Source organism: Burkholderia sp. Ac-20365, from assembly GCF_017104715.1.
Taxonomy (GTDB): Bacteria; Pseudomonadota; Gammaproteobacteria; order Burkholderiales; family Burkholderiaceae; genus Paraburkholderia.
Genome location: NZ_JAAGPI010000013.1, coordinates 56559 through 171901, shown reverse-complemented (window position 1 = coordinate 171901; position 115343 = coordinate 56559). Strand labels below are relative to the sequence as shown.

Below are 115343 nucleotides of genomic sequence, written 5' to 3'. Positions count from 1 at the left end.
CGTCGAACTGCCGCTCGACAACGACTGGTCGCCCGCTGCGCAACGTGACCACGGACACGCGCCGCGTCGTCCCGGCGTCCCCGACATGAGCCGTCACGCAGAACTTGCGCGGCTCGTCGACACACTGGGTTTCCGTGCGCTATGGGTACGCGACGTGCCGCTCTACGATCCCGCATTCGGCGATGCCGCGCAGGTCTTCGAAGCGTTCTCGTACCTTGGCTATCTCGCGGGCATCACGCGCGACGTATTGCTCGGCACCGCAGCCGTCGTGTTGCCGTTGCGCGAGCCGCTGCTCACGTTGAAATCGGCGGCAACGATCCAGCAGTTGAGCGGCGATCGTCTGCTGCTAGGTGTCGCAAGCGGTGACCGCCCGGTTGAATATCCGCTCTTTGGCCGCGACTTCGCAACGCGCGGCGCGCAGTTCCGCGAGCAGATCGCGATGCTGCGCACGGGCGCACGCGAGCACTTGCCGCCCGGCATCGAAGTGCTGCCGCATATGCAACGCCGCTTGCCGCTGCTGGTAGCGGGTCTCGCGCAGCAGCAGCCCGAATGGCTTGGCGCGCAGATGGACGGCTGTCTCGCCTATCCCGGCACGCCCGGTGACCATCTGCGCCGCTCCGCCGCCTGGCGCGCGGTGGCGGGCAACAAGCCGTACATCAGCTTTATCCATCTCGATCTCGCCGACGATCCTCACGAGCCGCTCACGCGCCATCGCTTTGGCGTGCGTACGGGACGTCTCGCACTGATCGACGAACTTGCCGCGATGCACGCAGCGGGCGTGCATCACATCGCGCTGCATTTCAGGCGCAACCGTCGGCCGCTCGACGAAACGTTGCATGAGATTGCGCAAGACGTGCTGCCGCGTTTCCATGCAGCCGAACAGAACGTGCCGTCTTCATTCGCTTTGGAAGCGGTAAGCAATATTTGATTAAAAATCAAGATTCTTTCCTGTTTCTAACGGTTTTTCGATCGAATCGGGCGGAGCAGAATAAGCCTTGTTCATCGCTATACGAATTCATCCATTCTGGGGAGCATCATCATGAGTCACATTCCAGCATTCGGTCTTGGCACGTTTCGCCTGCAAGGTCAGGTCGTAATCGATTCGGTACGTAATGGTCTCGAACTTGGTTATCGCACCATCGACACCGCGCAGATTTACGGCAATGAAGCCGAAGTCGGCGCAGCGATCGCCGCATCGGGCGTCGCGCGCGACGAGCTGTTCCTGACGACAAAAATCTGGGTCGACAACTATTCGCGCAGCAAGCTCGTTGCGAGCCTGAAAGACAGCCTGACGAAGCTGCGCACCGACCGCGTCGACCTGACGCTGATCCACTGGCCCGCACCCAACAATGGCGTGCCGCTCGAAGAATTCATGAGCGCGCTTGCCGATGCAAAAGCGCAAGGCCTCACGCGCCAGATCGGCGTTTCGAACTTCAACATCGAACTGACGAAGCAGGCGATTGCTGCGGTCGGCAAGGACAACATCGCGACCAATCAGATCGAACTGAGCCCGTATCTGCAGAACCGCAAGCTGGTCGAGTTCCTCGCAGAACAAGGCATTCATGTCACGTCGTACATGACGCTCGCTTACGGCAAGGTGTTGAACGATCCCGTTATCGGCGAGATCGCCAGACGCCACGACGCGACGCCGGCGCAAGTCGCGCTCGCATGGGCACTGCAACTCGGTTATTCGGTGATTCCGTCGTCGACGAAACGCGAAAACCTCGCGAGCAACCTGCTCGCGCAACAGCTCAAGCTGACCGCCGACGACATGGCGCAGATCGCCACGCTCGAACGCAACGGCCGCGAAGTCAGTCCCGAAGGCCTTGCACCCGTCTGGGACTAAGCACACACCACGCTCTTACGCTTGATGCGCGCGGCCTGATTGCCGCGCACATCGCAAGGAATCGCAAGGAATCGCATCATGAAGAACGACCCGCTTTTCGAATCACTCACGCTTGGCTCGCTCACGCTGCCCAACCGCATCGTGATGCCGCCGATGACGCGCTCGCGCGCGAGCCAGCCCGGCGATGAAGCCAACGATCTGATGGCCGCCTATTACGCGCAGCGCGCGAGTGCCGGTCTGATCGTCAGCGAAGGCACGTATATTTCGCCCCTCGCGAAGGGCTACGCATGGACGCCTGGCATTCACACGCAGGCGCAGATCGACGGCTGGCGCAAGGTCACGACGGCTGTCCACCAGGCAGGCGGCCGCATCTTCGCGCAGCTCTGGCATGTCGGCAGATTGAGTCACACGAGCCTGCTTGGCGGCGAACAGCCGGTGTCGTCATCGGCGATTCAGGCGCAAGGCGTCAATGTGTTTATCGCCGGTGCTGACGGCAGCAATGTGCCGGGTTTCGTGGAGGCCTCGGCGCCCCGCGCGCTGAGCAAGGCGGAGATCGCCGAGGTCGTTGCACAGTATCGCGATGCGGCACGCAATGCGATGCTCGCGGGCTTCGATGGTGTCGAACTGCACGCGGCCAATGGTTATCTCGTCAATCAGTTCATCGACTCCGGAGCGAACAACCGCACCGACGAATACGGCGGCTCGCTGGAAAATCGTCTGCGCTTTCTGAACGAGGTCACGCATGCGCTGATCGAAGGCACGGGCGACGCGCAACGCGTCGGTATCCGGCTCGCGCCGCTGACGACGCTGAACGGCTGCGTCGATGCCGACCCCGAAACGACCTATATCGGCGCCGCGACGATGCTAGGCGAGATCGGCGTCGCGTACATCCATATCGCGGAAGCCGATTGGGACGACGCGCCGCATATGCCCGTCGAATTCAAGCAACGCATCCGGCAAGCGTTTCCGGGCGTGCTGATTTACGCGGGCAAATACACGGCGGAGCGCGCGCGCGAGGCAATCGCGGCAGGCTGGGCCGATCTCGTCGCGTTCGGCCGACCATTCGTGGCGAACCCCGACCTTCCGCAACGCCTGCGCTCCAATGTTGAACTCGCGACGCATCATCGCGAGACGCTATTTGGCGGCGGTGCTCAAGGGCTGACCGATTACCCGGCCCTCACAGGCACGAACGGCTGACGGGAAACCGTCGTGCGAATCGACAACGAGCACGCGCGGACGCCGCGCGTTTAATGCTTAAGGGAAAGGACATGGCGAGCGTTAGCGTATCCATCGACATTGCAGCATCTGCGGAAGAAGTGTGGTCGCTGGTCGGCGACTTCGACGGGTTGCCGGTGTGGCTCGAACTCATCCGCTCGTCGCGGCTGTCGGACGACGGCCGGGTTCGCCATCTGGCGGCGGCCAACGGCTCGATCATCGTCGAAAGGCTGCTCGATCATAGCGATAGCAACCTGCAGTACCTTTATACGATCATCGAAGGACCGGACGCGGTGACGGACTACACCGCATCGATGTCGGTGCGCGGCATCGACGCGCGCAGCACGACGGTGACGTGGGCGAGCCGGTTCGAGCCGAACGATCCGCACGAAGCGGAATCGCTTGTCGCGAACTACAGGAGTCTGTACCTCGCTGGTCTCACTCGGCTCAAGGTGATTCTGGAAGGGCGCGGCCGACAAGATGCTTAAGGATGGCGGCCACCGAAGTTCGGCATCGTTCCATTCGCGCGTGCACGCTTGAGTTCAGCAACAACTTCAGCACGCGTCTTCGGACGTCCGTTCGAAACAGTGACCGGGTGGTTACGCTGTGCGATGTTTCCAGGCTCACGCGAGTCGACGTGATGCCTTCCTGTCGATGTGAGTGGCCTGTGTGCGACCGTTCGTTCGTGGTTGTGCGATCCGCTTGCATTGGAAATTCTTGCGCTGCCGGTCGTCTCGACGGTTGCCGTTGCCATCGCGCGGTCTGCTCGGTCTGCTTTCAGTTCGCGTGCGCGTAGTTCCTGCTGCAGCGCCAATGCCTGCGGCAGATCTTTATGCACGGCGAGTACTTCGTCGAGCAGCACTTTCGCGGCGGTCAGATCGTTGCGTTGCAAGTTGTCGCTGATTGCCTGCAGGACGTAGGCGATATCCGCATCGGAGGTATCGTCGAGCGCTGCAACTGGCGGCACATCGCTAGCGGGTGGCGCATTTTGCGTGTAGTCCGTCATCGACATGTCGTCGTGATGGAACGGCCAGATGTCGATCGACTCGATGTGCAGCACGACGGCCGCAAGCGCCAGCCCGACCATGACAATGCAGCCCGCAAGCGCTCTTTTGTCGAAACGACCGTTCACCGTTCCCTCCTTTACACGACTAAAAGGCGCACAACGGAGATGCCGATTGAGAGAAGTACTTTCAGGAAAGGCGATGCGACTCGGTGGTGAATCGCTAGAAGCGAATGGGGAGCAAGAGAGATGCCCGGTTCAATGCTACGCTACGAACCCGATCCAGACGTTCCCACATGATGAACCGCCACCTGAACATAAGACTCGCTGTCGACTCCGACGCTGGACAGTTGGCTGCTGTGGATCAACTTGCGGCGTGCGAGCCGCGGAGAAAAGAGTTAATCGAACAATCGATCGCGGACGGACAGTGCTGGGTGGCCACACGTGCCGACGACCCAATGACCGTGCTTGGCTTTGGGATACTAAACCGCTCGTTCTTTCATCAGCACTTTGTTCAGTTACTTATTGTCCACGAAAATCAGCGACGACTTGGCATTGCAACGACTATTCTTCTCGCGCTTGAAACTCAATGTCGCGGAAGCAAGCTCTTTACATCTACCAACGCGTCGAACGCACCGATGCGCGCTCTTCTGGCGCGCGCAGGCTACAAACCCAGCGGATGGATCGATAATCTTGACGCGGACGATCCAGAACTTATATTCCTGAAGTTCATTCCTGGTTGAAATGTTCAACCTCGAATCGTCGCCAGGAAGCGCGACGCACGCTGCGTCTGTCGTTTTCCACCGGTTTCTGGACGCATGAGCGACGGCCCATCCGGGTGCATGTCAGCACACTCTACCTGATCGATTTTGCTTCGCGTGTTCGACGCGAAGGCATTCCACAGTCCTCTGGCGCCCATTACGCGATCGGCATTGCTTTGATCGGACGCTGCATCTGACGGGTTGGCCATGCAATCAGGAGTGAGTCAATTGAGCCATTCGCAAGCGCGCATTGCACGCCGCCGTTCTTCGAGCCCGACACTCACGCTCGATGACATCACGATCGTCGATCAAAGCCTTCTCAAACGTGCGGTCGGCGCCATGGCGCTCGGCAACGCAATGGAATGGTTCGACTTCGGCGTGTACAGCTATATCGCTGTGACGCTCGGCAAAGTCTTCTTCCCGTCGAGCAGCCCGTCCGCGCAGCTGATCGCGACGTTCGGCACGTTCGCAGCAGCCTTCCTCGTGCGCCCGATCGGCGGCATGGTGTTCGGCCCGCTCGGCGACCGCATCGGCCGACAACGCGTACTCGCCATGACGATGATCATGATGGCCATCGGCACGTTCGCTATCGGCCTGATTCCGAGCTATGGCTCGATCGGCATTCTCGCTCCGGCGTTGCTGCTGGTTGCGCGTCTGGTGCAAGGTTTCTCGACGGGTGGCGAATACGGTGGCGCAGCGACTTTCATCGCCGAGTTTGCCACCGACCGTCGACGCGGTTTCGCGGGCAGTTTCCTCGAATTCGGCACGCTGGTGGGTTATATCCTCGGTGCCGGAACGGTGGCGGTGCTGACGGCATCGCTGTCGCAGGAAGCGCTGCTGTCGTGGGGCTGGCGCGTGCCGTTCTTCATCGCGGGTCCGTTGGGTCTGGTGGGTCTTTACATCCGGATGAAGCTCGAAGAAACGCCCGCGTTCAAGAAGGAAGCGGAAGCACGTGAAGCCGACGAGAAGTCGCGTCCGAAGCAGAGCTTCATGGAACTGCTCGCGCAGCAGTGGAAACCGCTGCTGCAGTGTGTCGGCCTCGTGCTGATCTTCAACGTGACCGACTATATGGCGCTGTCGTATCTGCCGAGCTATCTGTCGGCGACGCTGCACTTCAACGAATCGCACGGTCTGTTCCTCGTGCTGGCCGTGATGGTGCTGATGATGCCGATGACGATCTATGCGGGTCACCTGTCGGACAAGATCGGCCGCAAGCCTGTGATGCTGTTGGGCTGCGTGGGTCTGTTCGTGCTGTCGATTCCTGCGCTGCTGCTGATCCGTACGGGCGCCGTGCTGCCCGTATTCGGTGGGCTGCTGATTCTCGGTGCGCTGCTGTCGACGTTCACGGGTGTGATGCCCTCGTCGCTGCCTGCTCTCTTCCCGACGAAGATCCGTTATGGCGCGCTGGCGATTGGCTTCAATGTGTCGGTATCGCTGTTTGGTGGGACGACGCCGCTCGTTGCCGCATGGCTGGTAGAAACCACCGGCGACGCGATGATGCCCGCGTATTACCTGATGGGTGCATCGATCATCGGCATCGTGTCGGTGCTCGCACTGCGCGAGACATCATGCAAGCCGCTGCCCGGCTCGGGTCCGTGCGTGGCGACGCATGCGGAAGCGATGAGCCTGATTCGCGCAACGCAGCGGGGACGCCGCGAGAAGCAACACATGGCGATCGTTCGGGAACGCGTGTAGCGTCTGACGGCAGCGCGGTCAGCGCCCCGCAAGCATCCGACCGCCGAGCCCAACCAGAAGCACGCCCGCCGTGGTGTCGATCACGGCTGTGCGCCGGAGCTTCCGCCTGACGAACCATGCTCCATCCCGTCAATAGTTGTTTGAAAGTCCGGCGTTCATCATAACCGGCATCGATCGAACACCGCCGCGAGATGTCACGCTGTCAAGACTGCATCGTGAACACCGTCCGCGCGCGTCCCGCATCGTTCAGCCAATGCAAGGCCAGTTCTTCCAAAGGCACCGCGAGCGTCGCGATCTCGAGGCCTGCGGGCACAGCCGCGTGCAGCACCTCGCTGACCGCATGCATCAGCCGCTCTAACGGCACACTGCCGATCCCACTACCCATCAAGCTGATCGCCGATGCACGCAGCACCGCGCCAGGCAGTTCAAGCGTCGCGCCGCCAATCGAGCCGATCTGCACGAAGCGCATCGGGTATCCATCAGGCAGTGAGCGCGCTGCACACGTCAGCAATGTTTGCGCGCCCGGTCCCCACAGATAGTCGAGCACGACATCGACGCCTGCGCGGAAATACGGCTCGAACGCGCGCTGCAGCGCCGCTTCGTCCTGAGCGAGCGAAACGACATGATCGGCGCCAAGCACCTTCAACGCGTCGAGCGTCTGTTGATGACGCCCCGTCGCGATCACGCACGCCGCGCCGAGATGCTTCGCGATCTGCACCGCGAGCCGCCCTGATGCGCCCGTCGCGCCGTTGATCAAAACCGTTTCGCCCGAGACGAACTTCGCGCGCTCGGTGAGCGCGGCCCATGACGACATGCCCGGAATCGCCATCGCTGCAGCCTTGACAGGATCGAGCGTTTCGGGAATGGCGAGGCATCGCGCCTGCGGCACGAGCGCTCGCTGCGCGAGACCGCCCGACGGCTCCTTAGGCCCGAAAAAGTACACGCGCGTGCCGTCTTCGCGGCGTCCCACGCCATCGACGCCCGCGACAAACGGAAACCGTCCCGTCGATGAATAATGCGAGCCCGACGCCTTCGCACGTGTGACGTGGCTCAATGCGGAAGCTTCGACGTCGATGAGTACATGGCCCGCTTCAGCCACGGGCGCGTCGAACTCGGCATACACAGGCACCTGGCCCGCTTGCGTAACAACGGCCGCTTTCATGACTGCTCCTCGATCCACACACGCAATTCGCGATTGCGAATTTCCAGCACGTCGAACAAGCCGGTCGCGCGCAGCGCGGGCAACGCATCGACGATATCCGCGGCGGCCTGCGCGCGGGCTGTCTCGCTCGCTTGCGCATCGCTCCATGTCAGCGCGTTGGCAAGAAACGCCGCAACGGTGCCTTTACGGACCGTCGTGCCCTGTATGTCGACCTGATCGACGTGGTCGGGAAGAAACTGTTCGGCTCGCATCGACTGAACTCCTCGAAGTGGTGATGAAGCCAGTCTATGTGTGCAGGATCGGCGCGACTCAGGTATAAAAGCCATTCGATACGGTTTTCCGGCCATGACGATTCCGCTCACTCCGCTGATCCGCCCCGATCTCGTCCTGTCGTCCGATGGGCCTTTTCTGGCTGCCGCCGAACTCACGCAGCGCGAGTCCCGCGCGACGTCCTCGCACAGCCACGCGCGCGGGCAACTAATGGGCGCGCTGAGCGGGCTTGTGTCTGTTGGCGTGAACCGGCAGCAGTGGGTCGTGCCCGCGATTCATGCGATCTGGATTCCCCCGCATTGCGAGCATTCTGTGCGCTCGCACGGTCCGTTCGCCGGGTGGAGCGTGTTTATCGCGGAGCCGCGTTGCGCGGCGCTGCCGTCCGAGCCCCGCGCGATCCGCACGACGCCGCTGCTGCGCGCCGCCGTCAGCCGCGCAGCAAGCTGGGATGGCACGCAACTGGATGCGCAGCAGACACGCATCGCCGACGTGATACTCGATGAACTGGCGGCGTCGAAAGCCGAATCGCTCGGTCTGCCCGCGCCCGAGGATGCGCGGTTGGCCCGCATCACGGATGCGCTGGCCCGCGATCTCTCCGACTCCCGGCGTCTCGAAGAATGGGCGGAATGGGCCGGGCTTTCGCCGCGCACGCTGAGCCGGCGCTTCGTCGCTGAAACGGGGATGAGCTTCGCGCAATGGCGTGCGCAGGCGCGGCTGTTGCGCGCGCTGGAACTGGTCGCGGAAGGCGTCAGCGTGACGACGATCGCGCTCGAACTCGGCTACGACAACGTGAGCGCCTTCATCGACATGTTCAGGCGCGCGACGGGTACCACGCCGGGACGCTACACGGCAGCGAAAGCGTCCCGGCCCGATCGCGATGATGAACGCACGTAACTAGAACGGATAGACGATCGGCTTGTCCACCGCGCTGACCCACTGCGTCTGCGTGAACTCGTGGAGATTCGCCGGTCCGCCAAACCTTCCGCCATTGCCCGACGCGCCCATGCCGCCGAACGGCACCTGGAACTCGTTGTTCACGGTCTGATCGTTGATATGCACCATGCCCGCGCGAACCCGCGACGACATCGCTAGACCGCGCGACAGCGACCGCGTGTGCACGGCCGCCGCGAGTCCATATTCCGATGCATTGACGAGCGCGACGGCTTCATCGTCGATATCGAAGACGGTGATGGGCGCGACGGGTCCGAAGATCTCTTCGGTGAACGCGGGCATGGCGGGTGTGACGCCAGCCAGCACGGTCGGCTGGTAAAACAGGCGCTCATATTGCCCGCCCGCCAGCAGCGTCGCGCCCAACGCGATGCTCTGCTTCACGATCCCGTCGATACGATCCCGCTGCTTCTGATTGATCAGCGGTCCGAGATGCACCTGCTCGCGGTACGGATTGCCGACGTGCAGATTCTTCGCGCGGGCGGCCAGCTTCGTCGCGTATTCCTCTGCAATCGAACGATGCACGAGATGCCGCCCCGTCTGCATGCAGATCTGGCCTTGATGAAGGAACGAACCCCACGCGCCATTCGATGCAGCCGCATCGACATCGGCATCGTCGAGCACGACGATCGCATTGTTGCCGCCCAGTTCCAGCGCGACCTTTTTCAGCATCTGACCGCATACCGCGCCGATCGACCGCCCCACGGCCGTCGATCCCGTGAACGAAATCATCCCGACTTTCTGATGACGCACCAGCGCATCGCCGGTTGCCGGTCCGCCTGGAATCACATGGAACACGCCAGCGGGCAGGCCGGCATCCTCGAATACTTCCGCGAGCAGCAGACCGCCTGCCACCGCGCTTTGCGGATCGGGCTTCAGAATGACGGCGTTGCCGACAGCGAGCGCGGGCGCGACCGAGCGCATCGCGAGAAGAATCGGGAAATTCCATGGCGCGATCACGCCGACGACGCCAATCGGCACGTGCCGGCAGAAGTTCAAACGGCCGGGCATCGAAGACGGATAAAGCTCGCCGTCGGGCTGCATCGTCATCGCGGCGGCCATCAGCAGTTGTTCGCAGGTCGCGTGCAATTCCCACTCTGCTTTGGCGCGCGTGGAGCCGCACTCGCGCACGTTCCAGTCGTTGATCTGCGGCGCGCGCTCTTTCAGCAGACGCGCGGCTTCGCGCAGAATTGCGGCGCGCTGGTCGAATGGTGTCGATGCCCACGCGTGCTGCGCCACATGGGCCGCATTCGCCGCGCGGTCGATATCCTCGGGAAGCCCCATGCCGATGCGCGCGAGTGTTTCGCCCGTCGACGGTTCGATCACATCGGCCGCGCCACCCGCGCTGTTCGTCCATCCGTTAGAAAAAATGCGCCCTTCCCACTTGCGCGTCTGATTGACGTTGGTCATATATCGTCTCCAAAGACAGTTGAATCGCGTTATTCAGCGCGTGCGGCCAGGGTTTGCGCATCGCTTGCAAGCGCCTTGCCGCGCCGTGAGATAAGCAGCACCGCAATGGCCGCCACCACGCCAGGGATTGCGAAAACCATGAAATTGAAACTGATCGGATAACGCTGGTTCAGAAGATAGCCGCCCATCGCCGGCCCGGCAACCGCGCCCAGGCGCCCGGCCGCAGCGGCCCAGCCGACGCCTGTCGATCGAATCGATGCAGGATAGTGCTGCGCGGCGAACGCGTGCACGATGGCGAGCGTGCCAATTGTCGTCGCGCCTGCGCACATCAGCAGCACGTTGAGCACCAGCGGGCTTTGCCGGTATCCGAGCAGATCGATCGACAACGCAGCGACCACGAAAAACAGAAACAGCGTCGGCTTGCCGCCATAGCGATCCGCGAGCCAGCCGCTGAACAAACCGCCGAGCATCGCGCCAACGTTGAGCGTGATCAGGAACGTCAGACTCGAACCGATCGAATAGCCGTTCGCGGACATCAGCTTGGGCAGCCAGGTATTGAGGCCATAGACCATCAGCATGCACATGCCAAATGCGAGCCATAGCAGCAAGGTGTCGACGGCCCGGCCGTTCGTGAACAGTTCGACTGTACGAGAGCGGCCAGACCGATGGCCGTGTTCGTCCGCAAACGCGGCGAGCGCTGCTGCCGTGCCGCGATATTCCGGTGCATAGCGTTTCAGGATCGGCTCGGCCTGCGCATAGCGTCCGTTAGCCAGAAGATAGCTGATCGACTCGGGCAACCAGCGGTAAAGCAAAGGAAAAGTAAGCAACGGCAGGCCTGCAATCAGAAAGTTTGCCCGCCACCCGAACGACGGCGTCACGACCATGCCAGTCAGCGCCGCGATCACACCACCCACCGAAAAGAAACTCAGCATCAACGTGACCATGATGTTGCGCTTGCTGCGCGGCGACATCTCCGTCATCAACGCAACGATGTTCGGCACCATGCCGCCCAGTCCGACACCCGTCAGGAAGCGGCAGACCGTGAACTGGCTTGCGTTGTCGCAGAAGCCGTTGCCGAGCGCAGCAATACCGAACACGATCAGACAGGTGAGAATGACGCGCCGTCGTCCGAAGCGGTCGGACGAACTGCCGAGCGTCAATGCGCCGATCATCATGCCGAACAACGCGCTGCTGCCGATGATCCCCGCCGTGACGGGCGAAAGATGCCATTCGCTCATCAACTGGGACAGCACCGAACCGTAGATCACGAGATCATAGCCGTCGAACAGCATCAGCATCGAACACCAGAACAGGATCATCAGATGAAACCTGTTCACGCGTAGATCCCCCAGCGCATCGTCGAAGATGTTCCGGCTCATGTTTTGTCTCCAAGTTTTTGATGATTGAAATGGCGCTCTTGATGGCGCATTGATTCGGATACCGAATTACATAATTGTCATTCGCACCATTCGATGCGAAAGCGTGTCACTCAAACGAGAAAGCGTTTCACTGCCTCTTCATTCCAGATAATTCCCGCGCCTGGCATATCGTCGATATGCGCCATGCCGTCCTTGAACTGCAGAACAGGTTCGATAACGGGCGCCGCCACGTCCATGCATTCTAGCCAGTGGCATCTTGGACTGACGGCCAGCAGATGCGCGCTGAACTCCTGAAAGATGTGGCTCGACATCGGCAGGCCATGCTGCTCTGCAAGCGCGCTGGCTCGCAGCCACCCCGTCACGCCGCCGATCTTCATGACGTCCGGCATGCACAGATCGCATGCGCCTGCTGCGATCGCCTTCGTCATTTCTTCAGGGCCGAACCAGTTCTCGCCCATTTGTACGGGCGCGTGCAGTGCCTCGCGTATCAATGCGTGACCGACGTAGTCGTGCTGTACGGTCGGTTCCTCTATCCACGCCACGCCTTCCTGTTCGATCACCCGGCCACGGCGCATCGCTTCCGGCACGCTTAGCCCCTGGTTGTAATCGACCATGATCTGCACGGCGTCGCCGACGACTTCACGAATCGCGCGCACCACCTTCACGTCATGCGCGAGCGTCGGATAACCGATCTTCGTCTTGATCGCCTTGAAGCCTGCATTGGCGGCATCGTGTGCGCGCCTTTGCGCGAGATCGACGTCGTCCATGCCGTGGCTGTCGTAGGCGGCAATCGGGCGCGGCACGCCACCGAGCAGCGTCACGAGCGGCACGCCGTGCAGCTTCGCCTTTGCGTCCCACACGGCCATATCGATGCCCGCCGTCGCCATCCGCAGAATGCCCGTATGCCCGATGAGCCTGAACTTCGATTGCATCAGCCTGTCGATTTCGTACGGCGCGACAAGCATGCCCTTTACGAGCACTGCCAGCTCTTCGACCATGCGCTGCACAGGTTTCAATGCCAGCGGCGTATACGTGAACAGATACGCGCTACCGGTTACATTCGCGTCCGTCATCAGGTCGATCAGTACCAGCGGCGCGGTATCGACCGTGCCGACTGCTGTTCTGATCGGATATTGCAGCGGCACGTTGACAGCCCGTGCGCGCAGGTCGGTGATCTGAATATCGTTCATGATTCGAGATAATCCTGAATGGCCGCGACGCGGGAGTCGCGCGGCTCGTGTGTCCAGAGATAATCGCGCGAAAGCCGGTTGATGTCAGCGCAGCCAATCTGCGCGAGCGTCGTATCGATCTCGCTCTTCATGATCGACAGCACGGATTCGACGCCTGGCTCGCCGCGCGCCGCGAGACCGTACAGCGTCGCCCTGCCGAGCAGCACTGCCTTCGCGCCCATCGCAACCGCTTTGACGACATCCGATCCGCGACGGATACCGCTATCGATCAACACAGGCGCATCGACCCGCGATACCGTTTCGCGCAACGCTTCGAACGGCGCAATCGCGCTGTCCAGTTGACGGCCGCCGTGATTCGACAGGATCACGCCGTCTGCGCCGAGCGCAATGCAGCGCTGTGCATCGTCGGCACGGCTGATGCCTTTGATCAGCAGCGTGTGCGGCCACCGATCGCGCAACCACTTCAGGTCGTCCCACGCGAAACTCGCGTCCATCTGACGGCTCATCAATGCGGCCTGCAATTCCGTGTCCTTGACATCGGCGCTGGCAAAGTTCGCCAGTTGCGGCATGCCGTGCCGCAGCAAATCCAGCGACCAGCGCGGATGCAGCGCGCCATCTGCGATCGTGCGCAGGCTGTAGTGCATCGGCATGCCGAAGCCGTTGCGCATGTCGCGCTCGCGCTTGCCGTTGACGCCGACATCCGTGGTCAGGATCAGCGTCGTGTAGCCCGCGGCCAATGCACGCTTGACCAGCAGTTCCGCCAGCTTGCGATGCACGACGTAAAGCTGGAACCACAATTCGCCCGTCGCCGCCTTCGCGACCTGCTCGATCGAAGCCGTCGATGCCGTCGACAGCGCGAACGGAATGCCAAACTTGCCCGCCGCGCGCGCGAGCGCGATATCGCCGTCGGGCCAGAAGATGCCGTTCAGTCCCGTCGGCGCGATTACAAGCGGTGCAGTCAGCGGCTTGCCGAACAGCGACGTCTGCACATCACGCCTGCTCACATCGACGAGACGCTTCGGCTGAAACTTCGTCGCTTGATAGACGTCGCGATTGTGTTGCAATCCCGTTTCGTCTTCCGCGCCGCCTTCCAGATAATCGAAAACGATCTTGGGAAGCCGCTTCTTCGCGAGTGCACGAAAGTCCGCGACGTTGACTGGCTTGCTCATAGCTCGGTCCTTTGCATTCTCAGGCGCGCGTCTCGACCTCGATGAGCATCGGCTTGTTGCTCGCGAGTGCCTGTCGCAATGCGCGCGTGAGCGTTTCGCCAGAGTCCGCATGCAACGCCTCCACGCCATAGCCGCGCGCCAGTGCGCAAAAGTCGAGACCCGGCACATCGAGCCCCGGCACGTTTTCAGCGTGCAACACGCCCGCGAACCAGCGCAGCGCGCCATACGTGCCGTTCTTCATGATGATGAAGATCGCTGGAATGTTGTATTGCGCGGCGGTCCACAGCGCCTGAATGCCGTAATTCGCTGAGCCGTCACCGATCACGCCGATTACGCGGCGCTCCGGCTTCGCAAGCTGAATGCCGACTGCTGCAGGCAATGCAAAGCCGAGCCCGCCCGCTGCGGCGAAGTAGTAGCTGCCCTGCTCCGTCACGCGAAGGCGCTGCCACAACGTGTTCGTCGTGGACGTCGATTCGTTCACGTAGATTGCATCGCGCGGCGCCATGTCGTCGAGTATGTCGAATACGCGTTCCGGCGCGAGCGGGCCCGCCTGCTCCTCGGCTGGCTCCGGACGACGCATCGCAGCAGGCATCGGCCGCGTGCTCTGCGTGACTCGTCCAGCCAGCGCACGCAACGTAGGCGCGATATCGGCGATGATCGCGTCGCCCATCGGCGCGCGCGTCGCTTCGTTGATGTCGCAGGTGATCGCGATCAGGCGCGTGCCTTTCGGCAGGTACTCGCCCGGCTCGTACTGGTGATAGCGGAACACCGGCGCGCCGACGACCAGCACGACGTCGTGCCCTTCCAGCAACCGGCTGATGCTCGCGATACCGGCCGGCAGCAAGCCTCGGAAGCACGCGTGCGTAGTCGGGAACGAACAGCGCGGGGCGGAAGGCGCCATCCAGACGGGCATCGACAGTTTTTCGGCCAGTGTCACAGCGAAGCCGTTCGCGGCCGCAGCATCGACGTCCGGCCCGACGACCAGCACCGGGTTCCTCGCCTGCTCCAGCGTGCTAGCGAGCCGCGCGAGCGTCTCGTCCGACGGCACGCCCGCGAGTTCGACACGCCGCCCCGCGAGATGCTCGACGCCCGGCGCCGCTTCCTGCTTCCAGTCGTCATACGGCACGGACAGATAAACCGGACCCTTGGCAGGCGTAGCCGCCGTATGAATCGCGCGGCTCAGCGCGAGCGGTACTTCCTGCGCACAGGCAGGCTCGCAGCTCCATTTGACGAGCGGACGCGGCAGATTCGGCGCATCTACATTGGCGAGCAGCGCTTCGACGCCGACCATCGCACGCACCTGCTGGCCCGCAGTCACGACGAGCGGCGTGTGCGAATTCCACGCGTTGGCGAGCGCGCCCATCGCGTTGCCCGTCCCCGCGGCGGAGTGCAGATTGACGAGCGCGGGCTGCCCGGTCGCTTGCGCGTAGCCATCGGCCATGCCGACCACGGCGCCCTCGTGCAGCCCGAGGATGTAGCGGAAATCGGTGGGAAAGTCCTGCAGAAACGGCAGCTCGTTCGAGCCGGGATTTCCAAAGAACGTCGTCAATCCTTGCTCGCGAAGGATTTCATAGCATGCCTGGTGGACTGTTTTCATAGCGGTCTTCCTGATCAACAGGTTCATGCTAGGCAGCGACACCCGATAAATCCAATCATCGTTTTTTTGTTCTTATAATAGAACGTGTCTATATTCCTCTCGCCGACGTGACCACAGACCTCAACCTGATCCGCACCTTCGTCGCGATCTACGAGACCCGGAGCGTCAGCGCCGCAGCGCGCCGGCTGAGCATCACGCAGCCGTCCGTCAGCTATTCGCTGAATCGTCTGCGCGACCTGCTGCAAGATCCGCTCTTCACGCGCACGCGCGACGGCATGGTGCCGACTTTCAACGCGACACAACTGTTCAACGCATTCAAGAGCGCGCTAGACAGCATCGAAACGGCGATATCGGCGACCCGGCAGTTCGATCCAACCGATTCGAACCGCTGCTTCCGGCTCGCGCTTTCCGATCTCGGTGAACTGCATTTCCTGCCGTTTCTGGTGCGCGAACTTCAGGCCATCGCGCCTTCGGTGGAACTGGAGATCGTGCAGATCGATAGCGAGCGGATCACGGAATGGCTGCAAACGGGCAGCGTGGATGCAGTGGTGGGCAATCTGCAATTCGTCGGCGGGCAGGTGCGCAAGAAGGCGCTGTTCACCGAGAGTTATTCGTGTCTGCTCAGCGCGTCGCATCCTTCAATCCGCGACACGATGACGCTCGCGGATTATGTGTCGGCCAATCACGTCGTGGTCGCGCCGTTCACGGGTCATCATCTTGTCGAAGATGTCACGGCAAGCATGGGACTGACCCGCAAGATTTCGCTGCGCGTGCCGCATTTCACGAGTCTCGTCGCGGTGATCGCGTCGAGCGATCTCGTGCTGACGCTGCCGACGCGCATCGCGTCGTCATTTGCGAGCGACGGCAGAATGCGCGTGTTGCCGCTGCCGCTGGAGATACCGCCGTTCGAGGTGAATCTGTACTGGTATCCGCATGCGGAAGATTCAGCCGCGCAGCAGTGGTTCTGCGACACGATCGCGCAGAGTCTGAGCGACGTGTAACGCTTCAACTGCTTCAATACGCGTAGTTGCCTATCACCTGTCTGACCTTTTCCAGCGATTCACGCAGCACATCGAGTTCGACGGAACCCAATGCAAGCCGCACCGCGTGCGGCACATGCTGCGAAGTCGCATAAGGTTCGGCCGTCGATACAGAAATCTGCTCGCGCATCAGCGCCGCTGCAACCCGATCGGCGCGCACTTCTTCCGGAAACGGCAGCCACACAAAATACGACGAAGGGTGACGAATGCAATCGAGCCCTTTGAGAATGTCGGCGGCCATCGATTGCCGGATCTTCGCGTCGCGACGCTTCTCTGCTTCGAGCCGCTTGACGGTGCCGTCCTCGAGCCACGCGCACGCAATCGCCGTCATCACGCCGGGCGTATTCCAGGTTGTCGCGCGGATGATCCGTTCTATCGCCTTCATCGATTCAGCAGACGCGACCACATAGCCCACGCGCAACCCCGTAGCGATGTTCTTCGAAAAGCCCGACACGTACACGGTCGTCTCGGGCGCAAGCGCAAAGAGCGGTGCGGGCGGTTTGTCGGCGAGAAACGCGTAGGCGGCGTCTTCGATAATCAATAACCCATGACGCCGCGCTATCGATACGAGTTGCTTGCGCCAGCGCGCGCTCGTCACCCAGCCAAGCGGATTGTGCAGCGTCGGCATCACGTAGACGACACGCACGCGGCGTGTCTTGCACAAGTGCTCGAGCGCGTCGAGATCGAACCCTTGTCCTGCCGCAGGAATCGGCGCCAGTTCCAGACGACACGCTTCGGCCAGCACCTTGAAACCCGGATACGTCAACGTGTCGACGGCGACTACATCGCCCGGTTGCAGCAACGCCATTACAGTCGCCGCCAGCCCGAACTGCGCGCCGTTCACGAGCGACACCTGCTCCCAGCCGACTTCGACTCCGCGCGACGCCAGATGCCGCGCCACGGCCGCGCGTTCATGCTGCCGCCCGCCGTGCGGCTGATAGCGCAACAGGCTTTCCAGATCACCGGATGCAGCAAGCTGACGCAACGCGCTGCGCAACAGTTCAGTCTGGCCTGGCAGCGCCGGATAGTTGAAGTTCAGGTCGACCATACCCGCCGCAAGCGCAAACTGGTCGATGCCCTGCCGCGACGGCAGCGAAATCTCGCGCACGAACGTGCCGCGCCCTGTTTCTCCGCTTACAAGCCCCATCGCCGCGAGTTCGGCGTAGACGCGCGTTGCCGTAACGAGCGCGAGCCCGTGCCTCGATGCAAGCTGACGATGCGTCGGCAGCCGCGTGCCTGCCTGTAGACGTCCCGCGCGGATATCCGCGGCGAGCGCATCGACCAGCGCCTTGTAACGGGGTTGAGCCATATGCAGATGTATCCATGACAATTATTTGATTGTAATGGTATCGGCGCATAGCATGTCTTTACCTCATTCATCGACACGCGCGACATCATGCACATCGCCATTCTCACGTTCGAAGGCTTCAACGAACTCGATTCGATCATCGCGCTCGGCATTCTCAATCGCATCAGGAAGCCGGGCTGGCGCGTGTCGCTCGCGACGCCGCATGCGCGCGTCAAATCGATGAATGGCGTGACAGTCGAAGGGCAAATTGCGTTGCGTGAAGCAAATACTGCGGATGCAGTGATCGTCGGCAGCGGTGCACTGACACGTAACGTCGTCGCCGATCAGACGCTGATGGAGCAGATGCAATTCGATCCGACTCGCCAGCTGCTCGCCGCGCAGTGCTCCGGCACGCTCGTGCTGGCGAAGCTCGGGCTACTTGATGGCGTGCCCGCCTGCACGGATCTCACTACGAAGCCGTGGGTCGAGGAAGCGGGCGTGGCAGTACTCAACCAGCCGTTCGTCGCGCGAGGCAATGTAGCGACGGCGGGCGGCTGTCTCGCGTCGCAGTATCTTGCCGCGTGGGTGATTGCGCGCCTTGAAGGTGTCGATGCAGCCGCGAGCGCGATGCACTACGTTGCGCCTGTCGGTGAAAAGGAAGAGTACGTTGCGCGGGCGATGCGCAATATCACGCCATTCCTGCAGCAGACAAACGCGCACGCGTGAAGTACGAAATGCGGCATCGATAACCTGTTTGCCGCGTTATCGTCATAACAATCGCGACACTTTTTCGCACTAAAACGACATCGAAAAACAGTGCAAAAAAAGCAACATAAAAATTAATCGAATCTTCATCTGATCTGCTCAAGCCGACCCGATATCGGCCGACAACCAACGTAATCGACGATGCGCATCGCTTCATTTTCTGCGCACCGTCAGACGGTATCGGGTAGTCGTTCGTCATGGGGCATGAGGTCATTTTGAAGCTTACTGATTCGATCGCATTCAAGTTCAGCGCGGCATCGGGTGCCGCGCTCGCAGTCATCGTCATTCTTCTCACGACAGTTGGTGCATTGAACGTGCGTCATCAGGCTGTCGACGAGTTCGAGCAGTCCAGTCACGCGCGTATCGTCCAGGCCGACGAATCGCTCGACGTGAGCTTCAGGGAAGTCGAACAGAACCTCAACTATCTGACGCAAACAGCGCAACTCAAATCCGCCGACCAGAGCATTACCGACTATCTGAATCACGGCGGCCAGATGACGCCGGACAAGAACGGCGAAATCGAAAAGACGATCTTCGCGCTGCTCAAGCAATTCGGCGACACGCATCCCAACATGCGCTATCTCGACATCGGGACGCGCTGGGGCGGTTATGTGCAATGGCCGATCGAAAGCCTGAATGGCGAGCACTACGATCCGCGTGTGCGGCCGTGGTATCAACTGGGGATGACGGCGCCCGATCGCGTCGTGCGTCCTGCGCCGTATCTGAGCGCGGCCGGCTCGGGCGGCGCGATCATTCCGTTCGCGCGCGTCGTCAAAGACAGCAAGGACGAGATTCTCGGCGTGCTCGAAGGCGACATCTCACTTGACGATTTCGCGAGGCTCACGAGCGGCATCCAGTTCGGCAAAACGGGCTATCTGCTCGTCACCGACAGCAGCGGAAAAATCCTGATCGATCCGCGCGACAAGAAACACGAATTCAAGGAACTCAAAGGCCTTGGCGGCGGATACGAACAACTGTCCAATGCAGGCGACGGACTTGCCGGCGTTCAGATGGACGGCGTCGACTACCGGTCGTTCGTCTACACGTCGCCGAAAAATGGCTGGAAGTACTACGCGCTCGTGCCCGAAGCGGAAATGATGTCGGCCGCGAACCGGCTCACGTGGACGCTGATCGGCATGGGCCTGCTGGTGCTCGTCGTTGCCGTGCTGATCATGGTTGCACTGGGACGCCGGATGACCGATCCCATCCGCAACCTCGCCAACTCGATGCACGAAATCGCATCCGGCGATGGCGACATGACGCGCCGTCTGCCTCAACTCAGCCACGACGAAGTCGGTCATCTCGCGAAACAGTTCAACGCCTTCGTCGAAAAGCTGCATGGCGTGCTGCTGAAAGTGATGACGAATAGCCGGCATCTCGAACTTGCCGCAAGTGAAGTGTCCGCGGGCAATCTCGACCTGTCGTCGAGAACGGAACAACAGGCCGCGTCGATCCAGCAAACGGCCGCGAGCATGGAAGAACTGGCGGGCACCGTGCGCGGCACCGCCGATCAGGCGAAGAGCGCCAACGCCGTCGCTGAGAATGCCGTCGAAGTCGCGCGTCGCGGCAACGAAGCCGTGGCGGGCGCGGCGAAGACGATGAATACGGCCGTCGAACAATCGGGGCGCATCGTCGGCATTGTCGGGATGATCGAAGGCATTGCGTTTCAGACCAACATCCTCGCGCTAAATGCCGCCGTCGAATCCGCGCGGGCGGGCGAGAGCGGGCGCGGCTTTGCCGTCGTCGCCGCGGAAGTGCGCAACCTCGCGCAACGTTCGACCAGCGCGGCGAAAGAGATCAAGGCGCTGCTGGAAGCTTCCGTCGGCAATGTCGAAGCGGGCGCCGAGCAGGTCAATCTGGCGGGCAAGACGATCGCGGAACTGACGGACGCTGTTTCCAATCTCGCGACCATCACCAGTGAGATCGCCGATTCCGCTCGCGAGCAAAGCCGGGCGATCGGCGAGGTCAATCAGGCTGTCTCGCTGATGGATCAGTCGACGCAGCAGAACGCGGCGCTCGTCGAAGAGATGGCTGCCGCATCCGAATCGCTCAGCACACAGGGCAAGGATCTGAACGCGACGGTGGGATTCTTCAAGCTCGGCGCCTGACGACCGCGACAGTCGCCGTTTTGTGGCGTCATCCGGACAGGGTTCCTGCGCCGCGAGGACCTTCAGCCAGCCGCCTGACGCGGCCCGCGCCACTGTTCTCGCGGGCCGCAGCACCGTTCTCGTTTCGAGAAGTATGAATTGACCTGGCGACGGATTCTGTTGAGGGCCTGGCGTCCCTAGACTTCGGTCTCAAGTGATCTGGATATCCCAGTCACCTCTGACCCAAGGAAACTCGCCATGAAGCTCTACTACCATCCGCTGTCCGGCCACTCGCACCGCGCCCGCCTGTTCCTGTCGCTGCTCGGCATCGGGCACGAGCTGATCCAGGTCGATCTCGCCGCCGCCGAGCACAAATCCGCCGAATTCCTGAAGCTCAACCGTTTCGGCCAGGTGCCCGTTCTCGTCGACGGCGACACCACGATCGCCGATTCCAACGCGATTCTCGTCTACCTCGCCCGCAAATCGGGCAAGACCGACTGGCTGCCGCAAACGCCCGCGCTCGAAGCCGCCGTGCAGCGCTGGCTGTCCGTCGCCGCCGGCGAGATCGCCTTCGGCCCGGCCGCCGCGCGACTCATTACCGTGTTCGGCGCAAAATACAACGCCGAAGAGCTGATCGCCCGCGCCCACCGCATCCTCACGCTGATCGACGAAGAACTGGCCGGTCGCGAATTCATCGCCCAGCCGCATCCGACGATCGCCGACGTCGCGCTGTACAGCTACATTGCGCGCGCGCCGGAAGGCAACGTCGACCTGTCGTTCTACCCGAACGTGCAGGGATGGTTGCGCCGCATCGAGGCGCTGCCCGGCTTCGTCGAGTTCCAGAAGACGCCCGTTGGCCTCACTGCCAATAGCTGAGCACACGCCCTCGGGAAGCCCAACGCGCGGCTTCCCCACTGCTACTCCCGGAGGCAATCATGAGCACGGCATCGACGGACAAGGGATCGCCCTGGCACGCAGGCGAAATCGCGCTGCAGGAGAAAGTCGGCGTGGTGGCGAAGATGAACGAGCTCGGCCGCCGCGTGGTGCGCGACTACTTGCCGGACCAGCATCGCACGTTCTACCGGCAACTGCCGTTCATCGCGGTCGGCACGGTTGCCGACGACGGCGACGTGTGGGCAACCTTTGTCACCGGTCAGCCGGGTTTCATGCAGTCGCCGACCGAAAAAATCCTGCACATGCAACTCGCCGCCGATCCGCAGGACCCCGCATCCCCGGGACTCTATGACGGCGCGGCCATCGGCCTGCTCGGGATCGAGCTGCATACGCGCCGCCGCAATCGCATGAACGGCAAGGTGCACGGCAAGACGGCGCAAGGCTTCGATATCGAAGTGGTGCAGAGCTTCGGCAATTGCCCGCAGTACATTCAGGCGCGCGATTTCGAGTTCATCCGCGAACCGGGCGTCTTCTCCGACGTCGCACCCGCCGAATCCGCCACTCTGACCGGGCGTGCCCGCAAGATGATCGAAGCGGCGGACACGTTTTTCGTGGCGTCGTATGTGGGTGACGGCGAGCAACGCCAGGTCGACGTGTCGCATCGCGGCGGCAAGGCGGGCTTCGTGCGGATCGGCGATGACGGCCGGCTGACCATTCCCGATTTCGCCGGGAATCTGTTCTTTGCGACGCTCGGCAATTTCCTCATCAACCCGCGCGCGGGACTGATGTTCGCCGACTTCGAAACGGGCGACGTGCTGCAACTGGCGGGCGAAGCCACCGTCGATCTCGATTCGCCTGAAATCGCCGCGTTTCAGGGCGCCGAACGGCTGTGGCATTTCACGCCGCGACGCGTGATCTATCGCGAAGGCGCGTTGCCGCTGCGGTGGAAGTTCCAGGCCAACGGCTGGTCGCCGAATTCGCTGATGACAGGCAGCTGGGACGAAGTGACAAGCCGCCTGAAGGCCGCCGAACTGGCGAATGCATGGCGCCCGTTCAAGGTGACGAATGTCGTCGATGAAAGCTCGACGATCCGCTCCTTCCACCTCGAACCGACCGACGGCGCGGGCCTCATTCCGCATGTCGCCGGTCAGCATCTGCCGATTCGCGTCGCGCTGCCCGGTCACGAGAAGCCGGTGATCAGAACCTACACGCTGTCGACGGCGCCCGCCGATGCTCTGTACCGCATCAGCGTGAAGCGCGATGGGCTCGTATCGTCATATCTTCACCACACGCTGCATATCGGCAGTGTCATCGAAGCGCGCGCACCCGCCGGCCAGTTCACGATCGATGCCGCCGAGCGCCGCCCCGCCGTGCTGCTCGCGGCAGGCGTCGGCGTGACGCCGATGCTCGCGATGCTGCGGCATGTCGTCTACGAAGGGCTGCGCAAGCGGCGCGTACGCCCGACATGGTTCTTCCATTCGGCGCGCTCGCTGAAGGAACGCGCGTTCAGCCGCGAAATCGAACGGCTCGCGATGTCTGCGAACGGCGCGGTGAACGTGATTCGCGCCCTGAGCGATACCGACGGCGCGCGCGAAGGCAAAGACTTCGACGTGGAAGGCCGTATCGACGTCGCGCTGCTGTGCGACACGCTACCCTTCAACGACTACGACTTCTACCTGTGCGGTCCCGGCGCATTCATGCAGTCGATGTACGACGGTTTGCGCGATCTCAACGTCGCCGACAATCGCATCCATGCCGAGGCATTCGGTCCATCCGGGCTGCAACGCAGAAAGGACAGCGCGGCCGCCTCGGGCCCGGTGCGCGTCGCAGCCGATCAACCCGTGCCCGTCGCGTTCGTGAAGTCGGGCAAGGAAGCGCGCTGGAATCCGGACAGCGGCTCGCTGCTGGAACTCGCGGAAGCGCGCGGGCTGAATCCTGAATTCGGTTGTCGTGGCGGCAGTTGCGGCACGTGTCGCACGCGTATCGTGCAGGGCGCCGTGGCCTACACCGTCACACCGGAATTCACGGTGCCCGACGACGAAGCACTGATCTGTTGCGCCGTGCCCGCAAACGCGGAAACGGGCGGCGGCGACCGTCTTCTGCTCGATCTTTGAAGGCGTATGGCAAGCGGCGCATTTCGAAACGCTGATATCCTTGGCGCTACCTTGCCTGCCGACGCACAGCGTATAGCCCGTCGACAGGCGCTTCTATCACCTTCCTGCTCGTCTCCTCAGACATGGACCGGCTCCAGGCAATGAACACCTTCGTGACGGTTGTCGAGACGGAGGGCTTCGCGTCGGCGGCGCGCAAGCTCAACGTCTCGCCGTCCGTCATCAGCCGGGTGATGAACGAACTCGAAGAGCATCTCGGCGTGCGGCTGTTGACCCGCACGACGCGCGTCGTGCGAATGACCGATGCGGGTGCGACGTTCTTCGAGGATTGCCGCCGCATTCTCGCCGAGGTCGAAACGGCCGAGCTTTCTGCGGCGGGCGCCAACACCACGCCGCGCGGCCAGTTGACTGTCACGGCACCTGTGATGTTCGGCAAGATGTATGTGACGCCGATCGCTCACGATTACCTGACGTGCTATCCCGCCGTCACGCTCAATTGCTGGTTTCTGGACCGTGTCGTGAATCTCGTCGATGAAGGCGCGGATGTCGCGATCCGTATCGGCGAGTTGCCGAGTTCTTCGTTGCAGGCCATCGCTGTCGGCAAAGTACGGCGCGTGTTGTGCGCGTCGCCCGCGTATCTGGACAGGCATGGCGTGCCGCAACATCCCGACGATCTCGCGTCTCACGTCACCATTCAGGCAACGGGCCTCACGTCCGCGCCCGAATGGCGCTTTCGCGTCGACGAAAAGCCGCTGACCATACCGATCCAGCCGCGCCTTGTGACGACCACGAACGACTCGGCAATTACGGCTGCACTGGCGGGACTGGGCATCGTGCGTCTGTTGTCGTATCAGGTCGCGCGCGAAATAGCGGACGATACGTTACGAGTCGTGCTGGCCGATTACGAGCTTCCGACCTTGCCCGTGCATGTCGTGCATCGGGAAGGCAAGCATGCGAACCAGAAAGTGCGCGCATTTCTCGATCTCGCGATCGAAACGCTCAGGGCGAAAGCGTGCCAGTGGCATGCGTAGCGCCAGTACACATTCAATTCCGAAGCCTCCTTGAAACACGACACGCACTCCGGAACGCACGACCACGCGCAGTATGGCTATGTCGACGGCACGGGCATCGAAGTGCTGCATGCACGCTTCGAGCGCCATCGGTTTGCTGCGCACGCGCACGATACGTGGGCGATCGGCGCGGTGATACGCGGTGCAAAAAATTCGATGACGAGTGCGCGGCAACCCAACATCGTCAGTGCCGGCGAGGTGTACGCAATCCCGCCGCACGTCGCGCATGCGGGCATGTCGATCGGCGAGCGCGGTTGCGAATACGTGATGCTGTATGTGCCCGATGACGAATGGCGCTTGCAGTGCGATATCCATCGCGTTTCGCCGCACGCGTTTTCGCGGCCTGTGCCGATGCATGACGCGATTGCTCCATTCGTGCAATTCGCCGCGCTGTCGATGCAAGCATCACCGGCGTTGCCGGATGCATGGTCCCAACTGTGTGAAGCGTTGTTGGGCGCGATGAGCGGGCACAATGCGTCTGCACCGTCTTCCAATGCGCTCGCTGATAAACGTCTGCACGACGCGCGTGCGTATTTGCAAGCTTTTTCCAGCCGCAATGTATCGCTCGATGAACTGGCGCGCGAGGCGTCGCTCTCAACGTCAGAGTTGTGTCGCCGCTTTACTGCCGCGTTCGGGCTGAGTCCGCATCGCTATCAGTTGGTGGTGCGTCTGAAGACCGCCAAGCATCTGTTGCTGGACGGCCTGACGCTGTCCGATGTCGCCGCAGCAACCGGTTTCGCTGATCAGAGCCATCTGGGGCGGCATTTCAAGGCCATGTTCGGCATAACGCCGGGCGCAGTAGCGCGGCGCAGCAGCGCAAAAACGTTCTAGATCGCTTCTTGCGCCACGCTTAAGGTAATGCCTCGCACATTGCCCGAGAGCGCATCTGTATGAACACCGGCACGACCTTTCCCCGCATCACCCTCTTTCAGAATTCGCACACCGACGAAGCGGTCGGCCTGATCCTGCATATCCAGAATGTCGAAAGCCAAGTCGGTATATCGATTGAAGATCAGCCCGAGCTTCTCGACATCCACGGGAAGTTCATCGCGAACGGCGGCGGATTCTGGGTCGCGCTCGATTCCGACGAGCATGTGGTCGGCACGATTGCATTGCAGATCGTGACGGCAAAAGTTGCCGTGCTGAAGAAGTTCTTTGTATCCGCCGCGTGGCGAGGCGCGGGAAAAGGATGCGCGTCGCGGCTTTACGACGCGCTCATCGCGCATGCAAGACTCAAGGGCATCGAGACGATCCTGCTCGATACGCCGTCGGTGTCGACGCGCTCACATGAGTTCTATCGACGCCAGGGATTCCGGCAGATCGCGGCAAGCGAACTGCCCGTCACGTACGCTTATCCGGATCGGGATTCGCTGCTGTTCAGGTTCGACATCGGGTCGGGTCAGAAGCGGTAGTTCACGGACGCAAGCGTATTGAGTTCGCTTCGACGCTCGGTAATCGGACTTCCCGCTGCATAGTGCTGTAAACGCCCCAGCGTCACCGCAACCGATGCCGCCCAGTGCTTCGAAATATCGTAGCTGACATAGCCGTTCAGATGCACATCGCGAATGCCCGAACCGGTGTTATACGCGGGCAATCCGGAAGCAGCGCTCTGCTTCGTCGATACGCCGAAGAATGTGCGCGTATAAAGTGCATCGGCCCAGGTAAAGCCTGGGCCAACTGAGAACAGCCATCCGCCCGCAGGAAGCGACGCGTACAGGTCAGTCGTAATGTACTTGCCCTGTCCATGCCCGGCGAGATCCTGATACAGCGCGACCGATCCCGTGAATGCCCACAGCGTGTAATCGGCAAATACCTTGAGCTTCGGGCTGCCGTCGACATTGCCGAGCCCATGCAGATGCGGATCGTCTTTCTCGTCTCGCGACTGGAAGTCGAAGCTGAGCGCCGCGCCGACGTGGTAGTTCTCGCTGCGTATCACGTTCAGGCCCAGCACGTCGGGGCCTTGCGAGAACACGCGGTCGTCATAAGAGACGTCGAGCGCGGGGTACGGGATGTAGCGCAGTTCGTGCGAACCCGGATACTGCGGCGTGATGATGAGGCCCGGTCCGACGCCGATCTTCCATTTGCTCGCCGGCTGCGCTGTCGCGGTGCTGTCCTGCGCGGCGGGCGCGTCTTCGGCCATGGCGCCGGCCGCGTGAATCATCAGTGAAAACGCCGCGGCAACCGTAGCGGCCTGCTTTGCCCCGGCGAACGAAACAGCTTTGGTCATTACGCGCGTCCTTTACCCATCGCAGCCAGTTGCCGCAGCCGGCGTGCGAGCGCCTTCGACACCACAGGCTTACCGCCCGCATCGCCCGTGCGGCTGGTGATTTCGCTTTCGCGCAGAAACAGCGCCGTTTCGCGCGCGACGATTTCGCGCTCGTTATCGGATGTGATCATGTGATACGAATCGTCGAGCCAGATCGTACGCAAGAACGTCGACCCAATCGACGAAGCCACGAAACGCGGATTGCGTGGGCTCGACGTTTCGTCGTCGATTGCGTGGATGATCAGGCAGTCGTTGCGGATCGCGCGCACCTGCGAGCGCACGTTCGCAGCAAGCCGGCTGGCTTCGTGCAAGGCGGGCAGCGAGATGGTCGACGGCCCGACTTCGCTGAAGTCGTCGCGTTCCATCGCGCGTGCAATCTTGGCCCGCAGCGCGTCGTTGCGCAGTCCGTATGGCTCCGATTCACGATAGCGATAGCGCGAGCGCAGCGGCGAGTAATACGCCCAGTTCAGCAGAAAGCGGTACCACGGAATGGCCCAGCCATCGTAGGCGAGCGTCAGCGACAACAGCGCGACGGCCTGCGCCTGCGGCCGGCGATGCACGAGTGCCAGCGCGAGCGCTGCGCCGATCGACAGCCCGCAGATCGACACGCGCTCGTAGCGCGCGGCAAGCGCATCGTATTCGCGCGTCGCCGCGTCGAGCCAATGCTCCATCGCCTGTTCCTGCGAGCCGGCTGTGTAACCGTTCAGCACGGGCACGCATGTCGTGAATCCCTCGTCGCTCAGGAAGCGCGCGAGATAGCGCAATTCGAGCGGCGAACTGGACAGGCCGTGCAGCATCAGGACCGCATGGCTGTCGCCTTCGTTGAAGATCGTCTGGACTGACGCTTTCATGGGTGTGGCTCGCCAATGCGCAACACGAGGAAATCGCCCGCGTGCGTCGTGAACCGTTCGCAGACGCAGTCGACGAGTTGCGCTGCGCTGTCGGACGTTGCCGCTTGAGTGCCCGGGGACGTGTGCCCGGCCGCCGCGTCGCGTGTGCGCAGCCGCAGGCGGTGCGAGCCCGGCCACAGCGCCTTCGAAAGGCGACGCACATCTTCCGGCTCGACGTCATCGAAACGGGAGCCGGGTGCGATCTCGGCAGGCGGAAGCGCGACGGCAGGTGCGCTCGCAGCGGCCTCGCGCGCGCTGCCAGCGTCAGCGCCGTCGCTCCATGCGGGCGAGCGCTCGAGCGCCTGGATCAGCACGAGGGATTTGCTGTGTTGGGACAGATGATGCAGCAGCCGATGCGTTTCATCGACGGCACGACGCGCGAGCATGCGGTCGTTATCGTGGCGCAACAGCATTTCGTAACGCGACTGCGCAACCGACGTAATCAGCTCGGCGCGAAACTGCGCGCGCCGCAAGCGTTCGACCAGCGTAATGACCACGAGCGCAACGAGCGGATACGAGATCACGAACAAAACGTCTGAACGATTGATGACGCCAAGCGCCGCATAAGGCGGGACGAACAGGTAGTCGGCGATGCCAAGACCGGCCAGCATCACGGTCAACGCCGGTGCAAGCCCAAAGTAATATTCGACCAGCACCGCGGCAATGGCGAACGCCGTGCCCGGCATCACAGGACCGAGCAGCGGGTGCAACATCAGGCGCACGCCTGCCGCGATACAGAGCGCGGCAACCGCTGCAAACCATCGCCGCGCCCCCCGAGGCGCCCAGCGACGGGCATTTTGAACTTGCATGAATATCGTTTGCCGGACTACCGGACGTACTTTCGACGATGGCCGATACGGCCAGGTTGAGCGGCCAATCTAAGAAACTATAAGAAAAGCCGCAAACGGTCCGAACGATATCACACGTAATCCGCCGTAATACTTGAAGCCGTCCAAATTTCAGCATTTATGCGACGTTAGCGCCCCCTTTTATGCGCGCTAACGTTTGCAGGTGTTTAGGGGATCGAAGGCGAGGCGGGAAGCGCGAGAGGTCTTTTTTACCGGCTCATGGTGGCTCGATCTGCATGGTCCGCGCCTCGCGCGGACTCGACATCACATGCGAATCACATCCATCACGGTCTTCTTCCTGTCCTTGAACTGATAGATCGTGATCGCGGCATCCTTCAGATCGCCGTGCGGATCGAAGGCGATTTTACCGATCACACCGTCATACTGCGTGACAGGCATCGCGGCAAGAATCTTCGCGCGCTCCGTCGAATTCGCGCGCTTCATCGCGTCGTAGATCACGTAGACAGCATCGTAGGCAAACGGCGCGTAGGCATCGATGGGCACCTTGTAGCGCGCCGTATAGCGACGATCGAACTCCTGTCCCTTCGGCATCTTCGAAAGCGCGAGCCCTGCTTCGGAACACACCACGTTGCCGATCGCGTCGCCTGCAAGGCTCACCATCTTCTCCGTGCACGCGCCGTCGCCGCCCAGCACACTCGCCGTCATGCCGAGATTCGCCGCCTGCTTCGCAAGCGGCCCGGCCGTTGCATCGGAGCCGCCGTACATGATCACATCGGGCCGCAAGCCCTTGATCTTCGTGAGAATCGCACGGAAGTCGGTTGCCTTGTCGTTGGTCGCTTCGCGCGCGATGATCGTGCCGCCATTGGCCTTCGCCGCTTTCATGAATTCTTCGGCGAGGCCTTGACCATATGCCGTCGAATCGTCGATCACGGCAATTCGTTTCGCGTGCAACGAATTGATCGCATAGCGCGCGAGCGCCGGTCCCTGCAATGCATCCGTCGCCACCACACGGAACGTCGTCTTGTAGCCCTGCTGCGTGTAGGCCGGATTCGTCGAGCCTTGCGAAATCTGCACGACTTGCGCTTCGCTATAAATGCGCGACGCGGGAATCGATACGCCCGAGTTGATATCGCCGACCACGGCCACGACGCCTTCATCGACGAGCTTCTGCGCGACCTGCGTACCCGTGCGCGGGTCGGCGGCATCGTCCTGCGAATCAAGCTGCAGACGCACCGGTTTGCCGCCGATCACAGGGTGCTGGCTATTGATCTCGTCGATAGCGAGGCGCGCAGCATTCTCGCTGTCCTTACCCATGTTCGCGAGTTGCCCCGTGAGCGGCGCCGCGTGACCGATCAGCACGACAGCGGGAGTGGCATCGGCGGCATAGGCCGATGCCTGCATGGCGGTCAGCGCAACGACACCGGCCAGAGAGCGAAAGTTTTGATTCACGGGCTGCCTCACATCGGTTATGAAGTTAAATGAGCGCTATGGTTTGAATCGCGCCTGAAATCCAGTATTCGTTCGCCGTAATTGCGCGTCCAACGAGAAATTCTTTTTGCCGCCGATAAACAAACGTTATGCGGCAGCGACATCCATGCTTTGACGCAGCAGCACTTCGACGCTGCGGCCGATTGCGAGAATCGATGCATCGGCAAGCGCCGGTCCGCAGATCGATAGTCCGACTGGCAGTTCGCCTTCGCGATGGCAAGGCAACGTCAGCGCGCAACCGTCCATGAAGTTCACGACACTGGGATTGCGCAGCACTTTTGCGTTCGTTGCGAAGAACGCTTCGTCGTCGTGTTCGACCTGCGCGATGGCAGGCGGTACGACCGCGACGGTCGGCATCAGCCAGGCGTCGAAGCGCGCGAGCCGCGAGCGCGCGTCGCGCACGAAGCGTTCGCGTGCGGCCAGCAGATCGATATAGTCAGCGGCGCTGCGCCCTTCTCCCGCGCGCAAACGCTTCAGCACGCGCGGGTCATACGCGTCGGCGTCGCCCGCAACGTGCTCACGATGCCACGCCCACGCCTGCGCAGCCGTAATGCCCGCGAGCGGATAGCGTCCCGCTACTTCATGCAGTTCCGGAAACGCAAAGCGTTCGACCGATGCACCCGCGCGCCGCAACCTCCCGATTGCACGGTTGAATGCAGTGCTGACGGTTTCGTCGAGATCATCGGCTACATAGTCGGACGTGACGCCCAGACGGAGTCCCGCGAGCGGGCGCGGCGCCGTGTCCAGCGCTTGCCCGGAGACGATGCTGTCGATCAGCGCACAACAGTCGACGCTGCGCGCAATCGGCCCAACCGAATCGAACGATGACGACAGCGGCACGATGCCTTCGAGCGGCACACGCCGCGCCGTCGGTTTGAATCCGACCAGTCCGCAGAACGCCGCCGGAATGCGGACCGAGCCGCCCGTGTCCGTGCCGAGCGCCGCAGCCACATGCCCGAGCGCGACAGACACCGCCGCGCCCGAACTCGAACCGCCTGCGAGCCGCCCAGCGTGAGCGGGATTGAGCGGCGTTCCGTAGTGCGGATTCACGCCAAGCCCGGAGAACGCAAACTCGCTCATATTGGTGCGACCGACAAACACCGCGCCCGCTTCGCGCAACCGCGCCACGGCGGCCGCATCGCGCACGGCGGGCGCGGTATCGCGCAGTATTCGCGAGCCGGCCGTCGTCACCTGCCCTTTGATGTCGAACAGATCCTTCACCGAAACCGGCACGCCCGCCAGCGCAGAAGGCACATAGCCGCGCTCGCGAAATGCGTCGCTGGCGTCGGCCGCTTCGCGCGCCGCCAGCCGGTCGATGTGCGTGTAGGTCGCGCCGCCGCGCGCAAGATCGGCATCGATGGCCGCGAGACTCGCATCGAGCAATTCGCCCGCCGACAGGCTTTTCGTCGCGAGCGCCTTGCCGGATTCACGGATAGTGCGCATCGCCATCACTCCGCATGCGCAAGCGCATCGACGCTATAGCGATGCCGCAAGCTGCGTCCGAGCACTGGATCATGCAACTCCAGTTCATACGCGCTCGCGGGCGTCAGCGCGCCAAGCACGGGCTGTGTGCCGCAGAACAGCACCGTCTCCGGAATCATCGACGTCGAACCGAACGCACGCCAGATCAGCGGCTCGGGATGCATCAGCCGCGCGAGCGTGCCTTCCTGATAGCGGATGCGCTCGCCATTCGCATCGAGGCGCCAGCTGCGCGCGATCAGCGCGTCCCAATGCGCGGCCACTTCCGCGTACCGCCACAGCGTCTTGCCGAGCGGTTTCGCGCACATCTGCTTCGACACGGCAACGTCGTAGCCTTCGACCTTGCGGTCCGTATGATCGGAACCGATACCGACCAGCAAGCCGTCCGCTTCCGTCTGCAACAGCACGACTTCCACTTCACCCGACGAATGCTCGCCGATCACTTCGATGCCGTCCGACGTCGTCAGCAACGCAGGTGCGACTTCATAGAAACACGGCACGCTCGACGGCCGGCGCACGCCGATCGCTTCCAGTTCGCGGATATGATGCTCGACCTCGGCCGCATCGCGTCCCGCCCAGCCCGCAATCACGAGACGGCTCGCGCTGATTTCAACTGGCAACCCGCCTTCGATTTCACACGACACTTTCTTCATTGCAACGTCCTCTGTTTTGACAATCTGTTTGCCCCTTCACAAGCGGGTATTCGCTGCAAAGTTTTGGCGCGTACCGAAGGCGTGTCCAACAAATTAAAGTTGTCGCGCGGCTGAAAATTTTCTTGTCACATGCGGCGGGACGCGGCGCTACACTGAGCCATTCGTGCTTGCCTCGTCAGGGTTGTGAATGAATCTGCGATTTCTGGAAACCTTTGTCTGGCTTGCGCGGCTGCGCAGCTTCCGGCTGACAGCCGAACGTCTGCACGCAACCCAGGCGGCCATTTCGAGCCGCATTTCCGCGCTCGAACAGGAACTCGGCGTGCGGCTGTTCGAGCGCGGCTCGAAGGAAGCGACGCTCACGCAGGACGGCACCAAGGCGCTGCCTTTCGCCGAACAGATGCTGAAGCTGAATCAGGCGATGCTCGCAAGCGTCGGCGATCGCTCGAAGGTGTCGGGCCTGCTGCGGCTTGGCGCGATCGAATCGATAGTGCATACATGGTTGCCCGATCTGCTCAAGCGTATCCGCGACGAGTATCCGAACCTCGTGATCGAACTGACCAGCGATACGTCCGCGAATCTCTCGGCTCAACTTGCGAATGGACACATCGACGTGTCATTCCAGACGACGACTGTCGCGGGCGCCGATATGACCAACGTGCCGCTCGGCAGCCTGCCGATGCGCTGGATGGCGAGCCCCGCGCTCAATCTGTCCGCGCAGGCGCTGACTGAAACTGAACTGGCCGCGTATCCCGTCATCAGCTTCGCGCGCCATTCGCCGCCGCATGAGTTTCTCGCTGGCCTGTTCGCGGCGAGTGGCGACGTGCAGGTGCAGATCAACTGTCTTTCGTCGGTGGCGGCGATCATCCGGCTCGTTATCGACGGGTTCGGCATCGCCGTGCTGCCACCCGCATTCGTGATGCGCGAACTCGAAGCGGGCCAGTTGCAACTGCTGCAAGTCACGCATCGTGTGCCGGCCTTGCCGCTCGTCGCCGCCTATCGACGCACGCCTGACAGCCTGCTCGCCGAGTCGATCACGCGGCTCGCGCTAAACGTCGTGCTCGATTTCAGCCTGAAACATGGGCCCGAATTCGCGTTGTTCCCGCCATCGGACGACGCCATCACACACGCCTGACCGATCCATTTATCGATACAAGTACGCCGACATGCTGACCGCTCTCTCCATTCCAGTCGAACCACTCGAAGCGCATCGCTGCGAACCGTATGGCTGGCTGCTCGGAAAGCCTGTGCGCACGGACGGCGACGCGCCCGCGTTCGTCAGTCCAGCATCGGATTTCTGGCGTGAGCATCTGTTCGACACCGGCACGGATGGAGAAACGGAAATACTGTGGGTGGTGTATCGCAATCGCAAACCGGAGATTGCGTCGCTCGAATTGCATCGTCTGACGCAGCAGGCGATCGTGCCGTTGACCGCGCCCGTCGTGCATATCGTCGCAACCTCGCTCGAAGACGGTGAGCCCGATCTCGCTTCGTTGCGTGCATTCGAGATTCCCGTTGGCAAGGGTCTTTGCATGCGTCCGAATATCTGGCATGCAACGCGTGTCGCAAATAGCGAGTCGACCTGTCTCATGCTCACGCGTCCTTCAACGACTTACGATCTCGTCGTCCATCTGAAGACAGGTGCGCCTGCTTGCGAAAGTGTGATCAAGCCCATCGAAACGCGCACGCTCGAATCCGGCACGCCCTGAACATCTGCACGCCAGTATTCACGCACGCGTACCACGCCTTCAGATAGTTTCGTTTCCTGACTTCTCACTTGCGATGCATCCAGACACGGTGCACGATGAGGCGGTGTCTGCAGGACCCATGCGCGATAGTCACGCACATCGTCCTCTGCACCGATCCACTTCGCATAGTGAGCAGGTCCGCATGTTGCTAAGCGATAGCGTTGAACATCGCACGCGTAGCACGTGAACGCACGGAACAGGAGGCTTACAGCATGAACGAAGCGCGCAAAGCGGATACGTCGGGCATCGCACGCTGGCTCAGCGTTATCTTCGCCCTGCTTGCCGGACTGTATCTGCTGGCAGGCGGCATCTGGCTGGTGACGATAGGCGGCTCGCCTTACTACATCGTCGCCGGGATCGTTCTGCTTGCGGTTGCGTGGCTGACCCATCGCGGCAACGGGCTTGCGCTTTCGCTATACGCGCTGCTGCTGATCGGCACGCTGATATGGGCCGTCTTCGAAGCAGGCTTCGATTTCTGGGCACTCGCGCCGCGCACCGATATTCTCGTGCTGTTCGGCATCTGGCTGCTGTTGCCGTTCGTCTACCGTCTATTCGATTCATCCGCGCGGCGCGGCGGCGCCATTGCGCTCGTGGTGTGCCTCGTTCTGACGGGCGTTGCGCTCGCGTATGCCGCATTCAACGATCCGCAGGAGATCAACGGCAAGGTTGCGGAGAACGCTGCGGCATCGCTTGCACAATCCGATACGCCCGCCGGCGACTGGACAGCATACGGCCGCACGCAAGCGGGAACGCGCTATTCGCCGCTCACGCAGATCAACCAGGACAACGCAAAAGACCTGCAGGTTGCGTGGACCTTTCAGACAGGCGACAAGAAAGGCCCGAACGATCCCGTTGAAATCACCGACGAAGTCACGCCGCTAAAAGCAGGCGACATGCTTTATCTGTGCTCGCCGCATCAGATCCTGTTCGCGCTCGATGCTGCAACGGGCAAGGAAAAATGGCGCTTCGATCCCGGCCTGAAGACCGACCCGAGCTTCCAGCACGTGACCTGTCGCGGCGTGTCGTATCACGAGACGGCCGCTGCCGCCGCCGCAAAAGATGCTGCAGCACAAAGCGCATTGCCGGCCTGCGCGCGACGCGTGATCCTTCCCGTCAACGATGGCCATCTGTACGAACTCGATGCCGCCACGGGGCAGCGCTGCGCCGGCTTCGCCAACAACGGCGACCTCGATCTGCAACATCTGCAACCGGTGAAGACGGCCGGCCAATACGAGCCAACGTCGCCGCCCATCGTCACCGACAAGATCATCGTCATGGCCGGCGCGGTGACGGACAACTATTCGACGCGCGAGCCATCAGGCGTGATACGCGGCTTCGACGTCGATACAGGCAAACTCGTGTGGGCGTTCGATCCGGGCTCGGACACGCCGAATGCCATTCCCGACGACCAGCACGCGTTCACACTCAATTCGCCGAACTCGTGGGCGCCCGCTGCCTACGATGCGAAGCTCGACCTCGTCTATCTGCCGATGGGCGTGAAGACGCCCGACATCTGGGGCGGCGATCGCACGCCACAGTACGAGCGCTATGCGAGCGGCTTGCTTGCGCTGCATGCATCGACAGGCAAGCTCGCGTGGTTCTACCAGACCGTGCATCACGATCTGTGGGACATGGACCTGCCCGCGCAGCCGACCATCGCCGATATCACCGACCGAAGCGGCAACGTCGTGCCTGCGATCTACGCGCCCGCGAAGACAGGCAACATCTTCGTGCTCGATCGCCGCACGGGTACGCCGATCGTGCCCGCGCCCGAGCAACCGGTGCCGCAGGGCGCGGCGCAAGGCGATCGGCTTTCGCCGACACAGCCGTACTCGCAACTCACTTTCCGCCCCGCGAAGAACCTGACGGGCGCGGATATGTGGGGTGCAACGATGTTCGACCAGCTCGCGTGCCGCGTGATCTTTCACCGGCTACGCTACGAAGGTCCGTTCACGCCGCCGTCGGAACAGGGCACGCTGGTCTTTCCGGGCAATCTCGGCATGTTCGAATGGGGCGGGCTCGCCGTCGATACCGACCGGCAACTCGCAATCGCAAACCCTATCGCGCTGCCGTTCGTGTCGAAGCTGGTCGCGCGTGGGCCGAACAACCCCATCCAGCCGCCTGAAAACAGCCAGGGCGGCCCCGGCACGGAATCCGGTATCCAGCCTCAATACGGCGTGCCGTTCGGCGTAGAGCTCAATCCTTTTTTGTCGCCGATTGGTTTGCCATGCAAGGAACCCGCATGGGGCTACGTTGCGGCGCTCGATCTGAAGACGAACCAGGTGGTGTGGAAAAAGCGCATCGGCACGGTTCGCGATAGTGCGCCGGTGCCCTTGCCGTTCAAGATGGGCATGCCGATGCTCGGCGGGCCGATGACGACGGCAGGCCATGTGTTCTTCATCGGTGCGACGGCCGATAATTATCTGCGGGCTTTCAGCACCGATACGGGCGAAGAGCTGTGGCGCGCGCGGTTGCCTGCGGGTGGGCAGGCTACGCCGATGACCTATGAGGCGAATGGCAAGCAGTTTGTGGTGATTGCCGCAGGCGGGCATGGGTCGTTTGGGACGAAGCTCGGGGATTATGTGATTGCGTATGCGTTGCCCGGGAAATGATTTTGGGTTTTGGTTTTTGGTTTTGCTTCGGCGCTGGCATCCGCGTTTTGTCTTGCCTGCTTCAAGCGTCGCCCCTGTGCGGGGCGGCACTTACTTTCTTTGCCGCCGCAAAGAAAGTAAGCAAAGAAAGCGGGCTAACACCGCCCGTTCTTGACCTCCGCCTGAGGGCCCCCAACAGTTCCTCCGCTTCACACGGCGTCCTGTGACTCAATGCCCATTGCCAGCGCTCCGAACGGGCGCCTCACCCACTTCAATCACCCGTAGCGCATCCAGCGGCAGCGAAAGGCCACGGCCGCCCAGGTGGCAAACTGTGTGTAGGTCGTAATACTCCACACCTCAGCGCTCTTACGACACCGATCCCGCTTTCCTGCCGCGACCTTGCTTTTCGGTCCAGAGTGGTGCGCATGCGCCGCGACAGCCTACACACAGTTTGCCGCTATAGAACGTGGGGGATGCGATCGCGTATGGGGCGACGCGGGAGCGTGAAGCGGGTGATGAGCCAATTCGAAGCGTGGGCAGCGGGCATCGAGAAGAGAGATGTCGCAGACAGGATGGGGCTGTTGGGGGCCCGTGGGCGGAAACAAGAACTGGCGGTGTTCAGCGGCTTTCTTTTGCCTACTTTTCTTTGCCGCGGCAAAGAAAAGTAGGTGCCGCCCCGCACAGGGGCGACGCTTGAAGCAGGCAAGACAAATCGCGGATGCCAGCGAAAACAAAAACCACACCACCCAGCGCCGCGACCCAAACCACCCAAAACCCGACAACACATCGCGGATACCAGCGAAAAAAACCACATCTACTGTAACCGCCGGAGGCACCACACCGAACTACCCTTAAAGGAGGCGGACGACACCGATGACCGACGACCGCGTTATAGTGCCGCATCACAATTTCGGCTACGCTGAAACAATCGACCTGAAGCTCGCGGCAGCGGCATCAGGCCACGCACACGCGTCATCATCGCCCCGTCCCGCCAATCGAGGAGGCATATTGCAAGAAGCGGAAAGCCGCCTGAAAGCATTGTTCGTGCGCGGACTCGACGGCGATGCCGACGCCTATCGCAGCTTTCTGCAAGCACTGACGCGGCACCTGCGCGGCTTTTTGCGCAAGCGCATCCCGCACTATCGCGATGACGTCGAAGACCTCGTCCAGGAGATCCTGCTCGCAGTGCATAATGCGCGTCACACCTATCGTCCGGACGAACCGCTGACCGCGTGGCTCCACGCGATCGCCCGCTACAAGCTGATGGACTTCTTCCGCTCGCGCGCCCGCCGCGAATCCCTGAACGACCCGCTCGACGACTACGCCGAACTGCTCGCCGATACCGACGACGAACCCGCCCAGGCGCGTCAGGACATCGGCAAGCTGCTCGAACATCTGCCCGACAAGCAGCGGCTGCCCATCGTGCATATGAAGCTCGAAGGGCTGTCGGTGACGGAAACGGCCCGGCTCACGGGACTGTCGGAATCGGCCGTCAAGGTTGGCGTGCATCGCGGACTCAAGGCGCTGTCCGCACTCATCAGGGGGCAGCGATGAAGACCGACGATCTCATTGGCCTCCTGTCCAACCAGGTGACGCGCGTCGACCGCGGCGCCATCGCGCGCCGTTTCATCAAGGCGCTGCTGCTCGGCGCGCTGGGCTCGCTGGTCCTCATGACCTTCGTGTTCGGCATTCGGCACGATCTCGGCGACGTCATGCGCACGACGATTTTCTGGGCGAAGCTCGCGTATCCGCTCGCCATCGCGGTGGGCGCAATGCTGGCGGTGATGCGGCTTGGCCGGCCCGGTGCGCGGGCGGGCTATTCATGGGCGATCATCGCGTTGCCGTTCGTTGCCGTGTGGATCGCGAGCATGATGGTGCTCGACAGCGCGGCGCCCGGCACGCGCTTGCCTATCGTGCTCGGCCACACGTGGCGCACCTGCCCGTTCAACATCATGCTGCTATCGGTGCCGACGTTTCCCGCCGTATTCTGGGCCGTCAAGGCGCTCGCGCCAACGCAACTGAGGCTGGCGGGCGCCGTCGCCGGTCTGCTCGCGAGTTCGACGGCAACGGTCGTGTACTGCCTGCATTGTCCCGAGATGAGCCCGGCGTTCTGGAGCGTGTGGTACGCAATCGGGATGTTGCTGCCCGCGGGCATCGGCGCGTGGCTCGGGCCGAAGCTGTTGCGCTGGTAACGAAGGCGCGGAGACGATCGTCACGCTTCGGGCTCGCCTCCATCTGCGACGGCGGGCCCGATGTAATGCGCGCGAGGACGCAACAGGCTTCCGCTCGTCATCTGTTCGATCGAATGTGCGGCCCAGCCCACGCTTCTTGCGATACCGAACAAGGCAAAGGCCGCGTCCCGCTGCAATCCGCAATGCTCGACGAGGGCCGCAAGCGCTACGTCGATAGTGGGCGGCCTGCCCGTCAATCTGTCGACGCAAACAATCAGTTCGCGCGTCGTCTGCGACGCCTTCAAGGTCGACAGCAGACACGCCGCGCGTGGATCGCCTTGCGGATAAAGCTCATGCCCGAAACCGGCCAGCGACTTGCTGTCGGCCAGGCGGCGTCGAACGGTTTCCTCCACGCCTGAACGACCCGCTTCGTCGATCAGCGCATACACGCGCGCGATCGCATCGCCATGCAGCGGCCCCGAAAACGAAGCGAGCCCCGCCAGCATGCATGCGCCCAGCGACGCGCCCGTCGATGCCGCGACGCGTGCAGCAAAGGACGAGCTGGTCAGTTCCTGATCGGCGAGCAGTGCGAGCGTCAGGCGGATCAGACCGGCGTGCCGCTCGGCTTGCCATGCGCGCGCGATACGCAGATGCAGCGGCGCCTCCTCATCGCGATCGAGTGCGACGAACGCACTTGCCAGACGGCCGACCAGCGCGGCTGATTCTTCATGCATACGCTCGACGTCTAACGCGTCATTCGAACTGCCATCGGCCGCGGCAACGCTCATCGCGGCATAAACGCGCGCCCTCGCAGAACCATCGATCTCCATCGGCGCGAATGAGGGAAAACGCGGCAACGAAGCCGAATCCCATAGCAACTGGGCAACTTCTTCCAGCGTCGCGCTCGCGGCGAGTTGGATCGCGTCCTGGCCACGGTAGTAGAGCCGCCCGCGAACGATCGTCGAGATATGCGTGTTGATGATCGGCTCGCCCCACGCCATCGTGCTCGCCGCAATGTTCTTGCGCGCCCGGCCGAGGTCGCGCTTTTTCATCAGCGCCGAGATATCCGACGCGCGATAGAGCTTGCGGCTGGTGTGCTCCGGATCCCAGCGCACCTCGATCTGGCCGCGGCTGACATAGGCGTAGAGCGTCTGCTTGCGCACGCCGAGCGACGCGCATGCCTCCTCCTGTGTCATCCAGTTCTTCACGTTGATTGACTCAATCAAGGTTGACGGTCATTAGTGCCGCCGGTTTAATGCAAAACATAAACACACCAGAAGGAACCGCACGGCATGCATCGGCACGCGTTTGCGTACGCTGTAAGCAGTTAGCGTTTCCCCATTCCTGTGATCCGTTCAGCGGCACCAAGGAGGAGATATCGATGGCATCAAACCGAACGACCCAGTATATATCGACCGCGTCGGAACGCATGACGCGCACGCGCTACTCGATCCTTGCGACAATCCTGCTGCTCGCGACAGTCGCGTATGCGGACCGCGCGATCCTGTCGATTGCCGGGCCGGGCATTTCGAAGGAATTCGGCCTGAATCACGTGCAGCTGGGTTACGTGCTCTCGGCGTTCAGCTGGGCCTATGTGGTCGGCCAGATTCCAGGCGGCCTGTTGCTCGACCGCTTCGGCACCAAGAAGATGTACGGCGCGACGCTTGTCTTATGGTCGATTGCAACCATGGCGGTCGGCTTTATCGGCAATATCACGTCGGATCTTTCCGTTGCGCTTTCGCTGCTGTTCGCGCTGCGCTTTGCGCTCGGACTGATTGAAGCGCCAAGCTTTCCCGCGAACGGCCGCGTCGCGGTGATGTGGTTCCCGAAAGAAGAGCGTGGGCTCGCGACATCGCTGTTCGCATCGGCGTCCTATTTCGCGGTCGCAATCTTCTCGCCTCTTGCGGGATGGCTCACCGTGAAATTCGGCTGGCCCGCGCCGTTCTTCGCGCTCGGATTGATCGGCATCGCTGCGGCATTCCTGTGGGCCGCCGTGATGCACGAGCCGCGCAAGCATCCGCGTGTCTCGTCGGGTGAACTCGATCATATCGTTGCGGGTGGCGCGATGATCGACATCGACTCGAAGCACGAATTGCAGACGCGCCCGGCTGCATCGTGGGCGCTGGCGCGCACGCTGCTCGGCAACCGGATGCTGTGGTGCTCGTATATCGGCCAGTATTGCACCATCGCGCTGAGCTACTTCTTCATCACGTGGTTCCCGATCTACCTTGTTCAGGCGCGTGGCATGAACGTGATGGAAGCCGGCTTCGCGACGATGATTCCTGCCATCTCCGGCTTTCTCGGCGGCATTGCGGGCGGCGCTATTTCCGACATGCTGATCCGTCACGGCTGGAGTGTGTCGTGGGCGCGCAAGACGCCGTATATCGTCGGCATGCTGGTGGGTTGCTGCCTCGTGCTGTCGGCCTTCACGGAGAACAACCTCTTCATCGTGCTGCTGATGACGCTCGCCTTCTTCGGCAAAGGCGCAGCGGCGGGCGCGGGCACCTGGGCTATCGTCAGCGATACGGCGCCGCGCGAAGCAGTCGGACTGGCAGGCGCGATCTTCAATTGCGTGGGCAATATCGGCGGTATCGTTACGCCGATCGTGTTCGGCTATATCGTGCAGGCCACGGGTGGCTATACGGTGGGACTCTACTTCGTCGCGGCACACTGCCTTGTCGCCGCTGTCGTGTATCTGCTGTTCATGGGTAACATCAAGCGCGTGCAGATGAGCACGTCTGGGACATAACGGAAAACAAGCTATGCAACAACCGGATACGGCGAAACCGACCATACTCAACGCGGCTGAATTGCCCGAGTGGACCAACGCGGAATTGAAGGCACTTTTCAACGTGCTCGATCTGCCGAAAGATCCTGAAGCCGCTTCCGCGTTTCTCGCGAAGCATGGTCACGAGGTGCGCGGCATCGCGTTGCGCAAGACGAAGATCGACGCCGCGTTTCTCGATGCCGTGCCTGCGCTCGAAATCATTTCGAGCTACAGCGCGGGCCTCGACAATCTCGACGTGCACGCAGCCAAAGCGCGCGGCATCGCGATCGAAAACACGTCGCACATCCTCGCCGAAGATGTCGCGAACGCGGCTGTCGGCCTCGCGCTTGCCGTGACACGCGACTTCATCAACGCGGATGCATTCGTGCGCGCCGGTGCCTGGCCCGAGCATGGGCAATATCCGCTCGGACGTTCGATCTCGCGCATGAAGGTCGGCATCGTCGGACTCGGTACGATCGGGGCGGCCATCGCCCAGCGTCTGCAGGCGTTCGGCTCGGATCTCGCGTATTTCGGCCCGAACCGGAAGCCCGTCGATATGCCGTACTACGACGACATCGTCCGCCTCGCGCGCGATTGCGACATGCTGATTCTGACCTGCCCGCTTTCTCCGTCGACATATCATCTCGTCAATGCGGCCGTGCTCGATGCGCTTGGACGGGATGGGTACCTGGTGAATATTTCGCGCGGTCCGGTAGTGGATGAAGCGGCGCTGATTGCCACGCTCGCTCAAGCCGGAATTGCAGGCGCGGCACTCGATGTGTTCGAGCGCGAACCAGTTGTTCCCGATGCGCTGATCCGCGATCGCCGCGTCGTGCTGACGCCGCATATCGGCTCAGCGACGAGCGAGACGCGGCGCAGCATGGCGGAAAACGTCGTCGATACGCTGGCGCGGCATTTCGGCATTCCCGGTCCGCGCGACAACACGGCGCGTGCTGAACATGCGGACGCACCAGTCGAGAGCATCGGATGAAGTAGCGTGTGAGTCTCCGGGATCAGGCATCGCGAATGCTCAATGCGAATGCGCTACTGATCCAAGGAGAACGACATGGCTGAACTGGGCGGTGAAAGCAATACCGACGAACGGATTCGCGAACGCGCGTACCAACTTTGGGAGCGTGACCCGGATCCGAAGAAGCATGCCGACGAGTATTGGGAAATAGCACGCCGGCAAGTCGAAGCCGAGGGCACGGACGACATATCCGTCGAGCCGACCATCGAGCAATCCGACAAGCGGCAGATGGAAAGCGAAGACCCGCAGGACGACGGCGACGTGCAAGGCGATGCGGCGGGAAAACCTCGCGCGAAGCGGGCGAGATAACGCACGCAGAGGGAAATTGCCCTATCGCGACGCAGGTTCAACGAATGGTTCTCCGTTCGTTGAACCTGCCAGACAAAACTTCTGTTGCTCGCCACTTCAAAAACGAAGAATTAGTCGCTACAATTGCGTCCCCTTGCCCAGGTGGCGGAATTGGTAGACGCACTATCTTGAGGGGGTAGCGCTGAAAGGCGTGCGGGTTCGAGTCCCGCCCTGGGCACCAGAACATATTCAAGCAACAGCACATACCTGCTCGCCAGAGACCCAGACGAAGTTCTAACCTTCGTCCCAGCGGCTGAAATCGCAATGAGCATTCCCTCAATCGCCGCTCTTCATCGAACTGCGAACACATCCGGGCATAGTCCCGGCGCGGCTGCCCCCAGGCTTCGAATCTCTGTCCCCAGTAACGGTCCAATTCACGACACCCGGCAGGCGATCGCATAAAATGAACGGGCCCGTTGCAGTGTGCGCACACGCAACCCCGTAGCATGCAACTCCAGATGGCCAGGGCGCCTGCAATCCTGAATGCCATCTGATTTCATCCGCCATCGTTTCTCTCCAGACGTGACACCACGTCCTTAGGCCGAGAATGACCGCAAATGCGATGAGCCGCCGTCACCTGTTGACGCTGATCGGCAAGAACCTCGGCGCGGCCGCCATGATGCAAGGCATGGGCACGCTTGGATTCGCCGCTCCCTCGACCTACGCCGGACCGGTCCGGCTCGAAGGCGCGCCGAAAGGAACGCGGATTCTCGTGCTCGGCGCGGGCATGGCCGGCCTTGTGGCCGCTTTTGAGTTGAAAAGCGCGGGCTACCAGGTGCAGGTGCTGGAGTACAACAATCGCGCAGGCGGGCGGTCCTGGACTGTCAGAGGCGGTGATCGATATACAGAACTCGGCGGCGCCACACAGTATTGCGATTTCGCTAACGGGCTTTATCTGAATCCAGGGCCGTGGCGCATTCCGTATCACCATCAGGGCGTACTCGACTATGCAAAGCGTCTGAAGGTGCCGCTCGAGCCGTTCATCCAGGTCAATTACAACGCGTACCTGCATTCGACAGAAGCTTTTGGTGGCAAGCCGCAGCGATTCCGCGCGGTGCAGACCGACTATCAAGGCTATATCGCCGAGCTACTTTCCAAGGCAATCCGCAAGGACGCACTCGATGATGCGCTGTCAGTCGAAGATGCGCATCGGCTACTCGAATCCCTGCGCCGATGGGGCGCGCTCGACCGGGATGGAGCCTATCAGGCAGGGCGGCGAAGCAGTGACAGGCGCGGCTACGCGATCGCACATGGCGGCGGTCTGATGCCGGCAGCCGTGCCGTCGGATCTGATCCCGCGCGACCCGCTGCTTGCATCGAGTCTATGGCAATGGCTTTCGACTGGAAACCAGCAGGACTATCAGAGCAGCATTTTCCAGCCCGTCGGCGGCATGGACAGGATTGCCCATGCGCTTCATGCGCAGGTCGCTAGCGCCGTCGTGTTCAACGCCAGAGTCACGGCAATCATGCAGGACGCGCGCGGCGTCACAGTGCGTTATACCGATACGACTACCCGGACCGAACGGAGCGCACACGCGGATTGGCTGGTGTGCACCATTCCACTTTCGATTCTGAGTCAGATCGACATTGCGGTCGGCCCGTCCATGCGCGCCGCAATCGATGCGGTGCCTTACGAGACATCGGTGAAAATCGGGCTGCAATTCGGCCGGCGGTTCTGGGAAGAAGACGAGCAGATTTACGGCGGGATCACGCATACCGACCTGCCGATTTCGACGATCGGCTATCCGGCAACAGGTTACGGATCGACCGGGCCTGCGGTGCTGCTCGGCGCCTACATGTGGGGACCCGCCAGCTATGAGATCGGTGCGTTGTCCCCTCGCGAACGTATCGCGGTGGCGTTGAGTCAGGGTAGCCAGATTCACCCGCAGTACGCGCGCGAGTACCAGAACGGTTTTGCGATGAACTGGAGCCGATCACCGTTCACGAATGGCTGCTTCGCCGCATGGACAGATGAGTTGAGAAAGGCGCATTACGCGAATCTCTGTCAGATCGACGGACGGATCGTGCTTGCCGGAGAACACGCATCCCATATCCCGGCATGGCAGGAAGGCGCCGTGCTGTCGTCGCTGGATGCGATCAGCCGGTTGCATCGGAGAATCGTTAATGGATAGGCTGAAGCTGATCCGTAGCGCGGTGGTGTTGATGGGCTTGCTGGTGGGAGCCGTGGTGATGTCGGCTCGGGCCGTAGCGCAAGACGTATCACGCACGTTTATGATTTCGCCGGGCTATCGCTTTACCGAAACTAGCGGCGAAGCGCTATACAACGCTAGCTGCGCGGGATGTCATATGCCGGATGGAAAAGGTGCACAGGGTGCGGGGCACTATCCGGCGCTCGCTGACAATCCGGCAGTCGAAGCCGCGCCCTATGTCATCGTCAATGTACTGCATGGGCGACGGGGGATGCCGTCGTTTGCAGACGAGATGAGTGATGAGCAGGTCGCCGCTGTTGTGAACTATACGAGAACACATTTCGGTAATCGATTTGCTGGAAGCGTTACGCCGGGCGAGGTTAGAGGTTTGCGCTGAATTTGAGTGATTTGGGTGGCGATGTGTGTCGCCTGGTGAGATCTGTGGTGCGTTCTCGGCTACTGTCGATATTCAGGTGTCGCCGTTCGTGAGGTAGTGTCAGGTCCCTTTGCTGCCATTCGGATCTCGGCATCCCTAATGTCGCGTTCACTACTAGGGGATGCGCACTCTCGACCCGACGCGGACTTTCGATCTGCTCCAGAGCAGACATTTCGCGAGACAAATGAATACAAGAAATTCTCGGCGTTTCCATCTTACAAGCAGTTGGAATAGTAGCCGCAAATTGCGCCGGTCAGTCCGATATGCGTTTAAATCTATAGATCGAGTAATGCTTTGCCGTTCCCGTCGGGATTGCGCCAAACAGCATACTCATGTGAACTTGCATATGGTCCTCAACCATCAGGTCGCCATGCTCGTCGAGGTAAAGCGCAGCCGATGAGTCTGTACTGTTCGGGCCAAACTCCGAACGCCCCGTTCCACTGGCGCCACCCCATACAATTCTTCCGTTTCGACCCGTGCACACGAATCGATCTTTGTCCTCCATAGAGGAGGTGAACTCGACAGGCTGTCCGGTAGCAAAGGCAAGCGTCACAGTCGCCCTTCGATTGTTCCAGGCGATGGATCCGGACTGCGGAGATCTACCCTTTTCTGCCGCCTGCATTTCGCCCGCCTCCAGATCATCCCTGAAAGGAAAGGCATAATCGATACGCAAGCTCTGCTGTGCCTGCCTGGCAGCGGGATCCCCGTCCACCAGCGATCCACGTCCCTCATATTTTCCGCTGAGATCTGGACATGAACTTGATGCGTAATACGCAGGTTCAAGGTTCTTGCCACCTGCGCCCGGATAGCTCGGTGGTGAATGCAAGCATCCGCAGCAAGCGATCGATGCCGTTGTGGCAAATAGGGTCCGCAGCCTCAATTCTGGTCCTTTTTTATCGCGCTCGACAAACCGGGAATCATCGTGCTCTTCCGGGTGTGCCTGTCGTAAATGTCAATGATAGGGATTGTCAACGGTTCAGAGGTCCACGTCGAGTGACCGCTTCTAGCCGCACTGGGTCTGACGGCGATCCATCGCGCTCTCATGGTCAATCTAAATCGAAGTTCTAACGGATGTCGTGAACCGTTCTTTTGTAGCGGCGATCTTAAGTTTTTCGCGAACGTTCCGATAAAACACGGGCAGACGAATAATCGGTAACGCGGTTGAACGGGATGATTGATGCAAGTTAAATCGAAACTCTTGAGCCTTGGTGCGATCGTGGCGCTCAGCGTCCTCGCAGGTTGCGCGGCAGAACCGCGCGCTGAGGTTGATGCAGGAAAGCTTCGTACAGTTCGCACGGTAACGGTCGTGTATCCCGGGAAGACGGTATATAGCGGCGGGCGCGCTCAAATGCCGCTTCTAATGACTGGCGGCGGACTGATCGGTGCGGCGCTCACGGGAACTGTAACCGGCCTCGCAAATGCCAGCACCGCCAAACAGAATCGACTCGCGTTTGACGATGTTGTCACGGCAAAATTAGGTGACACAAAACTGAACCGCCGATTCACCGACGGCATTGAAGCCTCGCTGCGTACCCACGGCTATGTTGTCAATGAAGTCGACGCCTCCACACCCTCCCTCCCCACCTTTTCGCGTGATGAACATAACCGGTGGCACGCAAGCGGCCCGGTCTACCCGGGGAGCGACGCGGTGCTCTTGATACGCGTGTCGCCGGCATATAGCTCTGGCGGCCCGATGAGCGCCTATACGCGTTTGATCGTCGGCGAAGTTGATATGTTTTCTGGCGATACGCACGAAGTGCTTCTCCGGCAGCACGTCTATTGGATGAAGACTATAGATCCGTACACCTACCACTTTATGGACGACATCGTGGCTGATCTTCCTCACGCAATCAGCGGGCTCGACGAGGGCATGATGGCGCAGGTGGACGTCTTCAGTAAGTCATTAGACAGTATTCAGCCTTGACGTCGGGAGCATAGCTGGAGGTTGGCGGCGCCTCGCTCGACACTCAACTTCCAGAGGCGACCCGGCTGTTCAGTTCGAGTGACATGCATGAAACTCGTCGACGATCGTGACGTGATTGTCAAAACTCCGTTCATGCCCGCACTGCTGACGATCCAGGTAGCGACGTCGACTAACCGTTCCTGGCCGATAGCTGGCCATCTATGCCCGAGTCCTCACTCCGCCGGTAACTCCAATTCGTGCAAAATTCGCTTTTCATAGGTCCGCCAGTCTTGCCCGGAATTCTCAATTGCGAGCTTGGATAAAGGCAGTTCCTGAAACAGCCCGTCGGTCAGTCGGCGGTAATCGCGGTAAAGGGAAATCAGCCCGTCAAGGCCCACGAAACCTTTCCGAAGGCAGTATGGAGCAGCAAGCTTCCAGTTGACCTGATAGTCGATCCACTCGGCTCCGCGATCTGTGCAAACCTTTCTGACGGCCGCTTCGACATCTTCCTGCCAAAGGTAGATCACGAACGGATTCAGCGAGGCGATGACTGCCATCAGCTTCCGGATGTAGTCCGCAATCAGCGTGACATCGGCCTCCATCAGGAGCAGATTCGTCAGGTCTCCGTGAAAGAGTTGGCCGTCCAGAACAGGAATTTCACCCTTTGATTCCGTGTGCCTGGCGAACGCGGTCCATCTTGCCAAGGCGCGGTCTGCGAGATCCTCGGGCGTCGTATCCTTCCACGGCTCAAACCAGTGTTCGAGTTCGTCCGTCGCACGCACTGGATGCGGGTCGGTCCTTTCGTGAACAGGCAGCGCCGGTCTCCCTGCCTCGTGCAAGTGCTTCGAAATGAATCGCATAGTCGTTGACTTGCCCGATCCCATGATCCCCTCGACGATCACCAACCGGTGGACATTGGAGGGCTCTGCGATGCAAGATTTCGACAGACTTATCATGGTCAGCGTGCGGTCGCGGTTCGTGTAGAGAATAGCCAGCATCCGAACGTACGGTCCGGATTGTCAACGAATACCGCTCAGATGCCGAATGTCCCCCATTCGCCAATCCACGCTAACGTAAAACGGAAAACGTGGTCGACCATCGATCAGTGCGTCGTGCACCAGTCGACCCTGAACTACCGATTAGCGTACTTTACAGTGGACTTTCGGACCCATTGCGCCGGACAGAATTGACCAAGTTACTCTATTGTTTCCATCACATCAGTCTGAGCCGAACATGAACGTATCCGAACGCCTTGCACAAGCGGGCCTCAAATTGCCGCCGCCCATCGACCCGCTCGGTTCTTATCGAACGGTCTCCATTTCGGGGAGTCAACTCTATGTCTCGGGTCTCGGGCCCTTCGAGGACGGCAAGCCAATCGTCGGAACAGTCGGCGGCGATGTGTCTCTGGAAAGGGCTCAGCACGCAGCGCGCCTGACGATGCTCATGATCCTGGCCTGCGTTGATCAGGCATGCGGGCTCGACAACGTCGAGAGATGCAGCCGACTGACAGTCTACGTGCGTGCTGAACAGTCGTTCACCCAGCATCCGCAAGTCGCCAATGGCGCCAGTGACCTCTTGCTGACATTGTTCGGGCAAGACAAGCTTCCGGCTCGAAGTGCGCTTGGCGTGCATACGTTGCCGATGGGTATCCCGGTTGAGATCGACAGCATCTTCGAATTGAAACGATGAAGATGGGCCGATTCACTCGATACCTCGCCTTGCGGGACAGCTACGACCGCCCATCCGTTTCGGCCCTGTTTAGAGATCGGGTACCGACGCGGGAGTGCAAAGTTTGAGTCAGCCTTGATCGCGATTGTCGACGATCCTGGGGTTGACGTTGAACGACCGAAGCAGGAACGCCCGGTGCGCCCGTGCCCGCCTCGCTTTGCGGCCGGTGGGCACCGCAAGGCGCCAGTGCGCTATTCACATGTGCGGCCAGAAAAAAACAGCCCTGCGCACCGGTCGGCTATCATGCCTGTCCTCTCCGAAGTAGCCTCTTATGATTTCCGTCCGTAATCTCACGCTGCGCCGCGGCGTTAATGTCGTACTCGACAACGCGTCCATTACCTTCACGCCCGGCGAAAAAATTGGTCTTGTCGGCCGCAATGGCGCCGGCAAATCGTCCTTCTTCGCCCTTCTCAACGGCACGCTGCACGAAGATAGCGGCGAATTCTCGATTCCCGCTGCGTGGAAGATGGGCCAGGTCGCGCAGGAGATGCCGGAAACCGAGCAGAACGCGACCGACTTCGTAGTCGAGGGTGACACCGTGCTGCTGGCCGCGCAGGCCGAAGTAGCCGCCGCTGAGGCCAGTGATGACGGTATGCGTATGGCGCACGCCTACATGGACCTGCACGACGCTGGTGCACACGATGCCCCCGCCCGTGCCCAGGCGCTGATCCTCGGCCTTGGCTTCAGTGAGGCGCAGCTGAGCCAGCCGGTCAACAGTTTCTCCGGCGGCTGGCGCATGCGACTGCAACTGGCGCGCGCGCTCATGTGCCCGTCCGACCTGTTGCTGCTCGACGAACCGACCAATCACCTCGACCTCGACGCGCTGGTGTGGCTGGAAGCGTGGCTCAAGCGCTATCAGGGAACCCTGGTAGTGATCAGCCACGATCGCGAATTCCTCGACGCGGTAACGCAGGTGACGGTACACGTCGACAACGCCAGGCTCGTACGTTACGGCGGCAACTACAGCAAGTTCGAAGAGATGCGCGCTGAGCAGCTCGTGTTGCAGCAGGCCGCGATGGCCAGGCAGGCGGACAAGATTGCCCATCTGCAGAAATTCATCGACCGTTTCAAGGCCAAGGCCTCGAAGGCGAAGCAGGCGCAGAGTCGGGTCAAGGCGCTCGAACGCATGGAGAAGATCGCACCCGTGCTTGCCGACGCAGAGTTCAGCTTCGAGTTCAAGGAACCGCTCAACGTACCGAATCCGCTGTTGTCAATGCTGGACGCGAGCTTCGGCTATCCGGCGCCGACCGACGCATTGCCCGGTACGCCGCCCACGGTCATCGTGCGGGGCATTAACCGATCCGTACTGGCCGGGCAGCGCATCGGCATCCTCGGTGCCAACGGCCAGGGCAAGTCCACGCTGGTGAAAACGGTGGCGCACGCACTGGCGCCGATTGCTGGCGAAATCAGCGAAGGCAAAGGCCTCAACATCGGCTACTTCGCACAGCAGGAACTCGACGTGCTGCGTCCGCTCGACACGCCGCTGGAACACATGATCCGCCTTGCCAGAGACACGCCGCCGCACATGCGCGCGCCCGGCCAGAGTGGCACCGAACAATCGCTTCGCACCTTCCTCGGCACCTTCAACTTCAGTGGCGACATGGTCCATCAGGCGGTCAGCACGATGAGCGGCGGCGAAAAGGCGCGGCTCGTGTTGTGCATGATCGTGTGGCAGCGCCCCAATCTGCTGCTGCTCGACGAGCCTACCAACCACCTCGACCTGGCCACACGCGAAGCGCTAGGCATGGCGCTCAACGAATTCGAAGGCACGGTGATGCTGGTCAGTCACGATCGGGCCCTGTTGCGCGCCGTATGTGATGAATTCTGGCTCGTCACCAAGGGTGGCGTCGAGCCCTTCGACGGCGATCTGGATGATTACCAGCAGTTCCTGCGCGACGAAGCCCGTCGCATGCGCGAGCAGGCGGCCGGGGAGCAGAAGGTCATCGCCTGAGTTACCCGCTGTTCGCCTTCGCGCTTTGACATATGCAGTTAAGCAGGCACCCCACCAGATATCACTCTCGTGGGGTTTTCTTTGCATCATCGTGACTCGCGCTTACTTCTCCACAACACCAAGCAGCGCCTGCTTCCCGTCGACGTACTTGTAAAGCGAAATCACTCCGTGCTTCAAATCCCCCTTCGAATCGAACTGCGTTACGCCGAGCACACCGTGGTAATCGGTGGCTGGCATCGCTGCCAGAATCTTTGCCGGCTCGATTGATTGCGCGCGCTTCATCGCATCGACGATAACGCCTACCGCGTCGTACGCAAAAGGCGAATTCAACACCGGCGCGTAGCCAAATCGCTTCTTGTACCGATCGACAAAGGCCGGCCCTTCGGCCATTTTCAGCAGCGGCGCACCGGCAATCGAACAGATCACGTTATCGGCCGCTTCGCCCGCGAGTTTGGCGAGATCGTCGGCGCACAGGCCATCGCCCGCCAGCACCTTCGCGGTGATACCGAGTTGCTTTGCCTGCTTGGCAAACGGGCCGCCCGTGCCATCCAGGCCGCCGTACATGATCACATCCGGCTTTTCTCCCTTGATCTTCGTGAGAATCGCGCGGAAATCGACGGCCTTGTCGGTGCTCGCGTCATGCGACAGCACCGTGATGCCGTTCGCCTTCGCCTGCTTCTCGAACTCGACAGCCAGCCCCTGACCATAAGCAGTCGAATCATCGACTATCGCTACCGTCCTGACCTTGAGTGTTTTCGCCGCGTAATCGGCTAGCGTCGGACCTTGCTGCGCGTCAGTGGCGACGACGCGATACGCAGTCTTGAACCCTTGCAGGGTGTACGCCGGATTCGTCGCGGATGGCGATACCTGCACGATCCCCGCATCGTTGTAGATCTTCGACGCAGGGATTGTCGAACCGGACTGCATGTGCCCGACCACCGCGACGACCTTGTCGTCAGCGAGTTTCTGCGCCACCTGCGTCGCCTGGCGCGGATCGCCGGCATCGTCCTGGGCGTCGAACACCAGTGTCACTTTCCGCCCGTCGATCACGAGGCCTTTCTGGTTGATCTCCTCGATCGCGAGGCGCGCGCCGTTCTCGGTATCCTTGCCCAGATACGAAGCCGGCCCCGTCACGGGCGCGGCTTCGCCGATCTTTACCATCTCGTCGGCATGGGCGACGCTTGTCGCAGCGAGCGTCAATGTTCCCAGAATACCGACAGCCGCCATGCCGCGACTCAAAGCTGTGCTTGTGCTCATGCTTCACCCGAAAAGTAATTGTGGTTGGACACGACAAACGGCCCACGCCGTCTGTCGACCGGGTACACAAGCCGCATGCGCTTCAATGCGCTCCAGTCCCGCTTCCGCGGGATCGTTCGCACTCGCAGCGCGGCGTCATCCGCCGGCAGTTCGAAATTTATGCAGCCAGAATGCGGCGGCATTGAACCGATTTGCCGAAAAATAGAAGAATTGCGGCAGGCGCCCGGGAAGGTCGAAGCGTCGCCCGCGACCGTATAATTCCGACGAACCACCCGCGAGATTGCGCATGCCGACCGCTGCCCCTCCTTCGAACGTTTCCCAATCCGTGGCGCAAACGGCACATGAACTGGTCGAGCAACTGGACGCGCTGCCGCGCACGCTTCAGACGCGTTCAAGCCGTTCAGAAGCGGAACTGAGCGTCGGGATCCTTCTATGGCCCCGCTTTCCCATGCTGTCGCTCGCCGGGCTATGCGATGCACTGCGCCACGCAGCGGATCGCGGCGACCAGAGCCGCCAGTTGCGCTGCCTGTGGACCATCGTCGGCGTGCAAGGCGAATCGGTTGAAGCGAGTTGCGGCATTCCTGTGCAGGCACAGTCCGCCTTTCCCGATCTCGCGCAATTCGACTATCTGGTCGTCATCGGCGGGCTGCTGCCGGAACTCGATCACGTCGACCGTCGGTACTGGGCCTATCTGAAACTGGCCGCGCACGAAGGCATTCCACTTGTCGGGCTGTGCACCGGAAGCTTCGTGCTCGCGCGAGCCGGTCTGATGGAAGATCACGTCGCCTGCGTGCACAGTTTTCATCTCGAAGACTATCGCCGCATGTTTCCCGCGTTGCGCGTGATCACGCACGCGGATTACATGATCGACGGCAATCGCATCACGTGCGCGGGCGGGATATCCGTTGTCGAACTCGCAGCGCGCCTGATCAGCCTGCATTGCGGACCGGATCGCGCCTCGAAAGTGATCCATCAGATGACCGTGAGCCGTCAGGGCGGCTCTTCGTTCGTCGAGCGGCGCGCGGCGCTCGGCTATCTCTCGGTCGGCGACGCGACCGTGCGCCACGCGGTGCTGCTGATGGAAGAGAACCTCGAAGCGCCGCTGAACATCGCCGTCATCGCGAAGATGATCGGGACCAGCGTACGCAATCTCGAGCGCGCATTCATGGCGGAGATGGACACATCGCCAAACGAGTTCTATCGACGCATGCGGCTGCGTTACGCGCGCTGGCTGCTCGTCAACACGGCCCGCAAAATCACCGACATCGCATACGAGTGTGGCTTCGCGGACTCCGCGCATTTCATTCGCGTGTTCCGCGAAGCGTATGGTGTCACGCCCGGCAAACTGCGCGCGTCGCGAACCACCAGCGCTGGCTGAGCGCGCCGTGCCTGCGTCCACCCTGTCTGCGCCAGTCTCTGTCGCGTTTCTTCTACTTTCCGGCAGATCGATGCAATTCCTCGGCTTCATGCCGAACTACAGTCGCATCAACGGGTGAGCCGCGTTTGAGCGGCACCTTTCCTCAAACCTGATCGAACCCGCATGACCGCAAAGCCCAACATCCTGGTGATCGGCACAGGCGGCACCATTGCCGGCCAGGGCAAAGCCGCTATCAACACATCCGCCTATCTGTGCTCGGTGCTGGGTATCGATGAGATTCTCGACACACTGCCTCAGGCCAAAGCGCTGGCCAACCTGCGCTCGGAGCAGTTGTTGCAAACCGGCTCCGAGAACTTCACCAGCGAACATCTGCTTGCAATCGGCAAGCGCGCCGCCGATGCGCTGGCCCGGCAGGATGTCGACGGCATAGTGATCACGCACGGGACCGACACGATCGAGGAAACCGCGTATTTTCTGCATCTCACGCTCAAGAGCGCAAAACCGGTGGTCGTGGTCGGGTCAATGCGCCCGCCATCGGCGATGAGTTCAGATGCGTTGCTCAATCTCTACGATGCGATCGCGGTGGCCGCGCATCCGTCGTCGCGCGGCATCGGTACGCTGGTTGTCGCCAACAGCGAAATCCATACCGCGCGCGACGTCGTCAAGAGCAACAGCTTCAAGCTCGATGCATTCAGTTCGCCCTACGGTGCGCTTGGTTGGGTGATCGAAGGCGTTCCGCATTACTACCGTCGCCCGGCCCGGGCGCATACCCTGGACACGCCGTGGTATGCCGACACGCTTGCCACATTGCCCAAGGTCGAGATTGTCTACGGCTACGGTGCACTCGAGGCCGCTGCAATCGAAGCGATTGCAGCGAACGCTCGCGGGTTGATCTTTGCAGGCACCGGCAATGGCAATATCGCCAGTCATCTGCTCGGGCCGTTGCGAAACGCCGCGCGGCGCGGCATGCATGTGGTGCGTGCGTCGCGTACGGGCAATGGCATCGTGTTACGCAACGGCGCGCAACCCGATGACGAATATGGCTGGCTGACCGTCGACGATCAGATTCCGCAGAAAGCCAGGCTTCTTCTTATGCTCGCACTCACGCAGGCTGCGGACACGAACGTATTGCAAGCGGTCTTCCATCGATACTGAAAGGCTGTCCTCTGACGGGATAACCTTTCATGCATGGCATTACCGATGACCAAACCGCCAGCCTGTTCCAGGACTGGCGTTACTCATCCCCACGAATCAGGGTTGGCGTTTGCCGCGGCCACCAGCGGGTTTGCCAGCCGGCTTGCGTGAACTCGTAGCGGGCTTGCTAGCTGGTTTGCTTCGTGGCTTCTGCACGCTGAACGGGCTACCGCTGGAAAAGTTAGTGTCGTTACCCGTGGCCGTAGTGCGCTGCGCCGCAGGCTTGTGTTTGTTTTCGCCACCTTGCGGGCGCGGCTTTTTGCTGGGCGCCTGCGTAGCTTGCGGCACTTTTGGCTTCTTGGGCTTTTTCGGCTTCTTGATGATCTGCCCCGTCTCGCTGGTTTGCGGCACGCGGTGTTCGGCCTCAAAACCCGGCTCTTCTTCGCGAGGCAGCGTTTGCCGGATCAGCGCTTCAATCGCGGCCAGTTGCGGCGCTTCATCGGCACACACAAGGGACACCGCCACACCGCTGGCACCCGCGCGGCCCGTCCGGCCGATTCGGTGCACATAGTCTTGCGCCACAATCGGCAGATCGACGTTGATCACCAGCGGCAGATCGTCGATATCCAGCCCGCGCGCAGCCACGTCGGTGGCGACCAGCATACTGACTTCGCGCATCTTGAAGCGCTCCAGCGCACGCATGCGCGCGGGCTGCGGTTTGTCGCCGTGGATGGTGTCGACCGCATAGCCCGCCTCCTCCAGCATGGCCGCCAGGTAATCCACGCCATTGCGGGTTTTGACGAACACCAGCGCGTGCTCCCAGTTGTTCTCAGCCACAAGGTGCATGAAAAGTTCGGGCTTGTTTCTTTTATCCACCGGCACTACCCACTGGCGGATCTTGCTGGCCGTGGCATTGGGTGGGCTGACGCTGATATCGACCGGGCTGCGCAGAATGCTCGCCGACATGGCGCGGATATCGTCAGTGAACGTGGCGGAGAACAGCAGGGTCTGGCGCTGCGCGGGCAAGGCCGCAAAGACCGCGTTGAGTTCACGCGCGAAGCCAAGGTCGAGCATGCGATCGGCCTCATCCAGCACCAGCGTTTGCACCTGATCAAACTGCACTGCGTTCTGGCGATTGAGATCCAGCAAACGGCCGGGCGTGGCAACGAGCACATCCACGCCTTTGCGCAACTTCATCATCTGCGGGTTGATGCTCACACCGCCGTAGGCGGCCAGAAATCGCAAGTCGAGGCCTTTGCCGTACGCGACGAAGCTTTGCAGCACCTGTTCGGCCAGTTCACGCGTGGGCACCAGCACCAGAACACGCGCGCGGTTGCTGGACACCGCCGGGCCGTGTTGCACCAGTCGTTGCAACAATGGCAGCGCAAAACCCGCCGTTTTGCCAGTTCCGGTTTGTGCCGCGGCCATGACGTCCTTGCCACTGAGCACAGCAGGAATTGCCTTGATCTGCACCGGCGTAGGCGTCTGGTAATTGAGATCCTGCACGTTACGCAGCAAGGGATCGATCAGGCCAAGAGAGGCAAAAGACATGAGCGTGGTCCGGGCTAAAACCGCAATTCTAGCGGTTAGCGCGATGGTTGGGCCGTGGGGATATGGGGGCGAGGAGATTGAGGTTAATCGCCGATGGAAGGGTAGCGGTGTTGGGTATCGCGCTGGCACGCTCCGTTACGAGACACAGGTTCTCTGGATGGAGGGTGGAATCCGGCGTGCGATGAAGGAGTTCTGTCGACCCGAAACGGACAATGAGATTGCTCGACAGCGGACACTCAATCGACGGACGCTTGAATAGCGTTTTGATCCCATATCGGGCCGAATCGGTGCGCAACATGTGCCTGGATGTCTGCCATTCGGACGCTAGCAATACGAGTCGTGTCGTATATCTCGCTCAAATTACGGAGCACTTTACGGCTCGATCGTCAGTTGATCGGATTTGATCCAACGAAGCAGATGCTTCCCAGAAGCGTTGACGTAGTCCACATAGGCCCAACCGGACGGCGACTGCTTCAATACCGATACTCTATCGTTTTTGACCAGATAGGCGCGTCCCGCGCTGGCATCATCCGGGGCGTTATAAAGTGTCGCTCTTTGCACCGATATGGTCGCGGCCTGATTCCCGATTTTCGCGGCAGATGAAACTGGCGTGCCGACGATATCAATGTCCGCTTTTGAAAGCCCGTCGTCTATCAGTCGAGCATCGTTTCGCGCGCCTGCTGCATGCAAAGCGGCCGTAATCCCCTGATACGCCCCGCGATTGGCCGCCGACGGCGGATCGCAACGCAGGAGATTTCCGGCGCCCGAGTCGTTGCTAATGAGTAACCTAGGTGGCTGACCAGCACGGATAAACCGCATCAGCCGGCTGGCCGATGGACGGTCTTCCTTCAACATCAGGTTCGTCTGGTCGTCGTTTCCCCACTGCGCGGGCTGGCCCGCACGCCAGCCCGCTCCGCATATCTCACCAGTTTGATCCGCTGTAATACAGCCCGTGCGAATCTCGATGGCAGAACAGTATTCCCGGCTCGCACCAGACTCCGTTTGTGCAGGCCCCGACGAAACCGATCCCGACTCGATTCGTTCTATGACGACATATTGGCCAGAAGGAGAGATATTGCTGTCATGCGGAGGTTGCATTAACGCACCGGGCGCTGTCGGATCGCCGGCTTTTGGCAAGACGCTGAACGTCGTGCCGTTCGGGAAATAGAAGATGGCCTGCTGCCATGCACGCCGGGCTAACGGGGCTTGAGGATTCGTCGCCTTGCCATACAGAATTGCCCCTCCGCCCGGCAACGCAAAACGGAATGTGGACGACGGAGCGGCGGCAAGCGCTGATTCGGCAGTACCGCCGATTAGCATCAAGGCTATGGCAAACGCCGCGCCGGTAGATACAGTGTGCATGCTAGAAGAGCGGATGCGAAGTGGCAGAACATGAGTGTCTATGAACTCTTTCAATCGCTTTTCCTATGCTCAATCTTCTTGAGGCGCACTCAGATAAGCACAAAGGTTGCAATCAAGGGCACCTCCACGAAGTTAGTTATCGGTCGATGTTCGGTCGCTCCAGCCATGCTTCGATAGGTTCCTTCCCCGCGCGGTTATAGCGAACTCTCACCCAATCCGGCTTCTGTTCGCCAATAATGACAACGCGATCGCCGCGGATGAGATAGCCGCGACGGTTGCTTCCTACTGAAGGCCGCTCGTAGAGCCATGCTCGGTCGGCCTGCACCGTCGATACCCTCAACGCATCAGCATCGGCTGGCATAGCTCTGGTGGAGGCGGGCGTCGAGTGGTTCCCGGCAGAGGATGCGTCGCCCAGCGCGGCCTGTATTTGCGCGTAATACCGTGCGTTTGCTGCGCTCGGCGGATCACATGCTCGAAGATTGTCCAGACCCAACGCGACGCGCAAGAATGGCTTGATATTCGTTGCTTTGGCCTGGCTGAATTGAGTCCATACGGCTCGCGCCGTCGGCTTTTCCAGCGCTTTCATCGATTGCGAGTCCGTTTTGCCTGAGTCGAGCTGGCTGCGCCATATCGTCTCTTTGTCATCCCATGCGCCACCGCAAACAGCGCCAGAATAGTCACGCGCGACACACCCAGTCACGGTGTCCAGGATCGGACAGAATTCACGACTTGCCACAGTAGGCTTACCATCTTCGGTTTCCGTCACTCCGTTACGCGTGAGATCGAGTACGACATAGCGTCCATCGTGCGAGCGCGCTCTCACGCCAACGGTCGAAAAGATGACGCCTCCCTCGGAAGTGAGCGTTTCGTCCGGGATGATCGGAAGCGTGCTGCCGTCGGGGCGGGTGATCGTGAGGCGCGTCCAACCGGGCCCGAACGTGCGGTTCAGTTCCGGCGATACGGGCGCGGAATAAACGAGTTGCGCGTGATTGGGGAAATCGATCTCCTGCTGGTTATCCTGCGCACACCATGCCTGTTGGGAAACCAGAAAAGCTGAAAACAGCAAAGTGATTCGTGCTGGGTCGCTCATATCTGATAGCGCACATCGTACAGCGCGTGCCGATCGCCAGTTGATCCGATTCGGACGATCGAAGCAGACGCCTGCAGGAAGCATCGAAACGGTCCAAATGACTGTAGGACCGGCTGCCGCTACTTCGTGCAGAAACATCATTCAGTGAATATCAACCTTCGACACAGGCACTTCATTGACTCCATCGAAAATTTTGTTCGAAAAACTCTTGTATCTCGAAGCCGTACATTCCTGATCAAATATTACTTTTCCATTCTTCGATACGTAGATCTCGCCTGGCGAAACAGAGGAAACGACATACGTGTAAGCTCCTTTCGAGAATTTCAAATGCAGCCCACGAATACTGCCTTCGGAGACGTCGGTGATCTTGACTGTGCTTGCAGGAGGAACATTCTGACCAGGAAATGCGAAAACATTGTCCTTGCTACCGTATCGATATTGCACGTAGCCCCGATTAGGGGCAGTGTTGTCCTTTGCGCATACGGAGACAGTCTTTTGATTTTCTAGCGGACAACTGAAATAAATCTCTTCCCCGTCGTTGCAAAGTGTCTGTTCATTCTGAGAAGTCTGATCCTGCCCATTCGCCACGTCATATTTAACGAGCGACAGCAGAGTAATCATTAGAATTCGTGCTATCCACATTACTTCAGTCCTCCCCAATTGTGAATCGACGCGAAATTATTTCGGCGATCCACGATGTCGTTCATATTCTCCGGATTGATCGGGTGACCAGGCTGATGCTTGAAAAGTCCGGGATTTATCGCTCGCGTGATGTTATCGACATCGTCTTCGGCTGCGCCATGATCGGCCGTTTCGTACATTCTGTTATTGATCCAATACGCCGCGGCCGATCTCACGGCGTATTTGACCTCGCCGACCAGCGCGTAATCTACCAGAAAGTTCAGATTGGCCTCGCCGGCCCAGCCACTTGAATTCTGTCGGTGCCATTCGGTAAACAATCGATATTGAGTTTGACCCGTAATCTGGATCAAGCCTCTGCCTCGGTACTTCCACCCATCACCGCTTGCGATGTCTCCATTACCATTTCTGCGCTCATACGCGCGGTTCGCAATTGCTTGCTCATCGGCGGGATGCTCAGCAGTACGTCCGTACAAATCAGCCTCGTCAGGATGTGCCTGGAAATAGCTAAATTTCAGTTTCAAACGGTCAGGCGGATAATTAAGGCTTTCACCATCGTGAACACCCAACGACGGTCCTGCCTCACGGCGAATTTGTGCGAAGAAGTGCTCGCGTCTTAGTGGCTTGTCGAGTTTAAACAAATCGATATTCGTATTCAATTCCGTCATAGCTGCTTGCAGCGTCGCAACACTTGCGCTCGGGAAAATGTGCTGCATCATCGCGAGCGTAAACTGGAAGTTGGTACGGCGGAAATTCCCCACGAGACCAAGAGGATGCAAATGGTAAACGTTAGCGCTCGTTGACCATCCACTCACACCGCTGATCCCACTCCAAAATCGCAGCACATCAATCCGCGTCTTCTCAGACTGCCACACTGGCAGCCCTGCATGCATATGCGAATCGAGCGCATCCCACTTGCTCATCTCCCCGCCCCATTCGCTTTCGTATCGTACGACCAGATGATCGATCCGATCCGCGAGCCAAGGCTTGCCGAGCGCCATCTGCAATTCGTGTGCGGTGATCTTGCCATCGCGCTGCCCCTGAGCGTCGATCGCGTCTTCAAGCTTGCGAATGGTTTCGTCGGAGCGCGCATTCGCGAATGAGCCCTCGAATTGCGCGATCTCGTCCGGCGTGCCGCTGTCTGCGATATAGAGCGCGCGTGCAAACATGTCGGAAACCGACGTTTGCAGATTCAGGACATCGAATCCCGGCCAGTCCCAGGGACTTTTCAGCTCAACGAGAGGATGCCCGTGATCGCAAACCCAGCCATTGACTTCGGCATTGTGCTCGTCGGCGATGCTCACTGCGTGCCACGTCTTGTTCTCAGCCTCGACACAACTTTGTGCCGATGCGGTGCTCACCACGCGTGTCCAGGCTGCCGCCGCGCCGGCCGCCGCTTGCAGGATCAAGGGAAACTGGCTCCACGCCGGCCGATCCTGATTGCCTTGCGGATCAGAACGTGCAATCCAGAGCGCCTGATTATTGATCGGCTGTCCGTTCGCGTTTACCTGCAAGACCTTCCGCCATGGACCGCTGGCTGGCGAGCCCGGGGCGTCCTTGACGGATACTCCGTGCGGGATCGATGAACTGGGCAAAGACGGCTGCACCAGCTTTGCGCCTTTCGAAATCAGCAAGAGATTGCGGGATTTCGGATCGAGTTGCTGCGCCCGTGCGCGGCTGCGCGAAATGAAAGCGTTGATGTCGTCGCCCGTTAAGACCTCGACATGGAGCAGTGGTCGTTCACTTTGTTTGGGCGGCAAGGTATGATGCGCCCGCGCTTCCACGAGCCGCTGGTATTCGCCGACAAGCGCAATCGTCTCGCCTGCGGCGATCGCGTGAGGCTTCGGCAGGACATGGATCTGATCCACCGCAGACGGCTGGCTTTGCTTGTCCAGCTCGCCCAGGAAAACCCATCCTGTCGCTGCATCCGCCGGCAAGGCAGCACCTTCCTTATAAGACTGAACCGCACCCGACACCAAACTCGCGATCTTGCCCCACGAGCCGTGTTTCTGGCCAACCTTGATCTTCGTGTCGCGCGCCAGCCAACCTGAAACAGCACTGCCAGCCGTATGCGATGCGCGCACTCGCAGACCGGGCTGGTTGTGATCCTCGGAACCAGCGGCGTTCTTGCGAGGATCGTTTGCGTTGTTGCCCACCGTATAAATGTCTGTCGCGCCATAGTAGGCGGGCAGAGCCTTCGCCGCACCGTAACCATCGAGCGGCAGCGTATGCATATAAAGGCTGAAGAACGTCAAAACGTCTTCGGCAGGTGTGCTTGTGTTCTGCGTCGGTGCACCGTTCGCCGTATTCGCCGGCTGCGCCGAAGGCGTGGACGGCGCGGGAGGCTTTGGCAACACGAGCCGATGCCGCACCAGCGTGAACCCGCTCGAGTATCCAGCCTTGGACCCGTCAGGATAGGCGAGCTCCTGCAGCTTCGAATTGAGGCGATATGCGACGACTTCACCGTCCGCAATACACTTGACCCCGGCATCCTGATCGAACTTGCCAGCTGTGCCGTTTCCGAAATGGATGCCACCGTGCCATAGCCCGTTTGCACCGATTGGATAGAAGCCATCTTCCGATGCACTGAGCGCGCTCAGATACTCTTCGAGAGCGGGCTGCGCACCGGGGTTCTTCAATGAAAACGGATACGCCCAATTCTCGACTTGCGACGGCTTGTCCTGTTGCTGCGCCACTAGCTATCCTTTATTCAGTTCGTTTTTTACGGGACGCCCCATCGTCGTCACCCCGAAAAGTCTATCGACCGCTTCGGCTCGCTGTTAGTCCACGACGGGAACTTCTCGTCAAGCCGGACGGGCCCGTTGAAGCCGTGCTGAGCGCCCTTCACATCGATCGCGCCGGGTGCGTGAATCTCGATGTTGCCGTCTTTCAGCCGGATGTATGCGCCACCCGAAGTCAGCAGGATCTCCTGTTTCGCCACGCCTTCGATCGTCTGTGTCGCCGAGATGAGTTTGACGGACTTTTGCGCAGTCACTTCGATGTTGTCGTCGTGCGCCTGAATCTCGACCTTGCCTTGGCCCGCGAACAGTTTCATGCCCGCATTTTGCGCGAAGAGGCTGAGCTTTTGCGCGATGCTCGCTATCAGCGACTTACCCGTTGCCACATGAACACTTTGACCGGCAACCAGATTGATCTGTTCGTTGGCTGCAATATGCGTCGATTGCTGCGTCGACAACGCGATGCCCGCGGGGCTGGCCATCAGCATGACGGGCTCGCTGAACGCATTTGCGCTACCCGTGCCACCCCCAGCCGTGTTGCCGCCGCTCGCACTCGCGCCCGTTGCGCTCGATAGCGTTGCCTTTGCGAAATCCTTCAGGGCGTTCTGGCCGTCTAAAAACGATTCGGCCTGATGGGTCTCGCTCGCTTGCGAGAGCGCATCCAGTACGCTCTGCGCGTTGGTGATCTGCGTGTGTGCTTCACTTACGTCGAGTTGCTGACTTGTAGCGCTCTTCGCGTGCGTGCTGACGTAAATGCCCTGGCCTGCCCGGATCGCGCCATACGCATCCGAGTTCAGATCAAAACCACTGCCCAGGTAGCCGCCTCTTTCATTCCCGTTCTGCGCAATCAGATAACCCATATGCAGATATGAATTCGCGCTGCTGCTATAAAGCTGAAGGCGGTTCTGCTCAGTCGCATCATCCATCACCATCTGGTTGTATCCACTACCTCCGAACTCCTTCGACCGATACCCAGACAGCAAACCATTCGAATGCCACTGCGGCTGCGTCGCACCGTTATAAACACGTGCAACCACAATCGGCCGGTCGCAATCGCCATCGACGTAATCAACGAGTACTTCTTCCCCCACGCGCGGCAGATGCACACCGCCATAACCGCCCCCCGAATCCGACTGCACAACGCGCAGCCAGCACGACGCCCGTTCGTCGCCGCTATTAAGCCGGTCCCAGATGAAGCGCACCTTGATGCGATTCAGTTCGTCGGTATAAACCTCTTCGTTTTGCAGACCAACGACAATCGCCGATTCAAGCTGCACATCCGGCTTCGCGTGCTCGAACGGACTGCGATACGGCACTGTCGTTCGCTGCGCCTCGATATCGACACGATAGAAGCCTTGCGATCCATCGCTGATCAACACGCTTGGCGCAGAACGCAGACCCGCAACTGCCTGCTGAAGACTATGCGGGAACACCGGTGCATCGCTGCTGACAGGCAGATTGTTCTCGATCGCCCAGACGGTTTCGATCACGGCAAATTCCCTCTGATCGGCTGCATCGCGATCGTGATCGGGATGGCCGCTCAATGTGAAGCGCTGTCCGGCATCGATACCGCGCATACCGCCGACACCATGGAAGCGCTTCGCTCGCGACTCCCACTCTTCCACACGGATGCGCGAAAGCTGATCGCCGCGATCCTGCTCGCCGTAGGTATAAGCACCGGTATATTCGTACACCTCTGCCTGCGCCGGCAATGCGCCCTGTGACGGCATCGTCGGCACGCTGGTGCCCTTCGGGTTATAGACACCGGTGGGGCTTTTATAGTCGAACGTGCGCGTCGTCAGCAGCGCGCTTTGCAACGTGCGCGTACCCGACCATTGTGTGAGCGCATCCGTTTCGCTGTTCGTTCCAGCACGGTAGAAGCTCACCGTTTTCGGCGACGTGGGCTTGAATGACGACAGATTGTCTGCGATCACCAGCGTATGTGACTTGCCGTCCTCTGCCTGCTGCCAGAAACCATAAAGACCTTCCGATTCCAGCAATCGATGCACGAAGTTCCAGTCGTACTCGTCCTGCCGACAATACGAACGCGTAGGCAACTGCCGGGAGAGTGCAAACTGAAATCGTCCTTGAGCCTGAGGATGAGCATTGAAAACATCACTGACGATTTCTTCGACGCTCACGTCCTGCCAGATACGCTGATCGCGCCTGAACTTGAGGAAGTGCATCCACGACGCAAAGCCGATCTGATAGCTCGTTAGCGTGCTATCCGAACCGAGCCGGCGTGCGGTATGGACAAAGCCGTTATGCGGCAAATAGGACTTATCGGACTGCTGGATCCAGAGCGTAACGGGCTGCGCGATCAGTTTCTTGAGTTCGATGTTCGACGACATCGAAACGACGTCCAGGGTGAACTCGAAGTGTCGCCCGACGCGCGAGTTGCCGACCACTCGTTGCGGCACGAGTACATCGCTGCCGAGCAGTGTATCCAGTTTCAGCAGCCGGTCGCCCTGTGCAAGACGACCTGTGATGGCCGCGATAACGTCCTGCGCCCCCATAACGCCTCTTTTTATCCGTTACTATTTAACCCGCGCGATTCTACAAGAATAAAACGAATAAACCATTGGCCGGATTTTAAAAAATCTTTAAATGGAAATCGAAAAAGGTTAAATATGCCTCGGGCATTTAGAATGCGTGAAATTTTTACTTGTTATTCACGCGCCCGGTAACGCATGCCGAATATTTTCGTATTGATCGCGGCTAAGGGATGCATTGCGGCGAATCAAGCCGCCCGCACCCCATAAGCTCTCAGAGCCGATTCGATCTGTTGCGACTCGGCCGTCACCGGATATAACCAGTAGCTCAGCGCAACAATCGACTCGATAGACACAACGTCGATAACGAATATCGTCGAGAAGGGAAACTTCGGTCCAACCAGATCAACGAGAGGGCGCGCAAGTGATTCGAAATTGCCGTCGCAGTTTGCGGCAAGACGGGCTTTACCTTTTATCTTGAAGCCTTTTCTGAACGAAAGGGTCGACGAAGCTCACGCATACCGCAGTGTTCGATGTAATGTTTTTCACACTGCGACTCGCAAAATTGTCGTCGAATCATCCCGTCGCGTCTAATGCCTCTTATTGGCCGGATCCGAAAGTTCGAAGACAAGCGTCGCACCCACCGCAGAGCAGTGCCAAATTTCCATATCCGCCCTTGAACCGCGAATCGATCCCATCCAGACCGACCACTCAGTTGCCGCCCATTCAGCAATCAATAACCTACGCCCGATATCTGTCGAGTTCCAATAAGACGTTGCCCCTCTTTACCATCCTCAACTCTCCAGCCTCGCGCACTTAACATATCCCGTATCTCATCAGATCTTGCCCAGTCCTTTTCCGCTCTGGCCTGCTCGCGCTCGCCAAGCAACGTGCGGATGTCCTCGGGAATGTCGGACTCCAACGGTTTCCAGTCGCGAAGCCTCAAACCCAGCACCGAATCAAAGCTGTCCACGGTCGCTCGCAAGGTCGCCGGCGGCAGAGGGCTCTTGACGAGTTCCCAAAGCACGGCCAGCGCCCGAGGCAGATTCAGATCATCGTTCACTTCCACATCAAAGCGCGCGGCAAAGTCTGCATCGACGCAACCACCGTCTGGCCAGCCGAAATACAGATGCCGCAGCCGGTTCAAGGCGGTCTGCGCGGCATCGAGCGATGCCCAACTGAAACGAAGCTCGCTTCGGTAATGTGCGGTCATGCACAGGTACCGGTACGCGACGGGATCGATATTCCTGCCCTGCAAGGTCTGGAGACGAATGAAGTCGCCGCCCGACTTGGACATCTTTGCGTTGGCATCGAGCGTCAGAAAGTGACCGTGCATCCAGAAGTTCGCCAGCCTCGTGCCGTGGGCGGCCTGCGTCTGTGCAATCTCATTGCTGTGATGTACCGCAATATGGTCTTCGCCACCGCAATGAAGATCGAACCAGTTGCCGAGGTACCTGGCCGACATGGCCGAGCACTCGATATGCCAGCCCGGAAATCCGCGTCCCCATGGGCTATCCCATTCCATCTGACGCGTAATGCCAGCCGGACTGAACTTCCATAACGCAAAATCCGTGATGTTCCTCTTGCTGCCCACGGCGACGCGCTTGCCTGCCTGAAGGCCGCCTCGATCGAGCCGGGCCAGGAAGCCGTAGTCGTCCTGCTTGCTCGTGTCGAAATATAGACCGTCATCGGTTCGATACACGTAGCCCGCGCGTTCCAGTTCGCCGATGAACGCAATCTGTTCAGCAATGTGATCCGTCGCGCGGCACCACACCGTCGGCTCCAGAAGGTTAAGCGCCCGCCACTCTGCGACGAGGGCTTCGGTGTAGCGCCGCGCAATCGTCCACGCCGACTCTCCGGCCCGTCGGCTGCCCTTTTCCATCTTGTCCTCGCCTTCGTCAGCATCCGAAGTCAGATGGCCGACGTCGGTGATATTGACCACATGCCGAACGTCATAGCCGTTGCGCATTAGCACACGACGCAGCGTGTCCTCGAACACGTAGGTTCTCAGATTGCCGATATGGGCATAGTCATAGACCGTGGGGCCGCAGCAATACATGCCGACCTTGCCGGGTTGGATAGATTCGAACGGGCGCACGGTGCGCGACCAGGTGTCATATAGCGCGAGCGGCATTGCGTTTCTCTGTCCGGAAAGTATTGGGACAAAACAAAAAGGCCGCCAGTTTTGCAACGGGCGGCCAGAAGGCAATTGAATCGACGTGTAGCGATAACGCTAGACGCAGCTTCCCCCTGGCATGTTCTGACAACATGCGTCGACCAGCAGAGAGAGGGATTGGCTGAGATTAAGCATAAGGTCCATGCTAGCGTCTGTTGACTGGGCAGGTCAACACTGTCGGAATTTTTCTCAAAGCTAAAACGTCGGGCAATCGGGAGGAATGCGCATGCTCGTGCGACTCGTCCAGAGGTTGCGAAGCCCGGCGACAAAGAGACCACCAAGTTGTAACACCGACGACATCCAGATCACCACATTCCTCCAGCATCGACCACGATGCACGTTTTGTCCGGGTTAACGTCGTCTCTGTCCATTGAGGGGAACGTGGCGCAGGCTCTAAATTGGCGCCATTAAACCCACCTGGCGCTCGCGAGAAACAAGGCTTCCTCGCGCTCGCCCCGCCCAACAAATCGCCATCGAAGCGGTACGTTGGCGCGGCTCTAGAGGAGACACCCCGATGGCCCATCAGATAACCCTTCGTTTCGAGGACGGAGTGACCCGCTTTATCGAGTGCGAGGAGAACGAGCGCATCACCGATGCCGCCATTCGCGCCAAAATCAATATTCCACTCGATTGCCGCGATGGTGTGTGCGGCACCTGCAAGGCGGTCTGCGAGTCCGGCGAGTACGTTCTGGGCGACTGCGTGGAAGAGGCACTTAGCCCGGAGGAGGCAGCCGCCCGCAGGATTCTCACCTGTCAGACGAGCCCGCGTTCCGACTGTGTGATCCAGATCGCCACGAACTCCGATGTCTCGGGTACCGGTCCGTCCTCTCACAGTGGGCGGATCGTCGCCTGCCAACGCGCGTCAGACACCACGATCGCCTTCTCGGTCGAACTCGAGAACCGCGCGGATCTCAGCTTCCTTCCGGGGCAGTATGTCAACATCCGGGTGCCCGGTACCGATCAGACACGCTCCTACTCGTTCAGCTCAGGGCCGTCCGAGCCGCATCTGTCCTTCCTTGTGCGCAACGTGCGTCAAGGGATGATGTCGACCTGGCTTTGCGAAACCGCCAAACCAGGCGACCCAATCGAGTTTCGCGGCCCGATGGGAAGCTTCTACCTTCGCCCCATCGAGCGGCCGGTGCTGTTTCTGGCGGGTGGCACGGGCCTCGCGCCGTTCCTCTCGATGCTGGACCAGATCGTCGAGGACGGCGGCAGTCCGTACCCGATCCACATGATCCTGGGCGTGAACAGCGATGAGGATCTGGTTGGCATCGACCGGCTCGACATGTACGCGCAGCGCCTGCCGAACTTCACCTACGCCTGCACCGTCTCCAGTTCCGACAGTGCTTATCCCAACAAGGGCTATGTGACTCACCACATCGCCGCCTCGCAGCTCAACGGCGGCGACGCGGATGTCTACCTCTGCGGCCCGCCGCCGATGGTCGATGCGGTACGCAGCTTTCTCTCGTCCGAGGGGCTGACGCCGCGCAATTTCTACTACGAGAAGTTTGCAGGCACTGGCCTCGTGGTCCAGACCGGCGAGGAGCGCATCGCGCCCGTCGATGTCGATGAAGCCTTCGAACTGCGCATGGTCCTCGAACTGGGTGCAGCCCAGCTGACCATGGGCCGGTTGTCGAGCGAGCAATTGATCACCTTCCGCCAGCTCGCCGAGGCGACAGCGCCGTTCGTGTCAGGGCGGCGCTTCACCGACGTTGCACGCTACATTGAGGCAAATCACGCTTTCCATATGTTCACGATCGAGGCTTCCGGGAACAGCCAGTTGATCGCGCTCTACCGGCAACTCGCCGTGCAGGACCATATCGCTCGCGCCTTGACGGACCAGGTCGAGATGGTCGGCGATATCGTCCAGCAGCACCGGGACATTGTCGCCGCCTTCGAACTGGGCGACCTGAGCGCGGTACGGGACCTGATTGCACGCCATGCACTCCATTCAAAGGCCACGATGAGCCGGGCGCTGGAGCGCATGTCGCCAGGCAAGACGGCATCAGTTGCTGCAGCGTCTCGCTCTCTTCCGCCTGCTGTGCCGGCGAGCGCGCCGCAGGTCTGCCCGTTCACGGCCAGCACCCTGCCGCCCTATTCTCACGACCTGGACTGGCCCGAGGGCCTGGAGCCGTTCAAGGTGGTCGATGACGGCTCGCAAGGCGACCCTTACGACCACTACCGCTGGATGCGCGAGCATGCGCCCGTGTTGCGTTGCCAGTCGACGACTTCGGACGTTTGGTTCCTCTCGCGCTACGACGATGTCTATCAGGCAATCCGCAACCCGAAGCTGTTCTCCTCCGAGGTCGTCAGCCCGCCGCCGCTGACGTTCCTGACGCTGTTCGATGCACCCGACCATTCGCGCTTGCGCAAGGTCGTCCAGCCGTCTTTCCTGCCGCTGGCGCTCGATCCTTTTATCGAACAGATCGCGCAAAGAGCGGAAGACCTGCTCGACGCGATGATCGCCAGAGGCGGCGGTGATGTCGTCGACGATTTCGCGATCCCGCTCAGCATTTCGACCATCTCCACGATGATCGACGTGCCGAACGAGGATGAGGAAAAGATGAAGTTCTGGTCGGACGAGACCTTTAGCTACTTCGGCCGTCTCGCACGCAATGCGCCGGGGACCGGCACCGACGAGCAGAGCGCGCAGGCTTTCTTCGCTTATCTGAAGGAGGCGATGGAGCGGCTTGCTCTCACCGGCAGCCAGTCGATCGGCGGGCATATCGCGCGCATGTGGAAGGACGGGCTGCTTTCGGAAAAAGAAGCGAAGGAGTTATGCGCCTTCGTCTTCATCGCCGGGCATGACACGACGACTATCCTTGTCGCCAACGCTTTTCGCATGTTCGCCGAGCAGCCGGATCTGCTCGGACGTATCCGCGAAACGCCCGCCGACGCCGAACGTTTCGTCGAAGAAGTGGCGCGCTATCGCGGTACCGTCCAGCGCGTGAGCCGCATCACCACCGAGGCGACCACCGTCGCGGGTGTTGATCTGCCCAAGGGCTCGGTGGTGCGACTGCTGCTGTCGGCTGCGAATCGCGACAGCCGCAAGTTTGCCGAAGGCGAAATATTCGATATCGACCGAGATTCCAGCGGCCACCTGGGTTTCGGCAACGGCATGCACAAATGCCTTGGCGCGCCGCTTGCCAGGCTGGAGACGCTGATCGCGACGAAGGCTCTGGCGCGCAAGGTTGGCTATATCGCGCTTGACTCGGCACGGCCGATCCAGTATGTGCGGGGCAACAACCTGACCAACTCCGGGCCGGAACATCTGTTCGTGAAGCTGGGCGGGGTTATCGGCCTCAACCCGACGGCGATGGCGACGTCGAGTCAGCCCGTTTGTCCCTTTGGAGGCGGCGGCGATTGATCGCGGGCAGCAGAGCGGTATTCGGTTGGCCGGAGTCCCGTCTGCTTGCGAAAGAAGCGACCGAAATAGGCCTCGTCCTGAAAGCCGAGTTCACTCGCGATCTGCTTCACGCTGAGCGTCGAATAACCGAGCAGCCGCTTGGCCTCGTGGATCGAGCGTGCATCGATTGCCTCGATTGCCGAGACGCCGAACGTGGCACGACAGATACGGGAGAGCTGGCCGGTGGTCACGCCCATTTCATCGGCGTAACTGGCGACCGGCCTGCGCTCGCGACAATGGCGGTCCAGCAGGGCGCGGAACCGCTCGATCCGCGCTGCCATGGTCCGCTGCTCGGAACTGGCTGAAAGCCGGGCGCTCTCGCTGAGACGCCCGATCTTGACGAACAGGGTGATGGTCAATGCTGCGCCGGCTGTGAATTGCCAGCGCTCGTGGTTCGCCGCTTCGTGACCAATCGACTGAAACAGGGTGTCCAGCGGCGTGCCGCGCTCAGCGTTGGGATCGATTGACAGCACCGTCGGCGTACGGATGAATTCCAGCAGCTCGGGCGCGGCCGTCATCGCCAGCGATTCCAGCGCAGACTGCGCGGCGGTGATGACGTGACCGTCGATGTCGCTGCGAAAGTGAAAGCCGTGGACCGAGCGCGCCGGCACGACGATCAGGCATGGCGCAACGACCGCCCAGGTCTTACCGTCGATGAAAGTCTCGCCACCCCCGCCGGTGACGTAGAGCACCTGGATCAGCGCATCATGGACGTGCGGCTTGATATCGAAGTCGAAACGGCCGGCACGATGGGGAATGCGCTCGTAATGCACCATGTCGACCAGGGATGGGTCGACTTCCGCGCCGTAGAGCGCGAAATGCTGAACAGTCCGGCGGCGCTGCGGGTCATGAGCCATGATGCACGCTATGTCCTGCTATATGTGATCTCCGTTTATTGTTTCATAGGCGCCTGACGCCTTCAATGGCGAGACACGTTTCAGAAAATGCAATCGCACCGACATTTTTAGCAAGGCTAAGCAGATGGGATAGAAGCTTGAAAATCGCGCAGTTTCCCTGGCTCCCATCACCCGGCGAATCGCGGCTCCGGCAAACCCCGTACACCCAGCCCCGTCACTGCAAACAATCCGCCCTTATCGCGCTCTTTCTGCGGAATGCCCCACATCGGGCGTCCCATCGTTGTCACATAGAGCGTATCGAGCTTCGGGCCGCCGAACATCACGCTCGTCAGGTTGCGCACGGGAAACTCGACGATGCGGTCCAGCTTGCCGTCCGGCGCAAAGCGCAAGATGCGTCCGCCGAATACGAGCGCCGACCAGACGTAGCCTTCGGCGTCGACAGACGCACCGTCGAACGTACCCGCCATGTTGCATGCCGATGCAAACAGGCGCCGGTTAGCGGCCGCGCCCGTTTCTATGTCGTAGTCGTACGCGTACATTTCCTTGCTGTACGTGTCCGTGAAATACAGCGTGCGATTGTCCGGGCTCCAGCACGGTCCGTTCGAGCAACTGATACCCGAGTCGAGCCGCGTAACCGCGCCCGTCGTGTCCAGCCGGTACAGGCCGCCGCTGCGCGTGGAGCGCTGTCCGCGATCGGCGTCGTAGCGATCGAAGTCATACGACATCGTGCCCGCGATAAAGCGTCCGCGCCGGTCCACTTTCCCGTCGTTGAAGCGCGTTTCCGGATCGTCGCTTTCCGGATCGGCAATGAACTCGACCGTCTGCGCGTCGAAGTCGTAGAAATGCAGCCCGTTGGCGAGCGCCACGACCGCGCCGCCCCGCTCACGCAACGCCATCGATCCAATATGACGCGGCACGAAGAAACGCTTCACCTCGCTGCCGTCGGCGTGGCAACTGTAAATCTCCGCTGCCGTGCTGTCGATCCAGTACAACCGGTCTTCATTCACGTCCCACAGCGGGCCTTCGCCGAGGTGATTGTTCGCATCCACAAGCAAGCGTACTTCGGGCATCGTTGTCTCCTTGTTGGCGTGATGTTGACGGTCCTGCCTGTCACTCCTCGTCGTTCAGTGCGCGTCGATGCGCGAGCAGCGCCATCAGGCGGCGATCCCGCCAGCGGCTGCGCGCTTCGATATCTTCACGCGGCAGCACGGCGCGACGTTCCGCATCGACCTTGTCGAGCGTAGCAGCCTGCCATTCGAATGGAACACGTGTCGCCGCGATGCTGCGATAGGTGCCACCGTAGCGCGACGCGTAATCCGCGACGCCGCCCGGCGCATTCAGATCGATTGTCTCGAACGGTCCCATGAAGGACCAGCGCATCGCGAGGCCATCGCGTATCACGGTGTCGAGATCGGCGGCGCTTGCGTAGCCCTGTTCATAGAGACTCAGCGCTTCGTCGAGCAATGCGCCTTGCAGACGGTTCAGCAGAAAGCCCGAGATCTCGCGATTCACGGTGACGGGTTTCTGTCCTGCCCGCTCGTAGAACCGGTGCGCGCGTTCCATCGTCTGCGCCGACGTCCACGGCGCACCGCATAGCTCGACGAGCGGCACGAGCGACGGCGGATTCACCGGATGCGCAACCAGACAGCGAGCACGCCCTTGCAACCCTTCCGTGAAAGTCGATGCCGGCAGACCCGACGTCGAACTCGCGAGCAGCGCATCGGGTTGCGTCAGATGATCCAGTTACGCGAACAATTCACGCTTCGCGTCGACGACTTCAGCGATGTTCTCCTGCACGAGATCCACGTCTGCAACGGCCTCCGCCAGCGTTTCGCATGCCGTGATGCGCGCCACGACCGTATCGACCGGCTCATCGAGCAGATCGAATGACGCCAGGTCCTCGACGCTCTCGCGTATCGCGGGTAGCGCGCCTTCGAGCATGTGCGCGGCTGCATCGTGGATCGTCACTTCGAAGCCGCTGCGCGCGAACACGATCGCCCACGCGCGACCGATACGTCCCGCGCCGATCACCGCCGTCCTTTCTGTCTGCATGCGCTTTATCCTCCGCTTTTTTCGATCGTTATGCACGCTTGTCACGCAGCGTGATGACGGCCGCCAGCACAACGAGCCCGTTGATGATGTCGCGCACGGCGGGCGGCACTGTCGTGCCTGCGAGCAGCGTGCCGAGCGCCGTCAGCAGCAACGCGCCGCCGAACACGCCAAGATAGTGGCCGCGGCCGCCCGTGATCAGCGCGCCGCCCACGACGACCACTGCGATCGACGGCAACAGATACGGATCGCCCATGCCGAGAAACGCCTGCGAACTGAAGCCCGCGAGCAGCAGACCAACGAGCGCCGAACACAGTCCCGATAGACAGTACACAGCAATCAGCGTCGAGCCGACGCGTACGCCCGACAGCCTCGCCGCCACCTGCGAGTTGCCGACCGCATACACGCGCCGTCCGAACGGCGTGCGATGCAACAGCAACAGCGCGACGACGAGGAACAGCGGCACGCTCCAGCCCGCAAGCGACAGCGGCCCGAGCCTGCCGTTGGTGAATTCGCTGATAACAGACGGCGACCAGCCTTGCGGTGAGCCATTGCAGTAGATCAATGTGAGGCCTTGCAGCAAGCCATTGGCCGCGAGCGTCACGACGATCGGCGGCAGGCCGAGCATCACGACGCCCACGCCATTGAACACACCAACCAGCAGACCCACACCGAGCACGACGGGCACCGCCCACGCCGCCGCTTCGTTGAGGCCATGCGTGAGGCCCGTCAGCAGCACGCCGGACAGCGTGATGAGCCAGGGCATCGACAGATCGAGGCCGCCCGTCAGAATCACTGCGCCTTGCCCAAGGCCTAGGATCGCGAGAAACAATGTAAGCGTGAGCAGGCTGCTGTAGAAGTTCGCGCTTGCCAGCACGGCCGGCCCGTACACGATGCCGGTGATCACCACCACTGCGAAGAACAACAGATACGCGGGCGTCACGTACTTCACCCATTCGCGGTTGCGCTCGATCCAGTCCGCAATCGCGCGACCCTTCAGTTCCGTGTTTTCGAGTGTGCGGAAGCTATCCACTTCGAACGACACACGGCGCGCATGGACGTCGTTTTTTGCACGCGTGCCGGATCGCACCGCCTTGAACCACTGCGCCGCGTGACGCGCGCATTCGTGCGCCGCCGACTGCTTGCCGATCGACGAACCCAGCACGGCGAGAATCAGGATGATCGCTTCGGCGATCGTCGTGAAGAACGCCGACACGTTCAGCACGAGCAGAATGTTCACCGTGATCATCAGCGTCATCGCGGCAAAGACGGTACCGACGCAACCGCCTCGCCCGCCGCCGAGCAACGTGCCGCCAAGCACGACAGCGGTGAACATCGACAACAGCAGCGGACGTCCAACAAGCGGATCAGCCGAGCCCGTTTGCGCCGACACATACAAGCCCGCCGCCGCATAGAACACGCCCGCGAGCGCATACGTCGCGATGCGATAGCGCGTCACGGGCATGCCGTTGGCGTAGGCGCCGTCCGGATCGCTGCCGAGCGCATACACGCCGACGCCGAAGCGCGTACGCCTGATGAACGTCCAGACCAGCAGCGCCACGATCAGAAGCCCCGCCGACATCGGCAGCCGCTCGGCAATGAGATCCGACGTGAGCACCGCGCCGAACTGATCGCCGACGCTGCCGCCCGGCTTGTTCTGGATCAGCAGCGTCATGCCCTGCACCATGAACATCGTCGCGAGCGTGACCACGATCGACTGCAGCCGGAACCACGCGATCAGCGCGCCGTTCACCAGACCGATGCCGCCGCCGATCGCGAGAATGAGCGCCGCACCCATCCATTGCTCGACGGGCGAGCCCTGCACGAAGCGCACCGCGAGCACATTGGAAAGCGACACGACAGCCGACGCCGACAGATCGAATCCGCCCGACAGCACCACGATGGTCTGTCCGATCGCGGCGAGCGCAAGCGTCGTCGCGCTGGAAATGACGGAGCCGATGTCGTAGAAACCCACGGGCGTCGCCGACAGCGAAATCCACGCGACGAGCATCGCCACGAGCGCGCTGATCGCAATGATCAGTCCGCGATGATGATCGATTCGCGCGCCCCAACCCACGCGCGCGCCTGGCCGCACGATCTCGCTGTCGGGCGACGCTATGGCTATCTTCATGACCAACCTCTCAGCTGGAAAGCATTTTGCGCATCACACTTTCCTCCGTGAGCGCATTACCGGACAGCTCGCCGACATTGCGGCCGCGATACATCACCGACACGCGGTCGCACACATTGACGAGTTCGGGAACATCCGTCGAATAGAACAGCACCGCGCCGCCGGCTGCCGCAAATGCGCGCATCAGCACGAAAATCTGATGCTTGGTGCCGACATCGATGCCGCGCGTCGGATCGAACATCAGCCACACGCGGCTTTGCGTGAGCATCCATTTGGCCATCGCGATCTTCTGCTGGTTGCCGCCTGAAAACGACAGGCACGGCTTGTACAACGCGCGCGGATTGACCTCCATCTGCGCAAGCGAGCGGCTGATCGCAGCCTGCTCGCGCTTGCGGTCGATCAGCCCAAAACGCGTGTATCGCCCGATCACCGGCAGCGACACGTTCTCGCCGCCCGGCAGTCGCAGGAAAAGCCCTTCTGTCTTGCGGTCTTCCGGCAGGAAGCTGGTCGACACGCCGGCTTTCAGTGAATCGGCGGTGGACGTGAGCGTGACCGGCTTTCCATCGATGCGAATTTCGCCGTCGTCGATATAGGTCGCGCCGAACAGCGCCTCGAAGAGTTCGCGCTGGCCCATGCCCTGCAAGCCCGCAATGCCGTGCACTTCGCCCGCCTTGAGTTTCAGATCGAAGTCGGTCACGACGCCGTCTACGCGGATGCGCCGCGCTTCGATGGCGGGCGGCCGCGATTGATCCTGCGCGATCTCAGGCGGCGCTTCCTTCGGCGGATACTTCGCTTCCATCGACCGGCCGATCACGAGACGGATCACTTCATCGTCGGAGATAGCAGCAGTTTCGAACTCGCCGACATCCCGCCCGTTGCGATACACCGTGAGGCTGTCGCAGAACTCGCGCACTTCCTGCATCCGATGTGAAATGAACACGAACGTGACGCCGTTCGTCTTCAATGCGTCGATGCGCCGCGCGAGCCACGCCACGTCCGCGCCCGACAACGCCGAGGTCGGCTCGTCGAGCAACAGCACTCGCGGATCACGCGTGATCGCTTTCGCGATCTCGATCTTCTGCCTGACGGGCAGCGACAGATCGCGGATATACGCGCCGGGACGCACGTCGGAAAGCTCCAGCTTCTCGAGCCACTCCGTCGCCTGGCGCATTGCCTCGCGGCTCTTGATGCGCCCGAGAAAACCCGTCGGCTCGTATGACATCAGCAGGTTCTGCGCGACGGTCAGATCGCGCACCAGCGTCATTTCCTGAAACGCGGTCTGCACGCCGGCGCGATGCGCGTCCTTCGGGCCACGCATCGTCACGTCGTTGCCCATCACGCGGATACTGCCCGCGTCGGGTTGCATCAGGCCGGACAGCAGCTTGACGGTCGTGGACTTGCCCGCGCCGTTCTCGCCGAGCAAGGCGTGCACGGTGCCGCGCCTGACCCGGAACGACGCCCCGTCGAGCGCAACGGTCGCGCCAAACCGCTTGGTCACGTTCGACAGGTCGATGGCGAGAGAAGCGTCGTTCATGGCGAACCCTCAGTCCTGCTTGCCCGTGAGCGCTGCGTTGAAGCCGACTTCCTTCGTGTCCTCGGAATAGATGTCCGCGAACCAGCCCGGCGGCACCTTGTCCGGCATGAAGGCCGTGCAACCCGCTTTCAGTTCGTCGATGCTGCCCGTCTTGCACAGCTTCGATTGCGGCGTTTCGACCAGCGGCAGCTTCAGCGTGATACGTTGCGGGAAGTCCTTGCCGTCGAGCTTCTGCACGGCCATCTTCAGTGCCATCGCGCCGGAATACGGCGGCGCGCCGTATGAAATCGAACGATATCCAATCGAGCGATACGCGCCCTGCCCCTTCACTTCGCCCGGCGGCAGCATCTGCACGCGGTGACCATTCGACGACTCGCCTGCGCAAGGCTTGATCTTGTCATCGGCGATTCCCGCTTCGAGTTGCATCGACGCTGCCGTGAAGCATCCGACCTGCATCCACAGGCCGTCGATCTTGTCCCAGCTGTTGGTTGCGAGAATCTTCGACAACTCGGTCTTGGCGGTCGCCTGGCTCCACATGCCCGTGCCTTCAGCGACGATCTTGATGCCCGGATACTTCGCGAACACCGCCTTTGCCGCTTCGGTGCGCGCACGATCCACCGACGTGCCCGGCACGCCATTGATCAGCACGATGTTGCCTTTGCCGTTCAAGGTCTTCGCGAGCCATTCAGCCGTGACGGTGCCCGCCTGATGCTGATCGATCGTCACGTTGTGCGCGCACGGCTCGGTGACTTCGCCGTCATACGCTGCGACGACCACGCCTTTCGAGCACGCGTTCTTGATCGCGCGATTCAACGCGGTCGGCGAAATCGGGTAGATGATGATGGCCTTCGCGCCCGCCTGAACCATCGAGTTGATCTGCTGGATCTGCTTCTGCGCGTCGGTGCCCGCGACCTGCACTTCCAGATCCACCTTGTCCTTGAGCGCGGGCGTTTCCGCCATTGCCTTGACCATGTTTGCGGCTTCTGTCTGCCAGTCGTTGCCGACATAGCTCATCGACAGAAAGATCTTGTACTTGCCCGCCGCGTGCGCCTGCCCCGATACCGCGAGCGTCGCCGCGAATAGCAGGCCGAGCGCTGCCCGGCCCGCATGACGAATCGATTGCGTCCATGCCTTCATGTCTTCCTCCAAACGTTCGCTTATTGTCTTGAACTACGCTTTAGCCAGAAGTTGATACATGCGGCAGGCGCGCGCCTGCCGGCAATGCGATGCCTGCGCTGCCCGGCACGACGTTGGGATCGTGGCCAGGAATCACGAAATCGGCGATCTGACGAATGCGCGTGAGCGAGCCGATTTCCGCGAGCGTTTCGTGCACGATGCCGACCGGCACGAGATCGACGATGTTCTCCATGCAGTTCGCGCAATCGCCCGCGATCAGCACGACGCCGTCTGCCGTATCGACGGCAACGGATTGATGACCTGGCGTGTGGCCCGGCGTCGGGACCACGCGCACGCCCGGCACGATATCGGTGACGCCATGCACGAACTGCCAGCGGAAATAGGCCAGCGGCTCACGGCCGATCAGAAACTCCTGGTAGTACGTCGCTTGCGTTGGCAGCGGATGCCCGGCGTACTCCCACTCTTTCGCCTGCACGATGAAGCGTGCATTCTTGAATAGCGTGTTGCCGCCCGAATGGTCGTAATGCAGATGGGTATTGATGACGATTTCGACCTCGTCCGCGCTCCAGCCGACGTACTCCTTGAGTGCGCGTTCGAGTTTTTCTTCGGGAGCCTGATCGCAAGGGCACACGAAATTCGACACCCAGCCCGGATCATGCACACCCGTATCCACGACAATCTTTTTCTGCGCGCCGACAATAGCCGTCGACCAGACGGGTACTTTTATCGACTGGCCGAAATAGCGGCCGTAGACCTGCGAAGAGCGATCGACGGTCAGCCAACCCGTCGGCATCGCGACTACTTTCAGCCTGGCACTCACAATGGCCTCCGCTGTCAGAAGTTGGTGTTGTTCGCACCTTTGAGTTGCAACATCTCGCGCGCCTCGGCAGGCGTGGCAATGTCGAGCGACAGGCCTTCTATCACCTGGCGAATCTTCTTCACCTGCGCAGCGCTCGATTCCGCGAGCTTGCCAGGTTCGATCCACAGCGAATCTTCGAGACCCACGCGCACGTTCGAACCTTGCGCGACACCGATGGAACCGAGCGAGATCTGATTGCGGCCAGCGCCGAGAATCGACCAGACATAGTCTTTCCCGAACAGCCGGTCCGCCGTGCGCCGCATATGCGCCAGGTCTTCAGGATGTCCGCCGATACCGCCGAGCAGACCGAACACGCTCTGCACGAAGAACGGCGGCTTCGCGAGTCCGCGATCGACGAAATGCGCGAGGTTATACAGATGCGAGATGTCGTAGCACTCGAACTCGAAGCGCGTGCCATTCGCGCCGCACGACGTCAGGATGTATTCGATATCCGCGAAGGTGTTCTTGAACACGAGATCGCGGCTGTTTTCGAGGTGCTTGCGTTCCCAGTCGTACTTCAGTTCCTTGAAACGATCGAGCATCGGATACAGGCCGAAGTTCATCGAGCCCATATTCAGCGACGCTACTTCCGGCTGAAAATGATGCGCGGGTCTCAGACGTTCCGCGACCGTCATGTGCGGGCTGCCGCCTGTCGTGAGATTGATCACCGCATCGCATTCGGCCTTGATACGCGGCAGGAATTCCTGAAACACAGCGGGGTCCTGCGTCGGATGGCCATCAACCGGATCGCGCGCATGCAGATGGATGATTGCAGCGCCTTCCTTTGCGGCCGCCAGCGCGGCGTCACCAATCTGCTGCGGCGTGACGGGTAGATACGGCGACATCGACGGCGTGTGGATAGCGCCCGTCGGCGCGCATGTGATGATGACCTTGCGTTTCGTTGCCATTTAAGCCTCGTGCGTTAAAGGACTTCAACGTTTCCGCAGACAGAGATTGCTTGACCCGAAATACCGCTGCCCGCAGGCGAGCACAGAAACAGCGCCGTGGCGGCCACTTCTTCCGGCGCCGTCATGCGGCGCAGGGAAATTTTGGCGAGATACTCCTTCTCCATCTCTTCGTAGGACACGTTCATCTGCTTCGCGCGCGCGGCAATCACACGCTCGATACGCGGTCCTTTCACGATGCCCGGTTGAATCGTATTGACGCGGATGTTCGACGGCCCCAGTTCGATTGCGAGGCTCTTCGTCAAACCGACAATCGCCCATTTCGTCGCGGCATAGGGCGTGCGGAACGCATAGCCAAGCCGGCCCGCCACCGACGACAGCGCGATGATCGTGCCGCCGTCCTTCGCCTCCCGCAGAAGCGGAACCGCGCGGCGAGCGAAATAGAACTGTGCGTTGAGATTCACGTTGATCGTGCTCTCCCATTCGCGCACATCGAGTTCGTCGATACCGCCCGTCGGCCCCGCGATGCCCGCGTTGTTGACGAGCACGTCGAGGCCGCCGAGTTCGGTCTGCACGTCGGCAAACACGCGCGCGACGGCATCCTGATCCGCGACGTCGGCGAGTGTCGCGGTAATGCGATTGATCTCCGTGCTCTCTTCCGCTTTCATGAGCGCATCGATCGCCTTCTGACTCGCATCGCAGACATGCACGCGTGCGCCCACTTCGACGAACGCGCGAGCGATTACGAGTCCGATGCCAGAAGCGCCACCTGTAATGAGCACGCGCAGGCCCGCGCGCGGCTTCAGCATGTGAAGTACCGTCATTACCTGTCTCCGGGATTTGTGTTTGCTGGAATCAGGCGCGTGCCTGTTCGTTGCCGACTTCGTTGCCTTGTACCGCGCTCCTCAAGCGTTCGTGGAGATCGGCCGCCGCGTCGCTGATGTCTTCTTCGATCCCCGCGCGCGCGCCTTCGCCATCACCACGCCACAGCGCCTCGACGATATGGCGATGCGCCGCCATCGACCGGCGCATATGCGGGATGTCGGGCGCGACGAGATTCAAAAACGGACCAATACGCATCCACAGGTTCTGGATGGTCGCCAGCGTGATGTCGCTTGCGCCGTGCGTGTAGATCGCAATATGAAACTCGAAATTGCTGCGCAGGTAGGCGGGGACGTCGCCCGCTTCGACATGCGCGTCCATCGTGTCGAACACATTCTGCAGAGCATCGAGATGCTCACGCGTCATCCGCGATGCCGCCCGTCTGGCGACGGCACCTTCGAGCGCGACCCGCACGTCGCGCAACTCTTCGAGCAGCTCGGGCGTCATTGGCGGCACCATGAGTGCGCGGCCCGGGCCGTCGATCAGCGCGCCTTCGGCCTGCAAGCGCGTCAGCGCGGCGCGCACCGGCATCGTGGACGAGCCCACTGCTTCCGCAACGCTGCGCAGGCTCAGCAACTGGCCGGGCGCAAAGCGTCCCGTCATGATCGCTTCCCTGAGCTGCGCATAGACGCGGCCCGCCATCGTCTCCCGGGCAACGAGTTCGAGTTCGGGCAATTCGGAATTCGTGCGTGTGGCCATTTCAGTTTTTCGTTGAATCGGGACTGGCGATCTGTAATCTGTGACCTGTGATCACACTTTGCTTGAACACAGTCTGGTCGTCGTCGACGGATGAGTCAACATGAATTGCGTAGGGGAAAACACCGGGGAACTGGATGGCGCCTGAAGGACTCAGGGCCGTGCGACTCGCGCCGTACATGTTCGACGGCGATTGCCGGGCAATACAAACGGCATCGGCCTGCTGACATGCAGCAGGCCGATGCCCTTACAACAATGCGCGGTTAGTGGTTGATCTGCTGGATACCCGCCAGACGCCACGCCTGACCGCCCTGCGCGTTCTTCACCAGATTCCAGATCTCCTGGAACGGCTCGGCAGTCTGCGCGTCGTCCTCTCGCATCCGACCATAGAAGCGCACGCTGACCAGCGTTTCATCGGCGTTGCTCTCCGTGCCCAGCACTTCGGCGTCGAGTTGCGTCACTTCCGTCACACCCGGCTTGCCGCCTTGAGCTTCCAGATCCTGCTTGAGCCGCATGAACATGTCGTGCGTCGTCAACTCGAACATGTCGCCCTGGTCGTTCCGGTCCCACGCGCTCTGAAGACGCATGAACAGGGTCTTCGCCGATGCCAGAAAGGCAGCCTGGTCGGACCCGAGCGCGAGTTCCGGCGCCTTCACGGCGCCTGCAACTCCCGTCGAACCCATCGCGGTAGCCGGCCAGTTGCCCGACCTCGCGTCAGAACGCGCCTGGCCAAACTGGTTGAACAGCGATGAACCGTTGGTCTGCTGCCGGTTCGCGGCGCCATGTCCATACGCCAGATCCGAACGGCGTCGGTTGGCGATAAAGCGGAACAACATCACGCCCGCGAGAACCACGAGGCCGATCAGCAGCGCATTCGACAGCATTTGCGCGAGCCCTTCACCCAGACCAAACGACGACAGCAGCGCCGCAATGCCCAAGCCAGCGGCGAGGCCCGCAAGCGGGCCCATCCAGCGGTTACCTGCCGCGGCTGCAGGCGTCTGCGCGGTCTGTTGCGCCGTCTGGGCTTGCTGGCTTCGCTGCGTTTGCCCAGACGGCGACGCCGCCTGAGACTGGCGCCCGATACTTTGACTGCCGCCCACCCGCTTCGCTTCGGCATCATTCGATGCCACGGCGCCAAGCGCGAGCAGGCCCGCCAGGCCGAGCGCCGCGGTCCCGCGCGTCACCGCACCGGCAGCACGTCGAAGTTGATTGACGAATTGCGTGAACATAAAAAATTTCTCCATTGGTATGTCGGGGCTACCTGCATCGCGCGCCCAAAGAGCACACGCTTTAAATTACGAACAGTAATATTTTCAGGTCATCATAGTTGCGCCGAATGTGTCTGCACGCCGTTACGGCCAGCGTGAAAACCGTTGCCATGGATGTAGTGCTCCAGTTGCCGGATGGTGAGTTCCTGCTCGGCAATCTGGTTCTTGATCAGATCGCCGATCGACACCATGCCAATCACCTGCCCCGCCGTAATCACGGGCAGATACCGTATGCGATGTTCTGTCATGACCGCCATGCATTCGTCGGTGGTCTGATGCGGACTGACGTAGCGCACCTCCGCCGACATGATGTCGCGCACCGGCGTATCCCTTGATGAGCGGTCCATCAGCACGATTTTCCGTGCGTAGTCGCGCTCCGTGACGATACCGGCGAGGCGCCCCTGATGTGCGACGATCAGCGCGCCCACCTTCCGGTACGCCATGATCGCGATTGCGTCGTAGACCGATGCGGACGCCTCTGTGGTCCACACTGTCTGCGAAACTTTTGAGCGAAGAAATTGCGCAACCGATGCCATAGATCACCTCTGTCCGTTATCGATAGCCGCCCGTTGGCGTCCACGTCCGAGGCTTCAATCTATCCGAACCGGATCAAATAGAAAATTCGTATTTTTATTGCCAATACCTCGAAAAAACCGTAGCGTTGGCCAATCGACGGAGGGAGCGTGAACTTCAAACATCTGCATTACTTCTGGGTCGCGGCGCACGCGGGAGCGATCGTCCGGGCGGGCGAGCAGTTGCACATCTCGCCGCAAACGCTGAGCGGCCAGATCAAGCTGCTCGAGGAAGCGCTGGATAGAAAACTGTTCAGGAAGAGCGGGCGCACCATCGAACTGACCGATGCTGGCCGGCTGGTGCTCGATTACGCCGACGAAATATTTTCGTTGGGCTCGGAGCTGGAGAGCGCGGTGCGGCGCGAGAACGAATCGGGTGCGCAAACGCGGTTTCGTGTCGGAATTGCAGATTCGGTTCCGAAGGCGATCGCGTACCGGCTACTGGAACCCGCGCTGAGCGCTTCCGTACCGGTACGCATGATCTGTCACGAAGGCAAGCTGCATGCGCTGCTCGCGCAACTGGCCGTGCATCGCCTCGATCTGATCATCACGGACGCCCCCATTCCCGCCGACGTCAACATCAAGGCGTTCAACCACCGGCTCGGCCGTTCGACGCTGGGCTGCTTCGGGGCGCAGACGCTCGTCAAAACCGGCAAGAAGCGCTTCCCGCTGCTGCTCGGCCAGTTGCCGGTGCTGCTGCCCGGCACGGAATCGGCCGTGCGTCGCAAGCTGGATCATTGGCTTGCGTCACATGCCATTTCGCCGCACATCGTCGGCGAATTCGACGACGGGGCGATGGCCATGGCGTTCGGCCGCGAAGGCCGCGGCCTGCTGTTCGCACCCACTGTGCTGGAGAGCCAGTTAAAGGCCGAGCACAAGCTGACGATGATCGGGCAGATCAAGACGATCGTCGAAGAGTTCTTTGCGATTTCGATCGAGCGCCACATCAGTCATCCTGCGGTCGCGACAATCATGAATGCGGCGCGAAGCGAACTGTTCAATGAGTAGGAACTGCGTTTCCTAGTCGGGATTGGGCGCGACGACCGGCGCGCGGTTATCGAAAAAGATGCCGTGCGGCGAGCGGCCCACAGCGACCGTATCGATCAGCTTGTGCGTGCTCATATCGATCACACCGACATGCCGCGCGAAACGGAATCCCACCCACAGATAACGCTTGTCGGCGCTGAGTTCCATGTCGTCGGGTCCGGGCATCAGCCCCGTTATATCGCCGACATTGGTCAGCGTGGTGTAGTCGAGAATGCTGATGGTACTGTCGACGCGATTCGACACCACCACGTGCTTGCCATCGTCGAGGTTGCGGAAGTTGTGTGCGCCGCGGCCCGTGTGGATCTTCTTGACGATCTGCTGCTTATGCCAGTCCACCACGGTGACGTCGTCTTCGCCCGTCATGCCGACCAGCAGATAACGGTCGCCAGGTGTCATCCACAGACCTGCGGGATCTTTGCCCACATTCATTTTCCACAGTACTTTCTGCGTCGGCAGATCGATTGCCGCGAGTTCGCCGGAATCCTGCAGCGTCACGAACACGGTGCGGTTGTCCGACGCGAATGTCATATGGCTTGGCGTTTTCGCCAGTTCGATATGCTGGGCCAACGCCATATTCGTACCGTCATAGCGATAGATATCGACGCGGTCCAAACGGAGCGCCGCCGTGACGAACCATTTGCGATCAGGAGAAAAGCCCAGTTGATACGGGTCCTCGATGTCCTGCACGGTGCGCTGCACCTTACCCGTATGCGGATCGACGAACATCAGGTTGTTCGACACCGAATCGGCGACGATCAGCGAGCGGCCGTCGGGCGTGATCATCAGATGATGTGGTTCCTTGCCGGTCGATTCAGTGCCAATGACTTTGTGCGAAGCTTCGTCGATCAGCGTCAGTTGTGCTTCACCGGAATCGAGCACGATCACGTTATCCGCGGCATGCGCGCAATTCGTTATGGCCAGCATGCCGCACAGCGACGCTGCGAGCGCTCCGATCCTTGTCATGGAAACGATAGAAGATTGCATCAGGTTCGTATTCGCGCGGGAAATCAAAGAGGGGAACTGTAATGAAGGTGTTGGACATTCGTTGGCCATTGCCGAACGAGTCACTCTCATAACGTTTGACGGGTCGCCACCGATGACACGATCGGCAATGCAAAACGCTCATATTCCCCGCAAACCGCGCAATTCAATCTTTCGGAATTCAGCGTTCACAAGTCGTGCGAAGCGAGCCGGGTTCTTCTAATTTTCATTACCCGGCTCGAGTACGTATTGACTGAACGCCAAAGCACAAGAGAACCCGTGCCGGACGATTGAGTAGCGCTACGCGTATTACATCGGCGGCGCAACGCCGTCCTTTTCGACCACGACGAATTGCGCGCCGTAGCTGCCGCCGTTGGCCGGAGCCGCGACCACGAACACCTTCTTCCCTGCGATCAGATCAGCACGCGTGGCAGGCGCAAGCGTGACGACAGGCGCATTGGCCGGCACCGTGATGGTGTTGCTGCCACCCTTGTACGAGAGTTTCAGGTCGCGTCCGTTGGTGCTCTCGACAACCGTGTCCACGTTCGCATTCGTCATCGAAGTATTGGCGCCGAGATCCCACGCATAGTGACCTTCGCCCGTGCCGCGCGCGGCTTCGGGGAAGACCAGCACTTCCTTCGCAGTCAGCTTGCCATCGGGACCAGGCGTGGCCGCTGCGCCGACATAGGAACCCGGTTTGATATCCGTAAGCTGGATCGCTTTCACCGCGCTAACCTTGGACGCATCGCTCATGGCGATCGTCACGGTTTCACCACTGCGGCGATGCACGGTCAGCGTACTGCCTGAAAACGACACGATGTCGCCACGAATACGTTCTGGCTTTGCAGCCGGAGATTGAGCAAACGCTGCACCGGCAAGCGTGAGTGCGACGAAGGAAGCAGCGAGCTTGAAGCGAATGGACATACATACTCCGTTGATGTGATGCGATTGAAATGTCTGCGGCGGGCGGGTCAGGATCCGCCGAACCAGTTGTAGCCCTGGTTTTCCCAGTAGCCGCCGGGAAATTCGTTCGTCACGGTGATCGCAACGATATGTTTCGGGTTCTTGTAGCCGAGCTTGGTGGGGATGCGCAGCTTCATCGGAAAGCCGTATTTCGCAGGCAGAACCTGCCCGTCGTAGGTCAGCGTCAACAACGTCTGCGGATGCAACGCCGTTGGCATGTCGATGCTCGTCCAGTAGTTATCGGCGCAATGCAGCGCAACGTATTTCGCCGTCGTATCCGCGCCCGTCATCAGCAGGAAATCGGAGAAGCGCACGCCGCCCCACTTGCCGATCGCACTCCAGCCTTCGATACAGATATGCCGCGTCACCTGGCTGCGCTGCGGCAGTGCGCTTAGCTCACCGAGCGTCCACACGCGCCGGCCTTTGACGAGACCTGCGAGTTCGAGCCGATAAGTCTGCGCATCGATCTCAGGCACCTGATCGATGTCATAGAAAGCATTGAACGGAAATGGCCGCGTAATCATCGAGTCTGGATACGTCGGCGCGAGCTTGCGTCGATCGAAGAGCAGCGCCTGTGCGTCGTCGTTGAACGAGGACATCGTGCGTAGCAGGTTATTCACCGACCTGTCGTTCGTCAGATCGCAGCCCGATAGCAGCGCAAGGCCGCCGAGTGTCAAAATGCGCTTACCAAAGAGGCGCCGCGAAGACGAACCCAGTTCCTTTTGCGCGTCCTTGATGATGGAGGCGGCGTCGAGCGTCCGCACGTCTTTACCCGAACTCATGATTAGCGGCCCCGGATCATGGCGAGCAGCGATCGAGGCACGAGCGCCACCATGACAATGTGTATGACGAAGAAACCAGCGAGCACGCTCATCGCGGCGAAATGGACGATGCGTGCGTTATCGAAACCACCCATCAGCGTCCGCAGCACCGGAAACTGGACCGGTTTCCAGATCGTCAGGCCGGACAGAATCACCAGCGCAACGGCAACGATAACGACGAGATACGCCAACTTCTGCACAGCGTTGTACGCGCCGAGATCGCTGTGGCTGAGCTTGCCGCGCAGCGCAGCGACGAGATCGGTCGCAATTGCGCGAAAGGTTATGGGAAAAATGGTTCTGCGCAGGCGCCCGGTGAAGATGCCCAACACCAGATACGCGACGAAGTTGGCAACCAATACCCACATAATCGCGAAGTGCCAGAGCAGCGCGCCGCCCAGCCAGCCGCCGAGCGTGATAACCGACGGAAAGTGGATTACCTTGAAGATGGGCGACGCTTCATACACCTGCCAGCCGCTCATGCACATGAGGATCACCGCCGCGGCGTTGATCCAGTGAAATGCGCGGACCCATACGGGATGAATCGTGGCGTGATTCAAGGAAACCTCATTGTCGACGGAAGGAAAAGAACGTTGCGCGACGATCTGCGACTGCGCTGATAACACGCGTGCCATGCGTATGCCGTGGTTCAACCGTCCAGAGCGGGCACTACGTTTGCGCAGCGAGCTTGCGGTTGGCTTGAGGATAAGGATCGCAGGTGAGCTGCAACGACGGTATCGGTCGAATGACCGATGAGCGCCCAGAGGCGATGCGATCGCCGGTGCGCGGCAAACTGGGTTGTGGTTTGCGTCGACTGTCCAATACTGGACGCGTTCTACTTGTATCTCTCAGGAGAGAATCGACATGAACGAGCTCTATCGCAGCAAAGGTTTATCGAGTGCGATTTCCTATCGGGACCCGAAGCCCGCGTTTCGCTGTCTCGAAGCGGCGTTCGGTTTCAAGCCGCTTTTCGTCATTCTCGTCACATCACTCAGACAGCTTTTTCCCTTTCGAAGCGAACTCCCCCGTCACCCATTCGAGAAAGGCACGCACGCGTGGCGACAGCTGGCGCGTGCGTGAATAAAGCACTGAAACGGGTGCAGACGGTGGTGGCGTATCCGCGAGAATTTCAACCAGCGCCCCTGTGGCCAGCTCGCGTTCGACGTGAAAACGCGGGACCTGCGCCAGTCCCAGTCCGAGACGAATGCCCTTGAGGTAGCTTTCCGTTCCCGTGACTGTCAATCTCTGCGGAATCGAAATAGTGCGAACGCTCGCACCCGCCTTGAATTCGAGCGGCGTAACGACGCCCGAGGTAATGGATCTCAGACCCACGGCGTAGTGCTCGCTGAGGTCGTCGATATCTTTGGGCACACCATATTTCTTCAGGTAGGCAGGCGTCGCACAGGTCAGACGGTCGAGCGTCGCCACTTGCCGCGCAATCAGTTCACTGTCGCGCAAGCGCCCATAGCGCAGTGCGCAGTCGACCCCTTCCTGTACCAGGTCCACCCAGCGGTCACTTTCGCTCATCGACAGTTCGATGTCCGGGTAGCGCTCGAAGAACGCAGGCAGCCCCGGCATCAGGAAATGGCGCGCAAGCGTGCCCTGCACCTCGACGCGCAGCAAGCCTGTTGGCTGTGCTCCGCTAAATGCACCTTCCGCGTCCTCGATGTCGTCGAGGATGCGAAGGCAGCGCTGATAGAAAGCCTCTCCATCGAGCGTCGGACGTACGACTCGCGTCGTTCGCTGCAGCAGGCGCACACGCAGCCGGGTCTCCATCTCGCCGATCACCTTCGTCGCCGTCGAACGTGGAATCTCCATGTCGTTCGCAGCCAGCGTAAAGCTGCTGCGCTCGACGATACGGACGAATAGCCGCATCGCATCCAACCGGTCCATAGAACGCCTCTTGATTGCGTTGTTCGCACCATAGAAACAGTGCCGTTCCGTTTCAGCCGATTATTTTCTCGCCCGAAACCGCCATAGTGACTCACGTCGCAGCGCCGTACGGCGCGACTCATCCAACGAACGGAGCACGAACATGAACAGCCAGAACAGGATCGCAATCGTAACAGGTGCCTCACGCGGGATCGGCGCGGCCATCGCCCAGCGCCTCGCCGCCGACGGTCACACGGTCGTCATCAACTACGCAGGGAACGCAGCCGACGCGGAACGCCTCGCTGCAACGATCGAAAAAGCGGGTGGCCACGCGATTTCTGCACAAGCCGACGTCAGCGATCCGAACGCCGTGACGCGCCTGTTCGATGCAGCAGAAGCGGCGTTCGGTGGCGTCGACGTATTGGTCAATAACGCCGGCATCATGAAACTTTCGTCGATCGCCGAGAGCGATGATGCGCTGTTCGACAGCCAGATTGCGATCAATCTGAAAGGTACATTCAACGCCATGCGACTGGCTGCACGCCGCCTGCGTGATGGCGGCCGGATCGTAAATCTGTCGACCAGCGTGGTTGGCCTGAAACTCGAGAACTACAGCGTCTACGCCGCAACGAAGGCAGCCGTCGAAACGCTGACCGCGATCGCCTCGAAAGAATTGCGCGGTCGCTCGATAACCGTCAATGCCATCGCGCCGGGACCGACGGCAACCGATCTCTTCCTCAACGGCAAATCGCCCGAGCTGATCGAGCGCCTGTCCAGAATGAATCCACTCGAGCGTCTCGGCACACCCGCCGACATCGCCAACGCGGTCGCATTCCTCGTTGGCCCGGATGGTGGCTGGATCAACGGCCAGGTGCTTCGCGCAAACGGCGGAATGATCTAAAGCCATTTATCGAACCTCACAGACGCCTCTCTCCATGGAGAATCAAATGAGCAAAACCATTCTTATCACGGGTGCATCGAGCGGCTTCGGCCGTTTGACGGCCGAAGCATTGGCAAAAGCAGGACACATCGTCTACGCATCCATGCGCGCCACAGCCGGGCGAAATGCGCCCGTGGTCGAGCAAATGAAGACTTTCTCTGCGCAGCACTCCGCCGACTTACGCGCCATCGAAATGGATGTTCAATCGCAGGAGTCGGTTGATGCGGCTGTCGCGCGCATCATCGCAGACGCTGGACGGATTGACGTGCTGATTCACAACGCGGGGCATATGGCATTCGGTCCAGCCGAATCGTTCACGCCGGAGCAATATGCGCAACTGTACGACGTCAACGTGTTGAGCACCCAGCGAGTGAACCGCGCGGTATTGCCTCACTTGCGCGCACAGAAAAGCGGATTGCTCGTGTGGGTATCCAGCAGCAGTTCAGCGGGCGGCACGCCGCCCTACCTCGCGCCTTACTTTGCGGCCAAAGCGGCAATGGACGCTGTTGCCGTCCAGTACGCGCGGGAACTGTCGCGCTGGGGAATTGAAACGTCCATCATCGTCCCCGGTGCTTTCACGAGCGGCACCAACCATTTCAGCCATGCCGGCAAACCTGCCGACGAGGCCCGCGCCGCCGAATACGAAGCCGGACCTTATGCGGGTTTCGGAGAGCAGGTGCAGAAAGCGTTTGGCGAGATCGTCCCGCCCGATGCGGACGCCGGCCTTGTTGCAGATGCCATCGTGGAACTCGTGGATAAGCCTTTCGGCAAGCGGCCATTCCGCGTACACATCGATCCGACCGAAGACGGCGCAGATGTAGGTTTTACGGTGCTCGATCGCTTGCGCAGTGAAATGCTTCATCGCGTTGGATTGTCGGACCTGCTCAAGCCTCGGGAATTCTGAGGCATCGGGAACGCGGTAAAGAAAGCATCACTGCCATTGCCGCGTTCTGTTCTTGAATTCGCTTAAAAGCACCCATGAAAGCTGGCCAATTCTTCCTCCGTGCAGCAATCGCCGCCGTGAGCGCGCTGTCGATCGCCGGCTGCGGTCGAGTCGATGTCGCAAACAATGTCAGCGAAACCCGCCCGATGATGACACCCTCCGTAACCTACCTGTACCTGCTCAGGAATACGCCTTTCTTCAAGGGTCTTGGTGACGACCAGTTGCGCTGGGCCATCAAACACTCGCGCGAATGGGAAGCTGCTCCACGCACGGTGGTCGCAACCTGCGATCCGGCCGCTGCGGATAACCATGACATCTGGATACTGCTCGACGGCGGCTGGCAGGTTGAGACCAACGGGCGGACATTTCCAGCAGGACACGCCGATCCCGGCAAGTGGTTCAGCGGCGCTGTCACAACCGGAGACTGTCGGCTCGTCACAACCGAACACAGCTATGTGATGAAAATCACCCGGACCGACATGGACGATATGCTCGCGCGCGGCTTTGCATTCACGAACCATCTTGAACAGGGTGAGGCCTACTACAGCACTATTTTCCCCGACTAACGGTGCAGCGTGACGTCATGATGAGCGCCCCATGTGCGTGTGCAGAAAGTGTGCGGCGAGAAGGCAAGTCGGATTGCTGGCTGCTGGCGTTGTCACCTTGAGCCGATGCAACGAGACACGACTCACCCACTGGACATTGAATGGCGTGTTGCCAGACAAATTGCTGACGAAAAATTCCTGACTGAACATACTCACACGCGCTCTTTAAAGGAAGAACGACGTGACGAGTACCAGCACCGATGTGCTACCGCTGAAGATCTCGACGGCACGGCTGAAACTTGTGCCAGCACATGAGCAATTCGTGCAAGAGCTTCAACAGTATGCTATTGAAAATCGCGCTCATTTGCAGCCTTGGGAACCGCTCCGATCCGAGACCTTCTTCGAGGCTGAGTCTGTCGCACAACGGCTTTGCGCGATGGCGCATGCCAACACGTCGGGGCATGCGCTGCACCTGTTGTTGATCTCGCTGGAAACCGGGGAAATGGTGGGGGAATGCAACTTCACCAACATCGTGCGCGGGCCTTTTCAGGCATGTCACCTTGGTTTCTCACTCGCAAAGCGGTTTGAAGGACAGGGTTTGATGCGTGAAGCATTGATGCCCGCAATTTCCTATATTTTCAATCAAATCGGATTGCACAGGGTAATGGCAAACTACAGGCCCGAAAATGTTCGTAGCGCACAGTTATTGAAACGGCTCGGGTTTGAGCGTGAAGGACTTGCCCGCTCCTATCTGAAGATCAATGGTGTGTGGACTGATCATGTGCTGTCTTCGCTGATCAATGACGGCACAGCACATTAGAGCTGTTCGTTGTCGGTATTCCAGGTCGTGACGTCCAAGGGCGCAAGTTGGTCGAAGCCGTGTGAAAGCGCGAAACTATTCAGTTATCTGCACTATCGACCGGGTATGCTTCTCAGCGGTACCCGGCCATTTCGACGAAGTCCGCAATGACGAAAGCAGCGACGACGAGTGACAAAAGCAAACTGATCGCGCAGCAGGCGAACAATCAATCTAAGGGCGGGGGGACTATGAGCTTATGGTCTTGCGATCTGCTTGCATGTCGACCAGCCGGCATCGTCGGCGTTACAGACCGGACCACAATTACAGTAAGCCTGAAGATCGAGAACGTGTTGCACGCTAAATTCTCCGTAGCCTGCAATTCATAGTAGACGGCCAAAGTCTCTGCACCTTCCGAGTCACACAGCAACTCGTCCCTCACTGTCCACTCCTGCGCGATCACGAGCCCCTCGCCGTCTCCCCATCTTCCCCAAACTCCTTCGCACGAGCCTCCTCGACCACGTCTGTCACCTGGTAAACCGACTCCTGTTCGTCCGGCTCAGTCGCTGCGGAAAGACCCGTCGCCAACCCGGCACTACGTTCGAACAAGGCTTTAAGTTCTGGGCGCAGCCCATCGCCGCGTTGGGCTGCAAGTGCGTGAAGCGATAGTAACGGCAACATGCTCGGACTCCCGTCAAAAAAGTACAGGCGAGCCGTACATCGACGACCGGATTTCACCATCCCTCGTCCCACGACTTCGCCAACGGTGCAATTGCGTGGACACGATATGCCGGCCGCCAGACGCAGACACTCCGATTCTTGCTGTTCCATTGCTCACATCAACCGCAAAACTGCTTATCGAGTATTGCCGCAAGAAACGGAGGGCACCCGACTGCCCGCGTCAATATCGTTCAGTCAGAGGGATTCGATGGCGTCTCCCTCTGCCAACTTCAGTCAATGAGGAATTCACCATGTCCAAGGAAGATGACAACAAATCCGTCGTGGGCCGTTGGTTCACCGATTTCTGGGGCAAGACATGCAATCTCGACATCGTCGATGAACTTGCTTCGCCCGACATGCTGCTTCAATACTCACTGCATGAACCGCGACGCGGCCACGAGGATATCAAGGCATTCATGACCAATTTCCGCGCAGCATTCCCGGACCTTAACTTCCGGGGCGCGGCTGATCTTATCGCTGAGGGAGACTATGTCGTCGGTCGGTGGGAAGGCGGCGGCACACATACCGGCCCGGCATTCCGCGACTTCCTCATCGGGTCGCTGCCTGCTGCCACCGGTCGGAAAATGCGCTTCACCGGAACGACCGTGCTTCGCCTCAAAGACGGGAAGATAGTCGAAGAGATCGGACTGGATGATGGCGTGACGGCCCTGCAGCAACTCGGACTTATCAAGCCAGTGTGATGTAACGCCACGACGACAACAGGCCGGGTCCAACCCGGCCTGTTGTATGGATGTTGCGCTAACCGTGCTTGTCGGCGATGGAAAATCCGGCGCCGTTATCGCTCATCTTCGAGGCTCGTTCCAGTTTCAATCCGCGATAGCCCGGACTCGCCGCGATGCTGCGCGCATTCGACGATATTTCTGTGCCTCCAGCCACCGCAGCGACTCCTGCACGATCTCGGGTGGTACCTCGTTGAATGCCGTATTGCGGATCAGTGTCTCGCTTGCTGCGATGTCGTTGAACTGCCCGAGCTTGTTTTGCACGGACGTCAAAGCCTTGATCGCGGGACCGTGTCCGCCTTTGATGACCGGTTGAAAGAACTCGAGCAGATATCTGAGTTTTTTGCCCGCCTTGCGAACGTCGTGAAGATCTTCCTCGTTTGTGCTCTCGCCGCGTGCTGCATGCCTGCTCCGCTTTTGAAGCGAACGCTGCGCCAATCGAACGCGCTGCTCGGCGAACGCGCGAACAGGAAGATCATTGCATCGCGACTGCAACGTGGTTTGCGCACGAAGCAGGACGTCGTTCAGGAACGCCTCGACGTCGTCGCCTTTAATCATCGTCTGACTATGCAATACCGCCTGTGCTCGCTTCTCGCGTGCCGCCACAACGAGCGGGTCGATGGATGCGCCTGACTCCTGGGCGACCTTCAGGAGATCGCCTGCGATATCCCAATCACGCGTTTGCCCCGCGACTGCTGCGAGACGCCTGAATTCTTCAGTAGCCTGCGCCGTCGCCTCTTCGCCAAGATAGGGAGAATATGCCCAGAACAGCGCACGAAGCTTTCTGAAAGCGACTCGAAGCTGATGAAACCCCTCGACATCGCTGCTGGTGGATAGCGCTCTGGCTCTTTGGACTGCTTCGGCTACAACGGGCGCCGCGAGCGACGAGAAAGTACTGGCTATCGAACTCGATTTTGAAAGCGACGGATCGGCCGCCCTTCGGTCTGTCTTGAAGAACGCGTTAAGCCTCGGCAACGGCCAGTCACCATCCATATCCATTTCAGCGCCCCAAATCGGACAGAAAATATTTTGTCCAGACAGTACCACACCCATTTGCGAGCAACACGGTTAATGTGACGTGTTGATGAAAAACTGCCTCGACATGTCGCACATATGCCCGCACCCGGCATTTACATTTCTTCTTGCCCGCATTTCTGTACTAGGATACTGAGCTACACAAAGTGCTAGCCGATACGCTGGCGCATCGAGTGCCCTCGAAAATGTCTGGAACGCAAGTGGGAGTCCGGTTTGAAGAAACGCGCAACCGTGATCTGCCGTAGAGGCAAACGAATTCTTCTGGTCGCACGTAGTCAATCGAAGTGGGCCCTGCCAGGCGGGATCCTCAAGCAGGGGGAACAGAGTTCCGTCGCCGCTCTTCGCGAACTCAAGGAAGAAACGCGACTTTCCGGGAAGTCGGCCAAACACCTCTTCGACTTCCGTGGAAAGCAGAAGCACCATCACGTGTTCGCCTGCGAAATCCCGAATCGCGCCAAAGCTCGTCCGAACAACGAAATCGCAAAGTGTCGCTGGGTCCACCTCGACGATGTCGCTCGCCTCATGACCAGCGGTCCAACGACCAACATCGTGAAGCTTATGAGTCAACGGCGCCGCAAATAACCCGGGTTGTTCATCTACATTCGCTTTCGACCAGACCCCGCGCGGCATGACTTAGAAGCGGAGAACCTACGTAGAGATTCAAGAATTTCCCGACACGGACCAATCAACGCATCTGCCTGCGGAGTTGGTGTCGTGCCGCCAGGCGTGCGAAGAACAATGACCTGGTCCAAAGGGCCAACCTCTGCAGGTTGCAGAGTGCGTCGGCTCCCAGAAATACAATCTTCATGGCGCCTCCGTTGTATGGAGACCGAGATAAAACTCATGCGCTATTCTCGCAATGCGATGAAATCAATAACGTCATTGCATATGGCAATAATGGTGATTCAGATTTTCTCGTTCTGTTTGCACCAGATGCGATGCCATGCGGGATTCGTTAAGCATCTTCCGCTGCGAGAGCGGACGAACCACACTTATTGGCGCCGTAGCCGCAATTACCATCGCGCCCGGCGCAATTCAAACGCCTCGAAGTTTTGCGTTTGATTGCGCCGGGGCGTCAGACTTGAACGCTGTTATTTAACGGGCGACGCCGTGCTTGGAGTCGCCAGCGTGTTATTGGCACCGTACGCGCCAGGAGCAGGCGTCGAGTTACCGCTTGCACTCTGCGCACCCGAATTCTGCGAATGACTGCTCATGCCGCTGTCCGAGTTGCTGCCGCCAGGCGTGCCATAGTCGCTCGTTGCCTTGGGCGCGACGGGCGACACGGTACTCGGCGTCGCCAGCGTATTGTTACTCTGCGCATAAGCGCCGCCCGACAGCGTGAGTGCGGCAAAAGCCGCGAGCAATGCGCTGCTTGTTCTGGTCATGACTTGTCCCTCCTGACTGAATTGGAAATTAAAGGCAAACGGTCCATTTGTATTTCTCCGTGGCGTTGGTTATGCCGCGGCTTGTGACGACCAATGTCACCGATCGTTTGCTGTAGTACGCATGCTGCCGACCAAAAATTCCCATTTCTGGGGATGATCGGCACTTCGTTTCGAAGCACGGAGTCCAATGCACAATGAACTGATGCGCTAGCCAATGAGGCTTCTCTGGCCGTTGTTGCACCGAATTGAGGGACGCGCATCAAATCAAAGCGCATGGGCAAACCCGTTGCAGCCGACATCAAGTTTAGAAACTCTGCCGCTGATAATTAAGCGCATTATTCGCAAGGATTAATTTCGATTTTCGAGGATGCTTCCGCTTGCCTTTCAGGTCGCCAACCGCGCTCACGCGGCACCTTCACAGAACGATCCCGCGAGCTGAGGTAGTCTGTCGGCTCTCCGCAGCAACGTGTCTTCGAGCGATTACACACCGCCTCGTAAGACGACCATGATTGTGACCAGATAGAGGGAACCCACTGTGGCTACAAAGAATGGCGGTACGTTGTATGTCCTTCAGGCTCGTCCACCCGCGATCATCGCGTTATCACCGGACGGATCGCACGAAGTCGTGGTCGCGAACCTCACGCGAACGCCCGACGGGATCAAGGTCGATGCCGAAACCAATACGGTTTACTGGACCAATATGGGAACCGGCATCCATCTGATTGACGGTGATCCGCCTTCAGGCGCAGTTCCTCCGAACGACGGCACTATCGAAAGCGCGAAACTCGATGGAAGCGGGCACCATGTACTCGTCGCTTCAGGCTTGGCCGGAACACCAAAAGAACTCGTGCTGGACAAGGAGAATGACCATCTGTATTGGTGTGACCGCGAAGGCATGCGCGTGATGCGCGCGCGGCTGGATGGTTCGCAGGTGACAGTGCTCGTACGGACGGGAAATTTTCCGGACGATACACGCGATGCGAAGCGCCATTGTGTCGGCATCGTGCTCGACAAGGCAAACGGCCATATCTATTGGACCCAGAAGGGAGCGCCGGATGCCGGAGAGGGCCGCATTTTCAGAGCGAGTATCGAGCTGCCATCGGGTGAAGCACCCGATCGACGCACCGATATCGAATGCCTGCTCGCCGACCTGCCGGAACCGATCGATCTCGACATCGATCACCGTGACAGCATGCTGTACTGGACGGACCGCGGTGACGATACGCATGATGGCAACACGCTGAATCGCGCGAGAATCACGCCGTCCGGACTCGTCGATCACGAGGTACTGGCTCGCGAGTTGAAGGAAGGCATTGGCGTATCGCTGGACGTACAGGGGCGCCGCGCATTTGTGACCGATCTGGGCGGCAACGTACGCGAACTCGACATCGATACGAAGCAGGAGTCGCATTTCACCACCGTTGCTCATCTCGGCCCGCTAACGGGTATCGACTACGCTAACGTCTAGGTGTGTTCAAGACGACCGCCCGGGACAGGTTCGGGCGGTCGCGCCGTATCGCCGCTGAACGCCTCACCTACGCCCACTCACTCTCCGGCGTGACCATCCACGTCACCGCACAGAAAGCTCCACTCCTCCGCCGTACTCCGGTGTTTTTCCGCGCCATCAGGCACCCCACACGCGACATCATCCAGTCGGTGATGCAATCGCGCAGTAAAAGTTGTCAGCGAAAGTAAGCACCTGGAAAGCTGCGCATCCGGTGCGCTATGCTATCCGGGATGTGATTAGCCCGGTTTCCTGCAAAGTAATGAATAGCTTCGATTCATCTATCGAAACGTACCTGTCCAACATACACTTCAGTCACTTCGCGACCCGATCCATAGAAGCCGTCGCTGACCTTTACACTTTCAAAGGCCTGGTACTCATTCCCGTGTTGCTGTGGATGTGGTTCCAGCAGGGCGAGCGCCGCGAATGGCGGCGAGAAATGGTTCTCGCGACGCTTCTCAGTGGCCTCGTGTCGCTCTTCGTCGGAAGATTGTTGACCCACTTGTTGCCGTTCAGAGTGCGCCCCATCTATAGCACCGAACTGCATTTGCGCTTTGCAGGTAGCAATATCAAGGACGCTCTGCTGACAAGCTGGAGTTCATTCCCAAGCGATCACGCAATTCTATGGATGGCAATTGCCACCGGCATCTTTCTCGTGTGGCGTGGCATCGGTGTGCTGGCGATTCTGTATACCGTGCTGTTTATTTGCGTGCCGCGCGCCTATCTCGGCTATCACTATCCAACCGATCTGCTGGTGGGCGCCGCTGTGGGAATCGGAATTACCTATGTCATGACGCGAGATGCGGTCCGTGTGCGCTATGCGACTCCGGCGCTGCGACAGATCGAACGTCATCCGGGGCCTTCAGCGATGCTGGCCTTTATTCTGTGCCTCGAACTCGTTACGCAGTTCGACGAACTGCGCAAGCTGGCGAGCGGTGTGCTCCAAAGTTTGTGAGCCGCATTTGTAGCAAGGTCCGCCCGCGCTTTAATCCGCCGTCGATTGCAATCACGATCATCGCCAGACCGCGCCCCGCAGAGCGCGATCCAGCAGTGTGCCGCGTGTTTCAATGATGCGAGAAGATCGACTGCGAGTCGCTCAGCGCACGCGGCCCACCGGCCTGCCAGGAACCCGCCGCCACACCGCCGACCTGCGCTGCTTCGGGCGTTTGTTGTTGCGCCGCGATTTTCGTCTCGGCCGCCTGAATCTCGGCGGGATAGTACGGATCCTTCGCTGCCGGGCGATAACCGGCCTGTTCGACCCGGACGAGATCCGCCTTGACCTCGGCCCGAGTCACTGGCGCATTGGTGGCTTGTGCAAACGCGAATGCAGGCGCGCTCAGCGCACATGCAATCAGTACAGTCTTGATCAGTGCTTTCATGATGGTTCCCCTCGGGAGCGTAGCGGCCACATTCACCATGAACGAGGCCTCGAACCTCTCCATCGGCGTCGATGAAAAGTTGACTTCATTCTGCGCGGTGGCGCCTGTCCCGATGCTGACCTGCTCATTACAAGATCGTTATCTTTTTCGGCCGCGAGAGCGATCTGATCTCGACATTGATGACATGCTCGATTGCCAGGAAGTGCCGCGATCAGTCCAGCGGTCGCCCTGGCCGATTGCGGGTTCGTGCAGCAGGTGAGCAACGCGTGTCGCACCCGGCAGTACCGGCGCTGGATAGCGCAGCGTGCGAAACAATAAAGTCAGAAGGCAGAGTGAGCGCTGCAGGTCATATGAGCGTCTCCGACAATGGGCAGACTATCCGCGCGTCTCGCTGTTCAGTCTGCCCAACCTCGTCTCATCACGCTTTCCGCAGGCGTGCTTGAATTTCGTCCACGCCGAGTTCCGAAAAGTCTTCACTCACCTGCTCGAATATCAACCGGCGAGTCTCTTCGCTCAGGTCGGCGCGAACCATACCGAGAAATTTAGCTTCGGCCGCGATGATCAACCGATGATATTTCTGTTGCAGGCGTCCCTGCTCCACATACTCCGCAACACGCTTCGCAAATTTCGCTTTCAGTTTTTCCTTTCGCTCGCCCTCGTCGAGCACTTCTGCTTCCTTGTCAGTTAGTCCCGTTCCATGTCCTTCCGTGTTGACCAGATCGTCGATTTCCTGCAAATCGAGCGCTATTCCTTGCGTTTTGAAAAGACGCGCACGCTCACCATTAGCCACAATCACCCAGGTAACATCGTTCATCGCATACCTCCTTCACAGTACGGAGCATTCCACGACCCAACTGCGCAGATGATGCTTTCACACATCCACGGTCCGCTGCTCTCATCATGGCGCAACAGTCGGGATCTGACACGGCAAAATCGCGTCGAACCGACCTGGGACGGAGCCACGCAAGCCGATACATATCATCGGTACTTGCGATATTCACACAGACCTGTCCGGTCCCTAGAATCTGTTCACCGGTATCTCCAGCGGAGCGGGACGGCAGCCTCCGAGTTTCGCCTTGGAGACCACGTATCGATCGACTATATACACAGTACATGCCCGGTCACGCGACGTCGCCCTCGTCCCGTATCGTGACTTCGGATGAACACGTTTTCGCTGTCGCACCATTCGAAGCAGAAGACTGTCCTGCAATATCCGTGCGTATCAGCGGATGGATGCAAACGCCCTAGATGACGGAGGCACATTCACCATGGCCTTGCTCTGCGATATCTGTCATACCCGTCCCGCCGTGGCCCGCGTAAGCGTCGTGCAGAACGGTGAACGTAAGACCATGTCGATATGTGACTACGATTACCGTCAATTGATGCGGCATCAGAGCATGGTTAATCCGTTCGACTCACTGCTCGGTGGCGGTGGTGGCCTCTCGCGTTTCTTTGGCGGCTTTGGTGATGATGCCGAGGACGAAACGGGACTCGCTGCCGAAGTGCCGCGCGAATCGGTCGATGCAACCGATGCCTTTAGCGAACAAACGATGGAGTTGCTCCAGCGAGCCGCTGAAAAAGCGCACGAGTTGCACCGAAAGGAACTCGACACCGAGCATCTTCTCTACGTACTGGCCGATACCGACGTCGTCGCCGCACTGCTGAAAGAGCTCAAGCTGTCGCCGCAAGACATCAAGGGATACATCGACGAGCACGCGCAGAAAGGTACCGCCGATCCTGACACGCCGCTCGACAAGATGACGGTTTCCCCGCGTCTAAAGAAGGCATTCCAATACGCGTTTCAGGCTTCGCGCGATCTGGGGCATTCGTACGTCGGCCCCGAGCATCTGCTCATCGGTCTCGCTGCCGTGCCGGACAGCATCGCAGGCACGCTGCTCAAGAAATATGGCGTCACGCCAGAGGCATTGCGGCAGAAGGTCGTGAAGGTCGTCGGCAAAGGTGCCGAGGACGGCCGCGTCGATACGCCGACTGGCACACCCAATCTCGACAAGTTTGGACGCGATCTGACAGCAATGGCGCGGCAGGGCAAGCTTGACCCTGTGCTGGGGCGCGCACAGGAAATCGAGAGCACGATCGAGGTGCTCGCACGCCGGAAGAAGAATAATCCTGTGCTGATCGGTGAGCCGGGCGTCGGCAAGACGGCAATCGTCGAAGGGCTTGCCCAGCGGATCGTCAATGGCGATGTGCCCGAGGTGCTTCGCGGCAAGCGCCTCGTCGAAGTGAACATCAATTCGATGGTGGCGGGTGCCAAGTATCGCGGTGAATTCGAGGAGCGCGCGAAGCAGATGATCGATGAGGTCACTGCGAAACAGGACGAATTGATTCTGTTCATCGACGAACTGCATACGATTGTTGGTGCAGGCCAGGGCGGTGGTGAAGGTGGACTCGACATCGCGAACGTACTCAAGCCCGCCCTTGCGCGCGGAGAACTGAGCCTGATCGGCGCAACGACGCTGAACGAATATCAGAAGTACATCGAAAAAGACGCCGCACTCGAACGGCGCTTTCAGCCGGTGCTCGTCCCGGAACCGACAGTCGAGCAGACCATCGTCATTCTGCGCGGACTGCGCGACAAGCTCGAAGCGCACCATCAGGTAACCTTTGCCGACGACGCATTCGTCGCAGCAGCCGAATTGTCCGATCGCTACATCACGTCGCGCTTTCTTCCGGACAAGGCAATCGATCTGATCGACCAGGCCGCGGCGCGTGTGCGTATCGGCGCGACCTCGCGGCCCGCCGACATTCAGGAACTCGAAGCCGAGATTGCGCAACTCAAGCGCGAGCAGGATTACGCGTCATCGCGCAAGCGCTTCGATGAAGCGAAGGGCTTCGAGGAACGCATTAACGAAAAGCAAAAGGCGCTCGACGAGCAAACCGAAGCGTGGCAGCGCAAAACCGGTTCCGAGACGCTCGAAGTGACTGTCGAAGCAATCGCGGAAGTCGTCTCGCGCCTCACGGGTATTCCGGTATCCGATCTGACGCAGGAAGAGCGCCAGAAGCTGCTGAAGATGGAAGAGACGTTACGGGAAAGAGTCGTGGGACAGGAGGATGCCGTCGTCGCCGTGAGCGACGCGGTACGGATGTCGCGCGCGGGGCTCGGTCAAACTGACAAGCCGATCGCGACCTTTCTGTTTCTCGGGCCGACAGGCGTCGGCAAGACGGAACTCGCAAAAGCGCTCGCCGAAACCGTATTCGGCGATGAACAGGCGGTGATCCGTATCGACATGTCCGAGTACATGGAGCGTCATGCGGTGGCACGGCTGATCGGCGCGCCGCCCGGTTATGTCGGCTACGACGAAGGCGGTCAACTGACCGAGCGCGTGCGACGGCGCCCGTACAGCGTGATCCTGCTCGACGAAATCGAAAAGGCGCACCCTGATGTAAACAACGTGCTGCTGCAGGTGTTCGACGATGGACGGCTGACGGATGGAAAGGGGCGTGTCGTCGACTTCAGCAACACGATCATCATCGCGACGAGCAATCTCGGCGCGTCGATCATCATGGAGAACCTGGAGCGCCCAGAAGCCTCTCGCATGAATGAAAAGGCCTTGCGCGATGAATTGATGACTGTGCTCAAGGGCCACTTCCGTCCGGAGTTCCTGAATCGGCTCGACGAGATCATCGTATTTCACTCGCTGTCGCGCGAGAACATCCGCTCTATCGTTCAGATCCAGGTCGACCGCGTGATACGCACAGCTGCGGCGCAGGACATCACGCTCAAGATCGACGATACCGTCATCGAGCATCTGGTCGAAGCAGGTTACCGGCCTGAGTTCGGAGCCCGCGAACTGAAGCGACAGATCCGACAGGAAATCGAAAGAAAGCTCGCCAAGGAAATGCTCGGCGATGCGCTGAAATCCGGTGATACCGCCGATGTCACGTACGACAAGAACAGCGGCGAGGTCAAATTCACCAAGGTCGCATCGGCATCGAAACCAGCGAAAGAAAAAGCGAAATCCGGCAACGGACACGACGCCGAAGCGACAAGCGAGGAGGCGCCACCTCCAAAGGTTTCCGGGGCAAGCAAGACACGCAAAAAGCGTGGATCGACAGAGTCCGGAAAGGATACCAGGTGAGTCAAATGAATTTCGTTAGCAAGTGAAGTACTTATCGATCAGACTCATTTCACCGCTTACCCGCTCTACCGCTCTTCACTCGATATATATACGCAAAGACAACGGTTGTGCGCTCCTTTCAAGGGCGCACAACCTGTTAATAGAATATTAGTTAGCCATCCTTATCACACTGACGGAGTGCGAGATGACGACACGACGCGAAGTTCCAGGTATTCGCCCTTATGACGGCCCCGCTGGCGGTTGGGGTGCGCTCCGCGCCACGGCTCAGGCGGTCCGCCAGCAGATGGAAAGCATCTCGGCTCCGATCACGCTCATGCGCACCAACCAGCCGGACGGATTCGACTGTCCCGGCTGCGCGTGGCCTGACAAGGAACATCGTTCCACGTTCCAGTTCTGCGAGAACGGTGCAAAGGCCGTCACATGGGAAGCGACGACCAAGCGTGTTCCTCCCGAGTTCTTCGCCAGCAACACCGTAACGTCGCTGCTGCAAAAGTCGGACTACGAGCTGGAAGACATGGGGCGTCTGACGCATCCACTCGTCTACGATCGAGCGACGGACACATATCGCGCAGTCGAATGGGAAGACGCCTTTGCGCGCATCGGTGAAGTGTTGCGCGCACTCTCGCCGAACCAGGTGGAGTTCTACACCTCGGGCCGCGCATCGAACGAGGCCGCGTACCTGTACCAGTTATTCGCGCGTGAATTCGGCACAAACAATTTTCCCGATTGCTCGAACATGTGTCACGAGCCAACCAGCGTTGGCTTGCCCCGTTCCATTGGTATCGGCAAGGGCACTGTTTCGCTGGAAGATTTCGACTCGGCAGAACTCATCATCTCGATCGGTCACAACCCCGGCACGAATCATCCACGCATGATGGGAACGCTGCATGAAGCGTCGCGGCGCAACGTCCCCATCATCGTGTTCAACCCACTGCGTGAGCGCGCGCTCGAACGGTTCGCGGATCCGCAAAGCTTCATCGAAATGGCGACCTATGCTTCGACGCGTATCGCCTCGACCTACTTTCAGGTCGACGCAGGCGGCGACGCGGCCGCGCTGAAGGGCGTCATGAAATCGCTGCTTCAGATGGAGGCGGAACAGGGCAATGTGCTCGACCGCGAGTTCATCGCCGCGCACACCGAAGGTTTCGACGCATTCGCTGCCGACCTCGAAGCGACCTCATGGGACGACATTGAAAAGGCGAGCGGTCTCACGCGTCCGGATCTCGAGGATGTCGCCCTTGCTTACGCGAAGTCCAATGCGACCATCGTCACGTATGGAATGGGCATCACGCAACACAACAAGGGCACGGCCAATGTCCGTCTGATTGCCGACCTGTTATTGCTGCGCGGCAACTTCGGTAAGCCGGGTGCCGGTATCTGCCCGCTTCGCGGACATTCGAACGTCCAGGGGAATCGCACTGTCGGCATCACGGAGAAGCCATCCAGCGAGTTTCTCAAGCTCATTGAACAAGCCTGCGGGTTCACGCCACCCGCGGAACATGGTCACGATGCCGTCCAGGCAATGCAGGCGATGATCGACGGGAAGTCGAAGGCGCTGCTCTGCCTTGGCGGAAACTTCGCAGTCGCGCTGCCCGATCCGGATGTGTCTTTCCCTGCGATGGCAGAACTGGACCTGGCCGTCCATATCGGCACGAAGCTCAATCGCACTCACCTGCTGGTTTCGAAGGAAACCTACCTGTTCCCCTGTCTCGGGCGGACCGAACTCGACATGCAGGCTGGTGGTCAGCAATCGGTGACGGTGGAAGACTCGATGTCGATGGTTCACGCCTCCGCCGGCAAGCTCACGCCGGCGTCGGAACATCTGCGCTCTGAGCCCGCCATCGTGGCTGGCATCGCCCGGGCGACGATGCCCAATAGCAAGGTCGCATGGATGGAACTCATTGCCGATTACGACAAGATCCGTGACCTGATCGAGCGAACCGTTCCCGGGTTCGAAGCGTTCAACGAGCGCATCCGGCATCCCGGTGGTTTTCGTCTTCCGCTCCCGCCAACCGAGCGGCAGTGGCATACACCGTCTGGCAAGGCGATCTTCTCCGTCTACGACGGCGTGAAGGAAGACGCGGACGTGCTCGGCGCAGAGAATGTACTGCGCCTCATCACGATACGCAGCCACGACCAGTACAACACCACCATCTATGCAATGGACGACCGCTATCGCGGCGTATTCGGCAGACGGGACGTGCTCTTTATGAACGAATCCGACCTCGCCGAGCATGGACTCGAACACGGCGATCTGGTGGACATCGAGACGATCGTCTCCGGCAGGCAGCTTAGCCTGAAGAACATCACCGCAATCGTATACGGCATTGCAAAGGGATCGGTGGCGGCGTACTACCCGGAGGCCAATGTTCTGATTCCGCTCGACTACATCGACAAGGAGTGTGGCACGCCCTCCTACAAGTCTGTGCCAGTCAAGGTCACGCGCGCGGCCACGAGTTGACGGTACCGGTTGTCTGCGCGCACGCGGCTTGAGGGCAGAACGGCAGGCCACGTGCGCGAAAAGCGCTTCGTCGTCCGGCGCGGTACACGGGTCACGTCACATTCGATCCTGGCGAGTCAGTCCGCGAATGTCGTCATCAACGGGAGCTATTGACCGATCATGGAAATCTTCGACGCCTTTCATCTCGCCCGGTTGCAGTTTGCGTTCACCGTATCGTTTCATATCGTCTTTCCGGCCATCAGTATCGGCATGGCCAGCTTTCTCGCCGTGCTCGAATGGCGCTGGCTGCTGACGGGCGATACCGCGTACAAGGACATGTTCCTTTTCTGGTCGAAGATCTTTGCGGTCGGATTCGGAATGGGCGTGGTCTCGGGCGTGGTGATGGCGTATGAGTTCGGCACCAACTGGAGCGGCTTTTCCAGCATTGCCGGAAATATCACCGGCCCGCTTCTCACCTACGAAGTATTGACGGCGTTTTTCCTGGAGGCAGGTTTTCTCGGCGTGATGCTGTTCGGCTGGCATCGCGTGAGTCCGCGTGCGCATTTCTTTGCAACCTTGATGGTGGCAGTCGGCACGCTGATCTCCACATTCTGGATTCTCGCGTCGAATAGTTTCATGCACACGCCGCAAGGATTCGCCATTGAAAACGGCCGTATCGTGCCCGTCGACTGGTTCAAGGTGATCTTCAATCCGTCGTTTCCGTATCGCCTTGCGCATATGACCATTGCCGCCTTCATCGTGGCCGGTTTCATTGTCGCCGCCTGCGGCGCGTGGCATCTGTTGCACGGCCGACGCGACAAGCCCGTGATGCGCAGCTTCTCGATGGCATTGTGGATACTGCTCCTGCTCACGCCAATCCAGATCCTGGTAGGCGACGCGCATGGCCTCAATACCCGCCAGTATCAGCCTGCGAAAATCGCGGCAATCGAGGGCTTATGGGAAACCGAAAAAGGCGGCACCGCGCTGAATCTGATCGGTTTTCCCGACATGGACGCCGAGGTCACGCGATACGCCATTCAGATCCCGCATCTGGGCAGCCTGATCCTGACGCATAGCTGGAGCGGTGAAATTCGCGGGCTGAAGGAGTTCCCGCCTCAGGACCGACCCTATTCGCCCGTCATTTTCTGGACCTTCAGGCTCATGGCCGGTCTTGGCATGCTGATGTTGCTGACTGCGCTGGTCGGTCTGCTGCTCAGAATACGCGGCCAGCTCTATGAGACGCGCTGGTTTCAGGGCTTCGTATTCTGCATGGGACCGTCAGGCATCGTGGCGCTGCTTGCCGGCTGGATCACGACGGAAGTTGGCCGTCAGCCGTGGACGGTCTACGGCGTACTGCGCACGATAGATTCCCTGTCGCCAGTCGACGCCCAGCAGGCCGGCGTGTCGCTGCTTATCTTCGTGCTCGTTTATTTCCTCGTATTCGGCGTTGGCGTGTACTACATGCTGATGCTGATGAAGCGCGGCCCTGAGGAACATATCGAGGCCCGCGAGCAGCGCAAGCATCCCGTATTGCACAACCGCGCGCTCGAAGCGCTGGAAGGAGAATGACACCATGCAAATCGACCTTCCTGTCGTCTGGGCCGCGATCATCGGACTGGGTGTGTTCATCTACGTGATGCTGGACGGATTCGATCTCGGCATCGGACTTCTGTTTCCATTCTTCGAAGCGAAAAACGACCGGCAAGTGATGCTCAATACGGTAGCGCCCGTCTGGGACGGCAACGAAACATTCCTCGTGCTCGGCGGTGCGGGACTGTACGGTGCGTTCCCCGTTGTCTATTCGACGCTGCTGCCCGCCAACTATCTTCCGTTGATCCTGATGGTCGTGGGCCTGATCTTCCGGGGAGCGGCGTTCGAACTGCGCGGCAAGGCCAACCGGACGCAGCATGCGTGGGATCTCGCATTCATCTGCGGCTCGGGGCTCGCCGCGCTCTGCCAGGGGATCGTGCTGGGCTCGCTGTTGCAAGGGATCAAGATCGCCAACGGACGGTTCGTCGGCGGCCCGTTCGACTGGCTTTCGCCCTTCAGCCTGTTCTGCGGGATAGGCGTGCTCATCACGTATGCGACGCTTGGATGTGGCTGGCTGATCCTGAAGACAGATGGCGACCTGCAACGCAACATGCGTTCGTTGATGAGACCGCTCGTGTGCGTGCTGCTCGCGGTGATAGGCATCGTGAGCCTGTGGACACTGATTGGCTTGCCTGCCGTAGCGCATCGCTGGTTCGGCAGTGGCAACCTCGCGTGGTTTCTCCCCGTGCCGATCCTCGTGATCGCCTGTGTGTGGGGCATTCTCCGTTCAGTGCGCCTGCAACACGAAGCGATGCCGTTCCTCCTCACGCTCGCGATCTGCTTTCTTGGTTACAGCGGCTTGCTGATCAGCATCTGGCCGAACATCGTGCCACCGTCGCTCACGATCTGGGAGGCATCGTCGAGCCGTTCAAGCCAGATGTTCGCACTGGTTGGCACCGTGATCATTCTGCCCATCATCCTTGTTTACAACGCGATGCAATATCGTGTGTTTCGGGGCAAAGTGCGGGAGGGAGATCCGGGCTACCACTGAACCAGCCCACTATTGCGCAGGACATGAACGGGCATGTCCTTCCAGCTACCAGCATGACGTCTGCGCTGGTGGCGGATCCATTCATATAAAAGAAGAGCACGTCATGATCTTGAGACCGAGACAGAACTGGTTCAGCTTGCTGTTCGTCTGGAACGGTTCCGTATTGCAATCGATTATTCCCCAGCTTGTGTTCATGGCGGTCGTCAGCACTCTGGCCGTCTTCACGCAAGGACGAATCTTTGGCGAAAAGATCCCGCTTAACACGACACCTTTTACGCTGTTCGGCCTGACACTTGCGATCTTCCTCGCATTCCGCAATACCGCGAGCTATCAACGATTCGACGAGGCACGCCGGCTCTGGGGCAACCTGTTGATCGCCGCTCGCGATCTCACGTCACAGGTGCAATGTTATGTGCCTGAGAGCGACGAGAGACTTTCTATCGCGCGTACGCTGATTGCGTCCGTCTACGCACTGAAGCATCAATTGCGGGGCACGGATCCGGACACCGATTTCACGCGCCTGCTCGGAGCCGGCCGCGCCGGGAAATTGCGGGAGCTTCGCTACCGGCCCGTTGCGCTTCTCAAAGAGGTCCGTCGCGAACTGGCCGATCTGCAAAGTATGGGATCGATCTCCGATACGAAGCTCTGGATGCTGAATGCGCAAGTGAACGAACTCGAAAAGTGCGTGGGCGGATGCGAACGCATTGCTTCCACCCCCATTCCGTTCGCCTACAACGTGCTGCTGCATCGCACCGTCTACACCTATTGCGTCTTGCTGCCGTTCGGCCTCGTCGATTCGACGGAATTCTTCACGCCGCTCCTTTGCGTATTCATTTCCTACACGCTGATCGCCCTCGAAGCAATCGCCAGCGAAGTTGCCGAGCCGTTCAGCGTTGCACCGAATGCACTCGCGCTCGATGTGATGACACGCAGCATCGAACGGTCGGTTCTCGAGCTATGCGGATGCGAACTGCCCGACGAGGTCGTACCCGTGCGCCCCTATCAATTCACGTGAATCAGGGCCAATGCGCCCCTGAATATCGTTGGACATCACGCAAAACCGCCCGGTCAGAGCCGAACTGTGCTGCTTGGATTGGGCCACGACTGTGTATGCAGCGAGATCAAATGCCGCACTATTCTGAGCGCGCTGGGCATTCGTGAAGCGCCGGTCGCCGGTGTAGCTCACGGCTCAGCCAACCTTTTCGCGCACCGCTTAGCTCTGGATTGATCGTGAACGCCATCCTCGACCGTGCACCACAGGCAGACGCCGGATCCGGCCGTCCCGTGGCTATCGACGCATCCACACCGACGATCGACAAACTCAATCGCCCGTTGAAGGATCTGCGTCTGTCCGTGATCGATCAATGCAACTTTCGCTGCACGTACTGCATGCCGCGCGACATCTTCGACGCGGACTATCCGTTCATGCCATCCGCAGAGCGCCTGTCGTTCGACCAGCTGGAAAAGATCGCGCAAGCGTTTGCCCGGCTCGGCGTCGAAAAGATCCGCATCACCGGCGGCGAACCGCTGCTGCGGCGCGGGCTCGAATTCCTGATTGAGCGACTGGCAAAGATCGAGACGGCAAGCGGCAAGCCGATGGAACTCGCCCTGACCACGAACGGCTCGCTGCTCGCGGCGAAGGCCCGCTCGCTGCGCGACGCCGGGCTCGATCGCGTGACGGTGAGTCTCGATGCAATCGATAACGACGTTTTCCGCCGCATGAGCGACGTCGAGATGCCCGTGAGCCGGATACTTCAGGGGATCGAGGCGGCGCAGGCCGTCGGCTTTGCGCCCGTCAAGGTCAATACGGTGGTTGAGCGCGGCGTCAACGACAGCCAGATCCTGCCGCTCGTCCGTCATTTCAGGGGCACGGGTGTGACGGTCAGATTCATCGAATACATGGACGTAGGCGGCGCCTACGCCTGGTCCAATGCGACGGTTCTGACGGCCCGCGAAACGCGCGAAATCGTCGAAGCGGAATTCCCGCTGGTGCCCGTAACCCGTCATGACAGGACGGCCACTGCGGAGCTCTACCGGCATGCCGACGGCACGGGCGAGATCGGATTCATCGCGAGTGTCTCGGAACCGTTTTGCGGGTCGTGTTCGCGTGCGCGGGTATCGGCCGATGGCCAGCTCTATACGTGCCTGTTCGCCACGCAAGGCAAGAGCCTCAAGCCCTGGCTCGCCGACAGCGCGTCCGTTGACGAATTTGCCGACGCGGTCCGCGAACAATGGATCAAGCGCGACGACCGCTATTCGGAATTGCGCACGATTCGACGGGAACAACGCTCCGGCAAGATCTATCCGTCGGTGCGCATGTCGCTGGTTGGCGGCTGATACGCCCATTCCGGCCAGCCCCGCCGACAATCACCCGAGAACCATCATGACAGCATCGTTCGAACGTGAAGGCATACAGCCCGACAGGCAGTGCTATCCAGAAGCCCGGCAAGACGCCGATGAAACCAGCCCGGCCATTTCGCGCGGCACGATCGCAGCGGGCTTCGAAGTTCGCGTGCAACAGGCACCCATCGACGTTCAGGCTGAAATCGTGCCCGTCATGCGCAATCCTCGCGTGGGTGCGGTCGTCAACTTCATTGGCGTCGTGCGCGAGAGCGGCGATTTCGATGACGTCGTCGCGCTCGAACTGGAGCACTACCCGGGCATGACCGAACAGGCGTTGTGGAGCATCGTCGAGGAAGCGATGGCCCGATGGCAGCTCGATACGGCGAAGATCGTGCATAGGACGGGACGCGTCGCGCTGGGGCAGCCTGTCGTACTGGTGCTCGTTGCCGCCCAGCATCGAGGTGCGGCCTTCGACGCATGCGAGTTCCTGATGGACTTCCTCAAAGCGCATGCACCGTTCTGGAAAAAGGAAATCAGACGCGACGGCGAGCGCAGATGGGTTGACGCGAAGACGCACGACGAACAGTCGATGCTGCGCTGGGGCTAACACCCGCTGCTCGCGCGCCGCCGCTGTACAGCAGGAGCACAACAATGGAACTCACCATCCGGTATTTTGCGAGCGTTCGGGAACAGGTCGGCCTGACGTCCGAAGTCATCCACGTCGACTCAGAGGAACTGGCAATCGACAGTCTGCGCGCCAGGCTCGCCTCGCGGGACGAACGCATGGCGCAAGCCCTGCAGGCGGGTCGCCCGATTCGCATTGCGGTGAATCACGAGATGGTCGGCAGCGGGTTTGTCGTGCGCGAAAACAGCGAGGTCGCGTTCTTTCCGCCCGTCACCGGCGGTTGACGACATCACAGTCCAGCTTGCTAGCGGGCACAAACAGCCGCCAGCTTGCCGATCATGATTACAGCCTGCTCGATTTCGGTGGTCCACGGACTGCTGTAGTTGAGACGGATGAAGTTTCTATACGTCGCCTCCGACACGGAAAACATATATCCGGGTCCGATGGTGATGCCCTCATCGAGCGCGAGATTGTAGAGCCGCATCGCATCGACCTTGGGCGGCAGTTCGATCCACAGCACGTAGCCGCCTGCGGGATTCGAGATCCGCGTGCCTTCCGGAAAGAAACGCGACACCACGACCTTCATCAGATTGGCCTGCTGTGCATAGGCCTTTCGAACCCTGCGCAGATGATGTTCGTAGCCATCGCGTTCGAGGTATTCGGCGATTGCCTGCTGGGGAATTGTCGGCGACGTCAGCGTGTTCAGGAACTTGAGCTTTTCGACCTGATCGCGATAGCGACCCGGCAACGCCCAGCCAATGCGGTACGCAGCCGTGAGGCTTTTCGAAAACGACGAGCAATGCAGCACCAGGCCTTTCCTGTCGTAGCCCTTCAACGTGCTGGGGTGCGAGTTGCCGAAGTACAGCTCGTTGTACACGCCATTTTCGATAATGGGGATATCCCGCTTCGTCGCGAATTCGACGAGTTCGCGCTTGCGCTCGTCAGGCATCTGAAATCCTAGCGGATTCTGGAAGTTCGGCATGACCATGCACGCAGCGACAGGCTGCGAGTCCGCAATAGCAGCCAGCGCTTCGATATCGATGCCGTATTCGGGGTGCGTCGACACCTCGATCGCCTTCATGCCCAAACGTTCGATCGCATGAAGCATCGCGTAGAAGGTCGGCGACTCGACCGCAATCACGTCCCCAGGCTTCGCGACAGCCTGAAGGCAGAGATTGATCGCCTCGGTCGCGCCGACCGTGATGATGACCTCGTTTGGATCGACAGCCATGCCGTTTTCGAGGTAGCGACGCGCAATCTGGCGCACGAGATTCGGATTGCCGGGCGGCAATGCGTCCGTTACGCCCCATCTCGACTTGCCGCGCCCGATATCGTACGCATAGCGGTTGATCCGTTCGAACGGAAACAGGCTGGGATCGGGGTACGGCGAACCGAGCGGCAACGCATCGTCAACGCCAATCGAGCGCAACGTCGAGAGGACCAGCCGGCTGACATCGACCGACGACGAGATCGGAATCGGTCTCGACGCGCGCAGATCGAGCGCCTGCCGTTCTTCTTCACCGCCCCGGAAGTTGGCGAAGTAGCCCGACTGCGGTCGGCTAGTGAGCAACCCGCGGCTTTCCAGCAACAAATACGCCCGAATCACGGTAGAGATGCTGATCCGGTGCTGCTGACTGGTCTGACGCACGGATGGCAAGCGCTCCCCGTGACGGTAGACACCCTGGCGGATCAACCGCTCGATGTCGTCTGCGAGTTTTTCGTAAATATTCATCAGACGTGTCCCTGACACTGTACTGGCCGGGAGAAGAGCACAGCCCAACCCTCCCGCAAGCCGCCACTGGCCTGGTTCCGGGCGGTATCGAGATCCTAGCAAAACTGTACTGATTCCCGCCGCCCCGATTTGTGCCCACTGCGATGGACGGGCGCGCTTTACCCTTGGCTTCATCGTGCATCGCTTCACCTCTCGACAGTGCAAGCCGATGCGTAACTATCGGAGGCGCGTCATGTACGGGACAGCAAAGAACGACACAAACATCGCATCACGGGAACAGGATCGGGGCCGTACCGTCGATGAGTGGCTGGAACGGCGAAACCCTTCGAGTTTCGAACTGCGCGCCGCTGGAGCGAAGGCAGGGTGGACGCCATGAACCTGCTGGAGAGCATGCGGATCTACACCCGAGTGGTTGAGCGCGGCAGCATTTCGAGCGCTGCACGCGACCTCAATATTGGCCAACCCGCGGTAAGCGAGCGCATCGAGCGGCTCGAAAAATATCTGGGCTGCCGCCTGCTGCTGCGCAGCGCACGCGCATTCAACTGCACGCCCGAAGGCCTGGCCTTCTACGAGCGCAGCAAGAAGATCCTGTGCGCCGTCGAGCAGGCCGTCGCTGAAGTCTCGAACGACGAGCAGGACCTCAGCGGGACCATACGCATTGCGGCGCCTCACTGCTTCGGCGAGACCGTCGTGCCCGAGGCATTGAAGTTCATCCGCGCGACCTATCCTCAACTGGATCTCGATCTCGTCCTGAACGACAAGGTCGTCGACCTCGTGACGGAAGGTGTCGACATCTCGTTTCGCCTCGGACAACTTGGAGAAGGCGCGTTCATTGCCTGCAAGCTCGGCCAGATCGATCGCGTGCTGGTGGCCGCTCCCGAATACCTGAAGAAACACGGCCCGATCTGCAAGCCAGGCGACCTGACGAACCATCCATTCATTCGCGTGCAAAGCATGTTCGGCTCGGATCAGTTGCCGCTCAAACATGTTGACAGCGTCGTGGAAAGTGCGCCCATTCATCCGGCGGTCAAGACGAGCCATTGGCGACCGATGTACGAACTGATCCTCGCCGGTGTCGGTATAGGCGTGATCGAAGAGCCCGCCTGCGCGGCCGCACTCGCGGACCGCACGCTGACGCGGATATTGCCGGAATTCAACGTGCCGCCGTTCGATCTGCACATCCTGTTTCAGGCACAACGACCCATTCCTTCGCGGGTACGGATGATCGTAGCGTTGCTGAAAAAATGTACCCCGGCGATCCTCGGACGCGCAGGCACCGACGCGGGTGAAACGGCACATCGAATCGAAGCGCTGCTCGACGAGAGTTGATTCACCCTCTTCCGATTGTTGATATCGGAAGAAGTGCATGACGCATGCTTCGGCGGGAGCCGGCGCGGGTTGGCAGGTTCTTTCGGCTCGCCTCGCGTGCTTGACAGGTGTTCACGCTTCGCCTTTGATGAATGAACAGTCGGCACGGCCGGCTGATCAGGCAGGAACCCGGCCATGACAACGCCCATTCATACCGCACTGCTGGAAAGCGCCATCGATGCCATCGAACGTGCCGAGCGATTGCATCGTCAGTTTTTCCGGCTGGCGGGCCAGCAGTCCCGCACTCCCGTATGGGAACCGCCCATCGAAGTATTCGAACACGACGGCCAGCTGGCCATCGTGGTCGCATTGCCCGGCGTGCATCCCGATCACGTGAATCTGACCTTCGAGGGCGAGATGCTCACCGTGGTTGCGGAAAGAAAACTGCCGCAAGGCTTCGCGGTGGGCGCGGTGCATTGCATGGAAATTCCTTATGGCCGCTTCGAGCGCCGCATACGCCTTCCGGCCGGACACTTTCGGCTTGTACAGCGCAACGCCGAACACGGTTGTCTGTTGCTGGAACTCGAGCGACTCGGCTAACCGCCGCGATTCAAGGAACGAAGATGAGCACGGACAGCGAAAGCGACGCTCCCGAATCCGGTTCTGCGAGCCTCGAAACGGCCCCCGAACCGGCACTCCCTCAGGACAACCTGATCCTGCTTCCTGTACGGAACGCCGTGCTGTTTCCGGGTATGGTGCTCCCGTTGGCGGCGGGACGCGGGCAAAGCAAGGAGGACGTGCAGGCGGCCATCAAGCGCCAGCAGCCGTTGGGCATCGTGCTGCAACGTGACCCACAGATGCAGGATCCGTCTTTCGACGGGCTCAATACGGTCGGCACCGTGGCGAACGTGCTGCGTTATGTCACGAGTCCCGAGGACGGCGCGCATCACCTGATCTGCCAGGGTGTCGAACGCTTTCGACTGATTGCGCCGGTGAACGGACTGGGCTACCGTGCAGCCCGTGTGGATTACCTGCCCGACAAGGAAACCGATGACCCCGCCGTCGCCGCGCGCGCACTGGTGCTGAAGGAGCGCGCGGGAGAAATGATTGGCTTGCTGCCCCATGCCGGCGG

At 60.3% G+C, this 115343-nt stretch carries 99 protein-coding genes, 1 tRNA gene and 2 pseudogenes (2 of these 102 cut by a window edge); 53 read left to right on the top strand and 49 right to left on the bottom strand.

Annotated features, from left to right (window positions below; all coding sequences use genetic code 11):
- The 4 genes from G3O01_RS23295 to G3O01_RS23280 all read left to right on the top strand — a co-directional run.
- On the top strand, positions 1-928 hold the 3' portion of the coding sequence (locus G3O01_RS23295) for a TIGR03571 family LLM class oxidoreductase (RefSeq protein ID WP_205808088.1). Its footprint begins 47 nt before the window's first position; only the last 928 of its 975 coding nucleotides appear in the window; its start codon lies off the left edge, out of view; the stop codon is at positions 926-928.
- Positions 929-1039: 111 nt separating this feature from the next.
- Positions 1040-1846, top strand: coding sequence for a 2,5-didehydrogluconate reductase DkgB (gene dkgB / locus G3O01_RS23290; protein WP_205808085.1), 807 nt, complete (start codon positions 1040-1042; stop codon positions 1844-1846).
- 78 nt (positions 1847-1924) lie between these two features.
- A complete protein-coding gene (locus G3O01_RS23285; protein ID WP_205808082.1) occupies positions 1925-3043 on the top strand; it encodes an alkene reductase in 1119 nt (372 codons plus the stop codon).
- 71 nt (positions 3044-3114) lie between these two features.
- Positions 3115-3549: an SRPBCC family protein gene (locus G3O01_RS23280; protein ID WP_205808080.1), complete on the top strand. Its 435-nt coding sequence runs from the start codon at positions 3115-3117 to the stop codon at positions 3547-3549.
- Here the strand turns inward: G3O01_RS23280 and G3O01_RS23275 are convergent.
- Positions 3546-4193 carry a DUF4148 domain-containing protein gene (locus G3O01_RS23275; protein ID WP_205808078.1) on the bottom strand — a complete coding sequence of 216 codons (648 nt, stop codon included), beginning with the start codon at positions 4191-4193 and terminating at the stop codon, positions 3546-3548. The genes G3O01_RS23280 and G3O01_RS23275 overlap by 4 nt on opposite strands.
- A gap of 167 nt (positions 4194-4360) precedes the next feature.
- Between G3O01_RS23275 and G3O01_RS23270 the strand changes: the two genes are divergently transcribed.
- Positions 4361-4807 carry a GNAT family N-acetyltransferase gene (locus G3O01_RS23270; protein WP_205808076.1) on the top strand — a complete coding sequence of 149 codons (447 nt, stop codon included), beginning with the start codon at positions 4361-4363 and terminating at the stop codon, positions 4805-4807.
- Between the two features lie 246 nt (positions 4808-5053).
- The gene (proP, locus tag G3O01_RS23265; protein ID WP_205808074.1) at positions 5054-6520 is read left to right on the top strand and encodes a glycine betaine/L-proline transporter ProP; all 1467 of its coding nucleotides are present in this window, start codon (positions 5054-5056) and stop codon (positions 6518-6520) included.
- A gap of 202 nt (positions 6521-6722) precedes the next feature.
- Here proP and G3O01_RS23260 read toward each other — a convergent pair whose 3' ends face one another.
- Both G3O01_RS23260 and G3O01_RS23255 read right to left on the bottom strand, forming a co-directional pair.
- Entirely contained in the window at positions 6723-7682 is a 960-nt protein-coding gene (locus G3O01_RS23260; RefSeq protein WP_205808072.1) for a zinc-binding alcohol dehydrogenase family protein, read from the bottom strand.
- A complete protein-coding gene (locus tag G3O01_RS23255) occupies positions 7679-7933 on the bottom strand; it encodes a hypothetical protein (RefSeq protein WP_205808070.1) in 255 nt (84 codons plus the stop codon). Before G3O01_RS23255 ends, G3O01_RS23260 begins: the two co-directional genes overlap by 4 nt.
- A 94-nt stretch (positions 7934-8027) precedes the next feature.
- Between G3O01_RS23255 and G3O01_RS23250 the strand changes: the two genes are divergently transcribed.
- On the top strand, positions 8028-8846 hold the full coding sequence (locus G3O01_RS23250) for a helix-turn-helix transcriptional regulator (RefSeq protein WP_205808067.1): 819 nt from the start codon (positions 8028-8030) through the stop codon (positions 8844-8846).
- On the opposite strand, the gene G3O01_RS23245 is transcribed toward G3O01_RS23250, so the two are convergent.
- The 5 genes from G3O01_RS23245 to mdlC form a co-directional block, all read right to left on the bottom strand.
- A complete protein-coding gene (locus G3O01_RS23245) occupies positions 8847-10310 on the bottom strand; it encodes a benzaldehyde dehydrogenase (RefSeq protein ID WP_205808059.1) in 1464 nt (487 codons plus the stop codon). It abuts the gene before it with no gap.
- 29 nt (positions 10311-10339) lie between these two features.
- On the bottom strand, positions 10340-11689 hold the full coding sequence (locus G3O01_RS23240) for an aromatic acid/H+ symport family MFS transporter (RefSeq protein WP_205808057.1): 1350 nt from the start codon (positions 11687-11689) through the stop codon (positions 10340-10342).
- A gap of 110 nt (positions 11690-11799) precedes the next feature.
- Positions 11800-12879: an enolase C-terminal domain-like protein gene (locus G3O01_RS23235; protein ID WP_205808054.1), complete on the bottom strand. Its 1080-nt coding sequence runs from the start codon at positions 12877-12879 to the stop codon at positions 11800-11802.
- Positions 12876-14048 (bottom strand): alpha-hydroxy-acid oxidizing protein, encoded by a 1173-nt coding sequence (locus G3O01_RS23230; protein WP_205808052.1) that lies wholly within the window; start codon positions 14046-14048, stop codon positions 12876-12878. Before G3O01_RS23230 ends, G3O01_RS23235 begins: the two co-directional genes overlap by 4 nt.
- Positions 14049-14067: 19 nt before the next feature.
- A complete protein-coding gene (gene mdlC / locus G3O01_RS23225) occupies positions 14068-15645 on the bottom strand; it encodes a benzoylformate decarboxylase (RefSeq protein ID WP_205808044.1) in 1578 nt (525 codons plus the stop codon).
- A 107-nt stretch (positions 15646-15752) separates the two neighbouring features.
- Between mdlC and G3O01_RS23220 the strand changes: the two genes are divergently transcribed.
- Positions 15753-16646: a LysR family transcriptional regulator gene (locus G3O01_RS23220; protein ID WP_205808042.1), complete on the top strand. Its 894-nt coding sequence runs from the start codon at positions 15753-15755 to the stop codon at positions 16644-16646.
- Positions 16647-16659: 13 nt separating this feature from the next.
- Here the strand turns inward: G3O01_RS23220 and G3O01_RS23215 are convergent, their stop codons facing one another.
- Complete coding sequence (locus tag G3O01_RS23215) at positions 16660-17994, bottom strand: PLP-dependent aminotransferase family protein (protein ID WP_205808039.1); 1335 nt, start codon at positions 17992-17994, stop codon at positions 16660-16662.
- Between the two features lie 87 nt (positions 17995-18081).
- Here G3O01_RS23215 and G3O01_RS23210 point away from each other — a divergent pair, with 87 nt between their 5' ends.
- The 7 genes from G3O01_RS23210 (at position 18082) to G3O01_RS23180 (ending at position 26312) form a co-directional block, all read left to right on the top strand.
- Positions 18082-18699, top strand: coding sequence for a DJ-1/PfpI family protein (locus G3O01_RS23210; RefSeq protein ID WP_205808034.1), 618 nt, complete (start codon positions 18082-18084; stop codon positions 18697-18699).
- Between the two features lie 254 nt (positions 18700-18953).
- Positions 18954-20846 (top strand): methyl-accepting chemotaxis protein, encoded by a 1893-nt coding sequence (locus tag G3O01_RS23205; protein WP_205808031.1) that lies wholly within the window; start codon positions 18954-18956, stop codon positions 20844-20846.
- Between the two features lie 237 nt (positions 20847-21083).
- On the top strand, positions 21084-21701 hold the full coding sequence (locus G3O01_RS23200) for a glutathione S-transferase (RefSeq protein ID WP_205808028.1): 618 nt from the start codon (positions 21084-21086) through the stop codon (positions 21699-21701).
- A gap of 59 nt (positions 21702-21760) precedes the next feature.
- The gene (locus tag G3O01_RS23195; protein WP_205808025.1) at positions 21761-23833 is read left to right on the top strand and encodes a pyridoxamine 5'-phosphate oxidase family protein; all 2073 of its coding nucleotides are present in this window, start codon (positions 21761-21763) and stop codon (positions 23831-23833) included.
- A 122-nt stretch (positions 23834-23955) separates the two neighbouring features.
- A complete protein-coding gene (locus G3O01_RS23190) occupies positions 23956-24861 on the top strand; it encodes a LysR family transcriptional regulator (protein WP_205808023.1) in 906 nt (301 codons plus the stop codon).
- 30 nt (positions 24862-24891) lie between these two features.
- Positions 24892-25731 carry an AraC family transcriptional regulator gene (locus tag G3O01_RS23185; RefSeq protein WP_205808020.1) on the top strand — a complete coding sequence of 280 codons (840 nt, stop codon included), beginning with the start codon at positions 24892-24894 and terminating at the stop codon, positions 25729-25731.
- A gap of 59 nt (positions 25732-25790) precedes the next feature.
- A complete protein-coding gene (locus G3O01_RS23180; RefSeq protein ID WP_205808017.1) occupies positions 25791-26312 on the top strand; it encodes a GNAT family N-acetyltransferase in 522 nt (173 codons plus the stop codon).
- On the opposite strand, the gene G3O01_RS23175 is transcribed toward G3O01_RS23180, so the two are convergent.
- The 6 genes from G3O01_RS23175 to G3O01_RS23150 form a co-directional block, all read right to left on the bottom strand.
- The gene (locus tag G3O01_RS23175; RefSeq protein WP_205808014.1) at positions 26300-27127 is read right to left on the bottom strand and encodes a MipA/OmpV family protein; all 828 of its coding nucleotides are present in this window, start codon (positions 27125-27127) and stop codon (positions 26300-26302) included. The genes G3O01_RS23180 and G3O01_RS23175 overlap by 13 nt on opposite strands.
- Positions 27127-28017, bottom strand: coding sequence for an alpha/beta fold hydrolase (locus G3O01_RS23170; protein WP_205808011.1), 891 nt, complete (start codon positions 28015-28017; stop codon positions 27127-27129). Before G3O01_RS23170 ends, G3O01_RS23175 begins: the two co-directional genes overlap by 1 nt.
- Positions 28014-28865 carry a DUF4118 domain-containing protein gene (locus G3O01_RS23165; RefSeq protein WP_205808008.1) on the bottom strand — a complete coding sequence of 284 codons (852 nt, stop codon included), beginning with the start codon at positions 28863-28865 and terminating at the stop codon, positions 28014-28016. The genes G3O01_RS23170 and G3O01_RS23165 overlap by 4 nt, the downstream gene beginning before the upstream one ends.
- A gap of 303 nt (positions 28866-29168) precedes the next feature.
- Positions 29169-30266, bottom strand: a complete 1098-nt coding sequence (locus G3O01_RS23160; protein ID WP_241024212.1) for a branched-chain amino acid ABC transporter substrate-binding protein — start codon at positions 30264-30266, stop codon at positions 29169-29171.
- A gap of 174 nt (positions 30267-30440) precedes the next feature.
- Positions 30441-31796 carry an amidase gene (locus G3O01_RS23155; protein WP_205808006.1) on the bottom strand — a complete coding sequence of 452 codons (1356 nt, stop codon included), beginning with the start codon at positions 31794-31796 and terminating at the stop codon, positions 30441-30443.
- A 5-nt stretch (positions 31797-31801) separates the two neighbouring features.
- A complete protein-coding gene (locus G3O01_RS23150) occupies positions 31802-32485 on the bottom strand; it encodes a DUF2848 domain-containing protein (protein WP_205808002.1) in 684 nt (227 codons plus the stop codon).
- A 187-nt stretch (positions 32486-32672) separates the two neighbouring features.
- Between G3O01_RS23150 and G3O01_RS23145 the strand changes: the two genes are divergently transcribed.
- From G3O01_RS23145 to G3O01_RS23120, 6 genes are all read left to right on the top strand, one after another.
- On the top strand, positions 32673-33617 hold the full coding sequence (locus tag G3O01_RS23145; protein WP_205807999.1) for a LysR family transcriptional regulator: 945 nt from the start codon (positions 32673-32675) through the stop codon (positions 33615-33617).
- Between the two features lie 31 nt (positions 33618-33648).
- Complete coding sequence (locus G3O01_RS23140; protein ID WP_205807996.1) at positions 33649-34191, top strand: ureidoglycolate lyase; 543 nt, start codon at positions 33649-33651, stop codon at positions 34189-34191.
- Between the two features lie 251 nt (positions 34192-34442).
- Complete coding sequence (locus tag G3O01_RS23135; RefSeq protein ID WP_205807979.1) at positions 34443-36842, top strand: glucose/quinate/shikimate family membrane-bound PQQ-dependent dehydrogenase; 2400 nt, start codon at positions 34443-34445, stop codon at positions 36840-36842.
- A 494-nt stretch (positions 36843-37336) separates the two neighbouring features.
- Positions 37337-37489 carry a hypothetical protein gene (locus tag G3O01_RS23130; protein WP_205807977.1) on the top strand — a complete coding sequence of 51 codons (153 nt, stop codon included), beginning with the start codon at positions 37337-37339 and terminating at the stop codon, positions 37487-37489.
- 340 nt (positions 37490-37829) lie between these two features.
- Entirely contained in the window at positions 37830-38375 is a 546-nt protein-coding gene (locus G3O01_RS23125) for a sigma-70 family RNA polymerase sigma factor (protein WP_205807974.1), read from the top strand.
- Entirely contained in the window at positions 38372-39013 is a 642-nt protein-coding gene (locus tag G3O01_RS23120) for a DUF1109 domain-containing protein (protein ID WP_205807971.1), read from the top strand. Before G3O01_RS23125 ends, G3O01_RS23120 begins: the two co-directional genes overlap by 4 nt.
- A gap of 20 nt (positions 39014-39033) precedes the next feature.
- Here G3O01_RS23120 and G3O01_RS23115 read toward each other — a convergent pair whose 3' ends face one another.
- On the bottom strand, positions 39034-40188 hold the full coding sequence (locus tag G3O01_RS23115) for a citrate synthase family protein (protein ID WP_205808214.1): 1155 nt from the start codon (positions 40186-40188) through the stop codon (positions 39034-39036).
- Between the two features lie 185 nt (positions 40189-40373).
- Here G3O01_RS23115 and G3O01_RS23110 point away from each other — a divergent pair, with 185 nt between their 5' ends.
- From G3O01_RS23110 to G3O01_RS23085, 6 genes are all read left to right on the top strand, one after another.
- Entirely contained in the window at positions 40374-41741 is a 1368-nt protein-coding gene (locus G3O01_RS23110; protein ID WP_205807968.1) for an MFS transporter, read from the top strand.
- A 13-nt stretch (positions 41742-41754) separates the two neighbouring features.
- Positions 41755-42750 carry a 2-hydroxyacid dehydrogenase gene (locus tag G3O01_RS23105; protein WP_205807966.1) on the top strand — a complete coding sequence of 332 codons (996 nt, stop codon included), beginning with the start codon at positions 41755-41757 and terminating at the stop codon, positions 42748-42750.
- A gap of 75 nt (positions 42751-42825) precedes the next feature.
- Positions 42826-43098, top strand: coding sequence for a DUF2934 domain-containing protein (locus G3O01_RS23100; RefSeq protein ID WP_205807963.1), 273 nt, complete (start codon positions 42826-42828; stop codon positions 43096-43098).
- 135 nt (positions 43099-43233) lie between these two features.
- Positions 43234-43318 (top strand) — tRNA-Leu (locus G3O01_RS23095).
- 381 nt (positions 43319-43699) lie between these two features.
- Positions 43700-45268 carry a flavin monoamine oxidase family protein gene (locus G3O01_RS23090; RefSeq protein ID WP_241024196.1) on the top strand — a complete coding sequence of 523 codons (1569 nt, stop codon included), beginning with the start codon at positions 43700-43702 and terminating at the stop codon, positions 45266-45268.
- Entirely contained in the window at positions 45261-45683 is a 423-nt protein-coding gene (locus tag G3O01_RS23085; RefSeq protein ID WP_205807942.1) for a cytochrome c, read from the top strand. The genes G3O01_RS23090 and G3O01_RS23085 overlap by 8 nt, the downstream gene beginning before the upstream one ends.
- A 292-nt stretch (positions 45684-45975) precedes the next feature.
- On the opposite strand, the gene G3O01_RS23080 is transcribed toward G3O01_RS23085, so the two are convergent.
- Positions 45976-46434, bottom strand: coding sequence for a hypothetical protein (locus G3O01_RS23080; RefSeq protein WP_241024195.1), 459 nt, complete (start codon positions 46432-46434; stop codon positions 45976-45978).
- A 465-nt stretch (positions 46435-46899) separates the two neighbouring features.
- Between G3O01_RS23080 and G3O01_RS23075 the strand changes: the two genes are divergently transcribed.
- On the top strand, positions 46900-47646 hold the full coding sequence (locus G3O01_RS23075) for a hypothetical protein (protein ID WP_205807938.1): 747 nt from the start codon (positions 46900-46902) through the stop codon (positions 47644-47646).
- A 212-nt stretch (positions 47647-47858) separates the two neighbouring features.
- Here the strand turns inward: G3O01_RS23075 and G3O01_RS23070 are convergent, their stop codons facing one another.
- On the bottom strand, positions 47859-48623 hold the full coding sequence (locus G3O01_RS23070; protein ID WP_241024194.1) for a hypothetical protein: 765 nt from the start codon (positions 48621-48623) through the stop codon (positions 47859-47861).
- 235 nt (positions 48624-48858) lie between these two features.
- Here G3O01_RS23070 and G3O01_RS23065 point away from each other — a divergent pair, with 235 nt between their 5' ends.
- Complete coding sequence (locus G3O01_RS23065; RefSeq protein ID WP_205807935.1) at positions 48859-49314, top strand: RidA family protein; 456 nt, start codon at positions 48859-48861, stop codon at positions 49312-49314.
- Positions 49315-49624: 310 nt separating this feature from the next.
- A complete protein-coding gene (locus G3O01_RS23060; RefSeq protein WP_205807932.1) occupies positions 49625-51304 on the top strand; it encodes an ATP-binding cassette domain-containing protein in 1680 nt (559 codons plus the stop codon).
- A 102-nt stretch (positions 51305-51406) separates the two neighbouring features.
- Here the strand turns inward: G3O01_RS23060 and G3O01_RS23055 are convergent, their stop codons facing one another.
- On the bottom strand, positions 51407-52531 hold the full coding sequence (locus tag G3O01_RS23055; RefSeq protein WP_205808210.1) for a branched-chain amino acid ABC transporter substrate-binding protein: 1125 nt from the start codon (positions 52529-52531) through the stop codon (positions 51407-51409).
- Between the two features lie 316 nt (positions 52532-52847).
- On the opposite strand from G3O01_RS23055, the gene G3O01_RS23050 reads away from it, so the two are divergent.
- Positions 52848-53939 carry a GlxA family transcriptional regulator gene (locus tag G3O01_RS23050; protein ID WP_205807917.1) on the top strand — a complete coding sequence of 364 codons (1092 nt, stop codon included), beginning with the start codon at positions 52848-52850 and terminating at the stop codon, positions 53937-53939.
- 162 nt (positions 53940-54101) lie between these two features.
- Positions 54102-55094, top strand: coding sequence for an asparaginase (locus G3O01_RS23045; protein ID WP_205807914.1), 993 nt, complete (start codon positions 54102-54104; stop codon positions 55092-55094).
- A gap of 96 nt (positions 55095-55190) precedes the next feature.
- Here the strand turns inward: G3O01_RS23045 and G3O01_RS23040 are convergent, their stop codons facing one another.
- The 7 genes from G3O01_RS23040 to cysS all read right to left on the bottom strand — a co-directional run bounded on the left by G3O01_RS23040 (position 55191) and on the right by cysS (position 67079).
- Positions 55191-56624 carry a DEAD/DEAH box helicase gene (locus tag G3O01_RS23040; RefSeq protein ID WP_205807911.1) on the bottom strand — a complete coding sequence of 478 codons (1434 nt, stop codon included), beginning with the start codon at positions 56622-56624 and terminating at the stop codon, positions 55191-55193.
- 372 nt (positions 56625-56996) lie between these two features.
- Positions 56997-58040: a hypothetical protein gene (locus G3O01_RS23035; protein ID WP_205807894.1), complete on the bottom strand. Its 1044-nt coding sequence runs from the start codon at positions 58038-58040 to the stop codon at positions 56997-56999.
- An 82-nt stretch (positions 58041-58122) separates the two neighbouring features.
- Complete coding sequence (locus G3O01_RS23030) at positions 58123-59076, bottom strand: SH3 domain-containing protein (RefSeq protein ID WP_205807891.1); 954 nt, start codon at positions 59074-59076, stop codon at positions 58123-58125.
- 141 nt (positions 59077-59217) lie between these two features.
- Complete coding sequence (locus tag G3O01_RS23025) at positions 59218-59697, bottom strand: hypothetical protein (RefSeq protein ID WP_205807889.1); 480 nt, start codon at positions 59695-59697, stop codon at positions 59218-59220.
- 20 nt (positions 59698-59717) lie between these two features.
- Positions 59718-62411 (bottom strand): hypothetical protein, encoded by a 2694-nt coding sequence (locus G3O01_RS23020; protein ID WP_205807887.1) that lies wholly within the window; start codon positions 62409-62411, stop codon positions 59718-59720.
- A 47-nt stretch (positions 62412-62458) separates the two neighbouring features.
- On the bottom strand, positions 62459-64969 hold the full coding sequence (locus G3O01_RS23015) for a type VI secretion system Vgr family protein (RefSeq protein ID WP_205807884.1): 2511 nt from the start codon (positions 64967-64969) through the stop codon (positions 62459-62461).
- A 709-nt stretch (positions 64970-65678) separates the two neighbouring features.
- Positions 65679-67079, bottom strand: coding sequence for a cysteine--tRNA ligase (cysS, locus tag G3O01_RS23010; protein ID WP_205807882.1), 1401 nt, complete (start codon positions 67077-67079; stop codon positions 65679-65681).
- Between the two features lie 556 nt (positions 67080-67635).
- Between cysS and benC the strand changes: the two genes are divergently transcribed.
- Positions 67636-70488 (top strand): benzoate 1,2-dioxygenase electron transfer component BenC, encoded by a 2853-nt coding sequence (gene benC / locus G3O01_RS23005; protein WP_241024193.1) that lies wholly within the window; start codon positions 67636-67638, stop codon positions 70486-70488.
- Here benC and G3O01_RS23000 read toward each other — a convergent pair.
- From G3O01_RS23000 to G3O01_RS22945, 12 genes and pseudogenes are all read right to left on the bottom strand, one after another.
- Positions 70452-71384, bottom strand: coding sequence for a helix-turn-helix domain-containing protein (locus tag G3O01_RS23000; protein WP_205807879.1), 933 nt, complete (start codon positions 71382-71384; stop codon positions 70452-70454). The two genes, benC and G3O01_RS23000, sit on opposite strands and share 37 nt — an antisense overlap.
- A 167-nt stretch (positions 71385-71551) precedes the next feature.
- Positions 71552-72454 carry an SMP-30/gluconolactonase/LRE family protein gene (locus G3O01_RS22995; RefSeq protein ID WP_205807876.1) on the bottom strand — a complete coding sequence of 301 codons (903 nt, stop codon included), beginning with the start codon at positions 72452-72454 and terminating at the stop codon, positions 71552-71554.
- Between the two features lie 40 nt (positions 72455-72494).
- Positions 72495-73472, bottom strand: a pseudogene (locus G3O01_RS22990) (3-hydroxyacyl-CoA dehydrogenase).
- Complete coding sequence (locus tag G3O01_RS22985; protein ID WP_205807873.1) at positions 73465-75564, bottom strand: ABC transporter permease; 2100 nt, start codon at positions 75562-75564, stop codon at positions 73465-73467. Before G3O01_RS22985 ends, G3O01_RS22990 begins: the two are co-directional and overlap by 8 nt.
- 10 nt (positions 75565-75574) lie before the next feature.
- Positions 75575-77098, bottom strand: a complete 1524-nt coding sequence (locus G3O01_RS22980) for a sugar ABC transporter ATP-binding protein (RefSeq protein ID WP_205807871.1) — start codon at positions 77096-77098, stop codon at positions 75575-75577.
- 9 nt (positions 77099-77107) lie between these two features.
- Positions 77108-78235 carry a sugar ABC transporter substrate-binding protein gene (locus G3O01_RS22975; RefSeq protein ID WP_205807868.1) on the bottom strand — a complete coding sequence of 376 codons (1128 nt, stop codon included), beginning with the start codon at positions 78233-78235 and terminating at the stop codon, positions 77108-77110.
- A gap of 40 nt (positions 78236-78275) precedes the next feature.
- Complete coding sequence (locus G3O01_RS22970) at positions 78276-79055, bottom strand: N-acyl homoserine lactonase family protein (RefSeq protein WP_205807866.1); 780 nt, start codon at positions 79053-79055, stop codon at positions 78276-78278.
- Between the two features lie 14 nt (positions 79056-79069).
- The gene (locus G3O01_RS22965; protein ID WP_205807864.1) at positions 79070-80002 is read right to left on the bottom strand and encodes a 3-keto-5-aminohexanoate cleavage protein; all 933 of its coding nucleotides are present in this window, start codon (positions 80000-80002) and stop codon (positions 79070-79072) included.
- Positions 80003-80016: 14 nt separating this feature from the next.
- Positions 80017-80823 (bottom strand): SDR family oxidoreductase, encoded by an 807-nt coding sequence (locus G3O01_RS22960; RefSeq protein WP_205807861.1) that lies wholly within the window; start codon positions 80821-80823, stop codon positions 80017-80019.
- Between the two features lie 31 nt (positions 80824-80854).
- The gene (locus G3O01_RS22955) at positions 80855-81580 is read right to left on the bottom strand and encodes a GntR family transcriptional regulator (RefSeq protein ID WP_205807859.1); all 726 of its coding nucleotides are present in this window, start codon (positions 81578-81580) and stop codon (positions 80855-80857) included.
- Between the two features lie 260 nt (positions 81581-81840).
- Positions 81841-82806 (bottom strand): TIM44-like domain-containing protein, encoded by a 966-nt coding sequence (locus G3O01_RS22950; protein ID WP_205807855.1) that lies wholly within the window; start codon positions 82804-82806, stop codon positions 81841-81843.
- 92 nt (positions 82807-82898) lie between these two features.
- A complete protein-coding gene (locus G3O01_RS22945; RefSeq protein ID WP_205807839.1) occupies positions 82899-83381 on the bottom strand; it encodes a CBS domain-containing protein in 483 nt (160 codons plus the stop codon).
- A 147-nt stretch (positions 83382-83528) separates the two neighbouring features.
- Here G3O01_RS22945 and nhaR point away from each other — a divergent pair, with 147 nt between their 5' ends.
- Entirely contained in the window at positions 83529-84425 is an 897-nt protein-coding gene (gene nhaR / locus G3O01_RS22940; protein ID WP_205807836.1) for a transcriptional activator NhaR, read from the top strand.
- Between the two features lie 12 nt (positions 84426-84437).
- Here the strand turns inward: nhaR and G3O01_RS22935 are convergent, their stop codons facing one another.
- The 5 genes from G3O01_RS22935 to G3O01_RS22915 form a co-directional block, all read right to left on the bottom strand.
- Positions 84438-85388, bottom strand: a complete 951-nt coding sequence (locus tag G3O01_RS22935; RefSeq protein WP_241024209.1) for a beta-propeller fold lactonase family protein — start codon at positions 85386-85388, stop codon at positions 84438-84440.
- Between the two features lie 366 nt (positions 85389-85754).
- Positions 85755-86369 carry a hypothetical protein gene (locus tag G3O01_RS22930; RefSeq protein WP_205807823.1) on the bottom strand — a complete coding sequence of 205 codons (615 nt, stop codon included), beginning with the start codon at positions 86367-86369 and terminating at the stop codon, positions 85755-85757.
- A 47-nt stretch (positions 86370-86416) separates the two neighbouring features.
- Positions 86417-87190, bottom strand: coding sequence for a molybdopterin-dependent oxidoreductase (locus tag G3O01_RS22925; protein ID WP_205807821.1), 774 nt, complete (start codon positions 87188-87190; stop codon positions 86417-86419).
- 2 nt (positions 87191-87192) lie between these two features.
- On the bottom strand, positions 87193-87786 hold the full coding sequence (locus G3O01_RS22920) for a cytochrome b/b6 domain-containing protein (RefSeq protein ID WP_205807807.1): 594 nt from the start codon (positions 87784-87786) through the stop codon (positions 87193-87195).
- Between the two features lie 427 nt (positions 87787-88213).
- Positions 88214-89119, bottom strand: a complete 906-nt coding sequence (locus tag G3O01_RS22915) for a LysR family transcriptional regulator (protein ID WP_205807804.1) — start codon at positions 89117-89119, stop codon at positions 88214-88216.
- Between the two features lie 142 nt (positions 89120-89261).
- On the opposite strand from G3O01_RS22915, the gene G3O01_RS22910 reads away from it, so the two are divergent.
- The 5 genes from G3O01_RS22910 (at position 89262) to G3O01_RS22890 (ending at position 93743) form a co-directional block, all read left to right on the top strand.
- Positions 89262-89999, top strand: coding sequence for an SDR family oxidoreductase (locus G3O01_RS22910; RefSeq protein WP_205807801.1), 738 nt, complete (start codon positions 89262-89264; stop codon positions 89997-89999).
- 46 nt (positions 90000-90045) lie between these two features.
- On the top strand, positions 90046-90942 hold the full coding sequence (locus G3O01_RS22905; RefSeq protein ID WP_205807798.1) for an SDR family oxidoreductase: 897 nt from the start codon (positions 90046-90048) through the stop codon (positions 90940-90942).
- A gap of 74 nt (positions 90943-91016) precedes the next feature.
- Positions 91017-91547: a hypothetical protein gene (locus tag G3O01_RS22900; protein WP_205807795.1), complete on the top strand. Its 531-nt coding sequence runs from the start codon at positions 91017-91019 to the stop codon at positions 91545-91547.
- A 220-nt stretch (positions 91548-91767) separates the two neighbouring features.
- A complete protein-coding gene (locus tag G3O01_RS22895) occupies positions 91768-92346 on the top strand; it encodes a GNAT family N-acetyltransferase (RefSeq protein ID WP_346779216.1) in 579 nt (192 codons plus the stop codon).
- A 947-nt stretch (positions 92347-93293) separates the two neighbouring features.
- Entirely contained in the window at positions 93294-93743 is a 450-nt protein-coding gene (locus tag G3O01_RS22890) for an ester cyclase (RefSeq protein ID WP_205807794.1), read from the top strand.
- Positions 93744-93869: 126 nt separating this feature from the next.
- On the opposite strand, the gene G3O01_RS22885 is transcribed toward G3O01_RS22890, so the two are convergent.
- A complete protein-coding gene (locus tag G3O01_RS22885; RefSeq protein ID WP_205807793.1) occupies positions 93870-94781 on the bottom strand; it encodes a CHAD domain-containing protein in 912 nt (303 codons plus the stop codon).
- Positions 94782-95030: 249 nt separating this feature from the next.
- Here G3O01_RS22885 and G3O01_RS22880 point away from each other — a divergent pair, with 249 nt between their 5' ends.
- Positions 95031-95399 carry an NUDIX domain-containing protein gene (locus G3O01_RS22880; protein ID WP_205807791.1) on the top strand — a complete coding sequence of 123 codons (369 nt, stop codon included), beginning with the start codon at positions 95031-95033 and terminating at the stop codon, positions 95397-95399.
- Positions 95400-95455: 56 nt separating this feature from the next.
- Here the strand turns inward: G3O01_RS22880 and G3O01_RS22875 are convergent.
- Positions 95456-95551, bottom strand: a pseudogene (locus tag G3O01_RS22875) (LysR family transcriptional regulator); the annotation flags it as partial.
- A 357-nt stretch (positions 95552-95908) separates the two neighbouring features.
- The gene (locus G3O01_RS22870) at positions 95909-96202 is read right to left on the bottom strand and encodes a hypothetical protein (RefSeq protein WP_205807789.1); all 294 of its coding nucleotides are present in this window, start codon (positions 96200-96202) and stop codon (positions 95909-95911) included.
- A gap of 535 nt (positions 96203-96737) precedes the next feature.
- On the opposite strand from G3O01_RS22870, the gene G3O01_RS22865 reads away from it, so the two are divergent.
- Complete coding sequence (locus G3O01_RS22865; RefSeq protein ID WP_205807788.1) at positions 96738-97670, top strand: hypothetical protein; 933 nt, start codon at positions 96738-96740, stop codon at positions 97668-97670.
- Between the two features lie 298 nt (positions 97671-97968).
- The gene (locus tag G3O01_RS22860; protein ID WP_205808207.1) at positions 97969-98661 is read left to right on the top strand and encodes a phosphatase PAP2 family protein; all 693 of its coding nucleotides are present in this window, start codon (positions 97969-97971) and stop codon (positions 98659-98661) included.
- Between the two features lie 109 nt (positions 98662-98770).
- On the opposite strand, the gene G3O01_RS22855 is transcribed toward G3O01_RS22860, so the two are convergent.
- Positions 98771-99085, bottom strand: coding sequence for a DUF4148 domain-containing protein (locus tag G3O01_RS22855; protein WP_205807786.1), 315 nt, complete (start codon positions 99083-99085; stop codon positions 98771-98773).
- A gap of 418 nt (positions 99086-99503) precedes the next feature.
- Positions 99504-99899 (bottom strand): host attachment protein, encoded by a 396-nt coding sequence (locus tag G3O01_RS22850; protein WP_205807785.1) that lies wholly within the window; start codon positions 99897-99899, stop codon positions 99504-99506.
- A 454-nt stretch (positions 99900-100353) separates the two neighbouring features.
- On the opposite strand from G3O01_RS22850, the gene G3O01_RS22845 reads away from it, so the two are divergent.
- The 8 genes from G3O01_RS22845 to moaD all read left to right on the top strand — a co-directional run bounded on the left by G3O01_RS22845 (position 100354) and on the right by moaD (position 111455).
- A complete protein-coding gene (locus tag G3O01_RS22845; protein ID WP_205807783.1) occupies positions 100354-103182 on the top strand; it encodes an AAA family ATPase in 2829 nt (942 codons plus the stop codon).
- 184 nt (positions 103183-103366) lie between these two features.
- Positions 103367-105643, top strand: a complete 2277-nt coding sequence (locus G3O01_RS22840) for an FdhF/YdeP family oxidoreductase (RefSeq protein WP_205807782.1) — start codon at positions 103367-103369, stop codon at positions 105641-105643.
- 159 nt (positions 105644-105802) lie between these two features.
- Positions 105803-107191, top strand: a complete 1389-nt coding sequence (locus G3O01_RS22835) for a cytochrome ubiquinol oxidase subunit I (protein ID WP_205807765.1) — start codon at positions 105803-105805, stop codon at positions 107189-107191.
- A gap of 4 nt (positions 107192-107195) precedes the next feature.
- The gene (cydB, locus tag G3O01_RS22830; RefSeq protein WP_205807762.1) at positions 107196-108203 is read left to right on the top strand and encodes a cytochrome d ubiquinol oxidase subunit II; all 1008 of its coding nucleotides are present in this window, start codon (positions 107196-107198) and stop codon (positions 108201-108203) included.
- 103 nt (positions 108204-108306) lie between these two features.
- The gene (locus G3O01_RS22825; RefSeq protein ID WP_205807746.1) at positions 108307-109218 is read left to right on the top strand and encodes a bestrophin family protein; all 912 of its coding nucleotides are present in this window, start codon (positions 108307-108309) and stop codon (positions 109216-109218) included.
- A gap of 269 nt (positions 109219-109487) precedes the next feature.
- Positions 109488-110540, top strand: a complete 1053-nt coding sequence (moaA, locus tag G3O01_RS22820; RefSeq protein WP_346779218.1) for a GTP 3',8-cyclase MoaA — start codon at positions 109488-109490, stop codon at positions 110538-110540.
- Positions 110541-110586: 46 nt separating this feature from the next.
- Positions 110587-111153 carry a molybdenum cofactor biosynthesis protein MoaE gene (locus G3O01_RS22815; RefSeq protein WP_205807743.1) on the top strand — a complete coding sequence of 189 codons (567 nt, stop codon included), beginning with the start codon at positions 110587-110589 and terminating at the stop codon, positions 111151-111153.
- 44 nt (positions 111154-111197) lie between these two features.
- A complete protein-coding gene (gene moaD, locus G3O01_RS22810; RefSeq protein WP_205807741.1) occupies positions 111198-111455 on the top strand; it encodes a molybdopterin converting factor subunit 1 in 258 nt (85 codons plus the stop codon).
- Positions 111456-111475: 20 nt separating this feature from the next.
- Here the strand turns inward: moaD and G3O01_RS22805 are convergent, their stop codons facing one another.
- Complete coding sequence (locus G3O01_RS22805) at positions 111476-112903, bottom strand: PLP-dependent aminotransferase family protein (protein ID WP_205807739.1); 1428 nt, start codon at positions 112901-112903, stop codon at positions 111476-111478.
- Between the two features lie 372 nt (positions 112904-113275).
- Here G3O01_RS22805 and G3O01_RS22800 point away from each other — a divergent pair, with 372 nt between their 5' ends.
- The 3 genes from G3O01_RS22800 to lon form a co-directional block, all read left to right on the top strand.
- A complete protein-coding gene (locus tag G3O01_RS22800) occupies positions 113276-114232 on the top strand; it encodes a LysR family transcriptional regulator (protein ID WP_205808194.1) in 957 nt (318 codons plus the stop codon).
- Positions 114233-114406: 174 nt separating this feature from the next.
- Positions 114407-114811: an Hsp20/alpha crystallin family protein gene (locus G3O01_RS22795; RefSeq protein WP_205807737.1), complete on the top strand. Its 405-nt coding sequence runs from the start codon at positions 114407-114409 to the stop codon at positions 114809-114811.
- 23 nt (positions 114812-114834) lie between these two features.
- Positions 114835-115343: the 5' portion of an endopeptidase La gene (gene lon, locus G3O01_RS22790; protein WP_205807735.1), read on the top strand. The gene runs 1891 nt beyond the window's last position; the window shows 509 of its 2400 coding nt (coding positions 1-509); the start codon lies at positions 114835-114837; its stop codon lies off the right edge, out of view.

Excerpts from the sequence above, each read along its gene's own strand:
- G3O01_RS23070 (WP_241024194.1), bottom strand. The coding sequence starts at position 48,623 with ATGCTGGCTATTCTCTACACGAACCGCGACCGCACGCTGACCATGATA.
- G3O01_RS23180 (WP_205808017.1), top strand. The coding sequence starts at position 25,791 with ATGAACACCGGCACGACCTTTCCCCGCATCACCCTCTTTCAGAATTCG.
- G3O01_RS22870 (WP_205807789.1), bottom strand. The coding sequence starts at position 96,202 with ATGACCAGAACAAGCAGCGCATTGCTCGCGGCTTTTGCCGCACTCACG.
- G3O01_RS23050 (WP_205807917.1), top strand. The coding sequence starts at position 52,848 with ATGCCGACCGCTGCCCCTCCTTCGAACGTTTCCCAATCCGTGGCGCAA.
- G3O01_RS22825 (WP_205807746.1), top strand. The coding sequence starts at position 108,307 with ATGATCTTGAGACCGAGACAGAACTGGTTCAGCTTGCTGTTCGTCTGG.
- G3O01_RS22950 (WP_205807855.1), bottom strand. The coding sequence starts at position 82,806 with ATGTTCACGCAATTCGTCAATCAACTTCGACGTGCTGCCGGTGCGGTG.
- G3O01_RS23270 (WP_205808076.1), top strand. The coding sequence starts at position 4,361 with ATGATGAACCGCCACCTGAACATAAGACTCGCTGTCGACTCCGACGCT.
- G3O01_RS23280 (WP_205808080.1), top strand. The coding sequence starts at position 3,115 with ATGGCGAGCGTTAGCGTATCCATCGACATTGCAGCATCTGCGGAAGAA.
- G3O01_RS23075 (WP_205807938.1), top strand. The coding sequence starts at position 46,900 with ATGCAAGTTAAATCGAAACTCTTGAGCCTTGGTGCGATCGTGGCGCTC.
- G3O01_RS23015 (WP_205807884.1), bottom strand. The coding sequence starts at position 64,969 with ATGGGGGCGCAGGACGTTATCGCGGCCATCACAGGTCGTCTTGCACAG.
- G3O01_RS22905 (WP_205807798.1), top strand. The coding sequence starts at position 90,046 with ATGAGCAAAACCATTCTTATCACGGGTGCATCGAGCGGCTTCGGCCGT.
- G3O01_RS22995 (WP_205807876.1), bottom strand. The coding sequence starts at position 72,454 with ATGCCCGAAGTACGCTTGCTTGTGGATGCGAACAATCACCTCGGCGAA.
- G3O01_RS22890 (WP_205807794.1), top strand. The coding sequence starts at position 93,294 with ATGTCCAAGGAAGATGACAACAAATCCGTCGTGGGCCGTTGGTTCACC.
- G3O01_RS23155 (WP_205808006.1), bottom strand. The coding sequence starts at position 31,796 with ATGCGCACTATCCGTGAATCCGGCAAGGCGCTCGCGACGAAAAGCCTG.
- G3O01_RS23175 (WP_205808014.1), bottom strand. The coding sequence starts at position 27,127 with ATGACCAAAGCTGTTTCGTTCGCCGGGGCAAAGCAGGCCGCTACGGTT.
- G3O01_RS23210 (WP_205808034.1), top strand. The coding sequence starts at position 18,082 with ATGCACATCGCCATTCTCACGTTCGAAGGCTTCAACGAACTCGATTCG.
- G3O01_RS23105 (WP_205807966.1), top strand. The coding sequence starts at position 41,755 with ATGCAACAACCGGATACGGCGAAACCGACCATACTCAACGCGGCTGAA.
- G3O01_RS23190 (WP_205808023.1), top strand. The coding sequence starts at position 23,956 with ATGGACCGGCTCCAGGCAATGAACACCTTCGTGACGGTTGTCGAGACG.
- G3O01_RS22815 (WP_205807743.1), top strand. The coding sequence starts at position 110,587 with ATGACAGCATCGTTCGAACGTGAAGGCATACAGCCCGACAGGCAGTGC.
- G3O01_RS23240 (WP_205808057.1), bottom strand. The coding sequence starts at position 11,689 with ATGAGCCGGAACATCTTCGACGATGCGCTGGGGGATCTACGCGTGAAC.
- G3O01_RS22845 (WP_205807783.1), top strand. The coding sequence starts at position 100,354 with ATGGCCTTGCTCTGCGATATCTGTCATACCCGTCCCGCCGTGGCCCGC.
- G3O01_RS23100 (WP_205807963.1), top strand. The coding sequence starts at position 42,826 with ATGGCTGAACTGGGCGGTGAAAGCAATACCGACGAACGGATTCGCGAA.
- cydB (WP_205807762.1), top strand. The coding sequence starts at position 107,196 with ATGCAAATCGACCTTCCTGTCGTCTGGGCCGCGATCATCGGACTGGGT.
- G3O01_RS22805 (WP_205807739.1), bottom strand. The coding sequence starts at position 112,903 with ATGAATATTTACGAAAAACTCGCAGACGACATCGAGCGGTTGATCCGC.
- G3O01_RS22925 (WP_205807821.1), bottom strand. The coding sequence starts at position 87,190 with ATGAGTTCGGGTAAAGACGTGCGGACGCTCGACGCCGCCTCCATCATC.
- G3O01_RS23065 (WP_205807935.1), top strand. The coding sequence starts at position 48,859 with ATGAACGTATCCGAACGCCTTGCACAAGCGGGCCTCAAATTGCCGCCG.
- G3O01_RS23000 (WP_205807879.1), bottom strand. The coding sequence starts at position 71,384 with ATGGCTCATGACCCGCAGCGCCGCCGGACTGTTCAGCATTTCGCGCTC.
- G3O01_RS23170 (WP_205808011.1), bottom strand. The coding sequence starts at position 28,017 with ATGAAAGCGTCAGTCCAGACGATCTTCAACGAAGGCGACAGCCATGCG.
- G3O01_RS23025 (WP_205807889.1), bottom strand. The coding sequence starts at position 59,697 with ATGATTACTCTGCTGTCGCTCGTTAAATATGACGTGGCGAATGGGCAG.
- G3O01_RS23060 (WP_205807932.1), top strand. The coding sequence starts at position 49,625 with ATGATTTCCGTCCGTAATCTCACGCTGCGCCGCGGCGTTAATGTCGTA.
- G3O01_RS23150 (WP_205808002.1), bottom strand. The coding sequence starts at position 32,485 with ATGAAGAAAGTGTCGTGTGAAATCGAAGGCGGGTTGCCAGTTGAAATC.
- G3O01_RS22795 (WP_205807737.1), top strand. The coding sequence starts at position 114,407 with ATGACAACGCCCATTCATACCGCACTGCTGGAAAGCGCCATCGATGCC.
- G3O01_RS23285 (WP_205808082.1), top strand. The coding sequence starts at position 1,925 with ATGAAGAACGACCCGCTTTTCGAATCACTCACGCTTGGCTCGCTCACG.
- G3O01_RS22960 (WP_205807861.1), bottom strand. The coding sequence starts at position 80,823 with ATGACGGTACTTCACATGCTGAAGCCGCGCGCGGGCCTGCGCGTGCTC.
- G3O01_RS22915 (WP_205807804.1), bottom strand. The coding sequence starts at position 89,119 with ATGGACCGGTTGGATGCGATGCGGCTATTCGTCCGTATCGTCGAGCGC.
- G3O01_RS22980 (WP_205807871.1), bottom strand. The coding sequence starts at position 77,098 with ATGAACGACGCTTCTCTCGCCATCGACCTGTCGAACGTGACCAAGCGG.
- G3O01_RS22850 (WP_205807785.1), bottom strand. The coding sequence starts at position 99,899 with ATGAACGATGTTACCTGGGTGATTGTGGCTAATGGTGAGCGTGCGCGT.
- G3O01_RS23145 (WP_205807999.1), top strand. The coding sequence starts at position 32,673 with ATGAATCTGCGATTTCTGGAAACCTTTGTCTGGCTTGCGCGGCTGCGC.
- G3O01_RS23110 (WP_205807968.1), top strand. The coding sequence starts at position 40,374 with ATGGCATCAAACCGAACGACCCAGTATATATCGACCGCGTCGGAACGC.
- G3O01_RS23030 (WP_205807891.1), bottom strand. The coding sequence starts at position 59,076 with ATGAGCGACCCAGCACGAATCACTTTGCTGTTTTCAGCTTTTCTGGTT.
- G3O01_RS22860 (WP_205808207.1), top strand. The coding sequence starts at position 97,969 with ATGAATAGCTTCGATTCATCTATCGAAACGTACCTGTCCAACATACAC.
- G3O01_RS23245 (WP_205808059.1), bottom strand. The coding sequence starts at position 10,310 with ATGACCAACGTCAATCAGACGCGCAAGTGGGAAGGGCGCATTTTTTCT.
- G3O01_RS23115 (WP_205808214.1), bottom strand. The coding sequence starts at position 40,188 with ATGACACAGGAGGAGGCATGCGCGTCGCTCGGCGTGCGCAAGCAGACG.
- G3O01_RS23215 (WP_205808039.1), bottom strand. The coding sequence starts at position 17,994 with ATGGCTCAACCCCGTTACAAGGCGCTGGTCGATGCGCTCGCCGCGGAT.
- G3O01_RS22935 (WP_241024209.1), bottom strand. The coding sequence starts at position 85,388 with ATGCTGGCCATAACGAATTGCGCGCATGCCGCGGATAACGTGATCGTG.
- G3O01_RS23090 (WP_241024196.1), top strand. The coding sequence starts at position 43,700 with ATGAGCCGCCGTCACCTGTTGACGCTGATCGGCAAGAACCTCGGCGCG.
- G3O01_RS23135 (WP_205807979.1), top strand. The coding sequence starts at position 34,443 with ATGAACGAAGCGCGCAAAGCGGATACGTCGGGCATCGCACGCTGGCTC.
- G3O01_RS23160 (WP_241024212.1), bottom strand. The coding sequence starts at position 30,266 with ATGCAGGCATCGGCCTATGCCGCCGATGCCACTCCCGCTGTCGTGCTG.
- G3O01_RS22955 (WP_205807859.1), bottom strand. The coding sequence starts at position 81,580 with ATGGCCACACGCACGAATTCCGAATTGCCCGAACTCGAACTCGTTGCC.
- G3O01_RS22965 (WP_205807864.1), bottom strand. The coding sequence starts at position 80,002 with ATGGCAACGAAACGCAAGGTCATCATCACATGCGCGCCGACGGGCGCT.
- G3O01_RS22840 (WP_205807782.1), top strand. The coding sequence starts at position 103,367 with ATGACGACACGACGCGAAGTTCCAGGTATTCGCCCTTATGACGGCCCC.
- G3O01_RS23120 (WP_205807971.1), top strand. The coding sequence starts at position 38,372 with ATGAAGACCGACGATCTCATTGGCCTCCTGTCCAACCAGGTGACGCGC.
- G3O01_RS23235 (WP_205808054.1), bottom strand. The coding sequence starts at position 12,879 with ATGAACGATATTCAGATCACCGACCTGCGCGCACGGGCTGTCAACGTG.
- G3O01_RS23040 (WP_205807911.1), bottom strand. The coding sequence starts at position 56,624 with ATGTCTTTTGCCTCTCTTGGCCTGATCGATCCCTTGCTGCGTAACGTG.
- G3O01_RS22985 (WP_205807873.1), bottom strand. The coding sequence starts at position 75,564 with ATGAAGATAGCCATAGCGTCGCCCGACAGCGAGATCGTGCGGCCAGGC.
- G3O01_RS23195 (WP_205808025.1), top strand. The coding sequence starts at position 21,761 with ATGAGCACGGCATCGACGGACAAGGGATCGCCCTGGCACGCAGGCGAA.
- moaD (WP_205807741.1), top strand. The coding sequence starts at position 111,198 with ATGGAACTCACCATCCGGTATTTTGCGAGCGTTCGGGAACAGGTCGGC.
- G3O01_RS23085 (WP_205807942.1), top strand. The coding sequence starts at position 45,261 with ATGGATAGGCTGAAGCTGATCCGTAGCGCGGTGGTGTTGATGGGCTTG.
- G3O01_RS22910 (WP_205807801.1), top strand. The coding sequence starts at position 89,262 with ATGAACAGCCAGAACAGGATCGCAATCGTAACAGGTGCCTCACGCGGG.
- G3O01_RS22945 (WP_205807839.1), bottom strand. The coding sequence starts at position 83,381 with ATGGCATCGGTTGCGCAATTTCTTCGCTCAAAAGTTTCGCAGACAGTG.
- G3O01_RS23255 (WP_205808070.1), bottom strand. The coding sequence starts at position 7,933 with ATGCGAGCCGAACAGTTTCTTCCCGACCACGTCGATCAGGTCGACATA.
- G3O01_RS22975 (WP_205807868.1), bottom strand. The coding sequence starts at position 78,235 with ATGAAGGCATGGACGCAATCGATTCGTCATGCGGGCCGGGCAGCGCTC.
- G3O01_RS22855 (WP_205807786.1), bottom strand. The coding sequence starts at position 99,085 with ATGAAAGCACTGATCAAGACTGTACTGATTGCATGTGCGCTGAGCGCG.
- G3O01_RS23260 (WP_205808072.1), bottom strand. The coding sequence starts at position 7,682 with ATGAAAGCGGCCGTTGTTACGCAAGCGGGCCAGGTGCCTGTGTATGCC.
- G3O01_RS23200 (WP_205808028.1), top strand. The coding sequence starts at position 21,084 with ATGAAGCTCTACTACCATCCGCTGTCCGGCCACTCGCACCGCGCCCGC.
- G3O01_RS22800 (WP_205808194.1), top strand. The coding sequence starts at position 113,276 with ATGAACCTGCTGGAGAGCATGCGGATCTACACCCGAGTGGTTGAGCGC.
- G3O01_RS23140 (WP_205807996.1), top strand. The coding sequence starts at position 33,649 with ATGCTGACCGCTCTCTCCATTCCAGTCGAACCACTCGAAGCGCATCGC.
- benC (WP_241024193.1), top strand. The coding sequence starts at position 67,636 with ATGGCCCATCAGATAACCCTTCGTTTCGAGGACGGAGTGACCCGCTTT.
- G3O01_RS23250 (WP_205808067.1), top strand. The coding sequence starts at position 8,028 with ATGACGATTCCGCTCACTCCGCTGATCCGCCCCGATCTCGTCCTGTCG.
- G3O01_RS22900 (WP_205807795.1), top strand. The coding sequence starts at position 91,017 with ATGAAAGCTGGCCAATTCTTCCTCCGTGCAGCAATCGCCGCCGTGAGC.
- G3O01_RS23130 (WP_205807977.1), top strand. The coding sequence starts at position 37,337 with ATGAGCCAATTCGAAGCGTGGGCAGCGGGCATCGAGAAGAGAGATGTC.
- G3O01_RS23045 (WP_205807914.1), top strand. The coding sequence starts at position 54,102 with ATGACCGCAAAGCCCAACATCCTGGTGATCGGCACAGGCGGCACCATT.
- dkgB (WP_205808085.1), top strand. The coding sequence starts at position 1,040 with ATGAGTCACATTCCAGCATTCGGTCTTGGCACGTTTCGCCTGCAAGGT.
- G3O01_RS22835 (WP_205807765.1), top strand. The coding sequence starts at position 105,803 with ATGGAAATCTTCGACGCCTTTCATCTCGCCCGGTTGCAGTTTGCGTTC.
- mdlC (WP_205808044.1), bottom strand. The coding sequence starts at position 15,645 with ATGAAAACAGTCCACCAGGCATGCTATGAAATCCTTCGCGAGCAAGGA.
- G3O01_RS23055 (WP_205808210.1), bottom strand. The coding sequence starts at position 52,531 with ATGGCGGCTGTCGGTATTCTGGGAACATTGACGCTCGCTGCGACAAGC.
- G3O01_RS23165 (WP_205808008.1), bottom strand. The coding sequence starts at position 28,865 with ATGCAAGTTCAAAATGCCCGTCGCTGGGCGCCTCGGGGGGCGCGGCGA.
- G3O01_RS23230 (WP_205808052.1), bottom strand. The coding sequence starts at position 14,048 with ATGAGCAAGCCAGTCAACGTCGCGGACTTTCGTGCACTCGCGAAGAAG.
- G3O01_RS22885 (WP_205807793.1), bottom strand. The coding sequence starts at position 94,781 with ATGGATATGGATGGTGACTGGCCGTTGCCGAGGCTTAACGCGTTCTTC.
- cysS (WP_205807882.1), bottom strand. The coding sequence starts at position 67,079 with ATGCCGCTCGCGCTATATGACACCTGGTCGCGCACCGTGCGCCCGTTC.
- G3O01_RS22930 (WP_205807823.1), bottom strand. The coding sequence starts at position 86,369 with ATGTCCATTCGCTTCAAGCTCGCTGCTTCCTTCGTCGCACTCACGCTT.